We start from the raw sequence: 112503 nt of genomic DNA, 5'->3' as shown, positions 1-112503 counted from the left end.
CAGCCGTCGTCGCAGAAGACCTCGACGCTGCGCCCGTCCCGCGGGAACTCCTCGCGGCAGCCGCGCTCCTGCGCCCGCGCAGGAGCCGCGACCGCCGAACCGACGGCGATGACGATCGCGGCACAAGCGGCAATTCTTCGCATTCGCTCTCCTGAGGATCAGCGGAACCAGGCCGCGTCGAAGTTATCCGGGGAGCGGAATGACCGGCAATTACGCCTCGGGGTGAACCCTCAACCGCGCAGCGCTGTCGCTAGCAGGATCTCCAGTTCCTCGAGGGTGGTCCGCGTCGACCGATGGTGGACGCCGACCATGCCCGCCTCGGCGGCGCCGCGGACGTTCACCGCGAGGTCGTCGACGAACACGCACTCGCCCGGTTCGAGACCGAGCTTCGCGGCCGTGAGCAGGTAGATGCCGGCGTCCGGCTTCGCCAGCCCGACCTCGCCGGAGATGACCGCCGCGTCGAACAGCCCGTGCCAGTGCGCCGGCGGCTGCCACCACCCGTCCGCGTTGGACAGCAGCGCGGTCTTGAACCCCTGCTGCCGCGCCTTGCGCACCGCGGTGAGCAGCGGCGGTTCCGGCGGGTTGTCCTCACCGGGGTCGGTCAGGACGCCGCCGTAGTCCAGCACGAGGGCCTTCAGCATGGTCAGGACCGTACTACCCACTCCTTCGAGTGATGGGTGTCCTGATCGGCGCGCTGCGCCGCCGGTTTCGGCATGCCCCCAGTCGTTCGCCGCCTGCCCACCTACGAGCCGCCCGCCGGGGCGACTTTCGTGCCACGCCCCCGCGCACGCGGGTCGTGGCTGCCCGCACCGGAGCCACCGCCGCCGCCGCTCGACGCGGCCCGGCTGCTCACAGCCGTCCTGGAGGTGGTGGACGGCCGTCGCCCCGGCCGTTTGCTGCAACAGCTCGCCCTGCCCGCGCTGGCCGCCCGGCTGGGCCGGTCGGTGCGCGTGCGGACCACCCGCCTGCTGCGGCCTCCTCGTGTCTGCCACCCAACCCGGTTCGCCGCCGAGATCGCCGCCACTGTGCGCCGCGACGAGCGCGTGCTCGCCGTGGCCGCACGCGCCGAGCACCACGACGGCCGCTGGCTGCTGACGACGTTCACAGTGCTGGAGTAACCCTCCCCGCTTCCGCGGAGCGCACGCGGGGACCTTTCGTACTCTCCTGCAGTACGAAAGCTCCCCGCGTGCGCTCCCCCAATTCCGCATGCCGGAAGTCACGCGGGCGCTCCGCGTTCCCTCCAGGGGCACGCGGGGACCCCGCGTGCCCCTCCAGGTACACGCAGGGGCCCCGCGTTCCCCTGGGGGAAGCGCGGGGCCCCTGCGTGGCCGGTTGCTGCTAGCGCTTGCGGCGGTTGCCCTTCGCGGCCTGGCGGGCCGCCTCACGCCGCTCCTTGCGGGTGCCGCTCTGGGCGCCACCGCCGTTGTTCTCGTCGCTGTGCTGCTCGACGCCGCCGTCCTCGGCCGGGCCGCTGTAGCTCAGGTGCTGCTCACCGGGGCCACCGAGACCCTTGCCGCGCAGGGCGGGCGGGATCGCGTTGCCGGTGGCGAGCTGCGCCATCGCCGGACCCGCCGGGGCAGCCGGCTGCTGCTGCGCCTGCTGCTGGGCGGCCGCCGCGGCACGGGCGCGGGCACGGGCCCCCGTCGCGGGCAGCGGCTGCGGGGCCTGGCTCAGCAGGACCGGGACCTCCGGCTCCGGCTGGGGCTCCGGCTCCGCGGCCTCGACCTGCAGGTTGAACAGGAAGCCGACGATCTCCTCCTTCAACGCGTCGAGCATCGCGTTGAACATGTCGAAGCCCTCGCGCTGGTACTCGATGAGGGGGTCGCGCTGCGCCATGGCGCGCAGACCGATGCCCTCCTTCAAGTAGTCCATCTCGTAGAGGTGCTCGCGCCACTTGCGGTCGAGGACCGACAGCAGCACGCGGCGCTCCAGCTCGCGCATGGCGCCCTCGCCGACGCGGCCGTCGATCTCGGCCTCGCGCTCGCGGTAGGCCTTCAGCGCGTCCTCGACGAGCACCTCGCGCAGGTACTCGCGGCTGACGTCCTCGTCGGACTCCAGCAGCTTGTCCGGGTCGACGCTCACCGGGTACAGCGTCTTGAGCGCCGTCCACAGCTTGTCGAAGTCCCAGTCCTCGGCGTAGCCGTCGGCGGTCGCGCCGTTGACGTACTCCTCGACCACGCTCTCGATCATGTGCTCGACCTGGTCCTTCAGGTCTTCACCCTCGAGGACGCGGCGGCGCTCGGCGTAGATCACCGTGCGCTGGCGGTTCATGACCTCGTCGTACTTGAGGACGTTCTTGCGGATCTCGAAGTTCTGCTGCTCGACCTGGGTCTGCGCGCTGCGGATGGCGCGGGTGACCATCTTGTGCTCGATCGGCACGTCGTCCGGCACGTTCAGGCGCGTCATGACCATCTCGACCATGGACGCGTTGAACCGGCGCATCAGCTCGTCCTGCAGCGACAGGTAGAACCGCGACTCACCGGGGTCGCCCTGACGGCCGGTGCGGCCGCGGAGCTGGTTGTCGATGCGGCGCGACTCGTGGCGCTCGGTGCCGAGCACGTAGAGACCACCGGCCTCGCGCACCTCGTCGGCCTCGGCCTTGCCCTGGGTCGTGAGCTCCTCGACGACCTTGGCCCACTCGGCCTCGTACTCCTCCGGCGTGGTCACCGGGTCGAGGCCGCGGTCGCGCAGCTCGTGGTCGGCGATGATGTCCGGGTTGCCGCCCAGCACGATGTCCGTACCGCGACCGGCCATGTTCGTCGCGACCGTGACGGCGCCCTTGCGGCCGGCCTTCGCGATGATCAGCGCCTCGCGGTCGTGATGCTTCGCGTTCAGCACCTCGTGCGGGATGCCCTTGCGCACCAACAGCTTCGACAGGTACTCGGAGCGCTCGACGCTCGTCGTGCCGATCAGGACCGGCTGGCCCTTGGCGTGCTTCTCCGCGATGTCCTCCGCGACCGCCTCGAACTTCGCCTCCTCGCTCTTGTAGACGAGGTCGGGCTGGTCCTTGCGCTGCGGCGGGCGGTTCGTCGGGATCGGCACGACGCCCAGCTTGTAGGTCTGGTGGAACTCGGCCGCCTCGGTCTCCGCGGTACCGGTCATGCCGCCGAGCTTCTCGTAGAGGCGGAAGTAGTTCTGGAGGGTGATCGTGGCGAGCGTCTGGTTCTCCGCCTTGATCTCCACACCTTCCTTGGCCTCGATGGCCTGGTGCATGCCCTCGTTGTAGCGCCGCCCGGCGAGCACACGACCCGTGAACTCGTCGACGATCATGACCTCGCCGTTGCGGACGATGTAGTCCTTGTCCTTGGTGTAGAGCTCCTTCGCCTTGAGGGCGTTGTTCAGGTAGCCCACCAGCGGGGTGTTCGCCGCCTCGTACAGGTTCTCAATGCCCAGCTGGTCCTCGATGAACGAGACGCCCTGCTCGGACACGCCGACCGTGCGCTTGCGCTCGTCGACCTCGTAGTGCGTGTCGCGCTTCATCAGCGGGCTCAGCCGCGCGAACTCGACGTACCACCGGGCGCTCTGCTCCGCGGGACCACTGATGATCAACGGCGTGCGCGCCTCGTCGATCAGGATCGAGTCGACCTCGTCGACGATCGCGTAGTAGTGCCCGCGCTGCACGCACTCGTCCAGGCTCCACGCCATGTTGTCGCGCAGGTAGTCGAAGCCGAACTCGTTGTTCGTGCCGTAGGTGATGTCCGCGTTGTACGCCGCACGCCGCTGCTCCGGCGTCATCTCGGACAGGATCGCCCCGACCGTGAGCCCGAGGAACCGGTGGACACGGCCCATCCAGTCCGCGTCGCGCTTGGCGAGGTAGTCGTTCGTGGTGATGACGTGCACGCCGCGGCCGGCCAGCGCGTTGAGGTAGACCGGCATGACGGAGGTCAGCGTCTTGCCCTCACCGGTGCGCATCTCGGAGATCTGCCCGAGGTGCAGCGCCGCGCCGCCCATGAGCTGCACGTCGTACGGGCGCTGGCCGAGGGTGCGCTTCGCGGCCTCGCGGGCCACGGCGAACGCCTCCGGCAGCAGTTCGTCGAGCGACTCGCCCTCGGCGTGGCGCTTCTTGAACTCCTCCGTCTTCGCACGCAGCTCGGCGTCGGAAAGGTCGACCACGTCGTCTTCGAGGTGGTTGATGTGTGCTGCGATGTTGCGGAGGCGCTTGAGCATCTTGCCCTCGCCGGCGCGGAGCAGTCGGGACAGCACCATCTGGATAGACCTCATCACCTGTATCGCGGCGCGCCCACGTCGGACGCCTTTCCCCTGCCCATCGTAGGCAAGTCGCCAAGATGTGTGCACAGACACAGGCGGATTGCCGCGCCTGACCTGGTATGGGCAGGTCAGGCAGGCCGTTCTGCGATCTTCCGCAGACCACCTGCCGCCGGTGCCCCCATCTCGGCTACTGGTGTGGAGAACGCATGAGGCCCGTGTGAAGGTTCCTGGCGGCGCGAAGTTCACCTTGACGGTGAACGAACCGCGGTTGACAAGCCCGTTTGGTCCCGTTTGCGCCGTCGGCGGGTGGCCGGTGAACGCACACCGCCGCCCTCACGCGCGAGGGGCGCGAAGGGCGGCGGTGGTCGAGGGTGTGTGGTTTACCGGATCAGGCCAGCCTGATCACGCCGTAGTCGAATCCCTTCCGGCGGTAGACGACGCTCGGGCGACCGCTGTCGGAGTCGGCGAACAGGTAGAAGTCGTGTCCGACCAGTTCCATCTCGTAGAGGGCCTGGTCGACCGTCATGGGTTTGGCGGCGTGCTCCTTCTCGCGCACCACGCGTCCGGGCAACTTGTCCTCGAGGCCGTCGTCCCACCGCTGCGCGGGCACTTCCGCCATGCCCTCGTAGTCGGCCTCAGGTGCGTCGAGCACCGCGGTCTTCGCGCGGCGCGACGTCATGACCTGACCGTTCTGGTCAGCAGCGGGGGAGGTGTCCCCCAGCCCGCTTGTCGCTTCCGCCACCGAGATCGGGGCGCGGGCCCCGTGGTGGACGCGCCTGCGGTCGTGCGACCGGCGCAGGCGGTTCTCGAGCTTCGCGACCGCAGCGTCCAACGCGGCGTAGAAGTCACCCGCGCAGGCTTCGGAACGGACCACCGGTCCACGTCCCTTGCCGGTGATTTCGACCCGCTGGCAGTTCTTCGACTGGCGGCGGTTCGGCTCGTGGAAGAGTTCCACGTCGAAGCGGATGACCTTGCGGTCGTAACGCTCAAGCCGGGCCAGCTTTTCGGCGACGTGCACCCTGTAGTGATCGGGCACCTCGACGTTGCGGCCCTTGACGACGATGTCCATACACGACCTCCCTCGCTTTGCTGCGAGCTTTGGCTGGACTGATTTATCGAGCGCCGTGGCGATCTTGGATCGCAGATGTGTCGCAGAGGGTCGTCCTCGGCAGGTCTCACGGCGCCTGGGTCATGGGCTGTTCGCCTCCTCCCCGCGGGCCGGGAACGGCTGATAGCGGTGCACGTTAGCTTGGGATTCACCGTCGCGTAAGCCCCCTTGCCGGGCGAACCGGCAGATTTTTCGGCGACTACGCAGCGCGACAACTCCCTGCCACAGCACGTGTTCCCAGCGTGGCACGAGCACCACTCTCCGGCATCTCGCTCACCCGTAAGGCGCAGCGCGTGGCCACCACTCGACCGCAGCACCACTGCGTCGAACGGTTCCCAGCGCGGCCTCATACCCAGCCAACGGGTGACCACCGCGTCATGTTCCCGAAACTTCGAAGAGATCGATTCCGATGCCTCCGACTCCGGTCCAGATGCGACGGAACCGCGCTTTCTCCAACTGAACCGTTCCGTTTCGCTGACCGATCACGAGCGTGTCACGCCCGGCACGCCGGCGGTTTTCGCCCATTCGCGTACGAGCCCGGCGATCTCCACCACTGTCCGGCGAACCATGCGATTCCTCTGATAACCGCTGGTCAGCTCTACAAGTGAATAGGCGTTAACCGGAGCACCGAGCAGACAGCCGACATCGGGCGGTGCCAAACGCGCCGCCTGCGGGGGTCACCGCACAGGGCCGCGCGACCAGCCCTGGCGCTCCCCGCCCGGAGGCAGCGCTCTGCGGCGGCGCACGACACGGCGACGAAACACGGGTCTGTCCAACGTCGGGTCCAAACGTGCCACTCCGCAGTTCCGGATCTTCGGACAGGACGGGGCTCGCGACGACGACCTGGGGATTCCCGTCCGACCAGGACGAACCGGTGATCCACTGGCCGGCACCAACTTCACCCTTGTGGGCGGTGCCGAAAGTCCCGGTCGAACCGTCAACCCCACGAACGCGCTGACGAAAGCGCCAGCACGGCCTGCGCGCGAACACCGGACGATCGCAACGCGCGGGCACATTCACCAGCCGTCGCACCCGTCGTGACCACGTCGTCCAGCAGCACAACTGTTCCCGGTGGGGGTCTGCCGCAAACGCGCACGCGCCCGTCCACGTTCCTCCTGCGCGCTCCCGGACCCAGCCCCACGGAGTCGGCCACGCCCGCCGTGAACGACAGGACCGGTGCCACGGCGGCGATCTCCACGGCCCGCGCGATTCTCACCATGTGGTCGCCCCCGCGTTCCTTGGCCGCCCCGGCCCGTGACGGCGCCGGCACCAGCACCCACGGCGCGGGCCCGACCGACACGAGCGCCGCGGCCACCACGGCGCCGAACCACGCAGCCAACGCCCGCGCACCCCGTTCCTTGAACGCGAGCACGAGCTCCCGCACCACGCCGTCGTACGCCGCCAGCGCCCACACCGGCGGCCCGACACCGGGCACGGACAGGCGAGCCGGCGGCCCGAACGCACCGAGGCAGGACGAGCAGCAGGCGGGGCCGGGCCGCCCGCAGCCGGAGCAGCGGACGGGCACGATCAGCTCAAGGGGCATGTGGACCAGGGTGACGACGGGGTCTGACATTTTCCGCGGTCCCGCACACCGCCGAACCAGCGATGGGTGCGCAGGCGGCCGGAAGGGCGGTTGGCAGCGGAAAAGTGCTCGCTGATCTTGAGTTGGCAGTACTTGCAGACGCCGGTAGGAGCAGGGGGTCAGCCCGGGTAGAAGACCTGTGAACCGGTTGACGTGCGGATCGGGCTCGGACGCCACACGTCGGTGATGTCCGTGGCGATCCACAGCCCGGAGCTGTCGATCACCTGCACCGACCGCGACGGGCCCGCGGCCACCGACCCGACGAGCCCGGTGAGGTTCGACTGGCTGTACCGGTCGAGCTTGGCCCCGTCGATGTAGACCTTGCTGACCGGCAGCGCGGCCACGGACGACGACACGACCACGATGTCCTGCGACAGCCAGTCCACCGACAGCACCGAGGAGCCCAGCAGGGACGGCTGAACGGCCCGCGGGGAGCGCAGCGCCACGTCCTGCTGGTTGCGGACCACGGAGGCCACGTAGAGCTTCCCGGCGATGACCAGGGCAGCACGCGTGCCGTCACGGGAGAGGCGGAGCTCGGTGATGCCGCCGAACGCGGCCAGGTCGGTGGTGTTGACGCTCTTCGCGGTCCAGTTGCCGTTGTCCGCACGGGTGACGCGCGTGACCGAGCTCCCGTCGGCGACGGTCCAGACCTCCTTGCTCGGCTCCTTCGGACCGCTCGACAGCAGCCACGTCGGTCTGGTCAGCGAGGTGGCCGGCAGGTCCACCTCGGACAGCGGCTGCTCGTTCTCCCCCACCCGCAGGCGCATCGCCGCGCCGTCGCGGGTCACCACCGCCAGGCGCGAGCCGTCCAGCGACTGGGCGGCGCTCGCCACGGTGTAGGTGCCGTCGCCGGCCGGGCCCTTGACGGCGACGCCGTCGTTCAGCGAGCGCAGGCGGCCGTCCACGACCAGCATGCCGGGCAGGTTCACGTTCGAGGCCAGCAACGCCTCACCCGCGGTCGCCGACACGTCGGATGGGCGGTAGTCGCGTTGCTCGGCCAGGATCTGCTGGCCGTCGACGAGGACGCGGATGCGCGAGGACGTGACGCCCTGGAACGACTTCACGACCTGCGCGACGATCTGCTTGTTCTTCTCCGGCGTGCGGTCGTTGCCGACCTTGGTGAGGTTGACCTCGAGCGCGCCGTCGTCGGCTTCCTTGGTGTTCGAGAACTTGTCGGTGTCCGGGCCCAGCGCGGAGACCAGCGTGTCGCGCAGCGCGTCACTGGGACCCTTGATCAGCAGCTCGGTCACGCGGGTCGGGATGTCGGTGGCGGGCGGCACGACCACGAACCGCGGGTCCGGCACCAGCACGCTGAACTCCGGGTTGTAGAACCAGAGCACGACGCGGCGGTAGCTGTTGTTGAACACGTTCTGCGGCATGTAGACGCCCAGCGGCGGCTCGGAGATGCGCCACTGGTTCTCGTTGTTGCGCTCCAGCTTCACCGGCGTCGAGAAGTCGCCGAGCTGCGGCACGAACGCGTTGTCGTTGGCGCCCAGGCGGCCGACGTTCTTGCCCTGCAGCAACACGGTCTGCGTCTTCTCGGCCTGCGCCTGCGAGGTCGGCACGGTCGAGAACGACGTCTCGATGATCGTGGGGCTCTTGGTGTCCCACTTCTTGTCGGCCTCCGGCGTCAGGTACGCCCGTGCCGCCGCGTAGTTGTGGTCCGGGTTGGACGTCGCGCCGATGAAGTCGCGAACCAGCTCGAACGGGTCGAGGTCGCGCCGCGGCTCGGGCGCCTGGTTCGTGTTCGAGGCCTTGTTGTCCTTGGTGCCGATGGGTTTCGGCTGGGTGTTCGTCGGGATCGCGGCACAGCCCGTGATCGTCACGAGCACGAGGAGCACCAGGGTCAGCCGCTTCACCGCACTTCCTCCGAAACCTCGTCGGGCACGCCGTCGACCGGTTCGGCCGGCTGCCAGGTGATCTCCTCGGGGGTCAGCTCGACCTCCTCCGGTTCCTCCGCCACCGGCGTCTCCGCGACGGCGGCGACCGCGCCGGCCGCGATGGCGGGTGCCAGCGGCAACGGGCTCTCGCGCAGCTCCTCGCCGTGCGTGCGCGGCAGCGTCAGGCGGAACACCGCGCCGTGGCCCGGTTCTCCCCATGCCTCCAGCCAGCCGCCGTGCAGCCGCGCGTCCTCCAGCGAGATCGACAGGCCGAGGCCGGTGCCGCCGGTGCGCCGGTTGCGCGACGGGTCGGCGCGCCAGAACCGGCTGAACACCAGGTCCGCCTCGCCCGGCCGCAGCCCGACGCCGTGGTCCCGCACGGTGATCGCGACCGCGTCGGCGTTGCCGCGCATGGTCAGCTCGACCGGCTGGCCCTCGCCGTGGTCGATCGCGTTCGCCAGCAGGTTGCGCAGGATGCGCTCCACGCGGCGGGAGTCCAGCTCGGCGGTGAGCTCCTCGTCCGGGAGGTCCAGCACCACCGGGGAGTTCGCCGTCGTCGACAGCGCGCGCACCGAGTCGTGCGCCCGGCGGGCCAGCACGCGGATGTCCACCTGTTCGGCGGTCAGCTCCTCGACACCGGCGTCCAGGCGGGAGATCTCCAGCAGGTCGCCCAGCAGCGACTCGAACCGGTCGAGCTCGTCGACCAGCAGCTCGGTGGAGCGGGCGAGCCCGGCGGGGAACTGCTCGCGCGAGGCGTGCAGGACGTCCGCGGCCATGCGCACGGTCGTCAGCGGCGTGCGCAGCTCGTGCGAGACGTCCGAGGTGAACCGGCGCTGCAGCTGGCCGAACTCCTCCAGCTGCTTGAACTGGGCCTGGATGGACTCGGCCATCTCGTTGAACGACTCGGCCAGCCGCGCCACGTCGTCCTCGCCGACGACGTGCATGCGTTCGTGCAGCACGCCGTCCGCGAACCGCTCCGCGACCTCGGCCGCCTGCCGCACCGGCCGCACGACCTGCCGGGTCACCAGGTTCGCGATCAGCGCGAGCAGCATCAGCAGCACGACGCCGCCGACCACGAGCGTCGACTGCACGACCTCGGCGGTGCGCTGCTCGGAGGCCAGCGGGAAGATCAGGTAGAGCTGCATCGACCGGGCCGTGGTGCTCATCGGCAGGCCGACGACGTACAGCGTGGTCGGTTGCCCGCCGCGCTGCACGGTGTGGATCTGGGTGCCCTCGCCGCCGTTCTCGACCATCTCGCGCAGGCCGGGCGGCACGTCGTCGAGCGGCCCGACGGACGGCACGCGGGCGCTGTTGGACGCGAGCCCGTCGGCCAGCACGGGTTCGAACGCGCCGGCGCCGGCCGCCGTGGCGTCGGTGCCGGCGCTGCCCACCGCGAGCTTGTTGATCGCGCTGGTGAACCGCGTCTGCACGCTGTCCGGACCGGGGTTGAGGCCCACGAGGTCGGACTGGATCAGCGTCTGCGAGGCCTTCGCCTGGCGGACCGCCGCCTCCTCCTTGGTGGCCAGCAGCTGGTTGGTGATCTGCATCTGCAGGACCATGCCCAGCACGAAGACCACGGCGGACGACAGCGCGAGCGTGGACACCACGACCCGCAGCTGCAGCGAACGCCGCCACAGATCACCGAACGCGGCCCACCGCTTGCGCGCCTCCTCGACGAGGAACTGCGCCTTCGCGGCGAGCGGCCGAACGAACTTCATACGCCACCTGTCACGGAGGGCCGGCCTTGTACCCGACACCGCGAACGGTCAACACCACCTCGGGGTGCTCCGGGTCCCGTTCCACCTTGGACCGCAGCCGCTGCACGTGGACGTTCACCAGGCGGGTGTCGGCGGCATGCCGGTAGCCCCACACCTGTTCGAGCAGCACCTCGCGGGTGAACACCTGGCGCGGCTTGCGGGCGAGCGCGACCAGCAGGTCGAACTCCAGCGGCGTCAGCTGGATCGGACGGCCCTCGCGCAGCACCTCGTGACCGGGCACGTCGATCGTCAGGTCGCCGATCTGCAGCACCTCGGACGGCTCGGCCTCGGTGCGCCGCAGGCGCGCCCGGATGCGGGCGACCAGCTCCTTCGGCTTGAACGGCTTGACGACGTAGTCGTCGGCACCGGACTCAAGACCCAGCACCACGTCGACCGTGTCGCTCTTCGCGGTGAGCATCACGATCGGCACGCCCGACTCGGACCTGATCGCCTTGCAGACGTCGATGCCGTTCATGCCGGGCAGCATCAGGTCGAGCAGCACGAGGTCGGGCTTGAGCTCGCGCAGCGCGGGCAGGGCACGGGCACCGTCGGCGACCACCGCGGTGTCGAAGCCCTCCCCGCGCAACACGATCGTCAGCATCTCCGCCAGGGCGGGGTCGTCATCGACGACGAGCACGCGTGCCTTCATGCCCAACATCGTTGCACTGCCGGTCGCGCGTTCGCGCACCACCCACGTTCCATCGCCGCTGGTGGCGGAGCGCGCTCGTTCGGTAACCGGCCGGAACCCTCGTTCCACGTGCCCCACCTCGCCTGATTCGGCCTGATCGTCGCGTGCATCGTCGTGCGACGGTCACCATTCGTTACCCGGTGGTGTCAGGCCGTGCGGACGGCCGAGGCCAGCCAGATGCGCGCGTCACCCACCTTCCGCGGGTCGGTGATGGCGGGCACCGGGCGTTCGTGCCGCGCGGCCAGGTCGACCTGGTGCGTCACGGTGCCGCGCCAGCCGTGCCCTGCCAGCCACGCCACCGGGTCCTCCACGTCGGAGCACCAGCCGGCGTCCATCGAGTCGAACCGCTGCTGCACCGCCCTCATCTGCGGCAGCTCCCGGAACGCGCGGTTGACGTGTTCGAGCGCGAGCGTGCTGCCGCGGGCCGACAGCGCACCGACCCAGTGCATGATCCGCTCGCCGGCCTCGGGGGGCAGGAACATGAAGAGGCCCTCCAGCAACCACGCCGTGGGCCTCCTCGGGTCGTACCCCGCGTGGATCAGCGAGGTCGCCCAGTCGTCGCGCAGGTCGCAGGGGACGACGACCCGGTCGCAGGACGGACGTGCCCCCAGGTCGCCGAGGGCCTGCTCCTTGAAGTCGAGCAGCTCGGGTAAGTCGAGCTCGAACACGGTCGTGCCCGGCGGCCAGTTCAACCGGAACGCTCTTGTGTCGAGCCCGGCCGCCATCAGCACGACCTGGGGTCGCGCCGCGTCGAGGAGCTGGTCGTCGAAGTAGCGGGTGCGCAGGACGAAGTGGTCACCGGCGAGGTTGCGCACGCCGTTGAGGTCGCTCGCGGAGCCTGCGGCCGTCACCAGCCCCTCGGCCAGCGGGTCGTCGAAGAGGCGGTCGAGTTGGCGTTGCTCGGTGGCACGGGCGGCGGCGATCAGGACCGCCGTCCGGGCGACCCCGACCGGGGTGCGCTGCAATACGCGCTTCAAATTGGGCACTCCTATTAACTCACAGTGACGTACCGACACTCGATCGTGTCAACGGGTACGCACGTGAGCGACCACTCAAGGAGTGAAGAGCGGTCCCAAAAGCGAACGGAAGTTCACGTTTGACCGGCCGTCGACCGATTGCCACGGCGCGAGCCAGCCGATGTTCGCCAATCCGTCGTAAACAGCACCGCAACGGGCTTGCAGGCCGCCATCGGATTCATAAATGTCTCGCGCACGAGACCCGTCTTCCCGCTCCCGTTTCGCGGCACGTTCCGCGGCGACCTCGACGGGCACGCGCAGCAGCAGGTGCAGGTCCGGAACGGGCAGCCCGAACCGCTCGACCTCCAGCTCGCGGACCCACCGCACGAACTCCCCGTGCTCGTCCTGGTGCAGCCGCGCGGCGCTGTAGGCGGCGCTGGAGGCGACGTACCGGTCGAGCAGCACGACGTCGTGCCGTTCGAGGTCCGCGCGGATCTCGTCGGCGGCGCCGCGCCGGTCCAGCGCGTACAGCACGGCCATGCCGTAGACGGAGTCGCTGAGGTCGCCGATGGTGCCGTAGAGGGCGTCGCGGACCAGGTCCGCGTGCACGCTGATCCCGTAGCGGGGGAAAGCGTGGCTGGTCACGGTCCTGCCCTCGGCTTCAAGAGCGGCGATCAGACCGTTGGCCAAGGTGCGCTTGCCGGCCCCGTCGAGGCCCTCGATCACTACGAGCTTTCCCACGCCAGCACCCTACGGGACCGGTACCGGCCACTCACACGGCCGCAACCCGTCCCCCACACGGGCGAAATCCGATCTTTCGATCACCAGATCGAGTGACTACGGTGAACAGTCACACGGCGCGTGTGTGAAGGGTAGGTGCCGCGGTGGCCGCGGAATCCGGGCACGCCGAGTCGGTCGACGAACCGATCGGTAACCCGACCGGGGGTCTGCCGACCCCGCTCGCCGAGACGCTGCGCTACGGGCCGTTCCACCGCGCTCTGCGCGAGGCGATCGCCCACCGGGGCCTCTCGCTCGCACGGCTGCGCGCCCACCTCGAACAACTCGGTGTCCAGGTGGGCCAGTCGACGCTCTCGTACTGGCAACGCGGCCTGCGCCACCCGGAGGTCCCGCGTGCGATCAGCACCGTGCGCGCGTTGGAGTCCGTCCTGCGGTTGCCGCCATCGTCCCTGCTGGACCTCATCGGTCCACGCACCGCCAACACCTACCTGCCGCGCCCGGTGCCGACGTGCCCGGACTCGGCGCCGTTGCTCGCCTCGTTCGACTCGGTGCCCGAGGCCGCGCGCAGCAACGCCGACCTCGAAGTGCTCTCCGTGCACGACACCGTGCAGATCGGCATGCACCGCGAGCAGCGCTCCATCACCACACGGCTGGTCGTGCGCGCGGTGCGCCAGGGCCCGGACCGCTACCTCGCCGTCCACCAGGGCGACGACGGCGCGGTGATCGACAACGCGCTCGTGCGCGCGGGTGAGGGCTGCCGGCAGGGGCGGCTGCGCAGGGAGGGCGCTTCCCGGAACCTGGCCGTGGAGATGCTCTTCGACCGCAGGCTCTCGGCCGGCGAGGAGCACGTCTTCAGCTACACCGTCGTCGACGACACCGGCGGCGCGACACCCGGCAACCACCGCACGTTCCGCGACGTCTGCGGCTCCTACCTGGTGCAGCTGTCGTTCCACCGGCGGGCGATGCCGGCGCGGTGCACGAAGCAGTTCCGCGCGTCGGCCGAGGCCACCCCGGTCGACGTCGAGGAGCTGGTGTGCGGGCTCGGCGGCGTGGTGAGCGCCTACTTCAGCGACGTCGGGCCGGGGATCGCGGGCATCGCGGTCGAGTGGAGCTGAGAAGCGAGGGCGAGGAAAGCGAGAGGGCTATCTTTACAGGAGTGTGAGAAGGAAGCCCTCTCATGGCCTCGCGTCGTCCACGCTAGCAGTCCTGTCCAGGACTTTGTCCAGCTGCTCGACGGTCGCGGTGAGCGGACTTCCGTCCGGAGTGGACTTGCGGCGCACCACGTCGGCCAGGTGCCAGACGGTGAAGTGCTTGCGCCCCAGTACAGCCGCCACGGTCTCGCGCACGATGCCGCGGTTGCCCTCGACCCGGTTCCCCCACGAGGCGCCGCGCAGGTACAGGTGCAGCCACGTGGCGAGCCAGCCGCCCTCGCAGCGCTCGAAGACGACCGGCAGCGCGACCCGGCCGTTGCCGCGCATGGCACTGCGCGCCCGCACGGTGCTCGGCTCGAACGGCTTGCCGCGCTGGCCGGGCTCCCGGGTCATGAACCCGAACATCGACTCGGCGACCTCGTTGAAGCCCTCGCCGTCGTAGATGTTCACCTGCGGCACCACGTACTTCGCGGTGATGGCGGAGTGGGGCACGTCGATGAACTCCGTGGCACCGTCCGGCGCCTCGGTGAGGTCACCCGAGTAGTAGGCGCCGTCGCCGTGGTGGCTGGTCCACGACACCTGCCCCTTGAAGTCGAAGGCGGCGTTGAGCAGCACCGCGGACAGGTCGTAGTCGGTGCGCTGCCCCTTCTGCCGCCAGTACGCGAAGAACCGCAGGAGGTCGCCCTCCAGCCACGCCTTCGACCCGCGCGGCAGCACGTTGAACCCCTCTTCGGAGGCCTTGCCGGACAACGGGAGCACGACGTCGAGCGCCTCGGGCGCCACGCGCAGCTCCGAGACACCGGGCAGCCTGCGGACGAGCTCGTCCTCCAGCACGTCGACCAGGGCACCGACAACGGGGCTCGCGAGCGGCGGCCGGACGTCGTCCGTGACCCACGCCCGGCCGTTCCGGTTGGCGAAGACCCTCGCGGCGTCCGGCTTCTCGCGGTTCTGGAGGTGTTCGAGCACCGAGCAGAGCACGCGGCCGGACACCTCGGGCGCGGCGGCGCGCACGGCGTCCACGACCAGGTCCTGGTCCGCGCCGTACCGCAGCAGCCGGTCGAGCTGGCGCAGCAGCATCCCCGGTGCCGCGCCGAGGACACCGACGGCCGTGCGGAGGTCGCCCTCCTGGAACGCCAGCTCCACCCGTCCTGCGAACGACCTGACGACCTTCTCCCTGCGTGCCACCGCGAACACGTCCTGCGCGCACGGCAGCAGCTCGTACTCGTGCGGGTGCAGCCGTTCCCCGAGCCGCTTCCACGCTTCACGGTGCCGCGGCACGTCACCGAGCTTGCCGGGGTTGCTCCGCACGGTCTCGTCCAGCGCCGCCAGCAGGACCCGGCGCTCCGGCCGCCGGAACGACCGGAACCGGGTGGGCGTCCGCAGTGTCACGTCCCCGCCCGACGCCTGGCACGCCAGCCGCAGCACGTCCGTGACGGTGTCGACTGACGGCACGGCACCACGGGCCAGCCGGGCGGCGTTGACCACCGCGCGGTTCTCCCTGACCGGCACGGCCTCCGGCAGCTCGTCGGTCTGCTCGGCCAGCTCGGCGAGCAGGTGCAGGTCGGCCTCGCCCAGCGGCGTCGGGCTGCCGGCCAGCTCCAGGTAGAGGCGGCGGGTCTCCTCAGCCTCGGTCCCGCCGAGGTGCAGGACGGTGACGCGGTCCTTGACGGACGGGATCAGCGCGTCGTGCGCCTGGAGGAGCTCCTCGTAGGTGTGCCGGCGGGTGCCGTACTCCGGCAACGCGAGCAGGTTGAGCACGCCGTTCGCCGCGAGCTCGTCGGCAGGCACGTTCTTGAGCAGCGCGTCGCGCAGGCAGTGCGCCCAGAACTCGACGGTGTCCGGCACGCCGTGCGGGAAGTCCTTGAAGTAGGGGTTGTGCCGCACGTCGTCCCCGACGAGCCTGCGGACGGCATCCACGATCGTCCGGGTGTACGCGGCCGGGTTCTGCAGACCCGCCACGTGCTCCACGAGCTCCTTCGACGCCTTGAACCCCACCTGCACCAGCGCCGCGTCCAACCGCCTGGCTTCGGCCCGGCCGTCACCGGCGGCCCCGGTCGAGGTGGGCACGCGCAAGGTCCGGCCGATGAGGGTCATGAGCACCCGCTCAGTCAACCTCGCACGTCAACCGAGTAAGTGCACCCGTTCGGGGCCGATGTTGTTCTTCGCACAACGCCTACCTTCGAGTTCCATGAACGGTGACCCGTCCACCCCGTACAGCCGTGACCTCGGTGACGAGCTGCGCCAGATCCGCGAGCAGTGCACGACGTTCCGCGGGCGCAGGATCGCGCGGATGCTCGGGTGGGACCCCGCGAAGGTGTCGAACATCGAGCACGGGAAGGTGCGGGCGAGCGAGATCGACATCGTGCAGTACCTGGGGCGGTGTGGGCGGTCGCTGGAGTTCATCGAGGGGTTTCTGGACCGGTACCGCCGGGCCTTCGACCAGTACTTCGTGCAGGTGCCGACGAACCTGCGCACGATGGCGATGGCCGAGTCGGCCGCGCAGGTGATGTTCACCTACGACTTGACGTACATCCCGGGCCTGTTGCAAACCGAGGAGTACGCGCTTGCGTTGTACGAAGCCCGCGGCTCACTCCCTCCCGAGCTGATCGCGGCGGCCGTTCGCTTTCGGATGGAGCGGCAGACGATCTTGCAACGACCCAACCGTCCCACGTGCACCTTCTACATCCACGAGAGCGCCCTGCGCCTCAAAGTGGGCACGGACGCTGTCATGGAAGACCAGCTCATGCGGCTGCTCTTCCACACGCACATCCTGCGGATCGTGCCTGCCGCAAGTGGCCCTGCAGGCATCTTCCTGGGTAACTACGTGCTCTGGGAGTACGAGAAACGGGGCAGCGTCGCATACACGCATTCCGACCTCGCCAAGGTGTTCGTCCAAGATCAGGTTGGCGTCAAGCGCTGCAAGTCGATCTTTACGAAGCTAGATGCACTCGCCCTCAGTGAGGAACAATCGCGAACGATGGTGGCGGACCTCGCCAGCCGATCGCGGGAGGACCTCAATGGCCGGAAACTGCACTTGGCGTAAGAGCAGCTACAGCAGCGGCGACGAGGTCGACGACAACTGCGTCGAGGTGGCGTTCGCCGAGGTCGTGCGCGTGCGTGACTCCAAGAACGCCGCTGGCCCCGAGCTGGAGTTCAGCGCTGAGGCCTGGCGGGCGTTCGTCAGCGGCGACGAGCGCTAGTCGCCAGCCGCCTGCCACGTCACGCACTTGGGCCGCTTGCCCTCGTTCGCCAACAGCTCCCGCAGAACCTGCCGCACCAGGTCGAGCGGCACCTCCGAGTCGGCGGGGTACTCGTGCGCGGTGCCGTAGTACAGGAAGCGCACACCGTCGGGATTGACCTTCCCGCCTTTGCTGAACCACTCGCCGTCGTCGCCGGCGTAGCGGACGGCACCGAGCCCGGTGGCCTCGTCCACGCCGACCACCAGCTCGTGTGCGGGGTCCTCGTCGGCGGCCTCGTCCACGGCGTAGACCGTCGCCGACCGGTAGTCCGGTCCGGCGTTCAGCAGTTCGGTGAGGAAGCCGTCGATGTCACCGTCGCCGCGCAGGAAGCGCACGCTGGCACCGTGCTTGTACGAAGCCTCCAAGACATAGCTCATCCCTGGGCTTCCTTCCCCCGGTAGGTCCGCTGACCACCTGGCCAGTGGATTGTCACGGTCTGACCCGGCTTGAGGATTCTCGGCAAGAGGCGGTCGCAGGACCACCGGCCCTCGTCACACGGCGCGTTGTTGACGGCGAGCGTAACGCGCATGGACGACAGGGCGCGGAGGGCCGCGGCGAGCTTGACCTCGACGTGCGAAGCGACCCACAGGGTGCCCCTGGCCGGGCCGATCCCCAGCTCCGCCAGCACGCCGCGTGCCTGCTGCCAGTCGTGCTCGCCGCTGACGAGCGGACGCTCCACACCGTCCTCACCGACCCAGATCCCCGACGTCTTGCCGTTCTCCCGAGCGGGGAGCTTGGCGAGCAACGTCGCGCCGGGCGCAGGAACAGGTGCTGCTGGCAACGGTTCGTCGGCTCGACCGCTGCCCTCCAGCCTGTTCGCCACAGCCGTCACACCAGCGTGGATGGTGGTCAACCTGCGCTGCAACGCGTCGATGCCCGCGATCACCTGCGCGAACGTGTCGAGCACCTGGTGGATGTCGGCTTGGCCGCTTCCGGCTGCCGCCCGTTCGATGAGAACGTGCGCTTCCTCGGCGGCGTCAAGTGCGTTGGCGAGTTCGGCGAAGGGCAGCCGTTCCAGGCTTGCGCGCAACGCGGCGATGACGTCTCCGAGCGTTGCCACGCGCGTTCGTCAGCTGAGCTCGTACGGCACCGGCAACCCCATCGCCACCAGGAACCGCGCCGTCTTGACCTCGACGAACACCTCGGCACCGTCGAACGCGTCCACGTCCTCCCCTTCATCCCACGAGAAGGAGTCCGGGTCCTCGTCCTCGGCCAGGAACCCGCGGATCTCCTCGGCCGAAACGTGCCCAGCCCACGCGGCCAGTCCGGCAGCCTCACGCGAGACATCCGTGGGGTCGGACGCGCCGGGGTTCTCGAAGTACGTGCGCGGCGTCAGCCCCAGGTAGGCGACGCCGGTGCCAGGCCCAGCGGGCGCGTAGACGACCGAGGTGATGTCGCTGTCGTGGATGTCGATCCACAGCCACGGCTCGGTCAGCGGCGGCAGTTCGCCCTCGGACAACGTGGTCCAGGAGCCGTTCTCGTAGGCATAGGTGCCGAAGAATCCCACGACGGACATGAAAACAGGGGCCTCCCGCGACCCTGCGCGGGAGGCCCCTGTCAGGGCAGATCAGTAGCGGTAGTGCTCCGGCTTGAACGGGCCCTCGACGTCCACGTCGATGTACTCGGCCTGCTCCTTGGTGAGCTTGGTCAGCTCTCCGCCGAGCGCCTCCAGGTGGATGCGCGCGACCTTCTCGTCGAGCACCTTCGGGAGGCGGTAGACCTCGTTGTCGTACTCCTTGAACTTGGTGAACAGCTCGATCTGGGCGATCACCTGGTTGGAGAAGGAGTTCGACATGACGAACGAGGGGTGGCCGGTGGCGTTGCCCAGGTTCATCAGGCGGCCCTCGGACAGCACGATGATCGTGCGGCCCGACGGGAAGGTCCACTCGTCGACCTGGGGCTTGATGTTGGTCTTGCGGATGCCGGGGTAGCGCTGGAGGCCGGCCATGTCGAGCTCGTTGTCGAAGTGGCCGACGTTGCCCAGGATCGCCTGGTGCTTCATCTGGGCCATGTGCTCGACGGTGACGACGTCCTTGTTGCCGGTCGTCGTGATGACGATGTCGGCGATCGGCAGGACCGTCTCCAGGCGCGCGACCTGGTAGCCGTCCATGGCGGCCTGCAGGGCGCAGATCGGGTCGATCTCGGTGACGATGACGCGGGCGCCCTGGGCGCGCAGCGACTCCGCGGAGCCCTTGCCGACGTCGCCGTAGCCGCAGACGACCGCGACCTTGCCGCCGATCAGGACGTCGGTGCCGCGGTTGAGGCCGTCGACCAGCGAGTGGCGGATGCCGTAGCGGTTGTCGAACTTCGACTTGGTGACCGCGTCGTTGACGTTGATCGCGGGGAACAGCAGGTCACCGGCGGCGGCCAGCTGGTACAGGCGCATGACGCCCGTCGTGGTCTCCTCGGTGACGCCGCGGATGCCCTCGGCGATGTTCGTCCACTTCTTGCCGTCGCGCTCCAGCGACGCGCGCAGCGTGTCCAGGACGATGCCCCACTCCTCGGAGTCGTCCTCCGAGGCCGACGGGACGACACCGGCCGCCTCGTACTGCACACCCTTGTGGACCAGCAGCGTCGCGTCGCCGCCGTCGTCCAGGATCATGTTCGGGCCCTTGCCGTCGGGCCAGGTGAGCATCTGCTCGCAGGTCCACCAGTACTCCGGCAGCGTCTCGCCCTTCCAGGCGAAGCAGGAGACGCCCTTGGGCTCCTCCTCGGTGCCGTGCGGGCCGACGACGACGGCCGCGGCCGCGTGGTCCTGGGTCGAGAAGATGTTGCAGGAGGCCCAGCGGACCTCGGCGCCCAGGTCGACCAGCGTCTCGATGAGCACGGCCGTCTGGATGGTCATGTGCAGGGAGCCCGAGATGCGGGCGCCCTTGAGGGGGTGTGCACCGGAGTACTCGCGACGGAGCGCCATGAGGCCGGGCATCTCGTGCTCCGCCAGACGGATTTCCTTGCGGCCGAACTCGTGGAGTGACAGGTCGGCCACAGCGAAGTCGATGCCGTTGCGGGTCTGCAAGCGGTCCGCGGTCATTGCGAAGTCCTCCAAGGCACTTCGGAGAGGGTGTCGTGCGACCATACCGCCCTCACGATGCACCACTATGACCTCACGTCGGGTGAGGGAGGTCTGGGGTGTTCATTGCGGGCCCCGACACACGGGTGGTCGAACTGCGGGTGCACGGTGTGCAGGGGACGACGCCGCAGACGCTGGTCGACGCCGTAGCGGCCGTGGACGTCGCCGGAGACGGGCTGGGGCGCATCGTGCGCCCCGCCGACAGACTCCGCAGGCCCGCGCCCGGTCCCGTGCTCCAGACGGAGAGCCGGTCCGTGCCCCGGGTCGTCGAGGGCTACCTGTGGGGCGGGATGACGTCCGGTGGTGTGGCCAAGGCCACGTGGGCGCTGCTCTTCCCGTTCAGCATCGCCAACGTCGCCCACTGGATGCTGCCCCCCGTTCCCGATCAGAACCTGCCGGCGCACCTGCTGGGGCTCGGTCTGCGGTCGTTGCTGCGGGTGTTCGCGCTGCTGCTCACGGCACTGCTGATCGCGCAGGTCTCGGTGGTGAGCCTCGACCTGCTCGCCGCGCAGTGCCTGCGTCCCGGCACCGGCTGCCTGACCAGCATTCCGGCCGAGGCGCGCACCTTCCCCTGGTTCCGGGCGTTCCTAGGACTTTTCCCAATCATCGCGTTGCTGGTCGTCATGCGCCGGATCTCGCACGTCGAGTGGCGGATCGAGCGCCGCGAGATCGCCGAGGCGGAGAAGGAGGAGCGGCAGCCGTCCTCCGGCCTGCCCGGCGCGCACGTGGCGACCGACCCGGACACGCCGGCGCTGCGCTCGCTGCACGTCGTGATGGGCCTGGCGACGGCCGCGCTGATCGCGCTGGGTGGGCCGTTGCAGCAGCTCACGGCCTCGGGGCCGATGGGGGTCGCGATCACCGCGGCGTGGGTCGCGTCGCTGGTGTTCATCGGGTTGTGCCTGGTCAGCGCGTTGCTGCTGGACGACCCGACGGGCGGCGCACCCCACCGCGGCGGGCGGTGGTTGCGGGCCGCGTTGTCGCGCAGGCCGCGCCGGGTGTTCCTCGCGCTGGCGGCGGTGCTGGTGCTGGTCACGCTGGGTTTGCAGGAACAGCTGCCGGACCGGGTGCCGGGCGCCGACGTGACCGTGCAGGTGATCGCGCTGCTGATGGCGTTCGTGCTCGTGCTGTTCGGGCTGGTGCTGGTGCCCGCGGCGGTGCTGGCCCGCGGGACGTGGAAGGACCTGCCGCGCGAGCTGCGGCCGTGGGCCGGTGGCTGGTTCGCCGCGCCGGTGCTCGCGGTCGCGGGGCTGCTGGGTGGCGGGTTCGGTGCCGGGATCGCGCTGCCGGTGCGCAAGGCGCTCGGCGAGGAGCTGCACCTGCCGGTCGGGTACGGCTACATCACGCTGCTGTGGGGTGTGGCGGGCGCGTTGGCGTTGCTGAGCACGTTCGCGGTGGCGTCGTTCACCGGCGCGGTGCGCTGGCGGGCGTTCCGCAAGGGCAAGCTGTGGGCGCGTGAGGCGTCGTTGCTGCACTCCGGCCGGATGCGCGACCTGCGGGCCGCGACGCGGGCGTGGTGGTGGGCGCGCTGGGAGCGCAACCACGGCCACCACCTGATGATGATCGTGGCGTTCGTGCTGGTCACCGGTGCCGTGATCGCGACCGTCCTGCGGGTGCGGGACGTGCCGCTGGCGGCGTGGACGCGGCCGTTCTCGGCGTTCGGCGTGGGCGTGCTCGGCCTGCTCGCCGTGTCGCTGCTGCGGGCGGTCTACCTGGCCGCGCGGCAGCCGGAGTCCGGGCGGCGGCTCGGGATCATCGCGGACATCGCGCAGTTCTGGCCGCGGGAGGCGCACCCGATCGTGCCGCCCTGCTACGCGCTGAAGGTCGTGCCGGAGCTGGTGTCGCGGGTCGAGGACCACCTGCGCGACCCCGGCACGCGCGTGGTCCTGTGTGGACACTCGCAGGGCTCGCTGCTCGTCGCCGTCGCGGCCGCGCGGCTGCTGGAGTCGCTGCCGCCGCAGGACCGGGAGCGGATCGGGCTCGTCACCGCGGGTTCGCAGCTGCAGTGGGCCTACCCGCGGGCGTTCCCGGCGGTGGTGCCGCACGCGTCGCTGGCGCGGCTGGCCGGTGGGCTCGACGGCCGCTGGCGCGCGTTGTGCCGGGGCACGGACCCGCTGGGCGGTGCGGTGACGACGTGGCGGCGGCAGGTGTTCGACGGCATGCTGCTCGGCGCCGGCTACCGCGAGGACGGGTCGGAGGGCGCGCTGGCACCGGCGTTGCGCGGGCCGACGGGAGCGCTGGTGCTGGGCGGCGACCACTGGCTGCCGGACCCGCAGCGGGGGCCGTTCCCCGGCCGGCGCTGGCGGTCGGGCGTGTCAGCGCACTCCGACTACACCTCGGACCCGGAGTGGGACCGGGCCGTGGCCATCGCGGCGGGGCTGATGCGGGTGGACACGCCGGAGGCGCCGTCGCTGCCCTTCGCGCGCAAGCCGAATATCGGGTCGCGGGACACCCTCGGCGGCTCATAGTGTCGCGGTCATGCTGACCGGGGATCTCGTGCGCCTGCGTCCCGTCGAGCCGGAGGACGCCGACGCGTTCTACCGCTGGCACAACGACGAGGACGTCATGCGCTGGTTGCAGAGCTACTTCCACGAGTCGCTGGCGGCCATCCGCAAGCGCTTCGCCGACCGCCAGGAGAACCGGCACGACAAGGTCACCCTGTGCATCGAGACGCTCGACGAGGGCCGGCTCATCGGCGTGGTCGCGCTGCGCGACGCGGACCCGGTCAACGCGCGGGCCGAGGTCGACATCTACATCGGCGAGAAGGAGTACTGGGGCGGCGGCTACGGCACGGACGCGCTGCGCGCGATCTGCCGGTACGGGTTCGACACCATGCGGCTGCACTCGATCGAGCTCGGCGTGGTCGAGGCGAACGAGCGTGCCGTCAAGTCCTACAAGAAGGTCGGCTTCCAGGTCGACGGGCGGTTGCGGCAGTCGTTCTACCGCGACGGCGAGTGGCATGACTCGTTGCTGATGTGCGTGCTGCGCGACGAGCTCACGTGAGGGCGGGCGCGAGGTGGCCGATCGCCTCGCGCAGGTGCTCCTCCACGGTCGCCGCCGGCACCACGACCAGGCCGGACGGCCGCACGTCCACCCACCGCCGCACCGCCAGCCTGGCCGCCGCCGACACCGCGGCCGCCAGCACGGCCGCCCCGAGCGGGTCCTTGCCCAGCCGCTGCTCGATCACCTCGGCGATCGGTGGTTCCACCGCGGTGACCGAGTCGAGGTAGGCCTCCCGCAGCGACGGCGTAGAGGTGACCAGCGCGAGCGCCTCCGACGGCGGCTCCCGGTACTGGGCGGCGAACGCGGCGACGATCGAGTCGACCAGCGGTTCGTCGGCGGGCCGTTCCCGCAGGGCCGCGGTGACCTGCAACGCGCGCGTCGCCGTGATGCCCGCGACGATCGCGTGGTCGCGGCTCGGGAAGTAGTTGTTGTAGGTGCGCGGTGAGACGTTCGCGGCCTCGGCGATCTCGTCGACCCGCACGTTGTCGACGCCCTTGTCCAGGGCCAGGCGCAGTGCGGCGGCCGCCAGCGCCGCTCGGGTCTCGGTCTTCTTGCGCTCACGCAGTCCCACGGCGATCACTGTAGAGACCTGCCGGGCCATCGGGGACACCTGTTGCAACACGATCACTACCGATTGACTTTCGATAGATGGCTACCGATACTCGATGCATGATTGCTGAGCGTTGGGCGGTGACCGCCCTGCGGGTCTTCCTCGTGGTCCTGTTCGGGATCCTGGTCGTGTTCGAGACGATGTCGTTGCCGGGCCAGTTCCGGCACATGGCGGAGACGAGTCCGAACGACGCGCACCTGAGGTGGCCCGCGACGATCATCACGGTGTTCTGGGTGGTGTGCGTGCAGGTCGTGGTGGTCGCCACGTGGAAACTGCTCACGCTGGTGCGCAAAGATCTGATCTTCACGGAGGCCGCGCTCAAGTGGGTCGACGTGATGATCTGGGCGATCACGGCGGGCTGGGTGGTGCTGGTGTCGGTGTTCCTGTGGGTCGGTTTCAACGCCGACGACCCCGGCCTGCCGATGTTGCTGTTCCTGCTGACGACCGGCGTCACGGTGGTGGGGCTCGTGATGGTCGTGATGCGGGCACTGCTGCGGCGGGCGACGACGTTGCGCACCGACATGGAAGCGGTGATCTGATGGCCATCGTCGTGCGCATCGACGTCGAGCTGGCCAAGCGCAAGATGAGCGTCGGCGAGTTCGCGGAGAAGGTCGGGCTGACACCGGCCAACGTCGCGGTGCTGAAGAACGGCCGCGCGAAAGCCGTGCGGTTCAGCACGCTCGAAGCCATGTGCCGGGTGCTGGAGTGCCAGCCCGGCGACCTCCTGGAGTTCGTGGACGAGGACGCCGAGGAGCTCCTCAGCTGAGCCGCTTCGCCAGTCGGTCGGCGGCCTCGTGCCGCCCCGACTGGGCGAGCAGGCCCACCGGTGCCAGCACGTAGTCGCGGTCCACGGTGATCTCCGCGGTCCGCAGCACGGGCCGCAGCACCGGGTCGCCGCGCAACGCCTCCTCGACCGGCGTGATGTCGGCCATGTGCCGGAACACACCGCCGGACAGCACGAGCAGGCCCGCGCCGTGCGGGCCGAGCTGGCCGTCGACCTGCCGCAGGTGCCTGCGGACGGCCAGGATCGCGGCGAACGACGCGAGCTTCGTGTCCACGGCCGGGTCCTCCGGCAGCCAGCCGACGTCCTCGGCCCGCCGCTGCGCCTCCGCGGTCAGGTCCTCGGTGGTGAGGCGTTCCGCGTGCGCCTCCTTGACCACTCCCGGAGCGGACCAGCGCATGCCGAGGTCGCCCTCGACGGTGCGGCGGTCCGGTGGCAGGGCGACGGTCCGCTCCACGCCCTCGCTGTCCGCTGTGGACACCGCGGAGTAGACGTCCGTCGTGGCACCGCCGACGTCGACCACGAGCACCGCTCCCTCGCGGTCCTGCGCGGCCAGCCGGGACACGCCTCCCAGCACCGCGTCGGGGGTGACGGCCCGCACCAGCCGCCGGAACCGCGGGCCCCTCGACAGGCCCTTGCCGCCGATGACGTGCTGCAGGAACGCCTCCCGGATCGCCCGGCGAGCGGGTTCGGGGGCGAGCCTGCCGACGTCGGGCAGCACGTTCGGGCAGGCGACGACGGTCCGGTTGTGCAGCAGCCGCAGCGCTTCCGGCTGCGCCTCGACGTTGCCGGCCAGCACGATCGGCACGGCCACGCGGGCCAGCTTGCCCGCGTTGTGCAGCAACACCGACTGGTCGCCGCCGTCCGTGCCGCCGACCAGCAGCACCAGGTCGGGTGCACTCGCACGCAACGCCTTCACGTCCACCGGCCCCGCGCTGACGTGCACGACCTTGGCGCCCGCGCTCAGCGCCACCCGGTATCCGGCCTCGGCGCTGACCACGCGTTCCTGGCCGACGACCGCCAGCCGCAGCCCGCCACCGGCCGACGAGCACGCGAGGACCTCACCGTCGCCCACGCTCGCGCGCAGTGCGTCGACGCCCCGCAGCACCTCGGGTGGGGTGGTCGGGTGCTGTCCCGTGCGGACCAGCTCGCCCTCCTCGGTGACGAGAGCGGCCTTGGTCCAGGTGGAACCGACGTCGAGGCACAGGATCACGAGGCAAGCTAACGCACCATGAAGCTCCCGCCCAAGGTGATCCTCGAAGGCACCCGTCTGACCGGCAAGACGGACCCGGCCGACGCGCTCAACGAACACCCCCGCCTCGTCGGTCACCGGAAGTACCGCTACCACTCACCGCTGAGCTACTGCTCGTGGATCGTCGACCGGTTCCACCTGTCCACAACGGCCTTCCAGGCTTGGGGCGTCGGAGGCACAACGTCTGCCGACGTGCTCAGTTGTCGGCCTTCTCGTGCACGACCTCCATGAGCTCGCCGAGCTGCGCGAGCTGGTCCGGCGTGAAGAGGTCGACGAGGTACTCGCGCACGGTCTCCACGTGACCGGGCGCGGTGGTCGTGAGCAGCTCCCGTCCGGCCTCGGTGAGGACGGCGACGATGCCGCGCTCGTCGGACTCGTGCGGTTCGCGCCGCACGAGCCCGCTCTTCTCCAGCTTGCCGATCTGGTAGGTCAGCGAGCTCTTCGACACGACCACCCGCCGGGCCAGCTCGGTCATCCGCATGCGGTTGCCGGGCTGTTCGGACAGCACGACCAGCACGTTGTACTGCGCGTGCGAGAGCCCCGCGTCGCGCTGCAGCTGCTGTTCGATCTGCCGTTCGAGGAGGTGGTACGCCTGGACGAAGTGGTGCCAGGCGTACGTCTCCTCCTCGGACAGCCACCGCGGGTTCGCCATGGCTCGCAGATTAGTTGGTGGGCGTCTTCTGGTTGCCCTTGGCGAGCAGCGAGTTCCGCCGGCTGTAGATGAAGTAGGCACCGACACCGAGCGCCATCCACACGAGGAACCGGATCCAGGTGAACACGGTCAGGTTCAGCATCAGCCACAGGCAGGCGAGGATCGCGAGGATCGGCACCAGCGGCACGAGCGGCACCTTGAACCCGCGCGGCAGGTCCGGCCGGGTCTTGCGGAGCACCAGCACACCGGCGGACACGAGGATGAACGCGAACAGCGTGCCCACGTTGACCATCTCTTCGAGCGTGCCGATCGAGGTGAAGCCGGCCGCGATGGCGACGACGATCCCGATGATGACCGTGATCCGCGTCGGCGTGCCGTGCTTGCCGGTCTTCGCGAGCCCGCGCGGCAGCAGCCCGTCGCGCGACATCGCGAACAGCACCCGGCTCTGGCCGAGCATCAGCACCATGACGACGGTGGTCAGACCCGCGAGCGCACCGACCGAGATGACGGTCGCCGCCCACGTGACCCCGTTCTCGGCGAACGCACTGGCGAGCGTCGCACGCGACCCGTCGGCCTGGGTCTTGAGCTTCTCGTAGGGCACCATGCCCGTGATCACCAGCGACACCGCCACGTACAGCACGGTGACGATGGCGAGCGAGCCGAGGATGCCGCGCGGCACGGCCTTCTGCGGGTTCTTGGTCTCCTCCGCCGTGGTCGCCACGACGTCGAACCCGATGAACGCGAAGAACACGAGGCTCGCGGCCGCGAGCAGCCCCAGCGTGCCGTACGAGCTGCCGCCGAAGCCGGTGATCGCGCTCAGCAGCGACTGGTCGACCCCGCTGTGCGCACCGCCACCGGTCTCCGCGGGAGGGATGAACGGCGTGTAGTTCTCCGCCTTGATGTACTGGACGCCCAGGATGATCACCAGCAGCACCACGGCCACCTTGACCGTCGTGATGACGGTGCTGACCCGCGAGCTGAGCTTCGTGCCCACCACCAGCAACGCCGACAGCGCACCGATCAGCACCACCGCGCCCCAGTCGAACTGCAGCGGCCCGAGCGCGACCGTCGTCTTGACCTGGACACCGAGCTGCGCCAGCACCGTCTGCAGGTAGATCGACCAGCCCTTGGCCACCGCGGCAGACCCGAGCGCGAACTCCAGCACCAGGTCCCAGCCGATGATCCACGCCGCGAACTCGCCGAACGTGGCGTACGAGAACGTGTACGCGCTCCCCGCCACCGGCACCGTGGACGCGAACTCCGCGTAGCACAACGCCGCCAGCGCACACGCGATCGCCGCCAGCACGAACGCCAGCGACACCGACGGCCCCGCCAGGTTGCCCGCGGTGCTCGCGGTGAGCGTGAAGATGCCGGCACCGATCACGACCGCGACACCGAAGACGGTCAGGTCCCAGGCGGTGAGCTCCTTGCGGAGCTTGGTGTCCGGCTCGTCCGTGTCCGCGATCGACTGCTCGATGGACTTCGTGCGCCACAACCCGTTGCCCGGCACGATCGATACCTCCTCAATGGAACGCGTTCGGCCCACCCTAGAGGTATCACCAGGTGAGATGCCCGCAGCTGTGTTCGGACGTTGTCAGGACTTCCGTGCTTCCCGATCCCGAACGCGGCGAAACCCGCCGCGGCGAAGCGAGACGGGTTCCGGAGGTGTTCGAGGTTTTCTCGGGCGGTTCCGCGGTGAGCAGCTTCCCCGCCGAACGCCGCGATCGTCCGCCTGGGCGGAGAAGGGGAGTCACCCAGGCACCCTTCTTGCCCGGTTGGCTCCCCTTCTCCGGCCTGGTTCGCAGTGCGACCGCACAAGGCCCGCTCACGGCGAAGCCCGCCCCGGCCGAGACCGGGACGGGCTTCGACTGCACAACCGTCAGGCGCTGGTGACCGTCGTCCGGTCCAGGTCCGGCTCCAGGTAGATGAGCCGCGCGTGCGGCACCTTGCCCCGCACCCGCTGTTCCGCGTCGTTGATGGCCTGCGCGACCTCGTCGAGCGGGAGCTGCGGCTCCAGCGCGATCTTCGCCGCGACCAGCAGCTCCTCGGGGCCGATGTACTGGGTCTTGATGTGGATGACGCGCTGCACCTTGCCCGCGGCGAGCTCGTCGCAGATCACGTCGAGGTCGGAGTCGGAGGCGCCCTCGCCGATCAGCAGCGACTTCATCTCGATGATGAGGATCACGGCGATGATGCCGAGCAGCACGCCGATCGCGATGGTGCCGAGCGCGTCGAAGACCGGGTTGCCGGTGACCATGGTGAGGCCGACGCCGAGCAGTGCCAGCAGCAGGCCGATGAGTGCGCCGAGGTCCTCCAGCAGCACGACCGGGAGCTCCGGGGTGCGGGAGTTGCGGATGAAGCCCCACCACGAGGCGTCGCCCTTGATCTTCTTCGACTCGTTGATCGCGGTGACGAAGCTGTAGGACTCCAGGCCGATCGCGACGACGAGGATGCCGACCGCCACGAGCGGGCTGGTGAGGCCCTCCGGGTGCTGCAGCTTGTGGATGCCCTCGTACAGCGCGAAGACCGAGCCGAGGGTGAAGAGCATCAGCGCCACCACGAACGACCAGAAGTACCGGTCGCGGCCGTAGCCGAACGGGTGCAGCCTCGTGGCCCTGCGCTGGGCCGTCTTCTGCCCGAGCAGCAGCAGGCCCTGGTTCGACGTGTCCGCGAGCGAGTGCACCGACTCGGCGAGCATCGACGACGAGCCGGTGATCAAGAATCCGGTGAACTTGGCCACCGCGATACCGGCGTTCGCCAGTAGCGCTGCGACGATGGCCTTGGTTCCGCCCCCTGCTGACACGCCTGTCTCCTCGCACCTGTCCCGGCCGGAGCCGGTCCGCTTTGTCCGGTCGTGAACCTTAGTCCGTTCCCGCCGTGGCGCGGAAAAGTTGAGCGGATTCAACACCATCCGGTCGAACGAGCACCGCCGGGTCCGACGCGGGCAGCCACACGGACTGGCCGCGGGTCAGGGTCAGCTCCTCGCCGCGGGAGTTGGACAGCACCGCGGCGCCGTCCGTGCAGATCATGATCTGCGGGCCGTCGTGGTCGAGCCGGGTCTCGCCGGTGAGGTCCAGGCGGGACAGCTCGAACTCCGGCGCGGGCGTCCGGTAGACCCGCACGCCGGGCGCGACCTCCTCGCCGGTCGACACGGGCATGTCGCCGCAGGCGAAGTCGAGCACGCGCAGCAGCTCCGGCACGTCGACGTGCTTCGGCGTGAGACCGCAGCGCAGCACGTTGTCCGAGTTGGCCAGGATCTCGATGGCGGTGCCGCGCAGGTAGGCGTGCAGGTTGCCGGCGGGCAGGTGGATCGCCTCGCCCGGCTGCAGCACGATGCGGTTCAGCAGCAGCGCGGCCAGCACCCCCGCGTCACCGGGGTAGGACTCGCCCAGCTCCAGGATCGTGCGGCACTCCAGGTCGAACTCGCCGCGCTCCTTCACGTGCAGCACGCACGCGTCGAGCACCTGCGGCAGCAGCGACGAGAGCGACGTCTGCGGCAGCGTGATCAGCATCGTGAACAACGCGCGCAGGCCCGACGAGTCGGGCTGGGCGACGAGCATCTCGGTGTACGGCGCGAGGTCGGGTGCGTCGAGCGACCGCAGCAGCGCCGCCGTGCGGTCGGGCGCCCGGAAACCCGCGAGGGCGTGGAACTCGGTCAGCGCGCAGATCAGCTCCGGCTTCGCGGCCGGGTCCTTGTAGTTGCGCACCGCGGCGTCGCGCGGCACGCCCGCGGCCTCCTCGGCGGCGAAGCCCTCGGCGGCCTGCGCGGCGGACGGGTGCGCCTGCAGGCTGAGCGCCTCCTCGGCGGCGAGCACCTTGAGCAGGAACGGCAGCCGGCTGCCCCACCGGTCGGTCAGGCGCCGTCCGAGCTGGGCGTCGGGGTCCGCTGTCAGCAGGTCGAGCAGCGAGTGCTCGGTGCCGTCGGCGCCGACCACGCGGGACGGGTCGCCGGGGTGGGCGCCCATCCACAGCTCGGCTTCGGGATGAGGTGCGGGCACCTCCTTCCCGAGCAGCTCTGCGATGGCCGTGCGTGATCCCCACGCGTACGGCCTCACCGCGTTGTGCAGCAGGTCCACTTCTCGTTCAGCTCCCCAAACTCAGTACGGGTTGCCGCCGAGCGTTCCGGCGGCCAGCCCGAGGTACAACGCGGCGAGCTCGAAGCGGAGCGCGAGCAGCGCGGCGCTGACCGCGTCGCCTCCCGCCACCACCTCGACCGCCGGTTCGAGCACGTCGGCACCGGGCAGCGCGTCCTCGGCGGCGCGCCGCAGCGCCTCGGCCACGGGGCCCTGGCGCACGGCCAGCAACAGCACGCGGACGAGTCCACCGGTCTCGTCGTCCGGGTCGGCGAACAGGTCCGCGTCGGAAGTTCCCTGCACGGCCCGCCGGTGCAGCACCGGGCGGGTCAGTGCCTGCGGATACCCGGCGACGTCGGAGGCAACCCCGGCGAACGCGGCCAGCACGCCCGCGCCGTGCACCCCGACGGACGTGGCGACGTCGTCGAGGCCCCACAGCAGCGGCGTGCGGTCGGCCACACGCAGGGCCAGCGACTTCGCCGGGTTCACGAACGACTCGTGCACCGGGTGGTTGCGCTCGGCCTCGCGGTCGAGCTCGTCGGCGATCAGGTCGACGTCCACCTTCAGCAGGCCGAGCGAGCCCAGCACCGTGAGCCACGCGGTGAGCGCGCGGTGGAAGCTGAAGCCCGGCGGCACGTCCACGCGCGGCGGCAGCAGCACCGCCCTGCCCGCGGCCGCGGCGGCGACCGGGCCGGAGTCCGGCGCGGTCACCAGGGTCCGCGCGCCCCTGCGGGCGGCGCGGTCGATCGACTCGGCGAGCACCCGGTCACCGGGGTCCTCGGTGTGCGCGAGCACGACGTCGAGCGCGCCGACCCACGGCGGCACCTCGTCGGACACCACGACCGGCACCGAGCACCCCGGACCGAGCAACGCCACGACGACGCCCGCCACCGCGACGGCGTGACCGGGCCGGGTGACCAGGACGACCGCGCGGGGGCGTTCGGCGAAGACCCGGTCCACCCCCGCCTCGGCCGCGGCCTCCGCAGTGGCGCGCACCTGGGCGCCGGCCCGTGCGGCGGCACGCAGCCAGCCGCCCGTGTCGGCGTCGGCGAGGCGGCTCGAGTCGTCGAGCAGCGTGTCGTCGAGCACCTACGTCACCCAGCCGACGGCGGCTCGACCGCCTCGTCGAGCAGCAGGACCGGGATGCCGTCGCGCACCGGGAACGAACGGCCGCACGCGGTGCACGTGAGGAAGTCCGCCTCCGGGTCGTCCGGCGTCCCGAGCCGCAACGGGGCGTGCTCGGGGCACGGGCAGGCCAGGATGTCCAGCAACTGCTCTTCGAGCTTGACGGCCACTTCTGTTCTCTCCTCAGCCCCGCACGATCGCCAGGACCTCGTCGCGCAGTGCGGCGACGGCCTCGGCGTTGGCGGCTTCGACGTTCAGGCGCAGCAGCGGCTCGGTGTTCGAGGCCCGCAGGTTGAACCACGCGCCGTCCGGCAGCTGCACGGTGAGACCGTCGAGCTCGTCCAGCGCGACGCCGTCCCGCGAGCCGAACGCCTCCTTGATGGCGGCGATGCGACCGGCCTGGTCGGTGACCGTGGAGTTGATCTCACCGGAAGCGGAGTAGCGCTCGTACGCGCTGGTCAGCGCGGAGAGGGGGCCGTCCTGCTCGCCCAGCGCGGCCAGCACGTGCAGCGCGGCCAGCATGCCGGTGTCGGCACGCCAGAAGTCGCGGAAGTAGTAGTGCGCGGAGTGCTCGCCACCGAAGATGGCACCGGTCTTGGCCATCTCCTCCTTGATGAACGAGTGGCCGACGCGCGTGCGCACGGGCTTGCCGCCGTGCTCGGTGACGATCTCCGGGACGGCGTGCGAGGTGATCAGGTTGTGGATGACCGTGCCGCCGGGGTCCTTGGCCAGCTCGCGCACGGCCACGAGCGCGGTGATCGCGGACGGGCTGACCGGGTCGCCGTTCTCGTCGACGACGAAGCAGCGGTCGGCGTCGCCGTCGAACGCCACACCGGCGTCCGCGCCCTCGGCCTTGGTGCGCTCCTGGAGGTCGACGATGTTCTTCGGGTCGAGCGGGTTCGCCTCGTGGTTGGGGAAGCTGCCGTCGAGCTCGAAGTACATGGGGACGACCTCGACGGGCAGGCCCTCGAACACCTGCGGCACCGTGTAGCCGCCCATGCCGTTGCCCGCGTCCACGACGATCTTGAGCGGGCGGATGGTCTTCAGGTCGACCAGCTGGTTCAGGTAGGCCGCGTACTCGACGAGCATGTTCCGCTCCTCGAACGTGCCCGGTTCGACGCCCTCGGCGTCGGGCACCTGGTTCTCCGCGTCCTGGCGGATCTGCGCGAGACCGGTGTCCTGGCCGACCGGGCTCGCGCCCGCGCGGCAGAGCTTGATGCCGTTGTACTGCGCCGGGTTGTGGCTCGCGGTGAACATCGCGCCGGGCAGGTCGAGCTTGCCGGAGGCGAAGTACAGCATGTCGGTGCTGGCGAGACCGATGCTGATCACGTTGACGCCCTGCGCCTGCGCGCCCTCGGCGAACGCCCTGGACAGCTCGGGCGAGGAGTCGCGCATGTCGTGCCCGATCACGATCGCGGGTCCGCCGACCAGGCGGGCGAAGGCCGCCCCGAAGTCGCGAACCACACCGGCGTCCAGCTGTTCGCCGACCACCCCGCGGATGTCGTACGCCTTGACGATGCCGGACAGGTCACGCACGCCGCACACTCCCGAAACTCGCTCTTGACGGCCACTGCCAGGGCAGCCTACCGGCGAGCAGATCAGCGACGCGTGTGGTCGTGGGTTGAGTGGCTCAGTCCTCGTGCGGATCCGGAAGAACGCGCAGGTGACCGCGCCGCTGGGTCCCCGCCGGGACCTCGGGCAGCTTCGGGGTCACATCTGCTCGTCCGGCCTCGCGCACGGCCTCGGCAAGCGCCGTCAGGTCGTCCACGCTCGGCTCGGGGGCCGCGAACTCACCCTGATGCCTCACGACCTCCCAGCCGCGCGGCGCCGTGAGCCGCATCGCGTGCTCCTCGCACAGGTCGTAGCTGTGCGGTTCGGAGTACGTGGCGAGCGGTCCGACGACTGCGGTGGAGTCCGCATAGGCGTAGGTGAGCGTGGCGACAGCCGGGTTAGCACACCCGGTTCGCGAGCACCGTCTCACGCTCCGCACGATCCGGGACGATAGCGCGTCCACGCGGGGCTGTGTGTGAGGCACGCTGTGTTTGCTCCCGCGGGACAGCAACTAGGCTGCTGGGTTGTGGTGATGGCACGGGGTTCACGGCGGCAGGATTCGCCGCGTCGGCGCAGTCGCGACCGGCACGGCAGGGGCCTGCGCGGTCCGCTCTACCCGGCCACCCTGCCCGCGGCCCGCTCACGGGCGGAGCGCTTCGACGCTCTGGTGATCGAGGCGCTGGAGCCCATCGAGGCCCGCTGGCGCACCGAGCTCACCCAGCTCGACGTGGCCGTCGACGACGTGCCCGACGTGCAGGTGGAGGGCGAGGACGGGGTCGTCGAGGACGGCAACGTGCCGCTCGCGCGCCTGCTGCCCGCGGGTTCGGACCAGCGCGCCCGCATCGTGCTGTACCGCCGGCCGCTGGAGGCCCGCGCGAAGGACGGCGCGGACCTCGCGGACCTGGTGCACGAGGTGCTGGTGGAGCAGGTGGCGAACTACCTCGGGCTGGACCCGGACGTGATCGACGAGGGCTGAGGCCCCGCCGACTGTCGGACCCCGCGACTAGAATCAAAATCGGGGGATCCCGGCGCCGTCGTGTGTGTGGAAACACGCACGGCACCTACAGCGGCCCGCCCACGCACGGCACCTGTGGCAGCCCGCACACGCACGACACCCACGGCGGCCCGCCACCCATGACACCCACGGCGGCCCGCACACCCACGACACCTACGGCGGCCTGCTCACGCCTGGCGCCGCCGCGTGGGGATCGCCGTCAGCACCGTGAACAACGCCACCGCGGCCTGCGCGAGCAGCAGCAGGTCCCGCAGCGTTGTGCTCATCGTCACCCTCACCTCGGCCCCCGCCCCCGGCAGCGGCACGCCGACGAGGTGGCCCCAGGACCGCACGACCGGCACCTGCTGACCGTCCACGAACACCTCCCAGCCCGGTTCGTCCTCGGCCGCGAGCACCAGCACCCGCCCGTCGGAGCCCGGCGAGACCCGCACCGCCACGTCCGGCAGCGTCACGTTCACCGGCGCCACCTCCGCTGCCGGTTCCGCGGGCGGGTCGCCGCCGGTGCGCGCGCGGCGGGCCAGTTCCGGCGGCAGCAGGACGCCGGTGTCGGACACCAGCCGGATGCGCAGCACGGGACGGCCCGCGGTCGTCGGTGCCGCCACCGACACCAGCTCCCCCGCCGCGGCACGCACGCGATCGGCGTCCGCGGCGGTGGGCAGCACCACAAACGACACGCCGGACGACGCCGCTTGGGCCAGCGCCACCCCCACGGCGGAGGACGACCCGTCGAGCAGGGACGTGGTCCACCGGCGCAGGCGTGCGGGTGAGGACGTGGTCGGCACGAGGTCGTCGTCGCCGAAGGCGGGCATGCGGCCGGCCACCTGGCGGGTCGGGGTGCCGAGGACCAGCACCGACCGGCCCGACCGACCCAGCTCCGCTGTCAGCGACGCGCTCAGCTGCTCGCCACCGCCGGCGCGCAGCGGACCGGTCCGCAGGTCGAGCACCCCCGCGACACCCAGGCTGGCCAGCGTCACCACGCCCACGGCGTACACCGCGCGCCGCACCCGCAGCCGACCGGCGACGCCCGGCGTGACACCGCGCCGGCACCCGGCCAGCACCACCCAGACGAGGCCCCAGGCGAGGATCACCAGCGGTGTTCCCGGCCAGGCGTGGAAGGCGGTGACCGCGGCCAGCGCGCCGATCGCCAGCACGACCACGAACAGGCCGGGCAGCATCGCCGCGTTCGGGCGCAGGACCGCGGCGGCGAACGCGGCGGCCGCGAAGACCGAGCACACGATCAGGTTCGGCGGCGGTGAGGAGTAGGCGGCGCCGAGGCCGTTCAGGACCATCTCGGGGTGCTGCAGCAGGACGGCGGGCCACGGCAGCAGCAGCGCCATCGGCAGCAGGACGATCGCGAACAGCGCGGCGATCCGGCGGGCACCGCCCGACACCGCCACGAAGCCGACCAGGGCCCCCACCAGCGCCACCACGTGGCTCAGCGGCGAGAACGCGCCGAGCACCGCGACGCCGACGGCCGTTCCCGAGGCCATGGCGAGCCATGCGTGCGTGGATGACGCGCGCAAGACCGCGTACACGCCGGCGAACACCAACGGCGTGACGATGTGCACGACGACGACGTCCAGGCGCCCTTCGGCAACGGCGGTCGTCGACACGGGCAGCAAGCCGTAGAACGCGGCGACCACCGCGCGCACGGAACGCCGTACGCGCATGCCACGGGAAGCGATGTACGCCGACAAGGCCGCCAACGGGATGTCACCCAGGAGCAACAGTGCGACCGCGAACCGGGGCCCGCCCGGCACCAGGCCGAGGAACGCCAGCGCCGCGGGAGCCGGGGCTGCTGTTCCGCCGGCCACCGGGTGCCACGACGCCAGGTACGCCGACCACACCTCGCCGAGCGACCCGACCGGCAGCAGCCGGCCGCCCGCGAGGTCCAGGCCGAGCCGCGACCAGTTCGCCACCACCGCCAGCGCCGACAGCCCCAGCAGCAGCAACACCGGTGGTGCCAGCACCAGCGACCGCAGCACCCGGCCCTGGTCGACCTCGACGAACACCATGTCGCGGCGCGGTCCCGGTGAGGGCCGCGGCTTGGGCGACGGCCGCAGCGCACCCGGCAGCGCCGCGTCGACCGTGACCACGACGGGCGGGCGGCGCAGGCCCGCGACCCGCGGCCGGCCCCGTGCGCCGGCCGGCAGCGCGGACGGTCCGACCGGCCGCGGCGAGTCCACTTCGGACGGCTCCAGCCACGCGGACCCGGAATCGGTTGCGGGCAAACGACCCAGTGCGGCGTCGGCCTCGACGCGGCGGCGGATCAGGAACGCGGCCCCGGCGCGCAGGGCGTTGCGGAACCGGGTCAGCCTGCTCGTGAAGAGGCCGGGCACGACCGCGGAACCGCGCCGCGCCCTGCGTCCCTCCAGCAACCGGCCGCGGGTCAGCAGGTACCGGGCGGCACCCACCTCCGCGTGCGCGTCGGCGAGACGTCGGAGCAGCAGGAAGCCCAGCGCCCGCAGCAGGGACAACAACAGCAGGCGCGGGAGTCCGATGAGGAACGAGGGACCCGAGGTGTTGACCAGGAACGTGCGCATCCCGTGCGCGCGGTCGACGCCGCGGACCGACGGACCGGGTCGTGCGACGGCCGCGTCCAGCAGGCGCAGGCCCTTCGTCGCCGCACGGGCGTGCCGCATCCGGGCGACCGGGACGCAGAGCACCAGGTGGCCCGCGCGGTTGACCCGCCAGCCGAAGTCGACGTCGTCGCGCAGCAACGGCATCGCCTCGTCGTACCCGCCGAGCGCGTGCCAGACCTCGCGGCGGATGAGCGACCCCGCCGACGACACCGCGAGCACCTCGGCGCTCTGCTGGAACAGCGCGCTGTGCTCGGTGGACGAGAGCCCGGTCTGCCGGTGGCCGGAGGCGTCGGTCGAGAGACCCGCCTCCACGACGAGCCGGGGGTCCTCCCAGTCGAGGCAGAGCGGGCCGAGCACCGCGGCGGAGGGCGAGACCTCGGCCGCGGTCAGCAGGGCGGCCAGGCAGTCCGGTTCGGGTGCGCTGTCGTCGTGCAGCAGCCACAGCCACTTGCCGGGGTCTCCCCAGCGGTCGACGGCGTGCTCGACCGCCAGCCGCAGCGCGGTGCCGAAACCGGTACCGCGCGGCAGCGACAGCACGCCGTCGAGCAGATCTTCGGCCTCCGCCAGTACTTTCGCGGTGCGATCGTGGGATCCGGTGTCGACCGCGATCACGTGGCGGGGACGAATTCGCTGACGCCGCAAAGCGGACAGCGCCGTGCTGAGCCACTGGTCGCCGTCGTGGCAGACCAGGACGCACAGCACCGGCGCGGTCCGGAGCCTCGGGTGAGGGCTTGTCACTCCCTCAAGTTAAGGCAAAAAGATCACACTTCCAGACGTCTCAGACGGCTCGCTTCTTCAGCTTGCGGCGTTCTCTCTCCGAGAGACCGCCCCAGATGCCGAAGCGTTCGTCGTGCTGGAGCGCGTACTCAAGGCACTCCGAACGCACCTCGCAACCCAGACAGATGCGCTTGGCCTCCCGCGTCGAACCACCCTTTTCGGGGAAGAACGCCTCGGGATCCGTCTGCGCGCACAGGGCGCGTTCCTGCCAGTCCTGCTCGTCGGCTGGGTCGAACAGGTACGACAGTTCGCCCTGTACGACCGGCTGCGCGACGTGATCTTCTTCGAATTCCTGCATTTCGTCCGCCTCCTCGCCTTCCGCTCTCCCCGGTTGGCGGACGCCAGACGCCGTTCCCACAACGACGAATGACACCGATGTGATTACACCTGCGTCACAGCGGGGGGTCAAGCCGAGTCCACACGTCGGGGGATATTCGCGCAGATGGCCGTTGAAACCTTGACGTGCAGCACAGACGGTGATCCACGTACCGCAACCCGTCCCCGAACGGCCCACCGCGCCAGCCGACACGCCACACTGGTGGGGTGAAGCGATCAGCGGTGCGCCCCAGTCCACTGTTCCTCGGCCTGCTCGCGGCGACCGCCGCCGGAGCCGTCCTCACCCTGTTCGAAGGCGATGTGGCCGTCATCGCCGGCACCGTCCTGTTCGTGCTCGCCGGCTGGGCGGTGACGTTGTGCCTGCACGAGTTCGGGCACGCGGCCGTCGCCTACCGGGGTGGCGACTTCTCGGTGCGCGACAAGGGATACCTGACCCTCGACATCCGCCGCTACACCGACCCGGTGCTCAGCATCGTCCTGCCGCTCGTCCTGCTCGCGCTCGGCGGAATCCCCCTTCCGGGTGGTGCCGTGTGGATCAACCACCACGCGCTGCGCTCCAAGAAGGTCGAGTCGATGGTCTCGCTGGCGGGCCCGGCCACCAACCTGGCGGTCGGTGCCCTGCTGGTCGCGGTCGTGGCGCTGTTCGACCCGCCGGGAGCGCTCACGGCGGCCATTTCGTACCTGGCACTGTTGCAGGTGCTCGCCTTCGTGCTGAACATCCTGCCCATCCCCGGCCTGGACGGCTGGGGCGTGTGGGAGCCGTTCATGTCGTACGAGGCCCAGCGCTTCGGCGCCAAGGTCCGGCCGTGGGCGCCGCTGGTGCTGTTCGCCGTCCTGTTCACCTTCTCCGAGGTCAGCCGGCTGCTGTTCCAGGTCTCGACGTGGGTGTTCGAGCTCATCGGCGGCAACTCCGTCGGCGCGTTCTACGGCTACGCCAACTTCATGTTCTGGCGCTGACTCCGGGCGCCTCGGGGCGCTGTGGAAGCATGGCCCGGCGTGAAGGTCGTAGCACTGGTCGGCGGGGTCGGCGGCGCGAGGTTCCTGCAAGGGCTCAAGCACCTGGGAGCCGACGTCACCGCGGTGGTCAACACCGGCGATGACGTGTGGATGCACGGACTGCGCATCTGCCCCGACCTCGACACCTGCATGTACACGCTGGGCGGCGGCATCGACTCCGAGCGCGGCTGGGGCCGTGCGGACGAGTCGTGGACCGTCAAGGAAGAGCTGATGGCCTACGGCGCCGAGCCCAGCTGGTTCGGGCTCGGCGACCGGGACATCGCCACGCACCTCGTCCGCACCCGGATGCAGCGCGCCGGCTACCCGCTGTCCGCGGTCACCGAGGCGCTGTGCACCCGCTGGCAGCCGGGCGTGAAGCTGCTGCCGATGTCGGACGACCGGGTGGAGACGCACGTCGTCGTCGAGCTCGACGGCGAGACGAAGGCCATCCACTTCCAGGAGTGGTGGGTCAAGCACCGCGCGGCCGTGCCCGCGAAGTCGTTCGCGTTCGTCGGTGCCGAGACCGCCACCGCCGGTCCCGGGGTGCTCGACGCGATCGCCGAGGCCGACGCCGTGGTGCTGGCCCCGTCGAACCCCGTCGTGAGCATCGGCACGATCCTGAACGTGCCGGGTGTGCGGGACGCGCTGCGCAAGACGGACGCCGGTGTCGTCGGCCTGTCGCCGATCATCGGCGGCAAACCGTTGCGCGGCATGGCGGACGCTTGTTTGGACGCGATCGGTGTCGAGACCTCCGCCGAGGGGGTCGGGCGGCTCTACGGTTCCCGCAAGTGCTCCGAGGACGGCATCCTGGACGCGTGGCTGGTCAACACCGGTGACCGCGCCGACGTGCCGGGGGTCGCGGTGCGCGCGGTGCCGCTGCTGATGTCCGATGTGGACGCGACGGCGCAGATGGCGCGCGCCGCGCTCGACCTCGCCGGGGTCGACGTTGGCTGACCACGCCGCGGCCGCGCTGGAACTGCTGCCGGTGCCCGGCCTGCCGGAGTTCCGGCCGGGCGACGACCTGGCCCGTGCGATCACGACCGCCGCGCCCTGGCTGCGCGACGGCGACGTGCTCGTCGTGACCTCCAAGGTGCTGTCCAAAGTGGAGGGCAGGCTGGTCACCGTGCCCGCCGACCCCGAGGAGCGCGACCGCGTCCGCCGCGAGCACGTGACCGCGGAGTCGGTGCGGGTGCTGGCCCGCAAGGGCAGGACGCTGATCACCGAGAACCGGCTGGGCATCGTGCAGGCCGCGTCCGGTGTCGACGCCTCGAACGTCGCCGGTGACGAGATCGCGCTGCTGCCGCTGGACCCGGACGGGTCGGCGGCGGCGTTGCGCGCCGCGGTGAAGTCCCTGCTCGGCGTGGACGTGGCCGTGGTCGTCACCGACACGATGGGCCGCGCGTGGCGAGTCGGTCAGACCGATGCCGCGATCGGCGCGTCCGGTCTGCGCGTGCTGCACGACTACGCGGGCTCGGTCGACCGGCACGGCAACGAGCTGTTCGTCACTCAGGTCGCGGTGGCCGACGAGATCGCGGCGGCGGCCGACCTGGTCAAGGGCAAGCTCGGCGCGGTGCCGGTGGCGGTGCTGCGCGGGTACGAGGTGGTCGACGACGGGTCGAGCGCGCGGGAGCTGACCCGGCCGACCGAGTTCGACCTGTTCCGCCTCGGCACGGAGGAGGCGCTGGCCCAGGGCCGCGCGGAGGCCGTGCTGCTGCGCAGGTCCGTGCGGTTCTACTCGGACGAGCCGGTGGACCTCGCGGTGTTGCGGCGCGCGGTCGGGGCGGCGCTGACCGCACCCGCTCCGCACCACACGGGGCCGGTGCGGTTCGTGCTGGTGCGGGAGAAGCGGGCCGCGCTGCTGGCGGCGATGCGCGAGCAGTGGGAACGCGACCTGCGCGGCGACGGGTTCACCGACGAGCAGGTCGCGCGCCGGGTGCGCCGGGGCGACCTGCTGGTGGAGGCGCCGGAGGTGGTGGTGCCGTTCCTCGTCCGCGAAGGCGCGCACACCTACCCCGACGCGCGGCGGGCCGACGCCGAGAAGACGATGTTCACGATCGCCGGCGGCGCCGCCGTGCAGGGGCTGCTGGTGGCGCTGGCCGCCGAGGGCCTCGGTTCGTGCTGGGTGTCGTCGACGATCTTCTGCGCGGACGTCGTGCGTTCCGTGCTGGACGTGCCGCGGGACTGGGAGCCGCTGGGCGCGGTGGCCGTGGGCCACCCGCTGGAGCCGCTGGTCCCCCGCGCACCGCTGGAAGGACTGATCGAGCTGTGACACTGCACGCCGACGCCGTCGCGACCCTGCGGGCGTTCTCGGGGCAGGACGCGTTGAAGGAGGCCTACCTGGGCTTCCTGGCCGCACGCGAGGACGCCTGTCAGCGGTCGTGCGAGCCGGGGCACCTCACGGCCTCGGCACTGGTGCTGGACGCGACGGCCGAGCACGTGCTGCTGACGCTGCACCCGCGCGTCGGCCGGTGGCTGCAGCTCGGCGGTCACTGCGAGCCGGAGGACGTCTCCCTGGCCGCGGCCGCGTTGCGCGAGGCCACCGAGGAGTCCGGCATGCGCGGGCTGCGGATCGAACCGACCCCGATCCACCTCGACGTGCACCCGATCACGTGCTCGCTGGGCGTGCCGACCCGGCACTTCGACGTGCGGTTCCTGGTGCGCGCCCCGGTCGGCGCGCAACCGGTGCGCTCGGCCGAGTCGGTGGACCTGCAGTGGTGGCCGCTGGACTCGCTGCCGGCCGACGTGGACGACCTGCACCCGTTGATCGAGTCGGCGCTGGCCCGCCTGCGCTAGAACTTGCGGTAGTCGCGCGGTGAGAACCGCGGGGCTCGCCGTGGGCGGTGCAGGCCCGCGGCCTGGAGGTAGCAGACCGCGCGGTGCCGTTGTGGCGTGTAGGGCGCGAGGAGTTCCATCATTCCGTCGTCGTCGCCCGGCGTGCCGGTCAACGCCCACGTGACGTTCTTGGCGACGTGGAAGTCGCCGACGCTCACGGCGTCCGGGTCGCCCCAGGACCGCTGCGCCACCTCGGCGGAGGTCCACACGCCGATGCCGGGCACCTTCTCCAGCAGCTCACGGCTGCGCATCTCCGCCGCCTTCTCCAGCCGGTGCGCGACCTGGGCGGCGTTGACCAGCGTGCGCCGCCGCGCGCCGTCGAGGCCGCACTGGTGCCACTCCCAGTCCCGCAGGCCCAGCAACCGCTGCGGCGTCGGCGGGACCTTGAGCGGCAACGGTCCCGGCGCGGGTTCGCCGAACCGGCGGCCGAGCTCGCGCCACGTCCGGAACGCCTCCGTGCCCGTGACCTTCTGCTCCAGGATCGAGGCGAACAGCAGGTCCCACACCCGGCCCGTGCTGCCCAGCCGCAGTCCCGGCCGCCGCCGGCGCGCCTCGGCGACGACGTCGTGGTGCGCGACGAACTCGTCCACCGGGTCGTCCGCGCCGAGCAGGGCGGGCAGGCCGTCGAGCAGCCACAGCCCGCCGTCACCCCACGCCCGCGCGCGCACCTCGTCGCCGACCCTGGTGACGTGCAGGGTGCCGGGCCCGCACGGGGTGTTCGCCGCGAACCAGATGCCGCCCTCCGTGCTGAAGGACGGGTCACCCGGCCCGCGGCGCAACGGCCCGAGCACCGCTCCCAGGTCCAGTGGGAACGGTGGTGTCCAGCTCCTCTCAGGCATCCGTCGAAAAGCGCACGCCGGCCTCCGGCAACACCACGCCGGGCCACACGCGCGCCCCACCGATCAGCTCGCACCGCGCCCCGATCACCGCCGAGTCGCCCACGACCGCGTCCCGCAGCACCGCACCGGCCTGCACCAGCGCACCGGCGCCGACGATCGACCGCTCGACCACCGCGCCCTCGCCGACCACGGCCCCGTCGAACAGGATCGCGCCGTCGAGCACCGCGCCCTCGGCCACCGTGCAGTTCGCACCGACCGTGCTGCCGCCGCGGACCGTCGCACCCCCGTGCACGTTCGCCCCGTCGAGCACGAGGAAGTCACCGGCCTGGGCGACCGCGGCCGACGGCGCGACACCGCGCACGAGGTCGGCCGACCCCTGCACGAACGCCTCCGGCTTGCCCAGGTCCAGCCAGTAGGTGGCGTCCACGTGCCCCTGCAGCCGCCGGCCGGCCTCCAGCAGCCCCGGGAACGTCTCCCGCTCCACCGACACCGGCCGGCCCGCCGGGATGGCGTCGATGACCTCGCGCTTGAACACGTAGCAACCCGCGTTGATCTGGTCGGTCGGCGGGTTCTCGGTCTTCTCCAGGAACGCCTGGACGCGCCCCTGCTCGTCGGTGGGCACGCACCCGAACGCCCGCGGGTCAGCCACCTTCACCAGGTGCAGCGTGACGTCCGCCGCGTGCTGCCGGTGCGTGTCCACGATCCCGGCCAGGTCGACGCCGGACAGGATGTCGCCGTTGAAGACCATCACGTCGGGCTCGCGCAGCTTGTCGGCCACGTTCCTGATGGCGCCCGCCGTGTCCAGCGGCACCTCCTCGACCACGTACTCCAGTTCCAGCCCGAGCCTCGACCCGTCCCCGAAGTACTCCTCGAAGACCTCGGCCTTGTAGGAGGTGCCGAGCACCACGTGGGTGATCCCGACCTCCTTGATCCGCGACAGCAGGTGCGTCAGGAACGGCACCCCCGCGGTCGGGAGCATGGGCTTGGGAGCGGACAGGGTAAGCGGGCGAAGACGGGTGCCTTTACCCCCGACCAGCACCACAGCTTCAACGCCGTGCACCTTTTTCCTCCTCCGCGTTACAGCAAGCCGTTCGACGGAATACTCTGACACGAAGCAGATCGTCAGATGGAGTCTGGTCCCGCCAGGGATCTGGTCCCGGCAAGGAGCTGAATCCGACATGGACCCCCGCGACCGGGCCGACGCCTTGCTCGCCCGCGCCCGCGCACGTGGGCGGAACATCGTGACGCCGGACAACATGACGTCCCCCATGGACTCCTCGGCCACCCTGCAGATCCCGCGCAGCCTGGTCAACGCGGTGGACCCGCGCCTCGACCCGGACTCGACGATGGTCCTCTCGGCCGCCCAGGCAGCGGGTCAGGCAGCCCCGCCCCGCCCCGGTCAGGCCCACCGCCCGCAGCAGCACCGCCCGCAGCAGCACCCGGTGCCGGCCCAGCCGCTGCCGTCCCCCGCCGCCGCGGCCGACGACGCGGAGATCACGCAGGTCGTGCAACCGGGCATGATCCCGACCGTCTCCCACCACCAGACGACCCGCTCCTCGCTCTCGCAGCGGTTGAGCGGCGACATGTGACCTGCGCGCCCGCGCGTGAGCCCGGTTCCGGGGTGAGCGGGATCACCCGCGGTCAGTCCGCGAACGTCACCGGGTGAGCATCCGGACCCGCACCCCCAGCCCCGCCCGCACCGCCCACCGGAACGGCGCCCACAGCACCCCGCGGTGCCGGTCCGCCAGGTACCGGTAGGCAGACCGGTGGTGCTCGGCCAGCATCCGGTCCGACGCCCGCGCCGTCGAGTGGCCGCCGATGTGCACGACCTCCGCGTCGGGCACGTACACGTTGACCCACCCGGCCCGCGCCACCCGGTCGCCGAGGTCGACGTCCTCGAAGTACATGAAGTACCTCTCGTCGAACCCGCCGACCGCGTCGAACGCCTCCCTGCGCATCAGGAAGCACGACCCGGACAGCCATTCGGCGACGCGTTCGACGGGTTCCTGTTCCTGCCGGTAGGCGCGCGTCCACGGGTTGCCCGGCCACACCACCGCGAACAGGGCGTGGCCGATGCCCCGCCCGACGGACGGCAGGAGCCGCGCGGACGGGTAGACCTCACCGCTGGGTTCGCGGATCAGGGGGCCGAACATGCCGCCGCGGGGCCAGCGGGCCGCCGCGTCGATCAGCGTGTCGACGCTGCCGGGGGAGAACTCGATGTCGGGGTTGGAGATCAGGATCCAGCCGACGTCGGCGGGCAGTGCCGCGACGCCGCGGTTCGCTCCGCCGCCGTAGCCGAGGTTGCCCCCGGTGGGCACGAAGGTGACGTGCTCGCGTTCGGCGGCCACCTGCTGGGGCACGCCGTCGGTGGAGCCGTTGTCGGCGAGGATCACCCTGATGTCGCGCGTTGTCGCCTTCGCGAGGGTGTCCACGAACGGTGCCAGCGTCTCGCCCGGCGAGTACGTGACCGTCACGACACCTAGTCCGTCGCCGTAGTTCACGCGCGACACGATAGTGGTTCGGTGTTGCGCGAAAACGCGTGCACCGTCAGCGGCGGTGGCGGATGAGCGATGCGCGCTCGTAGGCGAGCCGGTGGCGTTCGGCGCTGACGGCCCACGAGAAGTCCTTCGCGCGCTGCTGACCGGACGTGGCCAGCGACGATCGGCGGGCCGGGTCGTCCAACAACTCGGCGATCGCCGCCGCGATGTCACCCGCTCCGACACCGCAGTACGCGACCGCCTCGCCACCCACCTCCGGGAGCGACAGTCTTCGGGTGGTGAGCACGCAGGCGCCGCACGCCATCGCTTCGAGCACCGGCAGGCCGAAGCCCTCGCCGAGCGACGGGTAGGCGACGAGCTGCGCGCCGCCGAGGAAGCCGGCGAGCTGTTCGAACGGCAGGTAGCCGGCGCGGATCACGCGGATGCGGTGCGGGACCGAGTCGAGCGCGCGTTCGACCTGGCTGTCCCAGCCGGGCTGGCCGGCGAGCACCAGCGCGGGCGGGTTCGGGCGGCCGGCGACGGCCTGGGCGAAGCCGCGGATGAGCGCCGGCACGTTCTTGCGGGGTTCGAGTGCGCCGAGGAACGCCACGTAGGGCGTCTCCCCCAGCGACAGCGCGGTCCGCACGTTCAGGACCTCGTCGGGCGACGGCGGGTGGAAGCGCTCGGTGTCGACGCCGTGCTGGGCGATGTGCAACGCCCTGCGGTCGGCGCCGGCCACGCGCACCAGCTCGTCCGCGGTGGCCTGCGACGGCACCACGCACAGGTCGGCGCGCTTGAGCGACGCACGGGTCCACGCGCGGAAGAAGCGCGCTTTGACCGACGAGTGCAGCACGGGGTCGGTGAAGAACGTCGCGTCGTGCAGCGTCACGACCGACGCGGCCTTGCTCGCGATCGGCAGCGTGTAGTGCGGCGAGTGCAGCACGTCGACGCCCAGTGTGCGCACCAGCCGCGGCAGCGTCGTCTGTTCCCAGGTCAGGCGGGCTGTCCTGGTCGCGACGGCGTCGGCGGCGCGGAGCACGCGGGCGTTCGGGGCGATCTTGGTGAAGAGGTCCTCGTCACGCGGCTGGCAGACGACGGAGAGCTTGGCGCCGTCCGCGTCGAGCGCCGCGACGAGCGAATCCACGTAACGCCCGACGCCGCCTCGGTCCGCGGGCACGGCGGTGGCGTCGATCAGCACGCTGGGTTCGACGATCGGCACGGTCAGCAGCGTACGGTCATCGCGAAACCCACTTACACCGAATGCATCAACTACGTGGTTACACGTGGGTTGCCCAGACACCGCGCGCAGTCTTTTCCCAGGTGAACTCACTCGCGCGAGTGATCCCGGCCTCTTTGGTGTGGTCCGGGTCGGCCAGCACCGCCCGCAGTCCCTCCGTCAGCGACGCGAGGTCGCCGCGCCGCACCGCGGTGCCCGCTCCGCCCGCCACCTCCACGAGCGCCGGGTCGTCGGAGTGGACCACCGGCACGCCCGCCGCCATGGCCTCCAGCACCGGCAGTCCGAACCCCTCCGCGAGGCTCGGCGCGGCCAGCGCGGTGGCCCCGGCCAGCACCGATGCCAGCCGTTCGTCGCTGACGCCGCCGAGCAGCCGGACGTGCGGCGCGCGCAGGTCGACACCGCCCCAGCCCTGCGGCCCGACGACCACGAGCGGCACGCGCAGCCGTTCGGTGGCCCGCACGAGGAGGTCGAACCCCTTGCGCGGCTCGATCGTGCCGACCGCGAGCACGTAGGTGTCGGGGAGGTCCGCCGGCCTGCCGGTCGCCTGGAGGTTCGTGACGCCGTTCGGGACGACGTGGACCGGGACCTCGACCGGGACGTGCTCGGCGAGCTGGTCGGCGACCGCCCTCGTCGGCACGACCAGCGCCTTGGCCTCCCTGGCCGCGCGCGTGATCACCTTGCGGTGCCAGGCGACCCCGCGCGGCGTGAGCGTCTCGGGGTGCGTCCACGGCACGACGTCGTGCACCGTCACGACGGCCCCCGCGCGCGGTGCGAGCGGTGTCGGCGCGTGCACGTGCGGCCCGAGGTGTGGCGGAAGACCGCGCTCCCACAGCGCCACCAGCACCCGCCGCGGCACCCGCAGGTTCCGGTCGGCGCCGGCCGTGGCGGCGGTGCTCACGCCCCACCCGCCGGGCGCGGTCGCGCGGAGGGCGCGGAGCAGCTCCGCGGTGTACCGGCCGGTCCCGCCGGGGACGGGCGCGTTGAGTTGCTCGGTCAGCACTACCAGCTCGGGCACGTCGCGTACCGTCTCACGCCGTGTCGCCGCTCAGCACCGTGGTGGTCGTGACGTGGCGCGGCCGTGACCACGTCACGGCCTGCCTGGACGCCCTCTCCGCCCAGAAGAGTCCACACAGGACGATCGTCGTCGACAACGCCTCCGACGACGGCACGGCAGCGCTGATCAGCGGGCACGAGGTCGTGCGCCTGCCGTCGAACCGCGGCTACGCCGGTGGTCTCGCCGCGGTGCTGGCCATGGTCGAGACGCCGTACGTCGCCTGGTTGAACGACGACGCCGTGCCCGACCCGTCGTGGCTGGCCGAGCTGGAGCGGGCGTTGGAGGGTGACCCCGGCGCCGCCGCGGCCACCTCGTCGATCCAGCTGACCGACGGCTCGACGCAGTCGGTGGGCGTCGCGCTGACCGCCGACGGGTACGGCCGGGACGTGGTGCTGGCCGGGCGCGAGGTGTTCGGGTTCTGCGGAGGGGCGGCGCTGCTGCGGACCGGCGTGCTGCGGGCCGTGGGCGGGGTGCCGGCGAGCTTCTTCTGCTACTACGAGGACACCGACACGGCCTGGCGGCTGCGGCTGGCCGGGCACCGGGTGATCTCGGTCGGGCCGGCGCGGGTGCGGCACCGGCACGGCGCGTCGACCAGGCCCGGCTCGGTGCTGTTCCACCGCTGGAACGAGCGCAACCGCCTGCTGATGCTGCTGCGCTGCGCACCCCTGCCGGTCGCGCTCTCCCAGCTCGGGCGGTTCGCCGCGCTCACGGCGCTGCTGCCGTTGCGGGAGAACGTGCCGGACGCGGCCAACTTCCGGGTCGGGTTGCGCGTCCGGGTGCTCGCGGAGGTGGTGGTGCGGCTGCCGGCGTCGCTGTGGCAGCGGGCGCGGATCACGACGACGGCCGGCCGCCGGCGCGTCTGGCGGGAATGGGCCGGCCGGTGATGTCCCGGCGCAAGCGCAGACCGGTCCGCACGAGGAACGGCCCGAGCCGCGAGCCACGCGCCGTCCACGACCCCGAGGAACCGGCGCACCGGCGCGCGCTCGACGCGGTGCAGCAGCGCCTCGCCCGGTGGCTGGTCGCGGGTGGCGGCGCGGCCGTCCTGGCCGGGTCCGCTCTCGGCATCACCGTCGACGTCGGCTTCCTGCTCGTCGGCCTGCTCGGCGGGCTCGCCTTCGCGCTCGGCGTCAGCGCCCTGGGCGAGCGCAAGGCCGTCGCGCTGCCCGCGTTCGCCGTCGGGCTCGCGGCGCCGTTCGTCCTCACGTTCGGCGGGCACAGCGTGGTGATGGACGAGATCGGCCACACGGAGCAATGCGCGGTCACCGAGGCCGTCGAGCACCCACGGACCAAGTACCCGTCGGTCGACTACGTGCTGACCTGTCCCAGCGGCGAGGTCGAGCTGAGCCGCGACTGGCCCGACCGCCTCCGCGGGCACGAGGCCCAGGTCAGGATCGGTCCGCCGGCGCGGCCGGTGTTCGCGGAGCCGGGCGGGTGGAACCTCTGGGTGGTCACGGGCGTCCCCCTGGTGATGATCGCATTAGTGCCACTGGCCAGGGCCCTCAGGAAACGGCCATGAGCCGGCCCGTCCCGCTGATCGTGGCCGGCGTGCTCGGCATCGCCGCGGCCGCCGTCCTGGGTGCCGTCGTGCCCGACGAACACCGGCTCGCGGTGATGGTCCCCGGCTGCCTGCTCGCGTGCGCGTTCGCGTGGGGGATCGGCGAGCTGAGCGACCCGTGGCTGGTGCTGCCCGCGTTGATGGTGCTGGTGCCGGGCACGGCGGTGCTGGCCGGTGACGGTCACCGCGCGTTGATGGACGTGTTCGCGCACCGCGACACGTGCGTCGTCGAACGGGTCGACGAGGTCGCCGGCCAGGACAACCCCGCCCACGCGCACCGCGTCCTGTGCCCGGACGGTGCGCGGCTCACGATCGTCGTGCAGGGCGACGCCGACAAGCGGCTGCCGCCGGGACCGGCGACCGTGCTGCGGCACGAGTGGATGCGGCCGCTGCTCGCCGACCGCAACGACTGGTCGGTGGGCTGGGTGGCCGGCGTGCCGGTCGCGGTCCTGCTCCTGCTGATCTGTGCGACCAGCCTGCGGGCGCGCAGAGTGATGAGGCAGGCTTAGCGCGTGGATCGAGCCTCTCTGCCCGTCGTCTCGGTGGTCGTCGTCAACTACCGGGGCGCGGACGACACCATCACCTGCGTCCGCGGTCTCGCCGAGCTCGACTACCCGGCCGAGTTGCTGCAGGTGGTCGTCGTCGACAACGAGGCGCACGACACCGAGCGGCTCACGCGGGAGCTGCCGGGCGCGCGGATCGTCACCTCGCAGCAGAACCTCGGGTTCGCCGGCGGGTGCAACCTCGGCGTCGAACACGCCACGGGCAGCGTGCTGGCGTTCCTGAACAACGACGCGCGTGCCGACAGGAACTGGGTGAAGGCCGCGATCAGGGTCTTCCACTCCGAACCGGCGGTCGGCGCGGTCGCGAGCAAGGTGCTCGACTGGGACGGCGCGAACATCGACTTCGTCGACGGCGGGCTGACCTGGTTCGGCATGGGCTACAAGCGGCACGCGGGCCAGCCCGACGACGGCAGCCACGACGGCCCGCGGGACGTGCTGTTCGGCACCGGGTCCGCGCTGTTCGTGCGGGCCGAGGTCTACCGCGAGCTCGGCGGGTTCGACGAGCGGTTCTTCATGTTCTACGAGGACGTCGACCTCGGCTGGCGGATGAACCTGCGCGGCTGGCGGGTGCGCTACGAGCCCGCGTCGCTCACGTTCCACCGCCACCACGCGTCGATGAGCTCGATCGACCACAGCCGCGAGCTGTACCTGCTGGAGCGCAACGCCCTGGCGGCGCTCTACAAGAACTTCTCCGACGAGACGCTCGCGAAGGTGCTGCCCGCGGCGCTCGCGCTGTGCGTGCGCAGGGCGACCGCGCGCGGCGAGATCGACCCCACCCAGCTGGAGATCACCCGCAGGCCGGCGGACCCGGCGCTCGACCGCGAACCGGTCGGGGTGTCGCGGCAGGCGCTCGCCGGGTTCCTCGCGATCGACCAGTTCGTCGAGCTGATGCCGTCGCTGGCCGAGTCGCGGAAGGTGGAGCAGGCCAAGCGCCGGCTCTCCGACACCGACCTGGTGCCGTTGATGCGCAAGGCGCTGGAGCCCGCGTACCCGTTGCCGCGCTACCTGGCGGCACACGACGTGCTCGTCGAGGTACTGGGCCTGGACGACGTGTTCGGCAAGCCGCGCAAGGTCCTGGTGATCACCGGTGACGCGATCTCGGACCGGATGGCGGGTCCGGCGATCCGCGCGTGGCACATGGCGGACGTGCTGTCCGGCGAGCACCAGGTGCGGCTGGTCACCACGAACCCGCTGTGCGCGCCGCCGGACGCACCGTTCGCCGTCGAACGGGCACGGCCGAAGGAGCTGCCGCCGCACGTGGCGTGGGCGGACGTAGTCGTGTTGCAGGGCCACGCGCTGGAGATGGTGCAGGAGCTCAAGCGCAAGTCGTCGACCAAGATCGTGGTCTGCGACATGTACGACCCGATGCACCTGGAACTGCTGGAACAAGGCAAGGACGACACGGACGAGAAGCGCGCGCTGGACCTGAAGACGGTCACGCGCGTGCTGAACACCCAGCTCGAACGCGGCGACTTCTTCCTGTGCGCGTCGGAACGCCAGCGGCACTTCTGGCTGGGTCACCTGGCGTCGCTGGGCCGGCTCACGCCCACGTTGTACGACAACGACCCCACGACCCAGTCGCTGCTCGGCATCGTCCCGTTCGGACTGTCGGGCAAGCCGCCGCAGCGCACCGCACCGGCGATCAAGGGCGTCGTGCCGGGCGTGACCGACGCGGACAAGGTCGTGATCTGGGCGGGCGGCGTCTACAGCTGGTTCGACCCGCTGACGCTCGTCGAGGCCATGGACCACCTGCGCAAGCGGCGGTCGAACGCCAAGCTGTACTTCCTCGGCATGAAGCACCCGAACCCCGAGGTGCCGGACATGGACATCGCCGGACAGACGCGCGGCCTGGCCGCGTCGCTGGGGCTGACCGGCGAGCACGTGTTCTTCAACGACGGGTGGGTGCCCTACACCGAGCGGCAGAACTGGCTGCTCGACGCGGACTGCGGCGTCACCACGCACTACGAGCACGTGGAGACCACGTTCGCGTTCCGCACGCGCGTGCTCGACTACCTGTGGTCGGGGCTGCCGATCGTCACCACGTCCGGCGACTCGTTCGCGGACCTGGTGGCGCGGGAGGGACTGGGCGTCGTGGTGCCGCCGGAGAACCCGGAGGCGCTGGCCGACGCGTTGGAGACGGTGCTCTACGACGAGGAGTTCGCGGCCGGGTGCCGTGAACGCATCGCCGTCGTCCGCGAGCGGTACACCTGGGAGACGGCACTCGCGCCGCTGGCCGAGTTCTGCCGCAACCCCAGGCCCGCCGCGGACCGCCTGCCCGGCTCGGCGCCGCTGGTGCGCACGCCGGAGCTGAGCAAGGCGGACAAGGTGAAGCGGGACCTGCGGCTGGTGCGCGAGTACCTGGACGCGGGTGGCCCGACAGAGTTGGCCAAGCGGGCGACGGGGCGTCTGCGCAAGATCGCGCGTGGCGGTGGCTGATGGCTCGCAAACCCCTTTCGGTGCTGCTCGACGGCACTCCCCTGCTCGGACACCGGACCGGCATCGGCCGCTACACGGCGGCGCTGGCCGAGGAGCTGGCGTCGATGCCGGACGAGGCCGACGTCCGTGCGGTGGCGTTCACCCTGCGCGGCTGGCGCGCGTTGCGGACGGTGCTGCCGCACGACGTCACGGCCCGCGGCCTGCCCGTCGCGGCACGGGCGCTGCGGCAGCTGTGGCTGCGCGCGCCGTTCCCGCCGGTGGAGCTGCTGGCCGGGTTCTCCGACGTCATGCACGCCACGAACTTCGTGCTGCCGCCCACGATCAGGGCCCGCGGGGTCGTCACGATCCACGACCTCGCGTTCCTGGACAGCCCCGGCGACCTGCCGGCCTCCGACGCCCGGCTGCCGGAGCTCGTGCGGCTCTCGGCCCAGCGCGCGGACGTGATCTGCACGCCGACCGCTGCCGTCGCCGACGTCGTCGCCGACCGGTTCTCGGTGCCGCTGGACAAGGTCGTCGTGACCCCGCTGGGCGTCGACCCGGCGTGGTTCGCCTCCCGCCCCCCGACCACGACGCTGCGCGGCCGGCTGGGGCTGCCGTCGGAGTACCTGCTGTTCGTCGGCGCCGACGGCCCGCGCAAGGGCCTCGGCCACCTGGCGAAGGCGCACGCGTCCGACCCGTCGCTGCCCCCGCTGGTGATCGTCGGCCCCGGCCGGTCCGGTGTGGACGGACGGGTGCTGCGGACCGGGTACCTGTCGGACGTGCACCTGCGTTCGGTGGTGGCGGGCGCGACCGCGCTGGTGCTGCCGTCGCGCGACGAGGGCTTCGGGCTGCCGGTGCTGGAAGCGCTGGCGTGCAACGTCCCCGTGGTGTGCTCGGACGTGCCGGCGCTGCGCGAGGTGGCCGGCGGACACGCGTTGCACGTGCCGGTCGGTGACGTCGAGGCGCTGGCGGCCGGGCTGGCGCAAGCCGTTGCGGCACCGGCGACCCCGGCGGCCCAGGCGGAACGGCGGGCGCACGCGGCGGGGTTCACGTGGCGGCGGTGCGCGGAGCTGACGCTGGGCGCGTACCGGCGCAGCAAGGCCTGACGTCCTGTGCTGTTGCGTGAGGGCGTCAGGAAGTCCTGACGCCCCACCACGTCGTCCACGTCACCGGGAATGCGGCCCCGGTGCGTACCTGTCGAGCTGGCTCTGCGACGCCTGTCGGGAGCCCGTCACCACGGCAACGCAGCGCAGGAAGCGCTGCCTGTCGGAATCCGTTGTCGCGGGACGCTGGGGTTTGCGCCCGGAATCGACCATGCCGAACAGGCTCCCGCATCGCCCACGGCCAGACCAGACCGGTCACCCCAATGGACCAGCTCAGGCACGCGGAGCGACCACACCCGCCCGGAATGCAGCCGTTAGGGCGCTGCGCCAGTGCGGCAACGGGCGCAGTCCCGCTGCTGCCCACGCCGCACCCGACAGCACCGAGTAGGCGGGCCTGGGCGCCGGCCGCGGGAAGTCCGCGGTGGTGCACGGCGTGACGCGCGCGGGGTCGGCACCCAGTTCCTCGAAAACGGCCTGGGCGAGGCCGAACCACGTCGTCTCGCCGCCGCCGGCCGCGTGCAGCAAGCGCGTGGACGGCAGCACGGCCGCCAGTTCGAGGAGACCGGCGGCGAGGTCGTGCGACCACGTCGGCGCACCGCGTTGATCGTCCACAACGGACACCGACGGGCGCGAGGACTCCAGTGCCGCCATGGTCTTCACGAAGTTGGAGCCGTTCGCGCCGTACACCCACGAGGTGCGCACGACCCAGCCGCCCTCTTCGAGCACCCGGCGTTCGCCTTCGAGCTTCGTGCGGCCGTAGGCGCTCTTCGGGCCGACGTCGTCCGTGGGCTCGTACGGGCGCGTGCCGTCGCCGGGGAAGACGTAGTCCGTCGACACGTGGATCAACGGGGTGCCGACCGTGGCGCACGCGCGCGCCAGCAGACCGGGACCGACGGCGTTCACCGCGAACGCGCGGTCCTCGTCGGTCTCGGCCGCGTCGACCGCGGTGTAGGCGGCGCAGTTGATCACCGCCGAGTACCCGCGGACGTCGTCGGCGGTCACCGCGGTCACGTCGAGCTCCGCCGACGACGCCGCGTGGACGTCGGCGGAGAGCGCGGCGAGGTCGTGGCCGAGCTGACCACGACCTCCGGGAACGAGGATCACGCCGGCTCAGCCCTTCGCCAGCGCCGCGCGCTCCTTGAGCGGCTCCCACCACTCGCGGTGCGCGCGGTACCACTCGACGGTCTCCGCGAGACCGGTCGTGAAGTCGACCTGCGGCTTGTACCCCAGCTCCGCGGCGATCTTCGAGATGTCGACCGAGTAGCGCCGGTCGTGCCCCTTGCGGTCCTCCACCGGCTCGACGGACGACCAGTCACGGCCCGTGGCGGCGAGCAGGCGCTCGGTGAGCTCGCGGTTGGTGAGCTCGGTGCCGCCGCCGATGTTGTAGACCTCGCCCGGCCGGCCGCCCTCGGCGACGAGCTGGATGCCGCGGCAGTGGTCGTCGACGTGCAGCCAGTCGCGCACGTTGAGGCCGTCGCCGTACAGCGGCACCTTCTTGCCGTCGATGAGGTTGGTGACGAAGAGCGGGATCACCTTCTCCGGGAACTGGTACGGGCCGTAGTTGTTCGAACACCGGGTGATGCTGACCGGCAGCCCGTGGGTGCGGTGGAACGCCCGCGCGAGCAGGTCAGAGGAGGCCTTCGAGGCCGAGTACGGCGAGTTCGGCTCCAGCGCGTGCGCCTCGTCCCACGAACCCGATTCGATCGAGCCGTAGACCTCGTCGGTCGACACGTGCACGAACCGGCCCACGCCCGCGTTGAGCGCGGCCTGCAACAGGGTCTGCGTGCCGAGGACGTTCGTCAGCACGAAGTCCGCCGAGCCGGTGATGGAGCGGTCCACGTGCGATTCAGCGGCGAAGTGGACGACCACGTCGACGCCGCGCATCTGCTCGGCAACCACGACGGGGTCGCAGATGTCGCCGCGCACGAACTCGAACCGGCCGGCGACCGGGGCCAGGTTGGTCTCACTGCCCGCGTAGGTGAGCTTGTCGAGCACCACCACGTCGGCACCCGCGAAGGCCGGGTACGAGCCGCTCACCAACTCCCGCACGTAGTGCGAGCCGATGAACCCGGCCCCACCTGTCACCAGTACGCGCATGCTCATTTCCTCTCGTGGTGTTCCACCACTTGCAGTCTGTCATGGGGTCCATCGGTGCAACCCACAGCAATGTCACGTCGTTTGTCTTATAAACGACTAAACTCCGTGTGGTGGGGGAGGAACCAGCAGTGGAAGGCAGAGGTCTGCCGGTACGGGTCACGGTCACCCGCCCGTCGCCCGCTTTCCGCGCGTTCCTGGTCACGGGGCGCATCTTCGTCGCACTCGTCTCAGCGGGTGTGCTGCTCGTCACGTCGGTGGGCTGGGCGCAGTACAAGAGCGCCAACGACGGCATCACCAAGACGGACGTGATCGACCAGGAGATCGCGAAGGACGCCGGGCGCAAGCCGCTCGACGGCGCCGTCGACATCCTGCTGGTCGGCCTGGACAGCCGCACGGACGCGCAGGGCAACCCGCTGTCCCAGGAGGCGCTCGCCCTGCTCAACGGCGGCATCCCGGACGGCGAGCAGAACACCGACACCATGATCCTCGTGCACATCCCGGTGGACGGCACGCGTGCGGTGGCGATCTCGTTCCCGCGCGACGCCTACGTGGAGATGGCCGACGGGTTCGGCAAGCACAAGCTCAACTCGGCGTTCGCGCGCCAGCGCAACACCGTCGACCAGGAGCTGCGCAACAAGGGCGTCACCGACGAGAAGCTGATCCGCGACGAGTCGATGGCCGCCGGCCGCAAGACGTTGATCAAGACCATCGAGGGCATGACCGGCGGCTCGGTGCGCATCGACCGGTACGCCGAGGTCAACCTCGCGAGCTTCTACGAGGTCACGAAGGCCATCGGCGGCGTCGAGGTGTGCCTGAGGGAACCGACCAGCGACCGCGACTCCGGCGCCGACTTCGCGGCGGGCCCGCAGCTCATCGAGGGCCGCTCAGCGCTGTCGTTCGTGCGGCAGCGCCAGAACCTGCCCGGCGGGGACCTGGACCGGATCGTGCGCCAGCAGGTGTTCATCGGGGCGCTCGCGAAGAAGGTCCTCTCGACTGGCACGCTGACCGACTCGGGCAAGCTCTCCGCGCTCATCGCCGCCATCCAGAAGTCCGTGATCCTCAGCGACGGCTGGGACATCACCACGTTCGCCGAGCAGATGCAGGGCCTGGTGGGCGGCAACATCGAGTTCCGCACGATCCCGGTCGGCGACCCGATGGACACCTACGGTGATGGCAACGTGCTGCCGGTGAACCCGGCCCAGGTGAAGAAGTTCATCACCGGCCTGGCCGGCGACAAGCCGTCGAGCACCCCGCCGACGCCCACGACCACGCTGCCCGCGCCGCCGAACTCCGCGATCACCGTGCAGGTGTACAACGCGACCAACAGGCAGGGTCTCGCGGGCGAGGTGCTGAACGCGTTGGTCGCCAAGGGCTTCGCCCGCGGGCAGGCGCTCTCGGGGCCGGCCAGCGACTCCACCGTCGTGTACTACGCGGCCGGCGAGGAGGGGGCGGCGCGCAAGGTCGCCGCCGAGCTCGGGCCGAACGTGACCGTCGCCGAGGAGAAGTCGGTCCGAAGAGGACAGGTGCAGGTGCACGTCGGCACCGACTACGTGACTTCGAACGGTGACGAGGGGGACGGCGAGGACGTCGAGGCGCAGAACGCCTCCGGCACCCCGTCGACCGCGACGAGCAGCACACCTCCGATCACCGCGGGTGGTCTCGTCTGCGTCAACTGACCGGAAATCCCTGCGGTACCGGTTCTCGGCGGTTACGCTGTGCATTCGAAACCCGTACTGGAAGGAACCCGTGTTGAGCGCTGCATCGCGCGCCAGGAAGGCGTTCCTGGTCACCGGACGCACGGTGGTCGCGTTGGTCGCGGTGGCAACACTGGTGTTCTCCGGGTACTTCTGGACGGCACTGCGGCTGGTCAAGCAGAACACCAACACCACGCAGATCCTCGAGGTGCTGGAGGACGTCCCGAACTCGCCGCCGGTCGAGGACGGCGCCGTCGACATCCTGCTCGTGGGCAGCGACAGCCGCACGGACGCGCAGGGCCGGCCGTTGCCCGCGGACGTGCTGCGCAAGCTGCGCACCGAGAGCACCGACGGCGTGAACACCGACACCGTCATCGTGCTGCGGGTACCGCGCAACGGCGGCAAGGCGAGCGCGATCTCGATTCCCCGTGACACGTACGTGCCGATCGCCGGCTACCGCGAGGACAAGATCAACTCGGCGTACGGCGCGGTGAAGTACCTGACGGCGGAACGGTTGCAGGCCGAGGGCGTGAGCGACCAGGCCGAGCGCGAGCGCCGGTCGGACGAGGCAGGGCGCAAGGCGCTGGTGCAGGCCGTGCAGGAGCTGACCGGCATGCGCGTCGACCACTACGCCGAGATCAACCTCTACGGCTTCTACCTGCTGACCGAGGTCATCGGCGGCGTCCGGGTGTGCCTGAAGGCCGGCACGTCGGACCCCAACTCCGGTGCGAACTTCCGCGCGGGCGAGCAGACGGTCTCCGGCGGTGACGCGCTGTCGTTCGTGCGGCAGCGGAACATGCCCGGCGGTGACCTGGGCCGCATCGCGCGCCAGCAGGTGTTCATGTCGCAGGCGATGAAGCAGCTGCTGTCCGCGGGCACGTTCACCGACCCGGCCAAGCTGAACGGCCTGCTCGACGCCGTCTCGAAGTCCGTGGTCGTGGACCAGAAGCTCGACATCGCGACGCTGGCGACGCAGGCGCAGGGCCTCGCGACGGGCAACGTGGAGTTCGCCACGATCCCGGTCACGAACATCGACTTCCGCAACGAGCGCGGCCAGAGCGTCGTGGCGGTGGACCGCGAGGCCGTGAAGGCGTGGGTGCGCCAGCTGATCGGTGAGACGACGGCACCGGTGCCGTCGACGACCTCCGCCGCCCCCACCGGGTCCACCACCCCGAGCACGCCGTCGCGGTTCGGCGGTGAGAGGCTGCTGTCGCTGGACGGCGCCCGTGCCGTGGCAGCGCGGCAACCGTCTGTGCCCTGCGTCGACTAGGAGTGCGCCCGTGAGCGTGACCGAGATCCTCTTCACGCCGCTGCTGAAGGCCGACTCCGGCCGTCCGCTGATCACGCACTACGACGACGCGGCGGGCACCAGGGTCGAGCTGTCCCGCGCGACGGTGGCGAACTGGGCGGCGAAGACGGCGAACTGGCTGCGCGACGAGCACGACGTCGAGCCGGGCGACCGGGTGGCGGTGCTGCTGCCCGCGCACTGGCAGACCACGGGCGTGCTGCTGGGCGCCTGGTGGTGCGGGGCGCACGTGGTGATGAGCGCGGACGCCGCGGACGTGAAGGTGGCCGTGGTGCCGCCGGGTGGTTCCGCCGAGGCCGACGTGGTGGCCGTGGCCTCGTTGCACCCCATGGGCCTGGGCTCGGGCGCGCCGGTCGACTACAACGACGACGTGCGCGTGCACGGCGACGACTTCACGCCGTGGGACGCGGTCGCAGGCTCCGCCCCGGCGCTCGGTGAGTCCACTGTGGACGAGCTGGTGGCGCGGGCGCGCGAGCTCGGCAAGGCGCTGGGCGACCAGCCGCGCGTGCTGTCCACTCTGGAGTGGAACTCGCCTTCCGATGTGCTGGAAGGGTTTCTCGCCGTGCTCGCGGCCGGTGGCTCGCTGGTGCAGGTGACGAACCCCGACGCGGGCCAGTTGGCCGCGCGCCGGGACGTCGAGAGGGTCAGCGTCACGCTGCCGCGGGGTTGAGCACCCTGTTGTTCTTGAACAGCACGCGGTCCAGCGCGTAGGCGCCGCCGTTGAAGCCGAGCGCGAGCGCCGCCGCACCCAGGGCGACCACGAGCTCGGCACCGCCCTCGCCGATGAGGCCGTTGGGCAGGTGGACGATCAGCCACGCGCCGAGCATGTTGAGCGCCAGCAGGACCCCGACGACCGGCAGCGCAACACCGGCGATGAGCGCGACGCCACCGACGAGCTCGACGATCGCGGCGAACCACGCCGACAGGGTGGGCGCCGGCACCCCCATCTTCTCGAAGCTCGCGGCGGTGCCGTCCAGCCCGTACTGGGTGAACTTCTGCCAGCCGTGCGCGATGAAGACGGTGCCGATGCCGATGCGGCCGATCAGCGCGGTGACGTCCTTGACCATGGTTGGTGCTCCCCGATCCTGTCGTTCAGCTGTTCAACTTCGAACCAAAACTAGTGCAGGTTTGAACAACCTCACGATTTCGACAGGATTCCAACAGCTACTTCTTAAGTTGGATGCCGTCACCCTGCGTGTTCGTCAGGGAGAGCGAGCTGCGCTCGACCTCGTAGTTGACCTCCCCCTGCAACGCCCCCACCACGGCCTTCTCGACCAGCGCCTCGTCCGGGCCGCACGCCTTGTCGGTGTGCACGAGCCCCTCGAACGTGATGGCCCTCCCGTCCACCCGGTAGGACGCCGAACCTGAGTTGCAGCCGGTGAACACCTCGACCCGGCCGTTCTCGAACTTGAGCGTGGCCGGCACCGCCCCCGGCACCGACGAGGCGGCGTCAGCGGAGACGAGCGTGTCGACCCGCCACTCCCCGCCTTCGAGCCGGGCCGGCGCCTCCGGTGCGAGCACGATCTCGCCGCCCGCGCCGGTGACCACCAGGTTCTCGTCCTGGAGCCGCCAGTCCGGTGTGGCGCCGAGCAGCTTCGACAACCACTCGTCCTGCTCGTGCAGCTCGGGCTTCGGGCACCCCATCGCCGTGCTGGAGAGGTCGGCGACCTCCATCTCACCCCCGCCGAGGTCCACCGGGCCCTGCATCATGTTGCACCCCGCCCGCGCGACCAACCGCCCGTCGTCGGTGAACCGCAGCTCCACCGACGTGCCCTCGACGAGCTGCCGGTCGCTGACCGACGTCGACACGAACACCTTGCCGCGCAACGAGTCCGCACTCCCCGCCACCCCACCGCACCCGGCGACCGCGAGCAGGACGACGACAACCGGCACAAGTCTCATGCCCCCAGGACGGAACGGAGTGCAGGCGCGGTTGCCCTTGACATCCGGACGACGATCTGGCGTACTTAACCCAGAGGTTAGATAACCAATCGGTTAGGTACGAGATGGACCAGCTGAGCGCCACCTTCGCCGCACTGGCGGACCCGACGCGCCGCGCGATCCTCGCGCGGCTCACCGAGGGCCCCGCGACGGTGAAGGAGCTCTCCGAGCCGTTCGACATCAGCGGCCCGGCGATCTCCAAGCACCTGCGCGTGCTGGAGAAGGCAGGCCTGATCACCCGCGGCAGGGAGGCCCAGTGGCGCCCCTGCCAGCTCGACGCGACACCGTTGCAGGAGGTCGCCGTGTGGGCCGAGAACTACCGCCGCTTCTGGGACGCGAGCTACGCCCGCCTGGACGCGCTGTTGACCGAGATGAAGGAGAACGAGGAATGACCACCACCTACGGCACCGCCGTCACCACCCCGACCGCCAGCACCATCACCATGACCCGCTCGTTCGACGCGCCGGCCGCGCTGGTGTGGAAGGCCTTCACCACCCCCGCGCTGGTCCGCCAGTGGCTCCTCGGCCCCGACGGCTGGGAGATGCCGATCTGCGAGATCGACCTGGCCGTCGGCGGCAGGTGGCGCTACGGCTGGGCCCAGCCCGACGGCTCCGAGGCGTTCGAGATCCACGGCTCGTACGTGGAGCTGGAGCCGCACACCCGGATCGTGCACACCGAGCAGTTCGAGGACAACCCGCCGGCGACCGTGACCACGACGTTCACCGAGGAGGACGGGCGGACGACGATGGTGTCGACGATGGAGCTGGGGTCGCAGGAGGCGCGGGACGCGGTGCTGGCGACGGGGATGGCGGACGGGGCCGGACGCAGCTACGAGCGCCTGTCCGAGCTGCTGCCGACGTTCTGACGGCAGGCGGGTAACTTGGCCGCATGGCCGAGAACGGACGGGTCGGATATCGCGACATCGCCGACGAGCTGCGGCAGCGCATCGACTCGGGCGAGCTGGCACCCGGCAGCCGAGTTCCCGGCGAGAACGAGCTGATCACCCGCTTCGGCGTGGCGCAGGCGACCGCCCGGCGCGCGCTGGACGAGCTGAAGAACGAGGGCCTGATCGTCGCGCGCCGCGGCGCCGGAACCTTCGTGCGCGAGTTCAAGCCGATCAGGCGGACGTCGCCTGATCGGCTTCGCAACTGGAGTTCCGGTCTGTCCATTTGGAAGGCAGACGTGGGTACCCGGCAACGCACCGAGAACATCACGGTCGACGTCGAGACGCCGCCGGATCCGATCGCCAAGGCACTCGACCTCGACGACGGCGCCCGTGTCGTGGTCCGGCGGCGCCGCTACCTGGTGGACGGCAAGCCGGTCCAGCTCGCCACCTCCTTCTACCCCTTGGCCCTCGTCGCGGGTTCGGCGATCACCGAGATCAACACTGGCGCCGGCGGCACGTACGCGCGGCTGACGGAACTGGGTCACGAACCGACCCGGTTCCTGGAAGAACTCCGGACCCGCATGCCCCGCGAGTCCGAACGGGACGCCTTGGAACTCGCCCAAGGCACTCCGGTCATCCTGATCGCGCGCACCGCTTTCACCTCGGACAACCGGCCGGTCGAGGTCAACGAGATGACTCTCGACTCCGCCGCCTACGTCGTGGCCTACAACTTCACCTCTTCGGGCTGACGAATACACTTGTGGTTCTGCACAGAACTACGGTTCACTCTCGCCACTGAGTTCTGCACAGAGGTGGACGATGATTGCGCCCTACATAACCGCTTGGAGCGAGGAACACGACCTCCCGTGCGTGCTGGTGGACCGCCCCGACCACCGCCTCGGCTACGCGACCGAACTCCTCACCGACCGCGACCGGCACGGCGTCCTGTGGACCCAGACCGTTTCGCGCCGTGGTGACGGCCGCCCCGAGTTCGCCCGCGTCCACCCGCAGCGGCAACGGCGGGCGATGGAACGGTTGCTGTGCCAGGTGTGCGGCAACCCCGCCGACCAGGACGAGACCGGCGTCCTCTGGCTGCTGCGCGACTTCCGCGGCGACTGGCCGAACTGGCCGGAGGGCATGGCGTCGACGGAACCACCGGTGTGCCGCCCGTGCGTCCCGCTCTCCCGCCGCCTGTGCCCGTCCCTGCGCAAGGGCGTCGTGGCCGTGCGCGTCCGCCACAACCCGATCGCCGGCGTGCGCGGCTCGTTGTACCGCCCCGGCACCCTCGCCCCGGTCGCCGTCCGCGCCGGTGACTTCGCCTACGACGACCCCTTCGTGCACCGCGTGCTGGCCTCCGCACTGATCCGCGAACTGCGCGGCTGCACGGTCGCCGCCGATGTCGCTGGGTAGCTTCCGCAGCACCCGACCGTGACCTCGATTCCCCCTGTCGTGGCAGGTCAGGCGCGTTACGTTCGCCGCATGGGCCGTTTCCTCGTAGCGCTCGCCCTCTCGGCGAGCACCGCACTGTTGACTCCCCACGCCGACGCCGAGCCGTCAGGTCACTGGCAGGTCGAGCCGTGCCCCGCCGGTCAGAAGGCGCTCTGGCTGCCGCGCGTGGACACGGTCGGCACGGACCTCAGCTGCACAACGGAGGACGCCCGCAACGCGGCGGTGCAGGAGGCGGCGGGGAGCAACGACGCGGTGCGGTTGATGAACATCGTCATCGCGCTCGCGCAGCAGGAGTCGGACAAGTCGGTGACGGCGGACGCGGAGTGCGTGGTGGGGGCGAAGGCGGCGATCGGTGACGCACTGGGGACGTGCGTGCCTGCTTGATGCCACGTGACGTGGCTTGTAATGGTCGTCGGGTGGCTCCCGATCAACAGCGTGCACCACCGCCGAGATCAGGAGCCGCAGTGACGTCGCCGAACTGGAAGGCCGAGTACGCCGAGGTCCGCTCGAAGTACGAGGCGTATGAGAAGAAATTGCGCGAGCTCGTGTGCGAGATCCTCGATCACGCCGGCATCGACGTCTTCCAGGTCGAGGGCCGGGTGAAGACGCTCGACAGTTTCGACGAGAAGATCCGACGGAAGTCCGGCAAGTACGACAACCCGCTCACCGACATGACGGACCTGGTCGGTGTGCGGATCATCGCTCACTACGTCGAGGACGTGGACCGGATCGTCGAGCTCCTGGGCAAGGAGTTCGAGGTTCGCGAAGAGCACTCGATGAACAAGCAGGACGAACTGGCGCCCGACCAGTTCGGTTACACGTCGAATCATCTGGTCGTGCGAATCGGGAGTCGGAGCGAACGGTTGGAGTGGGCGAAGTACGCCGACATTTCCGTCGAGTTCCAGGTCAGAACGATGTCGCAGCACGCCTGGGCCGCGATGCACCACAAGCTCGGCTACAAGCGCGAGGCTGACGTGCCGGTGCCGTTGCAACGGAAGTTGTTCCGGCTGAGCGCGTTGTTCGAGTTGGCGGATGAGCAGTTCTCCACCATCAAGGACGCCATCGACACACTGTCCGGCGAGTACTCCGACAGCGTGAGGCACGGCATCCTCGACATGAACGTCGACGCGCAGTCCATCGAAGCCTACTTGCGCAACAGCACCAAGGTATCGACGATCATCGAAGTGGCGAGAAAACTAAGAATCACCTACTGGGAGAGCAATCTCAGCGTGCTGGTGGCGATCGCCGGGGCGCTCGACGCGAGGACCATCGGGGAGTTCGACGGGTTGCTGCCAGACGGGAGCTCAGCGCACCGGGTGCTCACCGCGTTTTTGTCGGTGTTCGGCCCTCGGTCAGAAGGCCGCGCGATCGAAGTCAGCCTGGGAAGCATCATCGCAACCTTCAACGGTCTGACAGAAGAACAGTTCACGCGAATCTTCCCCGACAGCGACAGCACAGGCTGGAGGATGTTCGAGGTAATCCACAAGAGGCTGCGGAGCCAGGAGTGAGGTTCTGGCTCCGCAACACCCGACGACCTAGCCGTTCAGAACCGCCCGCGACATCACAACGCGCTGGATCTGGTTCGTGCCCTCATAAATCTGCGTGATCTTCGCGTCCCGCATCATCCGCTCCACGGGGAAGTCCCGCGTGTACCCCGCCCCACCGAACAGCTGCACGGCATCGGTGGTCACCTCCATGGCCACGTCGGACGCGAAGCACTTGGCCGCAGCGGTGATGAACCCGATGTTCGGCTCACCACGCTCAGCCTTCGCAGCGGCGACGTACACCATGTGCCGCGCGGCCTCGATCTTCATCGCCATGTCCGCGAGCATGAACTGCACGCCCTGGAAGTCCGAAATGGACTTCCCGAACTGCTTGCGGTCCTTGACGTACGCGACCGCGGCCTCCAGGGCACCCTGCGCGATGCCCACGGCCTGCGCGCCGATCGTCGGACGCGTGTGGTCCAGGGTGCGGAGAGCCGTCTTCAGGCCGGTACCCGGCTCACCGATGATCCGGTCGGCAGGGATCGTGCAGTTCTCGAAGTAGATCTCCCGGGTCGGCGAGCCCTTGATGCCGAGCTTGCGCTCCTTGGGGCCGACGGAGAACCCGGGGTCGTCCTTGTGCACCACGAAAGCCGAGATACCGGCGGACTTCTTGGCCGCCTGCGGGTCCGTCACCGCCATGACCGTGTACCAGGTGGACTCGCCGGCGTTGGTGATCCAGCACTTGGTGCCGTTGAGCACCCAGTGGTCACCGTCCAGCAGCGCACGCGTGCGCATCGAGGCGGTGTCCGAGCCGGCCTCGCGCTCCGACAGGGCGTAGGAAGCCATCGCCTCGCCGGAGGCGATGGACGGCATGACGAGCTGCTTGAGCTCCTCCGAGGCCGACAGGAGGATCGGCATGGTGCCGAGCTTGTTCACCGCCGGGATCAGCGAGGAGGACGCGCAGACGCGGGCCACCTCCTCGATCACGATGCAGGTGGCGACGGAGTCGGCGCCCTGGCCGTCGTAGGACTCGGGGACGTGGACGGCGGCGAAGCCGGCCTTAACCAGGGCGTTGTGGGCCTCCACCGGGAAGCGCTCGTTCTCGTCGACCTCGGCCGCGTACGGCTTGATCTCCTTCTCGGCGAGCGAGCGGACGGCCTCTCGCAGCGCCTCGTGCTCCTCGGCGAGCTGGTAGGTGCCGAAGCTCGGGTTCACCTTGTTACCTCCCGGTAGCGAGTACTCGGCACGATGTTAGCGCCCGTTCACACCGGGCGCTGCTGTGCCGTTGAGCACTCAGAGGGACTTCTGCAGAGCCGCGTCCTTGTCTAGTACGAGCTGCTCGAGTTCTGCCTGGAAGCGGGCCATGCGCTCCTGCAACGCCACATCGGACGAAGCCAGCATCCGCACGGCCAGCAGGCCCGCGTTGCGCGCTCCACCCACCGAGACGGTGGCCACCGGGACGCCTGCGGGCATCTGCACGATCGAGAGCAGCGAGTCCATACCGTCGAGGTACTTCAGGGGCACCGGGACGCCGATGACCGGCAGCACCGTGGCGGAGGCGACCATGCCGGGCAGGTGGGCGGCGCCGCCCGCGCCGGCGATGATCACCCGCAGACCGCGCGACGCCGCGGAGGACGCGTAGTCGAGCATGCGCTGCGGGGTGCGGTGGGCGGAGACGACGCTCACCTCGAACGGCACGTCGAACTCGGCCAGTGCCTCGGTGGCGGCCTTCATCACCGGCCAGTCCGAGTCGCTGCCCATGATCACGCCAACCTGAACCGCACTCACTGCGCGCTCCGCTTCTCTTCGCCGTGGATGTCGTAGCCGTCCGACCAGACGCCGGTGGACAGCCAGTCCGCAGCCAGCCGTGCGCGCGTGCGGACCGTCGTCATGTCGTTGCCGAGGAACGTCACGTGGCCGACCTTGCGGCCCGGTCGTTCCTCCTTGCCGTAGAGGTGCACGTGCGCGTCCGGGAAGCGCGCGAACAGGTGGTGCACGCGCTCGTCCGGGCCCATGGCGGGCGGTTCGGTGGCGCCCAGCACGTTCGCCATCACCACGGCCGGGGCCATCAGGTCGGTGCGGCCGAGGGGGTAGTCGAGGACCGCGCGCAGGTGCTGTTCGAACTGGGAGGTGCGGGCGCCCTCGATGGACCAGTGGCCGGAGTTGTGGGGGCGCATGGCGAGCTCGTTCACGACGACGCCGGAGGCGGTCTCGAACAGCTCCACGGCCAGCACGCCCACGACACCCAGCGCGTCGGCGACCTTCAGGGCCAGCTCCTGGGCCTCGTCACCGTCCAGCGCGGGGGCGGGGGCGAGGACCTCGACGCAGATGCCGTCGGACTGCACGGTCTCGACGACCGGCCACGCGGCACCCTGGCCGAACGGCGAGCGCGCCACCACGGCGGCCAGCTCGCGGCGCATCGGCACGCACTGCTCGACCATCAGCGGTGTCCCGGCCTCCAGCAGCTCGGGCACGACCCGTTCGGCACCCGACGGGGTGTTCAGCATCCACACGCCACGGCCGTCGTAGCCGCCGCGGACCGCCTTCAGCACGCACGGCCAGCCGTGTTCGGCACCGAACCGCAGCACGTCGCGGACGTCGTTCACCTCGGTGAACGGCGGCACCGGCAGGCCCAGCTCCGCCAGCCGCACCCGCATCTTCAGCTTGTCCTGCGCGTACTGCAGCGCGTCCGGGCCGGGGTGCACCTTCACGCCCTCGGCGACGAGCGCGCGCAGGTGGTCGCCGGGCACGTGCTCGTGGTCGAACGTGACCACCTCGCAGCCCTTCGCGAACGAGCGCAGCGCGTCGAGGTCGGTGTGCGTGCCGAGGACCACGTCGCGCGCCACGAGGGCGGCGGGGTCGTTCTCCGAGACGGCGAGCACGCGCAGCGACTGTCCGAGCGGGATCGCGGCCTGGTGGGCCATGCGGGCGAGCTGCCCGCCGCCGATCATTCCGACGACGGGGAGACGGGTACGGGAGTCCACGGTTCAGGCAGCCTACCTGCACGTTCCGCAACCGCCGAACGGTGCCTGCTGAACGGCCACACCCCCAGTGGAGCCGTTCAGCAGGCGAGCGGGGAGCGGCCTACCCCTGCGCCGGGGCGGGGGCGGCCGGAGCCGTCGAGACGTCACGGCGATGCGAACGCGAGGGTCGCCAGCCGCCGCCGTTGCGCAGCAAGCGGAACGTCAGCCACAACGCCGCCGCGGCCAGTGCCGCGCAGATGCCGAACTCGATCCAGCGGAAGACGTCGATGCGGTCCGCCGGCTGGTAGTCGGTGTAGGTGCCGATGGCGGAGCCGGTGCGGCGCATGCAGCCGTTGGGGACCAGGCCCGCGCACTGGTCGGGCACGGGCACCGGTTCCAGGTCGCGGCCGACGAAGCCGTCGCCGATCTTCAACGCGTCGTTCGGCACCGCCGGGTTCTGGTCCCAGCGCGCGATCGAGCGGTGCACCGGCAGGTAGCGGTCGCGGGCCACCACGGCGAGCACGGTCCGGACGACGGTGTAGCAGACGAGGGTCGCGGCCATGGCGGTGAGCGTGTGCCGGGTCAGCAGACCGGCCAGGACGCCGATGGCGAGGCCCAGCAGCGCGTACCCGACCTGCACCACCCAGTTCGCCTCGAACATCGACCACGACCGGTCCTCGCTGCCGCCCAGGCCGTCGCCGACACCGACCAGCGCGGCGAGCACCGCGGCGAGCAGGCCGAGCACGACCAGCTTGCCGCGCAACCACCGCGCGGGCGTGACGTCCTGGCCCCAGGCCACGAAGTAGGTGCGTTCCTCCAGCTCGCGGGCCAGCAGCGGGGCGCCCCAGAACGCCCCGACGACAGCGCCGAACCCGAGCTGCACCACCAGGCCGTAGAACGCGGCCAGCGTCATCGTCACCTGGAAGTGCCGCAGCTCCGCCGACACGAGCCCGTACGCCGCGAACAGGGCGAGGGCCGAGGTCGTGGTGATGGCCCAGCGGTGCTGGCGCCACGTCAGCCAGATCATCGTCTCCGCGTTCACGCCGCACGCTCCAGGTGTGCCACGACGAGCTCCTCCAGCGTCACGTACCGGGCGGTCCACGGCTCGTCCACCCGGGCACCGCCGGAGCGCACCAGGAACGTCGACTGCGCCTGACCGTGCCTGGCCAGCACCACCGGTCCCTCCACCGGTGGCTGCGAGGCGTGCGGGCCGGTGTAGAGGACGTGCTCCTCCAGCAGCTCGTCGGTGTCGCCGTCGACGAGCACGCGGCCGTCGTGCATCAGCAGCAACCGGTCGGCGACGCCACCGATCTCGGCGACGACGTGCGTCGAGAAGACGAGCGTCATGCCGTTGTCGGAGACCTCGGTCAGCAACGCGCTCATGACCCTGCGGCGCGCCAACGGGTCCAGTTCGGACAGTGGTTCGTCCAGCAGCAGCACGTCCGGGCGTGCGCCCAACGCCAGCGCCAGCGTCACGTGGGTGCGCTGGCCGCCGGAGAGGTCGCCCATCTGCAACCGTCGCGGCACCTTGAACCTGGTCAGCCACGCGTCGGCGAGGTCGTTGTGCCACACCGCGTTCATCCGCCGGCCGAACTGCAGGACGTCCGCCACCTTGAAGTTGCGGTAGATCGGCTTGTGCTGCGGCACGTACGCGACGCGGCCCGCGACCGCCGTGTGCCCCGACTCCGGGGGCAGGTGCCCGGCCAGCACGTTCAGCAGCGTCGACTTGCCGGAACCGTTGGCGCCGACCACGGCGGTGACGCTGCCCGGCGGCAGCTCGAAGGAGACGCCACGGATGGCCCACTTCGAGACTTCGGCCGCGACCACGCTCATTGCGCTCCCCTGCTCAGCACCTCGCGCAGCAGCGCGTAGATGTCCTCGTCCTCCAACCCGGCGGCGCGTGCCCCCGCGACCCAGCCGGCGAGCGTGACCCGCAGCGGGTCCAGGTCCTCGGGGGCGGCGGACCCCAGGGACGCCTTGACGAAGGTGCCGGAGCCCTGGCGGGCCTCGACGAGACCGGCGAGCTCCAGCTCGCGGTAGGCCTTCAGCACGGTGTTCGCGTTCACCCCGCTGCGCGCGACGACGTCGCGGACCGTCGGCAACCGGTCGCCCGGCTGCAACCAGCCGAGCCTCATGGCCTCCCTGACCTGCTGCCCCAGCTGGAGGTACGCCGGAAGGCCACTGCCGCGGTCGACGTGGAACTCGACCACACACGCTCCCCAGATTGTGCTACTGAACTAAGACAATAGAACACTTCTCGCGCCGTTGTGAAGTGCACGCGGGGAGCTTTCGTACTCCAGGAGCGCACGCGGGGGCCCCGCGTTCCCCAGAAGGGAACGTGGGGCCCCCGCGTGACGGTGGGGAACGGGGAGCGCGCGGGCGCGGGACAGGGGGTCAGCGTCCGAGCGACGTGAGGAGGGCGCAGGCCTGGGAGTGGGTGTCGGGGAGGCGTTCGGTCCACACCTTCGCGGGACCGGCCGGGCTGACGTGCGGGTCGTCGGCGAGCCGGTCCGCGCTGAGGACGCGCAGGTTGGAAACGCGGCGCGCGAGGGTCTCGTCGCGGCGGGCCAGCACCGCGGCCACGCTCGGGCCGAGGGTCGCCAGGGTCTCGCCGCCGTCGAAGACCGTGCGCAGGGCGTCGGAGGCCAGCGTCATCGCGACCACGCGGGACCAGCCCGTGGCGCGGTGCGTGTCGAGGCGCAGCAGCACCAGCGCGTAGTCGAGCGGCACGACCGGCGTCTCGCGGTACACCTCGCCCAGCCGCGTCCGCAGGTAGGCGGTGGTGGCCAGCCCGGTCAGCGGGTCCTCGGCCGCGCAGTCGCCCGCCTGCCTCGTCACCACGTCCGCCCACCCCAGCGCCGTCGTGCGCACCATCCGCGACGGGAGCGCGTCGACGTCCGGCGACACGACGTGCGACTCGTCGGTCAGCACGGCGTGCAGCGCCGCCAGGTCGAGCAGCGTCTCGCCGAGACCGGCACCCGCCTCGGCACGAGCCCGGCCGAGCCGCACGAGCGCGTCGGAGGGGTCGGTGCCCTCCGACACCGCCGCGCACACCTCGTCGACCTCGGCGAGCGGCCAGTCTGCGGGGAACGCCCAGCCCGCGGCCATCGTGGCGGTCCGCCATCTGGCCTTCAGCAGGCGTTCCGCTTGTGCGACTCCCACCCGGTCCGTCTCCCTTCTCCGTGGATTCCAGGTGGGAGACGCGCCCGTGCCCGGCTCGTGACGCAACCCTCGCGGGGGATTGAGATGACTCTTCCGCGGGCCGTAGGTCACACTGGGCGCGCGAGGAGGGGAAAGAATCTTGGCGACCGTTCCTGCAGACGTCCAGGGCCCGAGCGACGCGGAACTCATCGAGTCCGTGCGCGGAGGGACCATCGACGCCTACGGCCAGTTGTACGAACGGCACGTCTCGGCGGCCTACAACCTCGCCCGCCAGTTGGCCCGCTCGCAGGCCGAGGCGGACGACCTGGTGTCGGAGGCCTTCGCGAAGGTGCTCGACACGCTGCGCGCCGGCCGCGGCCCCGACTCGGCGTTCCGCGCGTACCTGCTGACCGCGCTGCGGCACACCGCCTACGACAAGACCCGCCGCGACAAGAAGGTCGACCTCACCGAGGACATGACCGACGTCGCGCCGCCCGTGGCGTTCAGCGACACCGCGGTCGCCGGTCTGGAACGGTCGCTCGCAGCGCGCGCGTTCGCCGCGTTGCCCGAGCGTTGGCAGACAGTGCTCTGGCACACCGAGATCGAGGGCCAGTCGCCCGCCGAGGTCGGCCCGCTGCTCGGGTTGACGGCCAACGGCGTGTCCGCGCTCGCCTACCGCGCCCGCGAGGGCCTCAAGCAGCAGTACCTGCAGATGCACCTGGCCGAGACCGACGCCGAGCGCTGCAAGGCGACCGTCGACCGGCTCGGCGCGTGGACCCGCGCCGGTCTGTCCAGGCGCGAGGCGACGCAGGTCGAGGCGCACCTCGACGAGTGCTACCGGTGCCGTTCGCTGGCCGCGGAGCTCGCCGACGTCAACGGCGCGCTGCGCGGGTTCGTCGCCCCGCTGGTGCTGGGCGCGGGTGCCGCCACCTACCTCACGGTCGCGGGCGCGACCAAGGTCGCCGTCGGTGCCGGTGCCGCTGCGGGTGGCGCGGGCGCGGCCGGTGCCGCGCTGCCCCGCCAGCTGCTCACCGTCGGTGGTTCCGCCGTCGCGGTGGTGGCCGCCGTCGCGATCGCGCTCGCCTCCGGTGGCGGCGAGCAGGCGCCCGCGCGGGTGCAGGCCGAAGCGCCGCCCGCGCAGACGATCGTCCAGCCTCCGCCCCCGCCCGCGGTCCAGGTGCCGACGCCCGTCCCGCCACCTCCGCCGCCGGCACCGGTCCCGACTCAGGAGCCGGCGCCCGAAGCGCCGGTCCCCGCCCCGCCGCCGCAGGCGCCACCGGCCGAGGAGCCCGCTCCGCCGCCGCCCGCCGTGCTGACCCCGACCGTCCCGACCGGGTTCACGCTCACGCCCGGCGAGGAGGCCAAGGACCTGCCGATCACCGTCCGCAACACCGGCGGCACCGCGGCACCGCCCGCGAGCATGGTGCTCACGCTGCCACCGGGCGTGCTGTCGACCGGCGGGCCCTCGTCGTTCGCCGCGCGCCTGCTGCAACCGGACGGCGCCGCCGACCAGACCGTGAACTGCCCGGCCGGCAGCGGCGTGATCACCTGCACGACCCCGCAGGGCATCGCCCCCGGCGGGCAGGCGACGTTCCTCTTCCGGCTGCGCGCCACGCCCGAGGCGGTGACCGGCGTCATCACCGGCGCCGTCAGCGCGGGCACGGCGATCAGCGTGAACGTCAGCGTCGGCGTCGAGGTGCCGCCGGTCAACGACGACATCGAGCTCACCGCCTCGACGTGGCACCAGGTGTTCTGGGACCCGCGGGTCGACGTCCAGGTGCGCAACCGCGGACCGCGGCCGGGCACGCTGAAGCTGGAGCTGTCCGCGTCGTCCGACGTCGTGGTGTTCACGCCGTACCGCGACTGCACGCGCACGGACAGGAACGTCCTCCGCTGCGTCGCGGACCTCGAACAGGGCGCGAAGTTCCGGATGTCCGCGTGGGCGTTCGGGCTGCCGCACCGGGGCGGGTCGATCACCGTGACCGCCACCCTGGGCAACGCGACGAAGTCGGTGACCGTGCCGGTGAAGGGGCGGCCGAACCACTGGCCGGTCGACCCGGTGGAGCCACCGGCCCCGGCCCCCGTGCCGACGACCGAGCCGGCGAAGCCGACCGAACCCACGAAGCCGGGCCGGACGACCGAGCCGACGAAGCCGTCCACGCCGGTCGAACCGGCCGAGCCGACCACCCCGACGGTGCCGCAGGTCCCGGTGCCGACCCTGCCGCTGCCGTCCACACCGCCGTCGACCACGGTGCCGGTGCCGCCCACGACCACTCCGCCCACGACGCCACCGCCCACGTCGGAGCCGTGCGAGCCGCCGCCGGTGTGGCGGCTGCCGCTGATCCCGGACCTCCTGCCGTGGCCGTGCCGGACGCCTGAACACTGATTTCCGGACATTCCAGACCAATCCGGACGTTGCGGAAAGTAACACCCCGGGGCGATGGCCGTTACCTTGATCCGTAAGCTGGCGCGGTGCTGCCGATCGCTCGCAAGGTCCTGAGCTGGTTCCCCGAACCTCTCCGGTTCCTCATCAACAAGCACCGTGAGCTGATCCGGTTCGCCGTCGTCGGCGGCACGACGTTCCTCATCGACAACGGCGTCTGGTACGCGCTGAAGCTGACGATCCTGACCGACAAGGTCGTCACGGCCAAGGTCATCGGCGTGCTGGTGGCGATCATCGCCTCGTACGTGCTGTCGCGCGAGTGGTCGTTCCACACCCGCGGCGGCCGCGAGCGCCACCACGAGGCGGCGCTGTTCTTCCTGGTCAGCGGCCTGGGCGTGGCGATCAACATCCTGCCGCTGTGGCTGTCGCGGCACCTGTTCGGCCTGCAGGCGCCAGCCGTGCCGGCACTGACCGAGGAGATCGCCGACTTCGTGTCCGGCTCGATCATCGGCATGCTGCTCGCGACCGGGTTCAAGTTCTGGGCCATGCGCCGGTGGGTGTTCCCGGACGCCGGTGCCCGGCCTGACCGGCGAGTTCACCCGATCTCCGTAGACTCGTCTCGTGTCACTATCCGAAACAGTGGTCTCCCGGTTTCCGGAACCGATCCGGTCGATCGCGCTGAAGCATCGTGAACTGGTCAAGTTCGCCCTGGTCGGGGGCACCTGCTTCATCATCGACACGGTGCTGTTCTTCGGCATCAAGACCCTGGTGCTCCCATCGCACCCCGTGACGGCGAAGATCATCGCGACCCTGGTCGCCACGATCGTGTCGTACGTCCTGAACCGCGAGTGGTCCTTCCGCACCCGAGGCGGCCGTGAACGGCACCACGAGGCCGCGTTGTTCTTCCTGGTCAACGGGATCGGCATCGTGCTGAACTCGGCGCCGCTGTGGGTGTCGCGCTACCTGTTCGACCTCCAGGAGCCGCACGTCACGCGGGTGACGGAGGAGCTGGCGGACTTCCTCAGCGCGCAGATCGTCGGCACGCTGGTCGCGATGGCGTTCCGCTGGTACGGGTACAAGAAGTGGGTGTTCCCCGAGGAGAACGCCCGCAACCAGCGCCCCCTCGACGACGAGCAGGCGCTCGGCCACTCCTGAGCTACCGGGGCGTGCTCGGCGCCTTCCAGGGGATGCCGACCACGTCCTTGGCCTTCGGGACCGGCAGGAACACCGCGAACGTCGCGGGCCGTGCCGTCGACAGCTCCAGCCGCCCGCCGTCCGCGTCGACGAGCGCGCGGGCCAGCGCCAGGCCCACGCCCGTGGAGCCACCGCCGGACACGCCACGCTCGAAGATGTGCGCGGCCAGCTCATCCGGCACACCGGCGCCGCCGTCGGACACCTCGACCACGACCGTGCCCTCCTCCCCTCGCGCGGAGACGACGACGGAACCCTCGCCGTGGCGCAGGGCGTTGTCGAGCAGCACGCCGATGGCCTCGCGCAGACGGGCGGGCGTGGCGCGCGCGAGCAGGCCATCGGGCACACGGACGCGCAACGCACGGCCCTGGCTCTTGACCTGTTCACGCCATTCCTCGGCGATGGCGGTCAGGGCGGGGCGCATCTCCAGCGGTTCCGCATCCACGGCACGGGCGGCGCGGGCGGCGGCGAGGAGCTCGTCGAGGACGGCGGCCAGGCGTTCGGCCTGTTCGAGGGCGGCACGGGCCTCGGCGGCCGTGTCGGGTTCCGGGTGCTCGGCAAGGGCCTCCAGGCGCAGCTGCAGTGCCGTCAGGCGGCTGCGGAGCTGGTGGGAGACGTCACCGACGAGCTCACGTTCGCGTTGGACGAGGCGGGCGAGGGCGGTGGCGGAGGTGTCGAGGGCCTCGGAGACGGCGTCGAGCTCGGGGATGCCGAAGCGCTGGCCGTCCTCGCGGAAGTCGCCGGCACCGAGGCGGGACGCACGGGTCGCGACGTAGATGAGGGGCCGCGACAACGTCTGCGCCGTCACCAGCGCGACGACCGTGCCGGTGCCGACGGAGAGCGCGAGCAGCAGCAGCACCAGGCCCGCCACCTGGTACTGCGTGGTGTGCATGGGACCGGAGGGGATCTCCAGCCGCACGGTGCCCTGCTGGGCGATCGTCAGCTCGACGGTCAGCGGGTCGGCACCGGGCGACGGACCCGTCACGGTCGTCGCGCCCCCGGACACCACGGTGAGGCGGCCACCGGTGGGAACGGCGAACTTCACGGCCTCGACGTCCAGGACCTGCCGGCCGGCGATCTGGTCGTCGAGCTTGGTCGCGATGCTCTGGGCGCGTTCGGTGAGGTCACCGCGGGCGCTGTCCTCGACGAGCGTCAGCGCCGAGTAACCCAGCGGGAGGCCGAGCACGAACCCGGTGACGGCGACGGCGAGCAGGATCGCCCGCAGGATCCGGCGGCGCATCAGTCGGCGTTGAAGCGGAAACCGCGGCCGCGCACGGTCGCGATGCGCTTCTCCGCGGAGTTCGGGGTGCCGTCGCCGAGCTTCCGCCGCAGCCACGACATGTGCATGTCGAGCGTCTTGCTGCCCTTGAGGTCCGGGTCGTTCCAGACCTCGGAGAGGATCTCGTCGCGGCTCACGACCTGACCAGCGCGCTGGATCAGCACCTTGAGCAGCTCGAACTCCTTGTTCGCCAGCTGGACCTCCCCGCCGTCGACGGTCACCCTGCGCGCGGCCAGGTCGACCCGCACGCCGTTGACCTCCAGCGTGCCGGGCGCGCGGCGGCGCAGCAGGGCGCGGATGCGGGCCATCAGCTCCGCCAAGCGGAACGGCTTGGCCACGTAGTCGTCCGCGCCCGCGTCCAGGCCGACCACGAAGTCGACCTCGTCGGCACGGGCCGTGAGCATCAGCACCGGGATGCCCCTGCCGTTCTGCCGGAGTCTGCGGCACACCTCCAACCCGTCCATGCCGGGCAGTCCCAGGTCGAGCACCAGGAGGTCGATGCCCCCGGTGATCGCGGCGTCGAAGGCGCTCGGCCCGTCCCCGACGACCTGCACCGAATAGCCCTCCCGCGTCAACGCGCGGGAGAGCGGTTCCGCGATGGCCGGGTCGTCCTCGGCCAGCAACACCACGCTCACGGCAATCAGACTATTCGTGGAACGATCGCCGCGTGTCACGCCACGATGCTGATCTCGAACTCGCCCTGCGCCTCGCCGACGCCGCCGACGCGATCACCGCCACCCGGTTCCGCTCCCACGACCTCGCCGTGGAGCGCAAACCGGACCGCACCCCCGTGACCGACGCCGACATCGCCGTCGAGGACGCCGTCCGCGCGCTGCTCACCGCCGAACGCCCCGACGACGTCGTCATGGGCGAGGAACGCGGCGGCACGCTGGACGCCGCACGGGTCTGGGTGCTCGACCCGATCGACGGCACCAAGAACTTCCTGCGCGGCGTGCCGATCTGGGCAACGCTGATCGCCCTGGTCGTCGACGGTGTACCGGTCGTGGGCGTCGTGTCGTCCCCCGCGCTGGGCCGCCGCTGGTGGGCCGCCGCGGGCGGGGGCGCGTTCGCCTCCGACGCCGCCGGTGAGCGGGCGATCTCCGTGTCCGGGGTGCGGGAGCTGGAGGACGCCTACGTCTCGACGACCGACCTCAAGACGTGGGTGCGGTACCGCACCCGCGAGTCGTACCTGCGGCTGGTCGACGCCACCTGGGAGAGCCGCGCGTTCGGCGACTTCTACCAGCACTGCCTGGTCGCCGAGGGTGCGATCGACCTGGCCCCGGAAGCGGTCGCGAACCCGTGGGACATCGCGCCGTTCCAGGTGCTGGTGACCGAGGCGGGTGGCCGCTTCACCTCACTGGAGGGTGAGGAGCGCTACGACGCCGGCAACGTGCTGACGTCGAACGGCCACCTGCACGAGGCCGCTCTCACGCTGTTGGCGCCGTGAGGGTTCCGCGTGCGACCTGGGCCCAGGCGAGGCGGCCGAAGAGGTAGTGGCACGCCACGCTCTCGTCGTCGAACCTGGCCCAGTCGTACCGGTTGCCCTGCTCCTGCCAGAACACCTCGTAGCCGTCCTCGGTGAGGACGCACCAGCGCTGGTCCGCCTCCTCGCCGATGCTGACGACGTCGTCCGGCACACCGATCCTGGTCAGCCACTCGGGCAGCGTCTCGACGTTCATGCGGTGATCTCCGTGAGGTAGCCGAGCGCGACGAGGTCGGCGACCGGGTGGGTGGTGCGGTACCGCGCGCCGCCGCCGGGCTGGCCGAACCAGGGTGCGCTGATCGTGCGGTGGACGGGCAGGTCGCGGACGACCCGGTAGCGGCGGTAGCCCTGTCCGGCGCTGTGCGGGGGCAGGGACCGCTCCGCGTACGGCGTGCCCGCGGTGCTCAGGACCCGGCCCTCCGGCGTGCCGAACCGGTCGAGCTCCGCGCCCGCCTGGAGCACCTCCGGCCGGCTGGCCTCGTAGCCGCCCTCGCGTTCGGCGGGCCACCTCGGCTCGCCGTCCTCGGTGAGGAAGAGGGCGTCCCAGTCGCGTTCGTGCATGCCCGCCAACGGGTCGTAGCCCTCCAGCAGGGCCTGCACGACCGGGTGGTCCGCGCCGAGCCCACCGGTCGGCTCGAACGGCCGCGGGGTGGACGGGTCGACCAGGTCCGCCCGCGGGTGGTCCTGCGGGGCGAACCGGGCGACCGGCTCGGTCTCCTCCTGCTTCGGCGCGGGCAGCTGGCGTGCGGGCTTCGGGGCCAGTCGCGGGGGCTGGCCCGCGCTGAGGAAGACCGCCATGAACCAGCTGCCGACCGCGGCCGCCGTGTAAGCGTGGCGGGCGATGTCGTAGGCGATGCCGGGCGCACCGGCCAGTGCCTGCGACTGGTCGCGGTTCTCCAGGCGGTCGGCGATCGGGCTCGACTGCTGGCCGAGGTCCACGCCGGGGGCCACCGGGGCCGAGACGAGGGTGTCGCCGGGGTTCGGTGCGGTGGAGCCACCGGTCGCGGCACCGCCGGGCGCGTCGTCGGCCGGGTCGGGCAGGCCGTCCTTGAGCAGGGCGTCCTTCGCCGGGTCCTTGGCGAGGCCGTCCTTGGTGAGGCCGTCCTTGGCACCGGGCTGGCCCTGACCGGACTGACCGGACTGGCTGGATTGGCCGGACTGGCCGGGACCGCTCTGGCCGGTCTGGGTGCCGAGCTGGCCCGGCTGGTTGCCGAAGGCCTGGCCCGCCGCACCCGCGGCACCTGCCGCGCCGGGCGCACCCGCCTTGCCCGCCGCGGACTGCGCACCCGGACCGGACTGCGCGCCGGGGCCGGACTGGGCACCCGGCTGAGCCGTGCCCTGGGCTGCGGCCTGGGCACCGGGCTGAGCGCCGACCTTGGCACCCTGCTGGCCCTGACCCTGCTGGCCCTGGCCGGTCGCACCGGCCTGGCCCTGCTGACCGGCGACCGCGGCGCCCGCGTGGGCCGCCGCGGCCGGAGCCGCGCCGACGGCACCGGCGGCACCGGCGGCACCACCCACCGCGCCACCGACACCACCGGCGGGTCCGCCGATCGGGCCGGACGGGCCGCTCATCCCCGGGCCGGCGGGTGCGTTCGGAGCGCTCGGGGCACCGGTCTGCGGGGCCGCGGGCTGGTTGTGCAGATCGGGCGTGAACGGGCGGTCGAGGACCGCGGCACCCGCGGCCTGCGTGGTGCCCTCGGCGACGGGGCCGAGGCTGCCGTGGACACTCGGGATGGCGTCGGCGGCGTGCTGCGCGACCGGGGCGACGACGTCGGCGACCGGGCCGAGCACCTGCGGCAGGACCTGCGGGCCCTGGCCGCGGCCGGGGCCTTCGCCACCGCGGCCGGGACCGTCGGCAGGACCCTGGCCCCCACCCTGGGCGGGACCGTGGCCCTCACCGCGACCCTCACCGCGGCCGTGCCCGTCACCGGGGCCGTCGACCGCGTCGAGGACCGGTGCGGCGGCCTCGCGGCCACCGGGGACCGCGTCGAGGACGGGCGCCACGACGGCGGCGGCCGGTGCGGTGACCGGGGCCGCTGCGTCGAGGACGGGTGCGGCGACGTCGGTCACGGCGCCGACCACCGGGGCGACCGGGGCGGTGACCGCGCCGAGCACGGGTGCGACCGGTGCCGTCACCGCGCCGACCACGGGGGCCACGGGCGCGGTCACGCCGGACACGACCTCGGCGACCGGGGCGGTGACACCGGTGACGACCTCGCCGACGGGCGCGAGGACGCCGCCGAGCAGACCGCCGGGAGCGCCACCGAGGTTCAGGCCGGGGCCGTGGGAGCCGGGCGCGGTGTTGACCGGCTGGCCGGCCTGGCCCATGTCGACCCCGCTGTCCAGGCGGATGGCGGAGGTCAGGGTGTTGGTCAGGTTCGCGACGTTGGCCGCGGCGCCGCGGATCAGCGTCTCGAGGCCGAGCAGCGCGGTCTGGTTGCCGGTGCCGGCGGCGGCCTTGGCGGCGTCGTTGTTCTTCGCGAGCGTCACGAGCTCGCGGACGATCTCGACCTTGGCGGCACCGACCTGCTTGGCGGCGTGGTCGAGGCGCGCGGCGGCGGCGTGGCAGCCCTTCGCGGCGCGCTGGAGGTCGCCGTCGGGTGCCACGACCTTGGACCACGTGCCGCGTGCGGCGTCACCGGTCGCGCCGTGCAGGCTCTCGAACGCGCGGCCGGCGGCGCCGTCGGCGGAGGCACCCAGCCGGGTGATCTTGTCGCCGGCCTCGCGCCAGGCCGTGGCACTGGCGCGCAGCTTGTCCTCGTCCGCCTTGGGCCACGAGACGCCTGCCTTGGCGGCGACCTCGGCGAGTTCGGCGGGAAGCTCGATGCCCATGTCAGCCGTCCAACCTTCTCATCGCGGTCGCGTTGCTCTCCTCGACGTGCCGGTACGTCTCCGCGGTCTTGGCGAACTTGTCGCCGACGCCGCCGAACGTGGTCGCGACCGAGGTCAGCGCCGCGGCCGTGGAGTTCGCGGGACCCACGTGCGAGTCGGCGAAGCTGCGCCCGGCCGCGTCGTCGCCCCAGCAGGCACCGAGCGCCGACAGCGTCTTCTCGAGCGCACCCGTGACCTCACCGGCCTGCGCGGCGAACCCGCGCAGCTCGCCGGCACCGGCGTCGAGCCGGCCCAGATCGGCGTCGTACCCGGTCATCGCGCCCTCCTGTTGATGAGCTCGGAGTCGAGCCAGCTCTCGCGCTGCTCGTTGTCCTCGTCGTCGTCCACGCGCCGGCGCGCGGGCTGCTGACCCAGGACCGCCCGGTTGTCGTCGAGCCCGTACTCGTCCGGCTTGAGGTCCGCGGTGCCCGCGACCAGCGCCGCGGGGTCCGTGGCGGCGGGCAGCACGGCGCTCAACGCCTGGTAGGTGCCCTCGGCGGCCTGCGCGGCAGCGGCGGCCACGGTGCGCACGACCAGCTCGGCGAGCTGCTCCGGCCGGTGCCGCCGGTAGGCCACCTCGGACAGTTCCAGCGCCGTGAGCTCGCCGCGGCCGCCCACCGTCGCCGTGACCGTCCCGTCCGGACTGCTCGCCCGCCCGGCCACGGTCGCCAGCTCGCGCTGAACGGACGCCAGCTGCTCGCGGCTGCGCCGGTAGTCGGCCATCAGCTCCTCGACCTGCGCACGGTGGTCGTCCACCGAGTCCCCCTCACACGCATAGCCCTGGGCTCGGGCTGCTTGGACGCCGTTGCCATTAGATCGGTTCCCGGCGACTTCAGTTACGTACGATCAACGACGTGTTCGCCTTCGAGGATCTGCCGGCAGGCCGAATCATCCCGCTCGGCGAGGTGGTCGTCGACCGGGACGAGATGGTCGACTTCGCCCGGAAGTTCGACCCGCAGCCGTTCCACCTGGACGAAGAGGCTGGCCGCGACTCGATTTTCGGTGGGTTGTCCGCTTCCGGCTGGTACACAGCGTCCCTCTGGATGCGCGTCTACGTCGACAAGGTCCTCTCGAACTCCACCGGGCAGGGCTCGCCGGGGGTGCGGGAGCTGCGCTGGCTCGCGCCGGTGTTCGCGGGCGACCGGCTCGCGTTCGAGGTCGAGGTCCTCGGCGCGCGGCTGTCGAAGAGCCGGCCGGGGCTCGGGCTCGTGGAGATGCGCGGGTCGGCCCTGCGCGGCGGCGAGCTGGTCTACCGGTTCGAGTCGACGGGGATGTTCGGCACCCGCGGCTGACCGGACCCGCTACCCCGCCAGCGCCCGCACGACCCGCGACGGGCTCGGCCGCCCGAGCCGTTCCGCCATCCACACCGACGTCTCGACCAGCTTGTCGAGGTCCACGCCGGTCTTCACGCCCAGCCCGTCCAGCATCCACACCAGGTCCTCGGTGGCGAGGTTCCCGGTCGCCGACTCCGCGTACGGGCACCCGCCGAGCCCACCGGCCGACGAGTCCACGGTCGTGACGCCGCACCGCAACGCGGCCAGCGTGTTCGACAGCGCCTGGCCGTAGGTGTCGTGGAAGTGCACGGCGAGCCGGGAGACGTCGCTGAACTCGCCCAGCAGCGCCTCGACCTGGCCCGGCGTGGCGACACCGATCGTGTCGCCGAGCGAGAGCTGCGAGCAGCCCAGGTCCAGCAGCCGTTCGCCGACGGCCACGACCTGGGAACGGGGCACCGCGCCCTCCCACGGGTCGCCGAAGCACATCGACACGTACCCGCGCACCGACAGGCCCGCCGCCAGCGCACGGGTCACCGTCGGCTCGAACATCTCGAACTGCGAGTCCAGCGTCCGGTTCAGGTTGCGCGAGGCGAACGTCTCGGTGGCCGACGCGAAGATCGCGATGTGCGTGACGCCGGCCTCCAGTGCGCGGTCGAGGCCGCGCTCGTTCGGCACCAGCACCGGGTAGGTGACCCCGGCCCTGCGGTCGAGGCCGGCCAGCAGCTCGGCGGCGTCGGCCAGCTGCGGCACCCACTTCGGGTGCACGAAGGACGTGGCTTCCAGGACGGACAGACCGGCGGTCGCCAGGCGGTCGAGGAACTCGATCTTCACCTCGACCGGCACGACCGCGGACTCGTTCTGCAGGCCGTCCCGCGCGCCGACCTCCCAGATCGTCACCGACGACGGCAGCGAACCGGAGCCGACCACGTCGGGCAGGCCGACCTCACGCGCGCCCATTGATGGTCCTCTGCTCGAAGTCGTCTTCGGGGTTGTCGTTCATCTCGCGGTACAGCAAGGTGTGCACCTTCTCCACGGACGGTACGTCGTCGATCGGGATCGGCGCGTCCGACGCCGACTCGACGACCAGGGTGCCGCAGCCGAGCACGCGGTCGACGAGGCTCTGCTCGAACCGGACGCTGTTCACCCGCGACAGCGGGATGTCCAGGCCGGTGCGCTTGACCACGCCCTCGCGGTAGATCACCCGGTCCGAGGTGATCACGAGGTGGGTCGTCCGCCAGCGGGCCAGCGGCACGAGCGTCAGCCCGACGACCAGCAGCAGCGCGACGACCGCCAGCACGGTCCAGGCGATGCCCGCCCACGACAGGTCACCGACGAGCCCGGCCAGGTACGTGCCGAGCACGACCACCACCAGCAGCCAGAACACCGGGAGGACCAGCACCTTCCAGTGCGGGCGCCGGTGGATCACGACGTGCTCGCCGGAGCTCAGCAGGTCGTCGGGGTAGGCCATGGGACAACCCTAGCTACGCAGGGCGCAAATGCACCACGTCACCAGCGGACACGCCGTGGTCGACGCCGTCGGTGCCGCGCACGACGAGGGTGCCGTCGGGCTCGATCCGCTGGGCCGTGCCTTCGAGCTGCACGCCACCGGCGAGCTCGACGCGCACGCGTTGCCCGACGGTCGCGCAGTGCTCCTGGTACTCCTCCAGCACACCGGACTCCACGGCGTCGCCACCGTTCTTGCGCCACACGCCTTCCAGCCCCGCCAGCTCGACGAGCAACCGGAAGGCCAGCTCGCCGCGGTCCAGCTCGCTCGCGCCCACGTCGGCCAGCGACGTCGGGGCCAGCCCACCCGGCGCGGGCTGCACGTCGTCCGGCAGGGCCGCGACGTTCAGGCCGATGCCGACCACGACGGCCGGCTCCACACCCGCGGTGATCTCGGACAGGATTCCGGCGCCCTTCTCGCCCTTGGCGCCGAGCAGCAGGTCGTTGGGCCACTTCAGCGCCGCCTCGACCCCGGTCGAGTGGGCCACCCGCACGAGCGCCAGCCCGGCGATGAGGTTCAGCCACGGCAGCCGCTGCGCCGGCACGTCCGCCGGCCGGAACAGCACGCTGACGTACAGCCCGCCCTCCGGCGACGACCAGCTGCGCCCGCGCCGGCCCTGCCCCGCGCTCTGCTCCAGCGCGATCAGCACGGAGCGGTCCCGCGCGCCCGCGACGGCGGCGGCGGTGAGGTCCGCGTTCGTGGAGGCGGTGGTCTGCACGACGTCGAGCGCGGCGTACGGACCGTGGGGTGCGACCAGCCGCGCGCGCAGCGCTTCGGCGTCGAGTGCGGTGTCCATCGCGCCAGGCTATTGGAACGGAAGAGGGTACGTGCGATCGAACACGACCAACAGGTTGCCGTGACCTGGACAACTGCACGGGGCAGTTCAGCAATGGTCTCGTTAGGCTGCGAGCCCATGAGCAGTGCGACCGAGCCGATCGGAAGCGTCCCCGGCGACGCTTCAGGCGCTCCCGACGTCCACACCACCGCGGGCAAGCTCGTTGACCTCTACCGGCGCAACGACGAGGCGGTCCACGCCGGCTCGGCGCGCGCGGTCGAGAAGCAGCACGCGAAGGGCAAGAAGACCGCCCGCGAGCGCATCGACCTCCTGCTCGACCCCGGCTCGTTCGTCGAGCTGGACGAGCTGGCGCGGCACCGCTCCACGAACTTCGGGCAGGAGACCAACCGCCCGTACGGCGACGGCGTGGTGACCGGTTACGGCACCGTCGACGGCCGTCCGGTGTGCGTGTTCTCCCAGGACGTCACGGTGTTCGGCGGCTCGCTCGGCGAGGTCTACGGCGAGAAGATCGTCAAGGTCATGGACCTGGCGATCAAGACCGGCCGCCCGATCATCGGCATCAACGAGGGCGGCGGCGCGCGCATCCAGGAGGGCGTCGTCTCGCTCGGCCTGTACGGCGAGATCTTCACCCGCAACGTCCGCGCGTCCGGCGTGATCCCGCAGATCTCGCTGATCATGGGCTCGAACGCGGGCGGGCACGTCTACTCCCCCGCGCTGACCGACTTCGTGGTGATGGTCGACCAGACCTCGCACATGTTCATCACCGGTCCGGACGTCATCAAGACGGTCACCGGCGAGGACGTGACGTTCGAGGAGCTGGGCGGCGGCCGCACGCACAACACCAGGTCCGGCAACGCGCACTACCTCGGCAGCGACGAGGAGGACGCGATCGCGTACGTGAAGGAGCTCCTCTCGTACCTGCCGTCGAACAACCTGTCCGACGCGCCCGCGTTCGAGCCCACCCTGGCCGCCGGCTCGATCTCCGACTCGATCACCGACGACGACCGCGCGCTGGACACGCTCATCCCGGACTCCGCGAACCAGCCGTACGACATGCACGAGGTCATCAACCGCGTGCTCGACGACGGCGACTTCCTGGAGGTCCAGCCGCTGTTCGCGCCGAACATCCTGGTCGGCTTCGGCCGCGTGGACGGCCACTCCGTCGGCGTCGTCGCGAACCAGCCCACCCAGTTCGCCGGCTGCCTCGACATCGACGCCTCCGAGAAGGCCGCGCGGTTCGTGCGCACCTGCGACGCGTTCAACATCCCGGTGCTGACGTTCGTGGACGTGCCCGGCTTCCTGCCCGGCACCGACCAGGAGTGGAACGGCATCATCCGCCGCGGCGCCAAGCTGATCTACGCCTACGCCGAGGCCACCGTCCCGCTCGTCACCGTCATCACCCGCAAGGCTTACGGCGGCGCGTACGACGTCATGGGCTCCAAGCACCTCGGCGCCGACATCAACCTCGCGTGGCCCACCGCGCAGATCGCCGTCATGGGTGCGTCCGGCGCGGCGAACATCGTGCACCGCAAGAAGCTGGCCGCTGCGGCAGCCGGTGGTGAGGACGTCGACGCGTTGCGCGGCCGGTTGCAGCAGGAGTACGAGGACGCGCTGTGCAACCCGTACGTGGCCGCCGAGCGCGGGTACGTCGACTCGGTGATCCCGCCGTCCTACACGCGCGGGTACGTGGCGCGGGCGTTGTCGATGCTGCGGGACAAGCGGGAGACGTTGCCGCCCAAGAAGCACGGGAACATCCCGCTGTGAGCGCCGCGGACGAGCAGGCCGCTCCCGAACGGCCGTTGCTGCGGGTCGTCAAGGGCGCGCCGGACGACTACGAGCTGGCGGCGCTGACGGTCGTCGTGGCCGGGCTGGCCGCGGGTGGGCCGGTCGAGGACGCGCCGGCGCCGCGGTCGGAGTGGGCCAACCCCGCCCGGCGGGTGCGCAGGCCGTTGCAGCACGGGCCGGGGGCGTGGCGCGCCTCGGGTCTCCCCGGCTGATCCGGCGTCTGCGAGTACCACCGACTGCCAGTCGGTGGTACTCGCAGACGCCTTCTGGCTAGCAGGGAACGCGGCGGCTCGTGAAGTCGAGGCCCACGGCCACCTCCCGGCACCGTTCCTCACCGTCCACCCTCAGCTTCAACGTCCAGAACACGCTGCCGTACGACTCGGTCGTGCGCAGCACCTGTGCGTCCTGTGTGGGCAGTGGCTGCCGGGACCGCAGCGCGGGTTCGACCTGTGCCAGCAACGCGTTCTCCGCGCGGTCGGCAGGGTTGGCGAACGGCCAGACGGGTACGCCGTAGCCGATGGGATCGCTGGCGAGCACGCCTCCGACGGCACCGGCGCCGAGGAGGGCGCCGAGCGCGACGAGGAGTGCGGCGGTCCGTCTGCGCTTGCCTTCGCGATCGGGACCGCGTTCGGTGAGGACAAGCACCCAGCGCTTCACCCCACCGAGGGTGCCGACGGAAGAGGAGAGCGCGCATCAGTAGTCCTACGCAATCAGCAGACCGGGCTGCCTGGCGTGCCGTGTACGCCCTTTGCGTCGGTTTCTTCATGACGTTGCTGGACACCACGATCGTCAACGTCGCGATGCCCTCGATGCAGGCCGGGCTCGGTGCCTCGCTGAACGACATCATCTGGGTGAACAGCGCCTACCTGCTGGCGTTCGCCGTGCCGCTGCTGATGACCGGCCGGCTCGGTGACCGGTACGGGCCGAAGCGGCTCTACCTGATCGGGCTGCTGCTGTTCGTGCTCGCCTCGCTGGCGTGCGGGCTCGCGGGCAGCTCCACGGCGCTCATCGCCGCCCGCGCGGTGCAGGGGCTGGGGGCCGCGGCCATGACGCCGCAGACGATGGCGTTCATCACGCACCTGTTCCCGGCGGACCGGCGGGGTGCCGCGCTGGGCACGTGGGGCTCGGTCGCGGGACTGGCCACGGTCTCGGGACCGCTGCTGGGCGGTGTGCTGGTCACGCACCTGGGGTGGCAGTGGATCTTCTTCGTGAACATCCCGATCGGGGTGGTCGCACTGGTCCTGCTCGCGCTGTGGGTGCCGGACCTGCGGCCCGGCCGGGCGCACCGGTTCGACGTGCTGGGCGTGGTGCTGTGCTGCGCGGGGCTCGGGCTCGTGGTGTTCGGCATCCAGAACGGCGAGCACTACGGGTGGGGGCGGGTCGCGGGACCGGTCACGATCCCCGAGGTCGTGGTGGCCGGGGTGGTGGTGCTGGTGGCGTTCGTGCTCTGGCAGGCGGCCCCGCGCAACCCGGAGCCGCTGCTGCCGCTGCGGATCTTCCGCAACCGCAACTTCTCGCTCGGCAACGTCGCGAACATCGCCATCGGGTTCACGGTCACCGCCTTCTTCGTGGCGCTGGTGCTGTTCCTGCAGACCGTGCCGAAGCTGTCGCCGCTGATGGCGGGCCTGGTCACGGCGCCGGCGTCGCTGATGTCCGGCACCACGGCGATCTTCGCGGGGCGCTGGTCGAACCGGGCGAACGCCAAGGTGCTGCCGATCAGCGGGTTCGTGCTGCTGGCGGTGAGCATCGGCACGATGACGTTCCTCCTGCACGACGGCAACCAGTGGGTGCTGGTCCCCTCGCTCGTCGCGCTGGGCGTCGGCATGGGGCTGGTGTACTCGCCGCTCACGAACATCTCCATCCGCACGGTCGACCGGTCGCTGCTCGGTGCGGGTTCGGGCATCTACAACACCTCGCGGCAGTTCGGGAACGTGCTGGGCAGCGCCGCGATGGGCGCGGTGCTGCAGGTGGTGCTGGCCGCGACCGGCGACTTCACCACGGCGGTGCGGGCGACGTTCTGGATGCTGATCGCGGTGCTCCTGGTCGGGCTGGTCGCCGCGGTGGCCTTCCGGCCCGTGACCCCGGCGACCACACCCCCGGGGAGCGCACCGCCCGTGCCAGACTCCGGGCGTGCACCTGATCCTGGCCTCCCAGTCCCCCGCTCGTCTTAGCGTGCTGCGGGCGGCGGGCATCGAGCCCGTCGTCCGCGTGTCCGGTGTCGACGAGGACGCGCTGGTCGCCTCGCTCACCGACCCGACGCCCGAGGAGACGGTGGTCGCGCTGTCCGCGGCCAAGGCGGAGGCGGTCGAGCACGACGACGAGTGCGTGGTGATCGGCTGCGACTCGATGCTGCTGTTCGAGGGCGAGCTGGTCGGCAAGCCGGGCACGGTCGAGGTCGCGCGGGAGCGGTGGCAGCGGGTGGCCGGCAAGAGCGGTGTGCTGATCACCGGGCACACCGTGCTGCGGGTGTCCGGCGGGGAGGTGGTCGGCCGGGCGTCCGCGGCCGAGTCGACGACCGTGCGGTTCGGCACGCCGGCCGCCGAGGAGCTGGAGGCCTACCTCGCGACCGGTGAGCCGCTGCACGTCGCGGGCGGCTTCACGATCGACGGGCTGGGCGGCTGGTTCATCGACGGCATCGACGGCGACCACACCTCGGTGATCGGCATCAGCCTGCCGCTCACCCGGCGGCTGCTGGGCCGGTTGGGTGTTCCGGTGTCCACACTCTGGTAGCCCTGGTCACACTTCCTCCCAACAGGGAAGATTGCCCCCAGCGGACGCGTTGGGGGTACGCGGTGAACGAGTATTTGACGCGTCGTCGGACCATCGACCACGGACGCAGGACGAGCACGGGCTGTACGGGCTGACCGCCCCCAGCCCCCTTTCGCTCATCCCTGCCCAGGAGATGTTCCAGTGTCGATCGTCCAGACATACCGCAAACCCAAGGTCTTCGGCCTGACCGTGCTCGCCGCGCTCGTCCTCGGCGCGCTGGCCGGCTGGCTCGGGAAGGGCACGTGGCTCGCGCCCGTGCTCGCCTGGATCGGCGGCAACTTCACCAAGCTGCTCCAGCTCACCGTCATCCCGCTCGTGTTCACGGCGATCGTCGTCGGCATCGCGTCGCTGCGGCACCTCGGCGGCGGTCGCACCGCCGCGCGCCTGGGCGGCAAGACGTTCCTGTGGTTCGGCATCACGTCGCTGGTCGCCGTGCTGATCGGCCTCGCCGTCGGCGCGGTCCTCAAGCCCGGCCAGGGCGTGCAGATCGAACCCGCCGCCGGTGCCGTCGACAAGCTCGCCAAGCGCGCGTCCGGCTCGTGGAGCGCGCTGCTCGACAACCTGGTCCCGTCGAACATCTTCAGCGCCTTCACCGAGGGCGACGTGCTGCAGGTCGTGTTCATCGCGGTGCTCGTCGGCTTCGCGGCCTACGCGCTCGGCGACAAGGCCGCGCCGTTCACGAACCTGGTCCGCTCGTTCTTCGACATCGTGCAGAAGGTCGTCGGCTGGATCATCCTGCTGGCCCCGATCGGCATCTTCGGCCTCATCGGCAACGCCGTCGCCACGTACGGCAACTCGTTCGTGCGGCCGCTGTTCTCGTTGATCGTCGCCGTCTACCTCGGCACCGCGATCGTGCTGTTCGTCGTCTACCCGGTGCTGCTGAAGTTCGTCGGCAAGGTCTCGCCGGTCGAGTTCTTCCGCAAGTCGTGGACGGCCATCCAGTTCGCGTTCGTGTCCCGCTCGTCGGGCGCCACGCTCCCGTTGTCCCGCAAGGCAGCCACGGACCTCGGCGTCTCGCAGGAGTACGCGAACTTCGCCGTGCCGCTGGGCACCACCACCAAGATGGACGGCTGCGCCGCGGTCTACCCGGCCGTCGCGACGATCTTCATCGCGAACCTGTTCGGCATCCAGCTCTCGGTGTGGCAGTACGTCGGCATCGTCGCGGTGGCCGTGTTCGGCGCGTTCGCGACCGCCGGCACCACCGGCTGGTACACGATGCTCACCCTGACGCTGGGCGTCATCGGCCTGCCGCCGCAGGTGATCGCGACCGGTGTGGCCGTGGTCTACGCGATCGACCCGATCCTCGACATGATGCGCACCGCGACGAACGTGGCCGGGCAGATCACCGTGCCGGTCGTGGTCGCCCGCAGCGAGGGCCTGATCGAGGACGGCGCTCCCGCCGAGAAGGAACTGATCAACGCCTGACGCCTAGGCGTCGGTGCAGGGACGGAGCTGGGACAACCTCGGCGCCGGTGCGGGCCAGCCTGGCAGCTGCTCCCGCGCCGGCGCCGCCTGCGTGCAGCCGATGTCCGGACCGAGTGCGCTGAACACCTGCACGAACGCGTCGCGGCACTGACCGCCGCACGCGAGCTGCGCGGCGACGATGTCCGCGACGCCGTCCTCGTCGACGTCGTGCAGCCCCAGGTAGGCCGCGCTCGCCAGGTACGTCGTCTGGATGCGCGACCACGTGCCGTTCTTGCGGACCAGCACCTCGCCGAGCACCTCGTCGTTGTGCGGGCCGCGCACCAGGCACACGCTGACCGCCGACGCGTGGCACAGCAACGAGTCGGCGGTGATCGTCGCGCCCGCCTCGGCGGTGGTCATCTCGAAGATGAACGTGCCGGTCTCCCCGGTCACCCTGATCCGCCCGCCACCGGTGCCGCCGAGCAGCTCCACCATGTCGCCGCCGACCGACCTGCCGACGACGGACTGGCAGACGGTGGTGCCGCAGCGCATTCCCCCGCCGCTGCCGGACTGGCCCGAACCGGTGTGGTCGGGACGCTGGGAGTAGGCGAACACCAGCCCCGCGACGACCACGGCGGCAGCGACGACGGCGACCACCCGCGAGGACCTGGCTGCACCCACAGAGCAGATTGTGGCGGATGGGCCCACGATGGATGTGAAGTGAGCCGTCTCTCCCTCTCCCCGTTCACCGGTTTCCGTAGACTGCGGCACCAGCCAGAGCCGTAATTGCCGGTCCCAGCAGGAGGTACGACGCCGTGTCGCTGCGCAAGGTCCTCATCGCCAACCGCGGTGAGATCGCCGTCCGGGTCATCCGCGCCTGCAAGGACGCCGGGCTGACGAGCGTCGCCGTCTACGCCGACCCCGACCGGGACGCGCCGTTCGTCCGGCTCGCCGACGAGGCGTTCGCGCTCGGCGGGAACACCCCCGGCGAGAGCTACCTGTCGATCGAGAAGGTGCTGGCCGCCGCAGCGCAGTCCGGTGCCGACTCCGTGCACCCCGGTTACGGCTTCCTGTCCGAGAACGCCGAGTTCGCGCAGGCCGTGCTGGACGCGGGCCTGGTCTGGGTCGGCCCGACCCCGCAGGCGATCCGCGACCTCGGCGACAAGGTGACCGCGCGGCACATCGCGATGCGCGCCGGCGCGCCGCTGGTGCCCGGCACCAAGGACCCGGTGTCCGGCCCCGACGAGATCATCGCGTTCGCCGAGGAGAACGGCCTGCCGATCGCGATCAAGGCCGCGTTCGGCGGCGGTGGCCGCGGCCTGAAGGTCGCGCGGACGCTGGAGGAGATCCCCGAGCTGTTCGACTCCGCGGTGCGCGAGGCCGTCACGGCGTTCGGCCGCGGCGAGTGCTTCGTCGAGCGGTACCTGGACAAGCCGCGCCACGTCGAGGCGCAGGTGCTCGCGGACACGCACGGCAACGTGATCGTCGTCGGCACCCGCGACTGCTCCCTGCAGCGCCGCCACCAGAAGCTCGTCGAGGAGGCGCCCGCGCCGTTCCTGACCGACGAGCAGCGCGCCACGATCCACTCGTCGGCCAAGGCGATCTGCCTGGAGGCCGGCTACCACGGCGCCGGCACCGTCGAGTACCTCGTGGGCCTCGACGGGTCGATCTCGTTCCTGGAGGTCAACACCCGGCTGCAGGTCGAACACCCGGTGTCGGAGGAGACCACGGGCCTCGACCTGGTGCGCGAGCAGTTCCGCATCGCCGCGGGCGAGAAGCTGCGGTACACCGAGGACCCGGCGCCCCGCGCGCACTCCATCGAGTTCCGGATCAACGGTGAGGACGCCGGCCGCGGCTTCCTGCCGGCGCCGGGCACCGTGACCACGTTCGTGGCGCCGTCCGGGCCGGGCGTGCGCGTGGACGCCGGTGTGGAGAGCGGTTCCGTGATCGGCGGGCAGTTCGACTCGCTGCTGGCCAAGCTGGTCGTGACCGGCGAGACCCGCGAGGAGGCCCTGGCGAGGGCCCGGCGCGCGCTGGACGAGATGGTCGTCGACGGCATGGCGACCGTGCTGCCGTTCCACCGCGTGATCGTGCGCGACGCGGCGTTCACCGCCGAGAAGCCCGAGGGCTTCACCGTGCACACGCGGTGGATCGAGACGGAGTTCGACAACCGGATCCCGCCGTTCTCCGGTGGCGCGGACGCCGCCGCCGAGGAGGCGCCGCGGCAGACCGTGGTGGTCGAGGTCGGCGGGCGGCGGTTGGAGGTGTCGCTGCCGGGTGACCTCGCGGTGGGCGCGCGTCCGGCCGCCGGTGGTGCCGCCGTGAAGAAGCCGGCGAAGGCCAAGCGCGCGGGCGGCGGGTCGGCGGCGGTGTCCGGTGACGCGGTGGCGGCGCCGATGCAGGGCACCATCGTGAAGGTGGCCGTGGAGGACGGGCAGACCGTCGCGGCCGGGGACCTGATCGTGGTGCTGGAGGCCATGAAGATGGAGAACCCGGTGACGGCGCACAAGGCGGGCACCGTGACGGGGCTGGCGGCCGCGCCCGGTGACCCGATCACCCAGGGCACCGTGATCTGCGAGCTGAAGGACTGACAGCTCAAGCATCTGCGGGGGAAGCAGGGTGGGGGCTCGCCTACCATTGAGGGGTGAGCGACCCGGCACGGGACATCCGCATCGGCGACACCGAGCGCAGCCAGGCGTTGCAGGTGCTCGGTGAGCACATGAGCGCGGGCCGCATCGACGTGGACGAGTACGGCGAGCGGTCCGCGCGGATCACCACCGCGAAGACCCGCGGTGAGCTGCTCGCGCAGTTCCGCGACCTGCCGGACCCGCGGCCGCAGTTCGCCGTGCCGACGCCGATGTTCGACCAGCCCTCTGCCGTGCCCGCGCGCCGCTGGGAGGGCGCGGTGGTGCCGGTGGTCGGGGTCGCCGTGGTGATCGCGTTCTTCGTGCTCGTCAAGAACCCGCTGATCTTCCTGCTCATCCCCGCCGTCGCGATCCTGTGGGGGCAGTGGAACGGGCGCCGGCGGTGAAACCGCTGCTGCTGCTCGACCTCGACGGGGTGCTGCGCGCGTACCCGCCGACCCCGCCGGACATCGCCGCCGTCGCGTTCGAGCCCGGTCTGCTGCACCGGGCCGTCACCGGTGAGATCACCGACGCGCAGTGGCAGGACGAGATCGCCAGGACGATCCCCCGCGAACGGGTCGACGCGTGGGCGGCGGGCGGTGAGGTCGTTCCCGAGGCCCTGCACCTGGCCCGGCTGGCACGCCGGCAGTGCTTCGTGGCGCTGCTGTCGAACGCGACCACGCGGCTGGAGGCGGACCTGGCCGTGCTCGGGCTCGACGGGGAGTTCGACGCGGTCTTCAACTCCTCCCGCCTGGGCGTCGCGAAGCCGGACCCCGCGATCTACCGGCGGGTGCTCGACGAGCTCGGCCGCACCACGGCGGTGTTCTGCGACGACAGCGAGGAGAACGCCGTCGCGGCGACCGCGGCCGGGTTGGACGGCGTGCACGTGCCGGACGTGCGGGCGCTGCGGGTGGCGCTGGCCACGCGCGGGCTGATCCCGCCGACCGTGCTGCTGGTGCTGCCCGACCGCGACGAGGCCGAGGAGCTCGCCACCGAGCTGCTGGGAGAGGGCTGGGCGCCCGTGCGGGTGCACCGGGACATGCTGGCCGGTGAGGACGACGCCGAGGACGTGGACTGGGTGGTCGAGCTGACCACCGCACCGGACGGCTCCCCCGCCTCCGCGCACCGCGACGAGCTCGACGAGCTGGCGGAGCGGCACGACGGGTTCGCCGCGGAGCACTAGCCTCACCCGCGTGGAAGCAGTCGAGATCAACGCCGGCGAGTACTACCTGAGGGCGTTCCGGCGGGACGACCGGATCAACGACGTCCCGGCGATCACGGCCGCGTTCGCCGACGAGGAGACGCGCCGGTACATGCCGAGGATGGGGCTGCACAACGAGGCGGCGGCCGAGATCTTCGTCGACTACCTGACCAACGGCTGGACCTACGAGCAGCGCGTCTCGTGGGCGGTGTGCGACGCGACGACGGCCGAGCTGCTGGCCGGCGTGGTGATCCGCGACTTGGACCTGAAGTTCGGGCTCGGCGAGATCACCTGCTGGACGCAGCCGGAGCACCGCGGCCGGGGCGTGCTGACGATCGCGCTGAACTCGACGCTCGCGTTCGCGTTCGGCGGGCTGGGCGTGCACCGGGTCGCCTACCGGCACGCGGCGTCGAACAAGGCGTCGCAGCGCGTCGCGGAGAAGTGCGGGTTCACCCTGGAGGGTCGACTTCGCGACGAGGCGATAGTCGATGAGCAGCGAGAAGACATGTTGCTCTGGTCTCGCCTGGCCACGGACCCCTTCCCGGAGCAGCTACGGTGACCGGCCATGCGGATCCGAGCGCTCCTCACCGCCGCGGTGGTGGTGCCGGCGCTGGCGCTGACCGGGTGCACGACCGGCCCTGAACGCAGCTCCGGCGACAGCAGTGCCCCGCCGCCGGCGCCCACGTCCTCGGCGACCAGGCCGTCCCTGCCGCCCCGGCCGCTGGCGGTCCCGCTGGACGAGGTCGACCCGTGCGCGGTGCTGACCGCCGACCAGCGCACGGCGCTGAGCCTGGACAGCCCGCCGAACCCGTACGTCGAGACGAGCTTCAACGGCGCGAAGGCGTGCTCGATCCGCAGCACGACCAGCGGCAACGTCGCCCGCCTCGCGCTCGTCCTGGTCTCCGGCGCCGACGTGTGGATCTCGGAGAACGCCCAGGTCGAGTACGTCATCGGGGCGATCGAGGGGTTCGCGGCGATTACTGTCCGCACACCCGGGATCGACGACGTCTGCAACGTCGAGGTCGACGTCGCCGAGGGCCAGTTCCTCGACGTCATGTTCCGCGACGGCGGCAATTCCAGTGGCGCGCAACAAGATCATTTGTGTCTCGGGGCCCAGCGGGTGGCGGAGGCCGCGATGGCCAGTTTGACCCAGAAGCGCTGACCCACACGGGGGGAAGTCACCCGTTGCACTCCACAGCGTTACCTTCGGTGGTTAGAGTGGCTGAGCGCTTGCAAGCACAACCGCCGGAGGTTCCACCATGCCGCCAGGGGGACGCAGCGGGGCTGACTCCTCGCCGCCCGTCCAGCACGAGCTGAACGTGGAGCCGGACGCGATCCCCGCGTTGCGCAGCACCTTCTCAGCCGCGTTGACGAAGCTCGACAAGCAGATCGAGCTCGCCGTCACCGAGTTCCGGGTCCGCCCGTGGGCCGGCGACCCGGTCAGCGCCGAGGCAGCGGAGAAGTTCAACGAGCGGTCGGTCACCGACGGCGACTCCGCCCTCGAGGCGCTGCAGAACTACCAGCGGCAGCTGAAGACGGCGATGGACAACCTGAACCAGATCGAACGCCAGTACCGCGTGGTCGAGGGCGACAACACGGGCCTGATGGGGAAGAGTGGTTGCTGAGATGGTGGAGCACCGCTGGCAGGGCTACAGCCACGAGGAACTCTACGCGCGCATCCACGCCGGTCCCGGCGCTGCTGCCTCGCACACCTCGGTCGAGCGCTGGGCCGGTGTGTCCAGTGCGCTGAGCGAGATCAACGACGACCTGCACCGCGGCATCGCGAAGTCCGGCGCCCGGTGGCAGGGCAGGGCGGCCGAGCAGGCCGCCGCCGGCATGAACCCGCTCGCCGCCTGGGCCGACGGCGCCCGCGGCGGAGCCGACGTCATGCGCTACTCGGCCGAGCTGCAGGCCGACCACATCGCCAAGGCCCGCGCCGACATGCCCGCCCCTGTGAAGGTGACGGCGGAGCAGCCGAACGCGCTGGTCAGCGGCATCGTGCACCTCTTCGGCGGCCAGACCGACCACGAGCAGCAGGAGGCGGCAGCGGACTCCGCGGAGCGCCGCGCCCGTGAGGTCATGGCCACCTACGCGTCGTCCACGACGGCGAACACCTCGACGCTGGGCCAGTTCACCCAGCCGCCGCAGCTGCAGATCAGCGCCTCGGGCATCACGTCGAGCAGCGGTCCCGGCGTGCACACGCCCGGTGGCTGGGTCTTCGGCCCGCACGGCGGCACGGGCACCGGTCCGCGCACCCGCACGGGCTCCGGCTCGCGCGGCTCGACCACCGCGCCCCCGCGTGGCGGCAGCGGCACCGCTCCGGGCACCACGACCCGCAGCTCGGGCGTGTCGCCCGCGGCGACCACGGGCAGGGGCACCGGTTCGACGTCGCTGTCCTCGGCCGGCCAGGCCGGCACCGCGGGCACGTCCGGTCCGGCGGGCACCGGCGCGGCCGGCGTCGGCACCACGGGCGCCGTGCCCGGTCAGCGCACCGGCAACCGCTCGTCGTCCTCGGCCGGCACCGGTGAGGTGAAGGAGATGGAGGAGGGCGCGACCGCGTCGTCGTCGGCGGCCGTCGGCCAGATGGTCGGCCACACCGCGACGGTCAACAACGCGGGTGGCGCCCACGGTTCGTCGATGGGCCCGCTGGGCACCGTCGGCGGGCAGAACAACGACCGCGTGCACCAGCGCTCCGTGCCGTTGCCGCAGTCGTACGACCCGTTCGGCGGCATGGGCCCGCGCAAGGGTGAGGACGAGGAGGACCTTGAGCACAAGGCCGCCGACTACCTGCGCGAACGCGATGACATCTACGGGATCGGCAGCTACGCGCTGCCGGTGATCGGGGAGAGCACGACCGACTGATGACGCTGCTGGGCCTGGACCTCGGGACGAGTGACACGCGCGACCCGGTGGTCATCTCCGCGCTGGAGTTCGACGTCCTCTGGGAGCACCTCGGCCTGGAGACGATGCCGCTGGTGCTCAAGGTGCCCTCACCGGGCAAGACCCGCGAGGAACGCCGCGTGCTCGAGGACCAGGTCTGGCGCCAGCTCGGCGCCCGCGGCCTGGGCGGCCCGCGGTCGCTGGACCCGACCCTGGAAGACCTGCTGCACGTGCTCAACCGCCCGCAGCGGGAGATCGACGCCCGCCTCTGGCTGCACGAGCGCAGCGTCCGCCTGCTGGCGGCCGGCAAGGGCCAGGCCGGTGTGCTCGCCGTCCTCGACGGCGGCCAGCTCCTGCTGCGCCCCGCGGAGGCCGACGGGCTGCCCCGTGAGGCCCTGACCGTCCTGCCGTCCGCGCCGGCCGGGGAGGGCCACTCCATCACCCTGCCGTCGGCGGACCTGGACGCGGCGGCCTCCTCGGCGGCCTCACCCGAGGACCTGGAGGCCGAGCTGCGCTCCCGCGGCCTGCGCGCCGACGACGCCCACGCGCTGGCCGACATGGTCCGCGACGCCACGCACCGCGGCCAGTTCGGCGCGGCGGCCCGCGACAAGTGGGGCAAGCGGGTGCGGCCGGACCGGGTGGTCTCGTTCTACGACACGCCCCAGGGCCGCTACCTGCAGATGCGCCGGGCCTCGGAGGGCAGGCCGCCGTGGTCGACGATCACCCCGGTGGACTACCGCCGGCTGCACCACCACCTGGTGGAGCTGCTGGAAGAGGCCACCGGCCAGCCGTCCTGACCCGTCACGCGCCCCTTCGCCCGCCTGCTGAGGTGCACGCGGGGAGCTTTCGTGCGCTGTGAGCGCACGAAAGGGCCCCGCGTGAGGGCAGCGGCGCGGGGCGCGCAGGGAGAGGGAGCTAGGGGCCGATGCCCTGGCAGGGGCGGGTCCGCAGGTCGTTGACGTAGTCGTGCGGAGCGCCGGCGGCCTCGGCCGCGTCCGCCACGACGCCGATGTACCGGGCGGAGGGCAGGCCGCCCTCGTACGCGTCGAGGACGTACAGCCAGGCCACCACGGACCCTTCGAGGGTCTGCACCCGCAGCCTGATCTTCTTGTACAGCCCGAGCGCCCCCTCCCACCGGTCCAGGCGCGACTCGTCGCGCGGTGAGACGTCGTAGAGCACGCAGAACGTCTGCTGGTCCGGCTCTTCGACGATGGTGGCGAGCGCACCCTCCCAGCCGAGGTCCTCGCCGCCGAAGGTCAGACGCCAACCCACGAGCCAGCCGGTCCCCGCGAGCGGGGAGTACGGGGCTCGCTCCATCATCTGGTTCGGATCCATGTTCGACCCGTACGCGGCATAGAGCGGCACGTCCGACAGAGTAGCGACTCGACGATCAGCTTTCGGTCCTGGCGACACGGCGGTTCGCGACAACGCGTACGGTTGTCCCGGCCAGCAAGCACGCAGAAGGGAACTGATCGTGACCCGCATCGTCATCATGGGCGGCGGACCCGCAGGTTACGAGGCAGCCCTGGTTGCGGCTCAGCACAGCGCTGACGTGACCCTGGTGGAGACCGACGGGGCGGGTGGCGCGTGCGTGCTGTACGACTGCGTGCCGTCGAAGACCTTCATCGCGTCGGCGGGGGCCCGCAGCGCCTTCCGCAACGCCGGTGAGCTGGGCATCCAGACCAACAACGACCAGGCGGCGGTCGACCTGCCGGTCGTGCACGGCCGGGTGAAGGGGCTCGCCCTCGCCCAGTCCGCCGACGTGCGGGCGCGGTTGCAGCGCGAGGGCGTGCGGCTGATCAACGGCAGGGCCCGGTTCGCGGACGGTTCGAAGGGGCTGGCCCAGCACCGCGTGGTCGCGACGACCCCGGACGGTGCCGAGGAGGTCCTGACCGCCGATGTGGTGCTCATCGCAACGGGTGCCACCCCGCGCGTCCTGCAGGGCGCCGAGCCGGACGGCAAGCGCGTCCTGACCTGGCGGCAGATCTACGACCTGCCCGAGCTGCCCGAGCACCTGGCCGTCATCGGCTCCGGTGTGACCGGTGTGGAGTTCGCCAGCGCCTACACCGAGGTGGGCGTGAAGGTGACGATGGTCTCCAGCCGGGACCGGGTGCTCCCCCACGAGGACGCCGACGCGGCCGCGGTGCTGGAGGACGTGTTCGCCGAGCGCGGCACGGCCGTGGTCAAGCACGCGCGTGCGGACAAGGTCGAGAACGTCGGCGACGGCGTCCTGATCCACCTGGAAGACGGTCGCACGATCGAGGCGTCGCACGCCCTGATGACCGTCGGTTCCGTCCCGAACACCGACGACATCGGTCTCGACAAGATCGGCATCGAGCTCGGGCGCGGCGGTTACATCCCGGTCGACCGGGTCAGCCGCACGAACGTCAGCGGCGTCTACGCGGCCGGCGACTGCACCGGTGTGCTGCTGCTCGCCTCGGTCGCCGCCATGCAGGGCCGCATCGCCATGTGGCACGCGCTGGGCGAGGGCGTCAGCCCGATCAAGCTCAAGACCGTCGCCGCGAACGTCTTCACCAACCCCGAGATCGCGAGCGTCGGCATCAGCCAGCAGGCGATCGACTCGGGCGAGGTGCCGGCCCGCACGATCATGCTGCCGCTCGCCACGAACCCCCGCGCCAAGATGGAGGGTCTGCGCCGAGGCTTCGTGAAGCTGTTCTGCCGCCCGGCCACCGGCGTGGTCATCGGCGGTGTCGTGGTGGCGCCGAACGCGAGCGAGCTGATCCTGCCGATCGCGCTGGCCGTGCAGAACCAGCTGACCGTCGAGCACCTCGCGACGACGTTCTCCGTCTACCCGTCGCTCTCGGGCTCCATCACCGAGTCCGGCCGCCAGCTCATGCGGCACGACGATCTCGACTAGGTAACTCAGACCTCCCCCGGCAACCGAGGCGCCCTCCGGGGCGTCTTCGGGGTGCGAGTTCCACGCAGGGGGAGAAACAGATGAAGCGCATTTTCGCGACCGTCGTCGCACTCGGAGCCACGTTCGCATTCGCACATGCAGTGGGCGCGCAGGAGAACGCCGGGTTCACCCTGGACAGGAGCGAGTACCTGCCGGGCGCACCGGTCGGGGTCGCCGCTGACCAGGGGCACAACTGCGTCGGACCGGTCACCTCGAAGGGTTTCGCCGCGCCGATCGAGCTCGAGAAGAACCAGCCGAACCTCCTCGGAGGTCGCGGGACCGCTGTCGACCAGAACGGTGAGTACGAGGCCACGGCGACCTGCGGGGGCAAGCCGGTCACGGTCAAGTTCAGGGTGGTCGAGACGTTCTACTTCTTCCCGGACGACGTGGTCGAGGCGGGCGGCACCATCGACGTGCACCGGCAGGTCACGGCGATGTGCACGGGCCCGGTGACGTCCGCCGGGTTCGTCGAGCCGATCGACATCGTCTACAAGACCGAGGGATCGTTGCGGAACGGTCGCGGCAAGGTCGTCGACACGCCGGGGACCTACGAGGCGTCAATGCAGTGCTCCGGCCAGAACGCGACCAGGAAGTTCACGGTCAAGGCCAAGGCCGGACAGCCCGCGGCGAAGCCGAAGACGCCGATCGTGAAGCCCAAGGGCGCGCCGCAGACCGGCGGCGGGGGCACGGCCCGGTGAAGCGGCTCGCCATCGCGGTCGTGGTGGTGGCACTGGCGCTGCTCAGCGCCTGTGCCACCCCTCCCGCGGCAGAACCGCGGACGACCCCGCCGCCGAGCGGTTCACCGGCGCACCCGACCGGTTCCGCGGCACGAACGGTCGCCGAGAAGGGCATGCCACCGTCGGAACCGACCGAGGTGCGCATCCCGAAGATCGGTGCCACGTCGTCACTCGTCCCGCTCGGCCTGAACGCCGACGAGACGGTCGAGGTGCCGCCGGTCGAACAGCCGATGCAGGCCGGGTGGTACCGGCTCGCACGCACTCCCGGCGAGGCCGGTCCCGCGATCCTGCTGGGTCACGTCGACGGGCTGAAGAAGCCGGGGATCTTCTTCCGCCTCAAGGAACTGGTCGCCGGTGACGAGGTCGAGGTGTCCAGGAAGGACGGCACCACGGCCAGGTTCCGCGTGCGCAAGACCGAGCAGATCGCCAAGGCCGGCTTCCCCACCGAGGCCGTCTACGGCGACACCGCCGAACCCGAGCTGCGGCTGATCACCTGCGGGGGCAGCTTCGACGAGGCCGCGCACAGCTACCGGGACAACATCATCGTCTACGCGACGCTGATCTGAGGAAAAGGCCGCCTGCCGGCAACCGAACCGCCCGCTCGGGCGTGTTCGGTACCAGCAGTCCATGTGCCCGAGGGGGGAGAGACAGCCATGATCAGGTCAGTTGCCGCGCTCGCGGCCGTCGGCGTGGTGTTCGCGCTCACGCCGATCGCCGCTGCCCAGGAGGACGTCACGCCGAAGTTCTCGCTGGGGGGCGAGGTCTTCCCGCACGCTTCCGAGTTCACCGCGACGATCGAGGAGGGCACCTGCCCCGGCGGTCCGACGTCGCTCACGTCGCCCGGCTTCGCGACGTTCGACCTGGCCACCCTGCGCGGCAGGTTCGCCGACGTGCAGGGCCCGTTCGCGGCGTACCTGGAGTGCAAGGGCACCAGCGCACAGGGGGTCGTGCGCTACCGGCTGGACAAGCCGCAGCCGCCGGTGCCCCCGTTCGACGGCCGGTTCCTCGACAAGGAGGTGTACGCGCCGGGCGAGACGATCAAGGTGCAGGTCACCGGGTACTCGTTCTGCCCCACCGCCGAGTCGAACGGCTTCGTCGCACCGATCAGCCTCCCGAACAACCCCGGGGGCAGCGCGCACGGCGAAGGCAAGGCGACCGGCACGCCAGGAACGTACGAAGCGACGGTCCACTGCTACAAGAACCAGACCTTCGTGAACACGTTCACCGTCAAGGCCCCGCCGACCACCCCGCCGACCTCCACGACGCCTCCGGCAGCGCCCACGGCCAAGCCCAAGCCGCCCATCGTGAAGCCCAAGGGCGCGCCGCAGACCGGTGGAGGCGGCACGGCCTGATCACAGTTCGGCACTGTCCTGGCCGGACGAGCAACCTGACCACCGGATGTGCGTCAATGGGTTCGTGGGGACTCGTGTCTTGATCGCGGTGCTGAGCGTGGCCCTGGCCGGCACCGCCTGCTCGCAGCCGGCGCCGAAGCCGACGGCTGCGACGAGCGAGAGCGCACCGCCGCCGGTGGTGTCGCCGCTCGGCAACTCGGATCCGATGGAGCTGAGAGTCGAGCGCATCGGCGTGCGGTCCTCGCTGATCCAGCTGCCCCTCGGCGCGGACGGCGCCGTGCAGATGCCCCCGGCCAACGAGGGCATGCAGGCCGGTTGGCACCAGACGCAACCGAAGCAGTGGATCATCGTCGGGCGGATCGAGAGCAACGGGGCCCGCGGCGTGTTCTACCGGCTGAACGACCTGGCAGAGGGCGACGTCGTCGAGGTGTCCAAGAAGGACGGTTCGGTGGCGCGGTTCACGGTGACGCGCACCGAGCGGGTCATCCGCGACGACTACTTCGCCGAGGCCGTGGCGAAGGACGCGGACCAGCAGGGGCTGCGGCTGATCACGTGCGGCACCCGCGACAACGTGATCGTGCACGCTGTTTGACGGCGAGTTCGTGCCGGTCGTCCGGCACGAACTCGCCGTGCCGTGACTCCTAGTCCTCGACCCAGTCGAAGGTCTTCGTGACGGCCTTCTTCCAGTTCGCGTACTCCGACGTGCGGCGGGAGTCGTCCATCTGCGGCTCCCACTGCTTGTCCATCGCCCAGTTCTCGCGGATGTCGTCCTCGGTCTTCCAGAACCCGACGGCGAGCCCGGCCGCGTAGGCGGCGCCCAGCGCGGTCGTCTCGGCCACGACCGGCCGGATCACCGGCACGCCCAGGATGTCCGCCTGGAACTGCATCAGCAGCTCGTTCACGACCATGCCGCCGTCGACCTTCAACGCGGTGAGGTCCACGCCCGAGTCGGCGTTCATCGCGTCGAGCACCTCGCGCGTCTGGAACGCGGTCGCCTCCAGCACCGCGCGCGCCAGGTGACCCTTGTTGACGAACCGGGTGAGGCCCACGATCGCGCCGCGGGCGTCGGAGCGCCAGTAGGGCGCGAACAGGCCGGAGAAGGCGGGCACGAAGTACGCGCCGCCGTTGTCCTCGACCGACCGCGCGTGCCGCTCGACCTCGGCCGCGTCGCCGATCATGCCGAGGTTGTCGCGCAGCCACTGCACCAGCGAGCCGGTGACGGCGATCGAGCCCTCCAGCGCGTACACGGGTGCCGCCTCGCCGATCTTGTAGCAGATCGTGGTCAGCAGGCCGTTCTCGCTCATCACCTTCTCGGTGCCGGTGTTGAGCAGCATGAAGTTGCCGGTGCCGTAGGTGTTCTTGGCCTCGCCGGGCGAGAGGCAGGCCTGCCCGAACGTCGCCGCCTGCTGGTCGCCGAGGATGCCCGCGATCGGCACGCCGGCGAGCGCGCCGCGTTCCCGCACCTGCCCGTAGACCTCGGAGGAGGACCGGATCTCCGGCAGCATCGACATCGGGATGCCCATGTCGGATGCGATGGAGGAGTCCCACTGCAGCGTGTCGAGGTCCATCAGCATGGTGCGGGAGGCGTTGGTCGGGTCGGTGACGTGCACGCCGCCGTTCACCCCGCCGGTCATGTTCCACAGCACCCAGGTGTCCATGTTGCCGAACAGCAGGTCGCCCGCCTCGGCCTTCTCGCGGGCGCCCTCGACGTTGTCGAGGATCCAGCGGACCTTGGGGCCGGAGAAGTAGGTGGCGAGCGGCAGGCCGACCTTGGCCCGGTAGCGCTCCTGGCCGCCGCCCAGCGCACCGAGCTCGGTGACGATCCGGTCGGTGCGGGTGTCCTGCCAGACGATGGCGTTGTAGACGGGCTCACCGGTGTTGCGGTCCCACACCACCGCGGTCTCGCGCTGGTTGGTGATGCCGACGGCGACGATGTCCGCGGTGGTCAGGTCGGCCTTCGCGAGCGCGCCGGCGGCGACCTGGCGGGTGTTCTGCCAGACCTCCTTCGGGTCGTGCTCGACCCATCCGGCCTTCGGGAAGATCTGCTCGTGCTCCTTCTGGTCGACCGACACCACCCGCCCGGAGTGGTCGAAGATCATGCAGCGGGTCGACGTGGTGCCCTGGTCGATCGCGGCCACGTACTGGGTCATGCGCGTGTGTCCTTTCAGACCGGGAGAACCAGGTAGAGCAACGCCGCGAGTGCGCCGCCGACCAGCGGGCCGACGACGGGCACCCACGAGTAGCCCCAGTTTGCGCCACCCTTGTCGCGGATGGGCATGAGGAAGGCGTAGGCGATGCGCGGACCGAGGTCGCGAGCGGGGTTGATGGCGTACCCGGTGGGGCCGCCCAGCGATGTGCCGATGACCAGGACCACGAACGCCACGCCCGCGTAGCCGAGCGCCGAGTTGCCGAACTGCGGCAGTCCGCCCTCGGCGGCCTTCGCGGACGGGGACAGCAGGACCCAGGCGACGAGCACGAACGTGCCGATGACCTCGGAGACCGTGTTCCACAGCGCGTTCGGCACGGTCGGCCCGGTGGCGAAGATGCCCAGGGTGTTCTGCGGTTCGTCGTGGGTGTCGAACTGCAGCTTGTAGGTCGCCCAGCAGAGCATCGCGCCGATGATCGCACCGGCCATCTGCCCGAGGACGTAGAACGGGACGTCACCCCACGGCGTCTTGCCCGCGATGGCGAGCCCGAACGTGAGGGCGGGGTTGAGGTGCGCACCGCTCGGGTTCGCGATGCTCGCACCCGCGAAGACCGCGAACGCCCAGCCGACGTTGACGAACAGGAACCCCGTGCTGTTGCCGAGCGTGTCTTTGAGCACCTGGTTCGCGACCACACCGGTGCCCAGGAGGATGAGGACCGCCGTCCCCAGCACCTCCCACACGAAGATCGAGCCTGCACCCACCGTCGGCCTCCTTCGTCTGCGGCCAGGAGGAGCGCACACCCGGACGTCAGGCCGCGCTGCCCGCCTGCAACGTGCTCGGACGCTATTACCGGGCTGATCAGTTGTCCACGCGAGGTGGGTTCGCCGGGCCGTTTTCAGGCCGTGGGGACCCGGTGCGCTCGCCCGTGGGCGGAGGTCGGTGACTGCAGGTAACGTGATCCGCGAGTCGGCACAGGGGAGGCATCCGTCGTGGCCACGAGCAAGGACGCAGCTGAAGCACCGCAGACCCCCGTCGCCCCTCCGGTCACCGGCGGGCTGGGCCCCGCCGAACGCGAGGAGGCGTGGCAGCGCCTGGGGTCCGAGACGTTCGACGTCGTCGTGGTCGGCGGTGGCGTGGTCGGCGTCGGCGCGGCACTGGACGCGGCCACGCGCGGCCTGCGGGTGGCCCTGGTGGAGGCCCGTGACCTGGCGTCGGGCACGTCGAGCCGGTCGTCCAAGCTCTTCCACGGTGGCCTGCGCTACCTGGAGCAGCTGGAGTTCGGCCTGGTCCGCGAGGCGCTGCGGGAGCGCGAGCTGATGCTGACCCGGATCGCGCCGCACCTGGTGAAGCCCGTCGCGTTCCTCTACCCGCTGACCAACCGGATCTGGGAACGCCCGTACACCGCGGCCGGCCTGTTCCTCTACGACACGATGGGCGGGGCCCGGTCCGTGCCGGGGCAGAAGCACCTCACCCGTGCGGGTGCCCAGCGGCTCGTGCCCGCGTTGAAGCGCGACGCGCTGATCGGCGGCATCCGCTACTACGACGCCCAGGCCGACGACGCCCGGCACACGATGATGGTCGGCCGCACCGCCGCGCACTACGGCGCCGTCGTGCGCACGTCGACCCAGGTGATCAGCTTCCTGCGGGAGGCGGACCGCGTGTCCGGCGTGCGGGTCCGCGACGTCGAGGACGGCCGTGAGGTCGACGTGCGGGCGCACGCGGTGATCAACGCGACCGGTGTGTGGACCGACGAGCTGCAACGGCTCTCGGGTTCGCGCGGCCGGTTCCGGGTGCGGGCGTCGAAGGGCGTGCACATCGTCGTCCCGCGCGACCGGATCGTGGCCGAGGCGGGCATGATCCTGCGCACCGAGAAGTCCGTGCTGTTCGTGATCCCGTGGCGCAACCACTGGATCGTCGGCACCACCGACACCGACTGGAACCTCGACCTCGCGCACCCCGCCGCGACCAAGCACGACATCGACTACATCCTCGAACACGTGAACTCCGTGCTCGCGACGCCGTTGACGCACGACGACATCGAGGGTGTCTACGCGGGTCTGCGCCCGTTGCTGGCCGGTGAGTCCGACTCGACGTCGAAGCTGTCGCGCGAGCACGCCGTGGCACGGGTCGCGCCCGGTCTGGTGGCGATCGCGGGCGGCAAGTACACGACGTACCGCGTGATGGGCGCCGACGCCGTGGACGCGGCGCAGGTCGACGTGCCGGGCCGCATCCAGCCGTCGATCACCGACAAGGTGCCGCTGGTGGGTGCCGACGGCTACCACGCCCTGGTCAACCAGGCCGACCAGCTCGCGGCCAGGCACGGCCTGCACCCGTACCGCGTCCGCCACCTGCTGGACCGCTACGGCTCGCTGGTGCACGAGGTCCTCGGCCTGGCCGCGGGCAACCCTGAGCTGCTCAAGCCGATCACCGCGGCCCCCGACTACCTCCAGGTCGAGGCCGTCTACGCGGCGTCGCACGAGGGCGCCCTGCACCTGGAGGACGTCCTGACCCGCCGCACCCGCATCTCCATCGAGTACGCGCACCGCGGCGTGGACTGCGCGGAGGCCGTGGCCCGCCTGGTGGCCCCGGTCCTCGGCTGGGACGACGACGCGGTGAAGCGCGAGGTCGAGGTGTACAACGCGCGGGTCGAGTCCGAGCGCACCTCGCAGACGAAGGCGGACGACCAAGCCGCGGACGCCGTTCGTGCCGCGGCTCCCGAGGCCCGTCCGCAGTTGACCGAACCCGTGAGCTGACGAGCCGGCCTCGGGCATGCTGGGCGGCATGCCCGGGGTCGATCGTCGAACGTTCCTGAAAGCCACTGCCGCCGCCGGTGCCGCTGGTGCCGCCGTCACCGGCACCGCGCACGCCACCACCGCACCCGTCTTCGAGCACGGCGTCGCCTCCGGTGACCCGCACCCGGACGGCGTGCTGCTGTGGACCCGCGTGGTCACCGACGGGCCGATCCGCTGGGAGGTGGCCCGCGACGCGTCGTTCACGCACGTCGTGACACGCGGCCGCACCCTCACCGGCGCCCACCGCGACCACACCGTGAAGGTCGAGGTCTCCGGCCTGCGCCCGGCCACCCGCTACTACTACCGCTTCACCGCCGCCGACGTGGTCTCCCCCGTCGGCCGCACCAAGACCGCTCCCCGCCCGTCCGCCGACTGCGGCTCGCTGACGTTCGGCGTCGTCTCCTGCGCGAACTGGATCGCCGGCCACTTCGGCGCCTACGGCTACCTCGCCACCCGTGACGACCTGGACGCCGTGATCCACCTCGGCGACTACGTCTACGAGTACTTCGAGCCCGGCGTCCGCGTCACCGAACCGCAGCACGAGTGCGAGACGCTCGACGACTACCGCACCCGCCACGCCCAGTACAAGACCGACCCGCACCTGCAGGCCCTGCACGCGGCGCACCCGGTCATCGCGACCTGGGACGACCACGAGTCGGCGGAAAATTCCTCGTCCATCGGCTCCCCTGTCCACGACCCGGCCACCGAGGGCCCCTGGGGCGCCCGCCTGGCCGCGGCCACGCAGGCCTACTTCGAGTGGATGCCGGTCCGCGAGGGCAAGCTGACCCGCCGCCTGCACTTCGGCCGCCTCGCCGACCTCACCATGCTCGACCTGCGCAGCTACCGCACCGACACGACCATCCTGGGCACCGCCCAGCGCGCCTGGTTCACGTCCGCGCTGACCGACGGCCGCGCCCGCTGGAAGCTCGTCGGCAACTCGGTGATGCTGGCCCCGCTGAAGATCCCGCCCCTGCCCGGCCTGCCGCCGACGAACACCGACCAGTGGGACGGCTTCCCCGCGGACCGCGAGGTCGTGCTGCGCGCCCTCGACCGCGCGGGCATGAAGAACGCCGTGTTCCTGACCGGCGACATCCACTCGTCGTGGGCGATCGACGTGCCGTTCGGCGAGGGCACGGTCGCCACGGAGTTCGTCTCGACCTCGGTGACCTCGGACAACTTCGACGAACGCATCGGCGTGCCGCCGCGTTCCGCGTCACTGCAGATCGAGGCCCAGTTCCGCGCCCTGAACCCGCACGTGAAGTTCGTGGAGCTCGACTCGCACGGCGCGCAGGTGCTGACCGTGACGCCGGAGCAGGTGCGGATGGACTGGCACTACCTCGCCGACAAGCGCGACCCGAACACGGCGGTGACTCTCGCGCACTCGTGGCGGACGCTGCACGACACCGCTCAGGTGGACCAGGTCCTCTGACGCGAACGGCGTCTGCAAGTACCACCAACCACGTGGTTGGTGGTACTTGCGGACGCCTTCACAGCTAGGCGAGGGCGGCCAGGGCCGTGTGGACCAGCACGCGCACCCCGACGAGCAGGGCCCGTTCGTCCAGGTCGAACGTCGGCTGGTGCAGGTCCCGCTGCTTCTCCACCCCGTTCCACACGCCGAGCCGCGCGAACGACCCGGGAACGTGCTCCAGGTACCAGCCGAAGTCCTCACCGCCGGAGGACTGCTCGGTGCCGGCCAGCGCGTCGTCGCCGAGTGCGGCCTCGATGCCGGCGCGCAGGATCTGCGTCGACTCCCGCTCGTTGACCACGGGCGGGACGCCGCGGCGGTGGTGCAGGTCGAACCCGACGCCGGTCGGCAGCAGCAGACCGGTCACCAGGTCCTTGACCAGCGGTTCCAGCTCGGCCCAGATGTCGCGGTCGCCGGTGCGCAGGGTGCCGCGCACCAGGCCGTCCTGCGGCACCGCGTTGGGCGCCTCACCGGCGTGGACGGCACCCCACACCAGCACGGTGCCGGAACGCGGGTCGACGCGGCGGGACAGCATCGTCGGCAGGCCGGTGATCACCGTGCCCAGCGCGTGCACCAGGTCGGCGGTCAGGTGCGGCCGCGACGTGTGGCCGCCCGGTGACGAAAGCCGCAGCTCCAGCAGGTCGGAGGCGGAGGTGATGGCGCCGATGCGCGTGCCGATGCGGCCGACCTGCAGGCGCGGGTCGCAGTGCAGGCCGAAGATCCGCTCCACGCCGTCGAGGCCACCCGCGGCGAGCACGTCGAGCGCTCCGCCGGGCATGACCTCCTCGGCTGGCTGGAACACCAGCCGCACCCGTCCTGGCAGCTCGGTGGCGGAGGCCAGTGCCAGCGCAGCGCCCAGCAGGACCGTGGTGTGGGCGTCGTGACCGCACGCGTGCGACACACCGTCCACAGTGGACGAGAACGGCGAGCCGGTGTTCTCGTGCAACGGCAGGGCGTCCATGTCGGCGCGCAGGGCCACGATGCGGGGACCGCGGCCGATGTCGCAGATCAGGCCGGTGCCGCCGGGCAGCACGCGGGGCTTGAGGCCCACCTCGCGCAGCAGCTTCGCCACCAGCTCGGTGGTGTTGTACTCGCGCCGGGAGAGCTCGGGGTGGGCGTGGATGTGGCGGCGCCACGCGACGACGTCCGAGGCGTGTGCCTTCAGCCAGTCGTCGAGCCAGGCGGGGCCGCGGCCCTCTCCGAGATCATCCACAGGAGACATGCTCACCCCGGTGGGGTCGACGAGCATCTCAGGGGAGGAAGAAACCGCAGCGCCGGAAAGGCGGGAGTCCAGGACCGTCATGCGGCACCTCCGCTGGCCAGCAGGCGTTCCCGCTGCTGGGGGTCGGTGGCTGTCGCGATCGTCGTCCAGGCCATGGCGAGTGCTCCGTCGAGCATCGCGCGATCGGCCGATGCCGACGCACAGGCGGTCGCGAACTCTTGTTGGTGGTTCACCGCGTCTCCGCAGTCGATGGCAATGGTCGGGTGGATTGCGGGCAACACTCTGGTGACGTTGCCCATGTCGGTGCTTCCGATCTTCCTGCCCGCTTCCTCTTCTCGGGAGAGCGGCCGTCGCCCCAGCTCGGTGGCCGCGTGCCGGTAGGCATCGGCGAGCCACGGGTCGGGGGTCAGCTCGGCGTAGATCGGCGAGACCTGCACGACCTCATGGGTGCAGCCGGTCGCCAGCGCTCCGGCCCCGAAGCAGTCCCGGATCCGGTTCTCCAGGCGCTGCAACGATTCCAGGTTCTCCGCCCTCACATCGAACATCGCCGATGCGCGGGCGGGTATTACGTTCGGGACCGTGCCGCCGTTCGTCACGATGCCGGTCACCATCTGGCCGGGCTCGAGGTGCTGCCGCAGCAGGCTGATCGAGATCTGCGCGACGGTGACCGCGTCGGCGGCGTTGATGCCCAGGTGCGGGGCGGCGGCCGCGTGTGACGGCTTGCCGCTGTAGTGCACCTCCAGGTCGGTGATGGCGAGCGAACGCGCGGCGCACGACTCGTACGGCGCGGGGTGCACCATCATCGAGAACGAGACGTCGTCGAACACGCCCCGCTCCAGCATCAGCACCTTGCCGCCACCGACCTCCTCCGCGGGCGTCCCGATCACCTTCACGGTGACACCCAGGCGGTCGGCGACGTCACGCAGCGCAAGAGCGGTTCCCACCGAAGCGGCAGCGATGACGTTGTGCCCGCACGCGTGCCCGACCTCGGGCAACGCGTCGTACTCGGCGCACAGTCCCAGCACGAGCTCGCCGTCGCCGAACGTCGCGACGAACGCCGTGTCCAGGCCGGCGACACCGGACTCGACCTTGAAGCCCTCGCGGGCCAGCAGGGAGGTGATCTTCTCCGCGCTGCGGTGCTCCTCGAACGCCAGCTCCGGTTCGGCGTGGATCGAGTGCGACAGGTCCACCAGCGCGTCGGAGTACCGCTCGACGGTCGAGCGTGTGCTGATCTTCAAGTCGGTACCCATTTGCCACCATCCTGCATCACCGCCCCCAGGACGCGACGCGCTGATGATGATCAACCGGCTGGCCGGTCGCAGCGCTGCGCCGAGCGGCGAGCGAGTTTCGGTCTGACCGATCAACGATGACGCAAATGGCCGAGAAGCACGCTTAACTTTGACTATTACGTCCCATCAGGTGGGACGCGGTGTCTCAGGCGAACACACCTCGAACGTCCTCGAGTCAGCCCTTCTTGGCCGCTCGCGCCTTCTTCCACGCCGCCCACCGCTTCTTGTTGCGGTAGTAGACGATCGTGAACAGCACCAGCGCGATGCCGCCGATCCACAGCTTCTGCTTGGTCTCCTGCCGCACCTCCGGGGACGGCTCCTGCGGCGAGTCGAGGGCCGGACCGGGGTTCGCCGTCGTCTGCGCCACCACCACCGCGGGGGCGTTCGCACCCTCGTCGGCGACCGATGTCCCGGCGATCCCGAAGACGCCCATCAGCGCGAACACGCAGGCCAGCAGCAACCTCGACATGCCCTGAACTCTACAACGAATACCACGATCGAAGGTCACCCAAACTAGTTACGCACTCACCCAGCGTCGGCCTGGAAGGCTTTCAGGATCTGCTCCGCGGCGAGTGTCGCGGTGAGTTCCCCGCTGCGGACCTTCTCCTCCAGGGAGGGTGCCGACGCGCGCACGGCCGGGCTCTCGCGCACCTGCCGCCACAGCGAGTCGCGGACCATCATCCAGGTCCAGTCGACCTGCTGGCGCCGCCGGCGTTCGTCCAGCTCCCCGGCCTCGCTCAGGGTCGTCCGGTGTTCCAGCACGCGGGACCACAGCTCGTCGAGACCGACCCCGGTGAGGCCGGAGCAGGTGAGCACGGGCGGGTGCCACACCGCGTCCGGCGCGCGCAGCAGCTTGAGCGCGCCCGCCAGCTCACGTGCGGCCTTGCGGGCGTCCAGCTCGTGCTCGCCGTCGGCCTTGTTGACCGCGATGACGTCCGCGAGCTCCAGGATGCCCTTCTTGATGCCCTGGAGCTGGTCGCCGGTGCGGGCGAGGGTGAGGAACAGCGAGCAGTCCGTCATGTTGGCGACGGCCACCTCGGACTGCCCGACGCCGACCGTCTCGACCAGCACCACGTCGAACCCGGCCGCCTCGACCAGCACGATCGTCTCGCGGGTGGCCTGGGCGACGCCGCCGAGCGTGCCGGAGGTCGGCGAGGGCCGGATGAACGCGTCCGGGCTCACCGACAACCGCGCCATCCGCGTCTTGTCGCCCAGGATGCTGCCGCCGGTGCGGGTGGACGACGGGTCGACGGCGAGCACCGCGACCCGGTGGCCCCGCTCGACCAGCATCGTGCCGAGTGCGTCGATGAACGTGGACTTGCCGACGCCGGGGACACCGGTGATGCCGACCCTGACCGCCGCGCCGGACTTCGGCAGCAGCTCGACGAGCAGCTCCTGGGCCTGCGCGCGGTGGTCGGCGCGGGTCGACTCGACCAGCGTGATGGCCCTGGCGAGCACGCTGCGGTTGCCGCCGAGCACGCCCTTCGCGTACTCGGCGACGTCGATCGCCCTAGCCATGGTGGCCGAGCTGGTCCGCGAGCTTGACCAGGAGGTCCTTGGCGGCGTCGGCGATGACGGTGCCGGGTGGGAAGATCGCCGCCGCTCCCGCCGCGTGCAGCTCGTCGAAGTCCTGTGGCGGGATGACGCCGCCGACGACGATCATGATGTCGGCGCGGTCGAGGTTGGCCAGCTCCTCGCGCAGTGCGGGTACCAGTGTGAGGTGCCCGGCGGCGAGGGAGGAGACGCCGACGATGTGCACGTCGGCCTCGACGGCCTGGCGGGCGACTTCGTCGGGTGTCTGGAACAGCGGGCCGACGTCGACGTCGAAGCCGAGGTCGGCGAACGCCGTGGCGATCACCTTCTGGCCGCGGTCGTGCCCGTCCTGGCCCATCTTGGCGACCAGGATGCGCGGCCGGCGGCCTTCCTGCTGCGCGAACGTGTCGACGACCTCGCGGCAGGCGTCCACGTTGGACACTGGGCCGACCTCCTGCCGGTAGACACCGGAAATGGTGCGGATCTGCGCGGAGTGCCGGCCCCAGACCTTGCCCAGTGCCTCGGAGATCTCGCCGACGGTGGCTTTGGCGCGGGCGGCGTTGATCGCCAGCTCCAGCAGGTTGCCCCCACTGCCCGCCGCGTTCGTCAGCGCTTCGAGGGCACTGTCCACGGCGGACTGGTCGCGTTCTTCCCTCAGCCTGCGCAGTTTCTCCAGTTGCTGTGCGCGTACGCCGGCGTTGTCGACCTTGAGGACCTCGATCTGCTCGTCGCCGGTCACCGGGTACTTGTTGACGCCGATCACCGGTTGGCGGCCGGAGTCGATGCGCGCCTGCGTGCGCGCGGCGGCTTCCTCGATGCGCAGCTTCGGGATGCCCTCGTCGATCGCGCGGGCCATCCCGCCGGCCTTCTCGACCTCGCTGATGTGCCCCCACGCCTTCGCCGCCAGCTCGGCGGTCAGCCGTTCGACGTAGGCGCTGCCACCCCACGGGTCGATCACCCGCGTGGTACCCGACTCCTGCTGCAGCAGCAGCTGCGTGTTGCGGGCGATGCGGGCGGAGAAGTCGGTGGGCAGTGCGAGCGCTTCGTCGAGTGCGTTGGTGTGCAACGACTGCGTGTGCCCCTGCGTCGCCGCCATCGCTTCGACGCAGGTGCGCGCGACGTTGTTGAACACGTCCTGCGCGGTCAGCGACCAGCCGGATGTCTGGCAGTGCGTGCGCAGGCTGAGCGACTTCTGGCTCTTCGGCTGGAACTCGTTGACGAGCTTGGCCCAGAGCAGGCGCGCGGCCCGCATTTTGGCGATCTCCATGAAGAAGTTCATGCCGATGGCCCAGAAGAAGCTCAGCCGCGGTGCGAACCTGTCGACGTCGAGCCCGGCTGCCTGGCCTGCGCGCAGGTACTCCACGCCGTCGGCGAGGGTGTAGGCGAGTTCCAGGTCGGCGGTCGCGCCCGCTTCCTGCATGTGGTAGCCGGAGATCGAGAT

General features: G+C 71.1%; 115 protein-coding genes (1 of these 115 only partly in view). 53 read left to right on the top strand and 62 right to left on the bottom strand.

What is annotated here, in order from left to right; genetic code table 11:
* Positions 1-143 carry the beginning of a hypothetical protein gene (locus tag ACZ7CD_RS23295; RefSeq protein ID WP_360395084.1) on the bottom strand. It extends 160 nt beyond the left edge of the window, so 143 of the gene's 303 nt are visible here — the first part of the coding sequence; its start codon is at positions 141-143; its stop codon lies beyond the left edge, outside the window.
* An 87-nt stretch (positions 144-230) separates the two neighbouring features.
* Positions 231-641, bottom strand: a complete 411-nt coding sequence (locus ACZ7CD_RS23290; protein WP_360395081.1) for an HAD-IA family hydrolase — start codon at positions 639-641, stop codon at positions 231-233.
* Between the two features lie 72 nt (positions 642-713).
* Here ACZ7CD_RS23290 and ACZ7CD_RS23285 point away from each other — a divergent pair, with 72 nt between their 5' ends.
* A complete protein-coding gene (locus tag ACZ7CD_RS23285; RefSeq protein ID WP_470379663.1) occupies positions 714-1118 on the top strand; it encodes an Rv3235 family protein in 405 nt (134 codons plus the stop codon).
* Between the two features lie 220 nt (positions 1119-1338).
* Here ACZ7CD_RS23285 and secA read toward each other — a convergent pair whose 3' ends face one another.
* From secA to ACZ7CD_RS23245, 8 genes are all read right to left on the bottom strand, one after another.
* Positions 1339-4206: a preprotein translocase subunit SecA gene (gene secA / locus ACZ7CD_RS23280; protein ID WP_360395076.1), complete on the bottom strand. Its 2868-nt coding sequence runs from the start codon at positions 4204-4206 to the stop codon at positions 1339-1341.
* Positions 4207-4597: 391 nt separating this feature from the next.
* The gene (gene hpf / locus ACZ7CD_RS23275) at positions 4598-5278 is read right to left on the bottom strand and encodes a ribosome hibernation-promoting factor, HPF/YfiA family (RefSeq protein WP_360395073.1); all 681 of its coding nucleotides are present in this window, start codon (positions 5276-5278) and stop codon (positions 4598-4600) included.
* 976 nt (positions 5279-6254) lie between these two features.
* The gene (locus ACZ7CD_RS23270) at positions 6255-6860 is read right to left on the bottom strand and encodes a ComF family protein (RefSeq protein WP_360395070.1); all 606 of its coding nucleotides are present in this window, start codon (positions 6858-6860) and stop codon (positions 6255-6257) included.
* 158 nt (positions 6861-7018) lie between these two features.
* Entirely contained in the window at positions 7019-8758 is a 1740-nt protein-coding gene (locus ACZ7CD_RS23265; protein WP_360395067.1) for an LpqB family beta-propeller domain-containing protein, read from the bottom strand.
* Entirely contained in the window at positions 8755-10497 is a 1743-nt protein-coding gene (gene mtrB / locus ACZ7CD_RS23260) for an MtrAB system histidine kinase MtrB (RefSeq protein ID WP_360395064.1), read from the bottom strand. The genes ACZ7CD_RS23265 and mtrB overlap by 4 nt, the downstream gene beginning before the upstream one ends.
* A 10-nt stretch (positions 10498-10507) precedes the next feature.
* Positions 10508-11185 (bottom strand): MtrAB system response regulator MtrA, encoded by a 678-nt coding sequence (gene mtrA, locus ACZ7CD_RS23255; protein ID WP_030471262.1) that lies wholly within the window; start codon positions 11183-11185, stop codon positions 10508-10510.
* 185 nt (positions 11186-11370) lie between these two features.
* Positions 11371-12201: an SAM-dependent methyltransferase gene (locus tag ACZ7CD_RS23250; protein ID WP_360395061.1), complete on the bottom strand. Its 831-nt coding sequence runs from the start codon at positions 12199-12201 to the stop codon at positions 11371-11373.
* 75 nt (positions 12202-12276) lie between these two features.
* Positions 12277-12921 (bottom strand): dTMP kinase, encoded by a 645-nt coding sequence (locus ACZ7CD_RS23245; protein ID WP_470379662.1) that lies wholly within the window; start codon positions 12919-12921, stop codon positions 12277-12279.
* A gap of 143 nt (positions 12922-13064) precedes the next feature.
* Here ACZ7CD_RS23245 and ACZ7CD_RS23240 point away from each other — a divergent pair, with 143 nt between their 5' ends.
* Positions 13065-14033: a helix-turn-helix domain-containing protein gene (locus tag ACZ7CD_RS23240; protein ID WP_360395055.1), complete on the top strand. Its 969-nt coding sequence runs from the start codon at positions 13065-13067 to the stop codon at positions 14031-14033.
* A 60-nt stretch (positions 14034-14093) separates the two neighbouring features.
* Here ACZ7CD_RS23240 and ACZ7CD_RS23235 read toward each other — a convergent pair whose 3' ends face one another.
* Complete coding sequence (locus ACZ7CD_RS23235; protein WP_470379661.1) at positions 14094-16181, bottom strand: TerD family protein; 2088 nt, start codon at positions 16179-16181, stop codon at positions 14094-14096.
* A gap of 76 nt (positions 16182-16257) precedes the next feature.
* Here ACZ7CD_RS23235 and ACZ7CD_RS23230 point away from each other — a divergent pair, with 76 nt between their 5' ends.
* A complete protein-coding gene (locus tag ACZ7CD_RS23230; protein WP_470379660.1) occupies positions 16258-17112 on the top strand; it encodes a helix-turn-helix domain-containing protein in 855 nt (284 codons plus the stop codon).
* Positions 17087-17269 (top strand): DUF397 domain-containing protein, encoded by a 183-nt coding sequence (locus ACZ7CD_RS23225; RefSeq protein ID WP_470379659.1) that lies wholly within the window; start codon positions 17087-17089, stop codon positions 17267-17269. Before ACZ7CD_RS23230 ends, ACZ7CD_RS23225 begins: the two co-directional genes overlap by 26 nt.
* Here ACZ7CD_RS23225 and ACZ7CD_RS23220 read toward each other — a convergent pair.
* Genes ACZ7CD_RS23220 through ahcY form a run of 4 tightly spaced genes read right to left on the bottom strand, consistent with a single transcriptional unit; the run spans position 17266 to position 20339 of the window.
* Positions 17266-17685 (bottom strand): Imm1 family immunity protein, encoded by a 420-nt coding sequence (locus tag ACZ7CD_RS23220; RefSeq protein WP_470379658.1) that lies wholly within the window; start codon positions 17683-17685, stop codon positions 17266-17268. The two genes, ACZ7CD_RS23225 and ACZ7CD_RS23220, sit on opposite strands and share 4 nt — an antisense overlap.
* Positions 17682-18368, bottom strand: a complete 687-nt coding sequence (locus tag ACZ7CD_RS23215) for a DddA-like double-stranded DNA deaminase toxin (protein ID WP_360395043.1) — start codon at positions 18366-18368, stop codon at positions 17682-17684. The genes ACZ7CD_RS23220 and ACZ7CD_RS23215 overlap by 4 nt, the downstream gene beginning before the upstream one ends.
* A gap of 9 nt (positions 18369-18377) precedes the next feature.
* On the bottom strand, positions 18378-18824 hold the full coding sequence (locus ACZ7CD_RS23210) for a hypothetical protein (protein ID WP_470379657.1): 447 nt from the start codon (positions 18822-18824) through the stop codon (positions 18378-18380).
* A 51-nt stretch (positions 18825-18875) separates the two neighbouring features.
* Entirely contained in the window at positions 18876-20339 is a 1464-nt protein-coding gene (gene ahcY / locus ACZ7CD_RS23205) for an adenosylhomocysteinase (protein WP_458430328.1), read from the bottom strand.
* 98 nt (positions 20340-20437) lie between these two features.
* Here ahcY and ACZ7CD_RS23200 point away from each other — a divergent pair, with 98 nt between their 5' ends.
* Both ACZ7CD_RS23200 and ACZ7CD_RS23195 read left to right on the top strand, forming a co-directional pair.
* A complete protein-coding gene (locus tag ACZ7CD_RS23200) occupies positions 20438-22843 on the top strand; it encodes a hypothetical protein (protein ID WP_360395038.1) in 2406 nt (801 codons plus the stop codon).
* A 10-nt stretch (positions 22844-22853) separates the two neighbouring features.
* On the top strand, positions 22854-23378 hold the full coding sequence (locus ACZ7CD_RS23195) for a GNAT family N-acetyltransferase (protein WP_360395035.1): 525 nt from the start codon (positions 22854-22856) through the stop codon (positions 23376-23378).
* Here the strand turns inward: ACZ7CD_RS23195 and ACZ7CD_RS23190 are convergent.
* On the bottom strand, positions 23371-23949 hold the full coding sequence (locus ACZ7CD_RS23190; RefSeq protein WP_470375025.1) for a TetR/AcrR family transcriptional regulator: 579 nt from the start codon (positions 23947-23949) through the stop codon (positions 23371-23373). The genes ACZ7CD_RS23195 and ACZ7CD_RS23190 overlap by 8 nt on opposite strands.
* A gap of 98 nt (positions 23950-24047) precedes the next feature.
* Here ACZ7CD_RS23190 and ACZ7CD_RS23185 point away from each other — a divergent pair, with 98 nt between their 5' ends.
* Positions 24048-24527 carry a DUF2975 domain-containing protein gene (locus ACZ7CD_RS23185; RefSeq protein WP_360395030.1) on the top strand — a complete coding sequence of 160 codons (480 nt, stop codon included), beginning with the start codon at positions 24048-24050 and terminating at the stop codon, positions 24525-24527.
* The gene (locus ACZ7CD_RS23180) at positions 24527-24754 is read left to right on the top strand and encodes a helix-turn-helix domain-containing protein (RefSeq protein WP_065916239.1); all 228 of its coding nucleotides are present in this window, start codon (positions 24527-24529) and stop codon (positions 24752-24754) included. The genes ACZ7CD_RS23185 and ACZ7CD_RS23180 overlap by 1 nt, the downstream gene beginning before the upstream one ends.
* Here ACZ7CD_RS23180 and ACZ7CD_RS23175 read toward each other — a convergent pair.
* From ACZ7CD_RS23175 to ACZ7CD_RS23135, 9 genes are all read right to left on the bottom strand, one after another.
* Complete coding sequence (locus ACZ7CD_RS23175; protein ID WP_470379656.1) at positions 24747-25982, bottom strand: glutamate mutase L; 1236 nt, start codon at positions 25980-25982, stop codon at positions 24747-24749. The genes ACZ7CD_RS23180 and ACZ7CD_RS23175 overlap by 8 nt on opposite strands.
* Before the next feature lie 235 nt (positions 25983-26217).
* Positions 26218-26673 carry a MarR family winged helix-turn-helix transcriptional regulator gene (locus ACZ7CD_RS23170; RefSeq protein ID WP_458430323.1) on the bottom strand — a complete coding sequence of 152 codons (456 nt, stop codon included), beginning with the start codon at positions 26671-26673 and terminating at the stop codon, positions 26218-26220.
* A 10-nt stretch (positions 26674-26683) separates the two neighbouring features.
* Positions 26684-28183 carry an amino acid permease gene (locus ACZ7CD_RS23165; protein ID WP_360395020.1) on the bottom strand — a complete coding sequence of 500 codons (1500 nt, stop codon included), beginning with the start codon at positions 28181-28183 and terminating at the stop codon, positions 26684-26686.
* 369 nt (positions 28184-28552) lie between these two features.
* Positions 28553-29476 (bottom strand): cation diffusion facilitator family transporter, encoded by a 924-nt coding sequence (locus ACZ7CD_RS23160; protein WP_470379655.1) that lies wholly within the window; start codon positions 29474-29476, stop codon positions 28553-28555.
* Positions 29477-29534: 58 nt separating this feature from the next.
* On the bottom strand, positions 29535-30749 hold the full coding sequence (gene manA, locus ACZ7CD_RS23155) for a mannose-6-phosphate isomerase, class I (protein ID WP_360395014.1): 1215 nt from the start codon (positions 30747-30749) through the stop codon (positions 29535-29537).
* Between the two features lie 21 nt (positions 30750-30770).
* A complete protein-coding gene (locus tag ACZ7CD_RS23150) occupies positions 30771-31835 on the bottom strand; it encodes a hypothetical protein (RefSeq protein ID WP_470379654.1) in 1065 nt (354 codons plus the stop codon).
* Between the two features lie 5 nt (positions 31836-31840).
* Positions 31841-32041 carry a Trm112 family protein gene (locus ACZ7CD_RS23145; RefSeq protein ID WP_360395010.1) on the bottom strand — a complete coding sequence of 67 codons (201 nt, stop codon included), beginning with the start codon at positions 32039-32041 and terminating at the stop codon, positions 31841-31843.
* A 13-nt stretch (positions 32042-32054) separates the two neighbouring features.
* A complete protein-coding gene (locus ACZ7CD_RS23140) occupies positions 32055-33407 on the bottom strand; it encodes a phosphomannomutase/phosphoglucomutase (protein ID WP_360395007.1) in 1353 nt (450 codons plus the stop codon).
* Positions 33408-33501: 94 nt separating this feature from the next.
* Positions 33502-33861: a DUF3499 domain-containing protein gene (locus ACZ7CD_RS23135; protein ID WP_197288925.1), complete on the bottom strand. Its 360-nt coding sequence runs from the start codon at positions 33859-33861 to the stop codon at positions 33502-33504.
* A 93-nt stretch (positions 33862-33954) separates the two neighbouring features.
* On the opposite strand from ACZ7CD_RS23135, the gene ACZ7CD_RS23130 reads away from it, so the two are divergent.
* Positions 33955-34398 (top strand): metallopeptidase family protein, encoded by a 444-nt coding sequence (locus ACZ7CD_RS23130; RefSeq protein ID WP_360395004.1) that lies wholly within the window; start codon positions 33955-33957, stop codon positions 34396-34398.
* A gap of 206 nt (positions 34399-34604) precedes the next feature.
* Here the strand turns inward: ACZ7CD_RS23130 and ACZ7CD_RS23125 are convergent, their stop codons facing one another.
* Positions 34605-37757 carry a glycosyltransferase gene (locus ACZ7CD_RS23125; protein WP_470379653.1) on the bottom strand — a complete coding sequence of 1051 codons (3153 nt, stop codon included), beginning with the start codon at positions 37755-37757 and terminating at the stop codon, positions 34605-34607.
* 40 nt (positions 37758-37797) lie between these two features.
* Positions 37798-38094: a WhiB family transcriptional regulator gene (locus ACZ7CD_RS23120; protein ID WP_045315329.1), complete on the bottom strand. Its 297-nt coding sequence runs from the start codon at positions 38092-38094 to the stop codon at positions 37798-37800.
* Between the two features lie 260 nt (positions 38095-38354).
* On the opposite strand from ACZ7CD_RS23120, the gene ACZ7CD_RS23115 reads away from it, so the two are divergent.
* The 4 genes from ACZ7CD_RS23115 to ACZ7CD_RS23100 are packed head-to-tail and all read left to right on the top strand — an operon-like array spanning position 38355 to position 41921.
* Positions 38355-39089, top strand: coding sequence for a site-2 protease family protein (locus ACZ7CD_RS23115; RefSeq protein ID WP_360395661.1), 735 nt, complete (start codon positions 38355-38357; stop codon positions 39087-39089).
* Between the two features lie 39 nt (positions 39090-39128).
* Positions 39129-40082 (top strand): 2-phospho-L-lactate transferase, encoded by a 954-nt coding sequence (gene cofD / locus ACZ7CD_RS23110; protein WP_458430316.1) that lies wholly within the window; start codon positions 39129-39131, stop codon positions 40080-40082.
* Positions 40075-41397: a coenzyme F420-0:L-glutamate ligase gene (locus tag ACZ7CD_RS23105; protein ID WP_470379652.1), complete on the top strand. Its 1323-nt coding sequence runs from the start codon at positions 40075-40077 to the stop codon at positions 41395-41397. Before cofD ends, ACZ7CD_RS23105 begins: the two co-directional genes overlap by 8 nt.
* On the top strand, positions 41394-41921 hold the full coding sequence (locus ACZ7CD_RS23100) for an NUDIX hydrolase (protein WP_360394992.1): 528 nt from the start codon (positions 41394-41396) through the stop codon (positions 41919-41921). Before ACZ7CD_RS23105 ends, ACZ7CD_RS23100 begins: the two co-directional genes overlap by 4 nt.
* Here the strand turns inward: ACZ7CD_RS23100 and ACZ7CD_RS23095 are convergent.
* Both ACZ7CD_RS23095 and manB read right to left on the bottom strand, forming a co-directional pair.
* Positions 41918-42799, bottom strand: a complete 882-nt coding sequence (locus tag ACZ7CD_RS23095) for a DNA-3-methyladenine glycosylase family protein (protein WP_360394989.1) — start codon at positions 42797-42799, stop codon at positions 41918-41920. The two genes, ACZ7CD_RS23100 and ACZ7CD_RS23095, sit on opposite strands and share 4 nt — an antisense overlap.
* The gene (gene manB / locus ACZ7CD_RS23090) at positions 42792-43859 is read right to left on the bottom strand and encodes a mannose-1-phosphate guanylyltransferase (protein ID WP_360394987.1); all 1068 of its coding nucleotides are present in this window, start codon (positions 43857-43859) and stop codon (positions 42792-42794) included. The genes ACZ7CD_RS23095 and manB overlap by 8 nt, the downstream gene beginning before the upstream one ends.
* Before the next feature lie 118 nt (positions 43860-43977).
* On the opposite strand from manB, the gene ACZ7CD_RS23085 reads away from it, so the two are divergent.
* A complete protein-coding gene (locus ACZ7CD_RS23085; protein ID WP_470379651.1) occupies positions 43978-44388 on the top strand; it encodes a hypothetical protein in 411 nt (136 codons plus the stop codon).
* Positions 44389-44454: 66 nt separating this feature from the next.
* Here ACZ7CD_RS23085 and ACZ7CD_RS23080 read toward each other — a convergent pair whose 3' ends face one another.
* The 3 genes from ACZ7CD_RS23080 to ACZ7CD_RS23070 form a co-directional block, all read right to left on the bottom strand.
* Complete coding sequence (locus ACZ7CD_RS23080) at positions 44455-45300, bottom strand: glycosyltransferase family 2 protein (protein ID WP_360394981.1); 846 nt, start codon at positions 45298-45300, stop codon at positions 44455-44457.
* A gap of 46 nt (positions 45301-45346) precedes the next feature.
* Positions 45347-46474 carry a glycosyltransferase family 4 protein gene (locus ACZ7CD_RS23075; protein ID WP_360395659.1) on the bottom strand — a complete coding sequence of 376 codons (1128 nt, stop codon included), beginning with the start codon at positions 46472-46474 and terminating at the stop codon, positions 45347-45349.
* A 79-nt stretch (positions 46475-46553) separates the two neighbouring features.
* Positions 46554-47528 (bottom strand): glycosyltransferase family 4 protein, encoded by a 975-nt coding sequence (locus ACZ7CD_RS23070; protein ID WP_470379650.1) that lies wholly within the window; start codon positions 47526-47528, stop codon positions 46554-46556.
* 20 nt (positions 47529-47548) lie between these two features.
* On the opposite strand from ACZ7CD_RS23070, the gene ACZ7CD_RS23065 reads away from it, so the two are divergent.
* The 5 genes from ACZ7CD_RS23065 to ACZ7CD_RS23045 are packed head-to-tail and all read left to right on the top strand — an operon-like array spanning position 47549 to position 53206.
* Complete coding sequence (locus tag ACZ7CD_RS23065; RefSeq protein ID WP_470375019.1) at positions 47549-48451, top strand: glycosyltransferase family 2 protein; 903 nt, start codon at positions 47549-47551, stop codon at positions 48449-48451.
* Positions 48451-49083, top strand: a complete 633-nt coding sequence (locus ACZ7CD_RS23060) for a hypothetical protein (RefSeq protein WP_470370140.1) — start codon at positions 48451-48453, stop codon at positions 49081-49083. Before ACZ7CD_RS23065 ends, ACZ7CD_RS23060 begins: the two co-directional genes overlap by 1 nt.
* Entirely contained in the window at positions 49080-49631 is a 552-nt protein-coding gene (locus ACZ7CD_RS23055) for a hypothetical protein (RefSeq protein ID WP_360394970.1), read from the top strand. Before ACZ7CD_RS23060 ends, ACZ7CD_RS23055 begins: the two co-directional genes overlap by 4 nt.
* A 3-nt stretch (positions 49632-49634) precedes the next feature.
* Positions 49635-52121 (top strand): glycosyltransferase, encoded by a 2487-nt coding sequence (locus ACZ7CD_RS23050; RefSeq protein ID WP_360394967.1) that lies wholly within the window; start codon positions 49635-49637, stop codon positions 52119-52121.
* Positions 52121-53206, top strand: a complete 1086-nt coding sequence (locus tag ACZ7CD_RS23045) for a glycosyltransferase family 4 protein (protein ID WP_458430310.1) — start codon at positions 52121-52123, stop codon at positions 53204-53206. The genes ACZ7CD_RS23050 and ACZ7CD_RS23045 overlap by 1 nt, the downstream gene beginning before the upstream one ends.
* Positions 53207-53476: 270 nt before the next feature.
* Here ACZ7CD_RS23045 and rfbD read toward each other — a convergent pair whose 3' ends face one another.
* Together rfbD and rfbB are read right to left on the bottom strand one after the other, a co-directional pair.
* On the bottom strand, positions 53477-54307 hold the full coding sequence (gene rfbD / locus ACZ7CD_RS23040) for a dTDP-4-dehydrorhamnose reductase (protein WP_470379649.1): 831 nt from the start codon (positions 54305-54307) through the stop codon (positions 53477-53479).
* Between the two features lie 6 nt (positions 54308-54313).
* Complete coding sequence (gene rfbB / locus ACZ7CD_RS23035; protein ID WP_360394958.1) at positions 54314-55300, bottom strand: dTDP-glucose 4,6-dehydratase; 987 nt, start codon at positions 55298-55300, stop codon at positions 54314-54316.
* A gap of 128 nt (positions 55301-55428) precedes the next feature.
* Between rfbB and ACZ7CD_RS23030 the strand changes: the two genes are divergently transcribed.
* From ACZ7CD_RS23030 to ACZ7CD_RS23020, 3 genes are all read left to right on the top strand, one after another.
* On the top strand, positions 55429-56976 hold the full coding sequence (locus ACZ7CD_RS23030; protein ID WP_470379648.1) for an LCP family protein: 1548 nt from the start codon (positions 55429-55431) through the stop codon (positions 56974-56976).
* A gap of 70 nt (positions 56977-57046) precedes the next feature.
* Positions 57047-58264, top strand: coding sequence for an LCP family protein (locus tag ACZ7CD_RS23025; RefSeq protein WP_458430307.1), 1218 nt, complete (start codon positions 57047-57049; stop codon positions 58262-58264).
* Between the two features lie 10 nt (positions 58265-58274).
* Positions 58275-58970: a TIGR03089 family protein gene (locus tag ACZ7CD_RS23020; protein WP_470379647.1), complete on the top strand. Its 696-nt coding sequence runs from the start codon at positions 58275-58277 to the stop codon at positions 58968-58970.
* Here the strand turns inward: ACZ7CD_RS23020 and ACZ7CD_RS23015 are convergent.
* Complete coding sequence (locus ACZ7CD_RS23015) at positions 58951-59367, bottom strand: DoxX family protein (protein ID WP_458430305.1); 417 nt, start codon at positions 59365-59367, stop codon at positions 58951-58953. The two genes, ACZ7CD_RS23020 and ACZ7CD_RS23015, sit on opposite strands and share 20 nt — an antisense overlap.
* A gap of 97 nt (positions 59368-59464) precedes the next feature.
* The gene (locus ACZ7CD_RS23010; protein ID WP_470379646.1) at positions 59465-60202 is read right to left on the bottom strand and encodes an META domain-containing protein; all 738 of its coding nucleotides are present in this window, start codon (positions 60200-60202) and stop codon (positions 59465-59467) included.
* 104 nt (positions 60203-60306) lie between these two features.
* Here ACZ7CD_RS23010 and ACZ7CD_RS23005 point away from each other — a divergent pair, with 104 nt between their 5' ends.
* The 6 genes from ACZ7CD_RS23005 (at position 60307) to ACZ7CD_RS22980 (ending at position 64084) form a co-directional block, all read left to right on the top strand.
* Entirely contained in the window at positions 60307-60633 is a 327-nt protein-coding gene (locus ACZ7CD_RS23005; protein WP_360394942.1) for an ArsR/SmtB family transcription factor, read from the top strand.
* Positions 60630-61106 (top strand): SRPBCC family protein, encoded by a 477-nt coding sequence (locus ACZ7CD_RS23000; RefSeq protein WP_360394939.1) that lies wholly within the window; start codon positions 60630-60632, stop codon positions 61104-61106. The genes ACZ7CD_RS23005 and ACZ7CD_RS23000 overlap by 4 nt, the downstream gene beginning before the upstream one ends.
* A 23-nt stretch (positions 61107-61129) precedes the next feature.
* Positions 61130-61876, top strand: coding sequence for a GntR family transcriptional regulator (locus ACZ7CD_RS22995; RefSeq protein WP_360394936.1), 747 nt, complete (start codon positions 61130-61132; stop codon positions 61874-61876).
* A gap of 70 nt (positions 61877-61946) precedes the next feature.
* Complete coding sequence (locus tag ACZ7CD_RS22990) at positions 61947-62537, top strand: hypothetical protein (RefSeq protein WP_470379645.1); 591 nt, start codon at positions 61947-61949, stop codon at positions 62535-62537.
* 69 nt (positions 62538-62606) lie between these two features.
* Positions 62607-62960 carry a hypothetical protein gene (locus ACZ7CD_RS22985; RefSeq protein WP_458430300.1) on the top strand — a complete coding sequence of 118 codons (354 nt, stop codon included), beginning with the start codon at positions 62607-62609 and terminating at the stop codon, positions 62958-62960.
* A gap of 80 nt (positions 62961-63040) precedes the next feature.
* Positions 63041-64084, top strand: coding sequence for a GTP pyrophosphokinase (locus tag ACZ7CD_RS22980; RefSeq protein ID WP_470379644.1), 1044 nt, complete (start codon positions 63041-63043; stop codon positions 64082-64084).
* Between the two features lie 27 nt (positions 64085-64111).
* Here the strand turns inward: ACZ7CD_RS22980 and ACZ7CD_RS22975 are convergent, their stop codons facing one another.
* From ACZ7CD_RS22975 to ACZ7CD_RS22945, 7 genes are all read right to left on the bottom strand, one after another.
* Positions 64112-65275 (bottom strand): acyl-CoA dehydrogenase, encoded by a 1164-nt coding sequence (locus ACZ7CD_RS22975; protein ID WP_470376381.1) that lies wholly within the window; start codon positions 65273-65275, stop codon positions 64112-64114.
* Positions 65276-65353: 78 nt separating this feature from the next.
* Positions 65354-65848: a 5-(carboxyamino)imidazole ribonucleotide mutase gene (gene purE / locus ACZ7CD_RS22970; protein WP_470379643.1), complete on the bottom strand. Its 495-nt coding sequence runs from the start codon at positions 65846-65848 to the stop codon at positions 65354-65356.
* Entirely contained in the window at positions 65845-67044 is a 1200-nt protein-coding gene (locus ACZ7CD_RS22965) for a 5-(carboxyamino)imidazole ribonucleotide synthase (RefSeq protein WP_470379642.1), read from the bottom strand. The genes purE and ACZ7CD_RS22965 overlap by 4 nt, the downstream gene beginning before the upstream one ends.
* Before the next feature lie 100 nt (positions 67045-67144).
* A complete protein-coding gene (locus ACZ7CD_RS22960) occupies positions 67145-68065 on the bottom strand; it encodes a hypothetical protein (RefSeq protein WP_470379641.1) in 921 nt (306 codons plus the stop codon).
* The gene (locus ACZ7CD_RS22955; RefSeq protein ID WP_360394914.1) at positions 68062-68856 is read right to left on the bottom strand and encodes an ABC transporter ATP-binding protein; all 795 of its coding nucleotides are present in this window, start codon (positions 68854-68856) and stop codon (positions 68062-68064) included. The genes ACZ7CD_RS22960 and ACZ7CD_RS22955 overlap by 4 nt, the downstream gene beginning before the upstream one ends.
* Complete coding sequence (locus ACZ7CD_RS22950) at positions 68853-69233, bottom strand: GntR family transcriptional regulator (protein ID WP_360394912.1); 381 nt, start codon at positions 69231-69233, stop codon at positions 68853-68855. Before ACZ7CD_RS22950 ends, ACZ7CD_RS22955 begins: the two co-directional genes overlap by 4 nt.
* Positions 69234-69417: 184 nt before the next feature.
* Positions 69418-70185 (bottom strand): GGDEF domain-containing protein, encoded by a 768-nt coding sequence (locus ACZ7CD_RS22945; protein WP_360394909.1) that lies wholly within the window; start codon positions 70183-70185, stop codon positions 69418-69420.
* A gap of 139 nt (positions 70186-70324) precedes the next feature.
* Here ACZ7CD_RS22945 and ACZ7CD_RS22940 point away from each other — a divergent pair, with 139 nt between their 5' ends.
* The 3 genes from ACZ7CD_RS22940 to ACZ7CD_RS22930 all read left to right on the top strand — a co-directional run bounded on the left by ACZ7CD_RS22940 (position 70325) and on the right by ACZ7CD_RS22930 (position 73702).
* Positions 70325-72550, top strand: a complete 2226-nt coding sequence (locus ACZ7CD_RS22940; RefSeq protein ID WP_360394906.1) for a sigma-70 family RNA polymerase sigma factor — start codon at positions 70325-70327, stop codon at positions 72548-72550.
* 89 nt (positions 72551-72639) lie between these two features.
* Positions 72640-73239, top strand: coding sequence for a GtrA family protein (locus tag ACZ7CD_RS22935; protein WP_360395657.1), 600 nt, complete (start codon positions 72640-72642; stop codon positions 73237-73239).
* A complete protein-coding gene (locus ACZ7CD_RS22930) occupies positions 73169-73702 on the top strand; it encodes a GtrA family protein (protein ID WP_360394904.1) in 534 nt (177 codons plus the stop codon). The genes ACZ7CD_RS22935 and ACZ7CD_RS22930 overlap by 71 nt, the downstream gene beginning before the upstream one ends.
* Before the next feature lies 1 nt (position 73703).
* Here the strand turns inward: ACZ7CD_RS22930 and ACZ7CD_RS22925 are convergent, their stop codons facing one another.
* Complete coding sequence (locus ACZ7CD_RS22925; RefSeq protein ID WP_458430292.1) at positions 73704-74978, bottom strand: ATP-binding protein; 1275 nt, start codon at positions 74976-74978, stop codon at positions 73704-73706.
* On the bottom strand, positions 74978-75652 hold the full coding sequence (locus tag ACZ7CD_RS22920) for a response regulator transcription factor (protein ID WP_360394899.1): 675 nt from the start codon (positions 75650-75652) through the stop codon (positions 74978-74980). Before ACZ7CD_RS22920 ends, ACZ7CD_RS22925 begins: the two co-directional genes overlap by 1 nt.
* Before the next feature lie 32 nt (positions 75653-75684).
* On the opposite strand from ACZ7CD_RS22920, the gene hisN reads away from it, so the two are divergent.
* Positions 75685-76464 carry a histidinol-phosphatase gene (gene hisN / locus ACZ7CD_RS22915; protein ID WP_360394896.1) on the top strand — a complete coding sequence of 260 codons (780 nt, stop codon included), beginning with the start codon at positions 75685-75687 and terminating at the stop codon, positions 76462-76464.
* On the opposite strand, the gene ACZ7CD_RS22910 is transcribed toward hisN, so the two are convergent.
* Genes ACZ7CD_RS22910 through ACZ7CD_RS22895 form a run of 4 tightly spaced genes read right to left on the bottom strand, consistent with a single transcriptional unit; the run spans position 76445 to position 80127 of the window.
* Positions 76445-76696, bottom strand: a complete 252-nt coding sequence (locus ACZ7CD_RS22910) for a hypothetical protein (protein WP_360394894.1) — start codon at positions 76694-76696, stop codon at positions 76445-76447. The two genes, hisN and ACZ7CD_RS22910, sit on opposite strands and share 20 nt — an antisense overlap.
* Positions 76693-79332 (bottom strand): TNT domain-containing protein, encoded by a 2640-nt coding sequence (locus ACZ7CD_RS22905; RefSeq protein WP_470379640.1) that lies wholly within the window; start codon positions 79330-79332, stop codon positions 76693-76695. The genes ACZ7CD_RS22910 and ACZ7CD_RS22905 overlap by 4 nt, the downstream gene beginning before the upstream one ends.
* 1 nt (position 79333) lies before the next feature.
* Positions 79334-79648: a WXG100 family type VII secretion target gene (locus tag ACZ7CD_RS22900; protein ID WP_360394889.1), complete on the bottom strand. Its 315-nt coding sequence runs from the start codon at positions 79646-79648 to the stop codon at positions 79334-79336.
* A complete protein-coding gene (locus ACZ7CD_RS22895; RefSeq protein ID WP_458430290.1) occupies positions 79645-80127 on the bottom strand; it encodes a YbaB/EbfC family nucleoid-associated protein in 483 nt (160 codons plus the stop codon). Before ACZ7CD_RS22895 ends, ACZ7CD_RS22900 begins: the two co-directional genes overlap by 4 nt.
* Positions 80128-80225: 98 nt before the next feature.
* Here ACZ7CD_RS22895 and ACZ7CD_RS22890 point away from each other — a divergent pair, with 98 nt between their 5' ends.
* Positions 80226-80663 (top strand): MaoC family dehydratase, encoded by a 438-nt coding sequence (locus ACZ7CD_RS22890; RefSeq protein WP_360394885.1) that lies wholly within the window; start codon positions 80226-80228, stop codon positions 80661-80663.
* A 9-nt stretch (positions 80664-80672) separates the two neighbouring features.
* Here the strand turns inward: ACZ7CD_RS22890 and ACZ7CD_RS22885 are convergent, their stop codons facing one another.
* From ACZ7CD_RS22885 to ACZ7CD_RS22875, 3 genes are read right to left on the bottom strand one after another with little or no spacing between them, the layout of a single operon-like run.
* Positions 80673-81602, bottom strand: a complete 930-nt coding sequence (locus ACZ7CD_RS22885; RefSeq protein WP_470370115.1) for a hydroxymethylglutaryl-CoA lyase — start codon at positions 81600-81602, stop codon at positions 80673-80675.
* The gene (locus tag ACZ7CD_RS22880) at positions 81589-82113 is read right to left on the bottom strand and encodes a PH domain-containing protein (protein WP_360394880.1); all 525 of its coding nucleotides are present in this window, start codon (positions 82111-82113) and stop codon (positions 81589-81591) included. Before ACZ7CD_RS22880 ends, ACZ7CD_RS22885 begins: the two co-directional genes overlap by 14 nt.
* 13 nt (positions 82114-82126) lie before the next feature.
* The gene (locus ACZ7CD_RS22875) at positions 82127-82945 is read right to left on the bottom strand and encodes a biotin--[acetyl-CoA-carboxylase] ligase (protein WP_360394877.1); all 819 of its coding nucleotides are present in this window, start codon (positions 82943-82945) and stop codon (positions 82127-82129) included.
* A 117-nt stretch (positions 82946-83062) separates the two neighbouring features.
* Between ACZ7CD_RS22875 and ACZ7CD_RS22870 the strand changes: the two genes are divergently transcribed.
* Together ACZ7CD_RS22870 and ACZ7CD_RS22865 are read left to right on the top strand one after the other, a co-directional pair.
* A complete protein-coding gene (locus tag ACZ7CD_RS22870) occupies positions 83063-84709 on the top strand; it encodes an acyl-CoA carboxylase subunit beta (protein WP_360394875.1) in 1647 nt (548 codons plus the stop codon).
* Positions 84706-84942, top strand: a complete 237-nt coding sequence (locus ACZ7CD_RS22865; RefSeq protein ID WP_360394872.1) for an acyl-CoA carboxylase subunit epsilon — start codon at positions 84706-84708, stop codon at positions 84940-84942. The genes ACZ7CD_RS22870 and ACZ7CD_RS22865 overlap by 4 nt, the downstream gene beginning before the upstream one ends.
* A gap of 58 nt (positions 84943-85000) precedes the next feature.
* Here the strand turns inward: ACZ7CD_RS22865 and ACZ7CD_RS22860 are convergent, their stop codons facing one another.
* A complete protein-coding gene (locus ACZ7CD_RS22860; RefSeq protein ID WP_360401720.1) occupies positions 85001-85387 on the bottom strand; it encodes a hypothetical protein in 387 nt (128 codons plus the stop codon).
* An 80-nt stretch (positions 85388-85467) separates the two neighbouring features.
* On the opposite strand from ACZ7CD_RS22860, the gene ACZ7CD_RS22855 reads away from it, so the two are divergent.
* The 3 genes from ACZ7CD_RS22855 to ACZ7CD_RS22845 all read left to right on the top strand — a co-directional run bounded on the left by ACZ7CD_RS22855 (position 85468) and on the right by ACZ7CD_RS22845 (position 88924).
* Positions 85468-86901, top strand: coding sequence for an MFS transporter (locus ACZ7CD_RS22855; RefSeq protein WP_458430287.1), 1434 nt, complete (start codon positions 85468-85470; stop codon positions 86899-86901).
* On the top strand, positions 86861-87460 hold the full coding sequence (locus tag ACZ7CD_RS22850) for a Maf family protein (protein WP_360401714.1): 600 nt from the start codon (positions 86861-86863) through the stop codon (positions 87458-87460). The genes ACZ7CD_RS22855 and ACZ7CD_RS22850 overlap by 41 nt, the downstream gene beginning before the upstream one ends.
* Before the next feature lie 180 nt (positions 87461-87640).
* A complete protein-coding gene (locus tag ACZ7CD_RS22845) occupies positions 87641-88924 on the top strand; it encodes a dicarboxylate/amino acid:cation symporter (RefSeq protein WP_360401711.1) in 1284 nt (427 codons plus the stop codon).
* A 3-nt stretch (positions 88925-88927) separates the two neighbouring features.
* Here ACZ7CD_RS22845 and ACZ7CD_RS22840 read toward each other — a convergent pair whose 3' ends face one another.
* Positions 88928-89584 carry a hypothetical protein gene (locus ACZ7CD_RS22840; RefSeq protein ID WP_360401708.1) on the bottom strand — a complete coding sequence of 219 codons (657 nt, stop codon included), beginning with the start codon at positions 89582-89584 and terminating at the stop codon, positions 88928-88930.
* Positions 89585-89718: 134 nt separating this feature from the next.
* On the opposite strand from ACZ7CD_RS22840, the gene ACZ7CD_RS22835 reads away from it, so the two are divergent.
* The 8 genes from ACZ7CD_RS22835 (at position 89719) to ACZ7CD_RS22800 (ending at position 96405) form a co-directional block, all read left to right on the top strand.
* The gene (locus ACZ7CD_RS22835) at positions 89719-91494 is read left to right on the top strand and encodes an acetyl/propionyl/methylcrotonyl-CoA carboxylase subunit alpha (protein WP_360401705.1); all 1776 of its coding nucleotides are present in this window, start codon (positions 89719-89721) and stop codon (positions 91492-91494) included.
* A 53-nt stretch (positions 91495-91547) separates the two neighbouring features.
* The gene (locus ACZ7CD_RS22830; RefSeq protein ID WP_360401702.1) at positions 91548-91934 is read left to right on the top strand and encodes a DUF1707 SHOCT-like domain-containing protein; all 387 of its coding nucleotides are present in this window, start codon (positions 91548-91550) and stop codon (positions 91932-91934) included.
* Positions 91931-92710, top strand: a complete 780-nt coding sequence (locus ACZ7CD_RS22825) for an HAD-IA family hydrolase (protein WP_470370110.1) — start codon at positions 91931-91933, stop codon at positions 92708-92710. The genes ACZ7CD_RS22830 and ACZ7CD_RS22825 overlap by 4 nt, the downstream gene beginning before the upstream one ends.
* A gap of 10 nt (positions 92711-92720) precedes the next feature.
* A complete protein-coding gene (locus ACZ7CD_RS22820) occupies positions 92721-93287 on the top strand; it encodes a GNAT family N-acetyltransferase (protein WP_360401696.1) in 567 nt (188 codons plus the stop codon).
* Positions 93288-93293: 6 nt separating this feature from the next.
* The gene (locus ACZ7CD_RS22815; RefSeq protein WP_458430283.1) at positions 93294-93890 is read left to right on the top strand and encodes a DUF3558 domain-containing protein; all 597 of its coding nucleotides are present in this window, start codon (positions 93294-93296) and stop codon (positions 93888-93890) included.
* Positions 93891-93987: 97 nt separating this feature from the next.
* Positions 93988-94353: a transcriptional regulator gene (locus tag ACZ7CD_RS22810; RefSeq protein WP_360401690.1), complete on the top strand. Its 366-nt coding sequence runs from the start codon at positions 93988-93990 to the stop codon at positions 94351-94353.
* 1 nt (position 94354) lies between these two features.
* Positions 94355-95590: a PPE domain-containing protein gene (locus tag ACZ7CD_RS22805; RefSeq protein WP_360401687.1), complete on the top strand. Its 1236-nt coding sequence runs from the start codon at positions 94355-94357 to the stop codon at positions 95588-95590.
* The gene (locus ACZ7CD_RS22800; protein WP_470379639.1) at positions 95590-96405 is read left to right on the top strand and encodes an ESX secretion-associated protein EspG; all 816 of its coding nucleotides are present in this window, start codon (positions 95590-95592) and stop codon (positions 96403-96405) included. Before ACZ7CD_RS22805 ends, ACZ7CD_RS22800 begins: the two co-directional genes overlap by 1 nt.
* A gap of 118 nt (positions 96406-96523) precedes the next feature.
* Here the strand turns inward: ACZ7CD_RS22800 and ACZ7CD_RS22795 are convergent, their stop codons facing one another.
* Positions 96524-96973 (bottom strand): gamma-glutamylcyclotransferase family protein, encoded by a 450-nt coding sequence (locus ACZ7CD_RS22795; protein ID WP_360401681.1) that lies wholly within the window; start codon positions 96971-96973, stop codon positions 96524-96526.
* Between the two features lie 109 nt (positions 96974-97082).
* Between ACZ7CD_RS22795 and ACZ7CD_RS22790 the strand changes: the two genes are divergently transcribed.
* From ACZ7CD_RS22790 to ACZ7CD_RS22770, 5 genes are all read left to right on the top strand, one after another.
* Positions 97083-98486, top strand: coding sequence for an NAD(P)H-quinone dehydrogenase (locus ACZ7CD_RS22790; RefSeq protein ID WP_470379638.1), 1404 nt, complete (start codon positions 97083-97085; stop codon positions 98484-98486).
* Between the two features lie 80 nt (positions 98487-98566).
* Positions 98567-99223: a hypothetical protein gene (locus ACZ7CD_RS22785; RefSeq protein WP_470379637.1), complete on the top strand. Its 657-nt coding sequence runs from the start codon at positions 98567-98569 to the stop codon at positions 99221-99223.
* Complete coding sequence (locus tag ACZ7CD_RS22780) at positions 99220-99828, top strand: class F sortase (RefSeq protein WP_360401672.1); 609 nt, start codon at positions 99220-99222, stop codon at positions 99826-99828. Before ACZ7CD_RS22785 ends, ACZ7CD_RS22780 begins: the two co-directional genes overlap by 4 nt.
* An 87-nt stretch (positions 99829-99915) precedes the next feature.
* A complete protein-coding gene (locus tag ACZ7CD_RS22775; RefSeq protein ID WP_458430280.1) occupies positions 99916-100614 on the top strand; it encodes a hypothetical protein in 699 nt (232 codons plus the stop codon).
* A 64-nt stretch (positions 100615-100678) separates the two neighbouring features.
* Positions 100679-101206 (top strand): sortase domain-containing protein, encoded by a 528-nt coding sequence (locus ACZ7CD_RS22770; protein WP_360401666.1) that lies wholly within the window; start codon positions 100679-100681, stop codon positions 101204-101206.
* Positions 101207-101255: 49 nt separating this feature from the next.
* Here ACZ7CD_RS22770 and glpK read toward each other — a convergent pair whose 3' ends face one another.
* Positions 101256-102764: a glycerol kinase GlpK gene (glpK, locus tag ACZ7CD_RS22765; protein WP_458430279.1), complete on the bottom strand. Its 1509-nt coding sequence runs from the start codon at positions 102762-102764 to the stop codon at positions 101256-101258.
* Between the two features lie 14 nt (positions 102765-102778).
* The gene (locus ACZ7CD_RS22760) at positions 102779-103522 is read right to left on the bottom strand and encodes an MIP/aquaporin family protein (RefSeq protein WP_360401660.1); all 744 of its coding nucleotides are present in this window, start codon (positions 103520-103522) and stop codon (positions 102779-102781) included.
* Between the two features lie 294 nt (positions 103523-103816).
* Between ACZ7CD_RS22760 and glpD the strand changes: the two genes are divergently transcribed.
* Both glpD and ACZ7CD_RS22750 read left to right on the top strand, forming a co-directional pair.
* A complete protein-coding gene (gene glpD / locus ACZ7CD_RS22755; RefSeq protein ID WP_360401723.1) occupies positions 103817-105514 on the top strand; it encodes a glycerol-3-phosphate dehydrogenase in 1698 nt (565 codons plus the stop codon).
* Between the two features lie 28 nt (positions 105515-105542).
* On the top strand, positions 105543-106982 hold the full coding sequence (locus tag ACZ7CD_RS22750; protein ID WP_360401657.1) for an alkaline phosphatase D family protein: 1440 nt from the start codon (positions 105543-105545) through the stop codon (positions 106980-106982).
* Between the two features lie 64 nt (positions 106983-107046).
* On the opposite strand, the gene ACZ7CD_RS22745 is transcribed toward ACZ7CD_RS22750, so the two are convergent.
* The 5 genes from ACZ7CD_RS22745 to ACZ7CD_RS22725 form a co-directional block, all read right to left on the bottom strand.
* A complete protein-coding gene (locus ACZ7CD_RS22745) occupies positions 107047-108321 on the bottom strand; it encodes an amidohydrolase (protein ID WP_360401654.1) in 1275 nt (424 codons plus the stop codon).
* Positions 108318-109490, bottom strand: coding sequence for a M20 family metallopeptidase (locus ACZ7CD_RS22740; RefSeq protein WP_360401651.1), 1173 nt, complete (start codon positions 109488-109490; stop codon positions 108318-108320). The genes ACZ7CD_RS22745 and ACZ7CD_RS22740 overlap by 4 nt, the downstream gene beginning before the upstream one ends.
* Positions 109491-109704: 214 nt before the next feature.
* Positions 109705-109998, bottom strand: a complete 294-nt coding sequence (locus ACZ7CD_RS22735; protein ID WP_360401648.1) for a hypothetical protein — start codon at positions 109996-109998, stop codon at positions 109705-109707.
* A gap of 56 nt (positions 109999-110054) precedes the next feature.
* Positions 110055-111047 (bottom strand): methylmalonyl Co-A mutase-associated GTPase MeaB, encoded by a 993-nt coding sequence (gene meaB, locus ACZ7CD_RS22730; protein WP_458430277.1) that lies wholly within the window; start codon positions 111045-111047, stop codon positions 110055-110057.
* On the bottom strand, positions 111040-112503 hold a 1464-nt coding region (locus tag ACZ7CD_RS22725; protein ID WP_470379636.1), incomplete at its 5' end, for a methylmalonyl-CoA mutase family protein. The genes ACZ7CD_RS22725 and meaB, both read right to left, overlap by 8 nt.

The sequence above is a fragment of the Lentzea sp. NPDC036949 genome (assembly GCF_055608075.1).
The sequence above is the reverse complement of the archived record's forward strand: the minus strand, read 5'-3'. Positions and strand labels throughout refer to the sequence as shown.

Bases quoted from the DNA above. Each gene is read 5' to 3' on its own strand.
- ACZ7CD_RS23290 (WP_360395081.1), bottom strand. From the start codon at position 641: ATGCTGAAGGCCCTCGTGCTGGACTACGGCGGCGTCCTGACCGACCCC.
- ACZ7CD_RS23285 (WP_470379663.1), top strand. From the start codon at position 714: ATGCCCCCAGTCGTTCGCCGCCTGCCCACCTACGAGCCGCCCGCCGGG.
- secA (WP_360395076.1), bottom strand. From the start codon at position 4,206: ATGGTGCTGTCCCGACTGCTCCGCGCCGGCGAGGGCAAGATGCTCAAG.
- hpf (WP_360395073.1), bottom strand. From the start codon at position 5,278: ATGGACATCGTCGTCAAGGGCCGCAACGTCGAGGTGCCCGATCACTAC.
- ACZ7CD_RS23270 (WP_360395070.1), bottom strand. From the start codon at position 6,860: ATGCCCCTTGAGCTGATCGTGCCCGTCCGCTGCTCCGGCTGCGGGCGG.
- mtrB (WP_360395064.1), bottom strand. From the start codon at position 10,497: ATGAAGTTCGTTCGGCCGCTCGCCGCGAAGGCGCAGTTCCTCGTCGAG.
- mtrA (WP_030471262.1), bottom strand. From the start codon at position 11,185: ATGAAGGCACGCGTGCTCGTCGTCGATGACGACCCCGCCCTGGCGGAG.
- ACZ7CD_RS23230 (WP_470379660.1), top strand. From the start codon at position 16,258: ATGAACGGTGACCCGTCCACCCCGTACAGCCGTGACCTCGGTGACGAG.
- ACZ7CD_RS23225 (WP_470379659.1), top strand. From the start codon at position 17,087: ATGGCCGGAAACTGCACTTGGCGTAAGAGCAGCTACAGCAGCGGCGAC.
- ACZ7CD_RS23220 (WP_470379658.1), bottom strand. From the start codon at position 17,685: ATGAGCTATGTCTTGGAGGCTTCGTACAAGCACGGTGCCAGCGTGCGC.
- ACZ7CD_RS23210 (WP_470379657.1), bottom strand. From the start codon at position 18,824: ATGTCCGTCGTGGGATTCTTCGGCACCTATGCCTACGAGAACGGCTCC.
- ahcY (WP_458430328.1), bottom strand. From the start codon at position 20,339: ATGACCGCGGACCGCTTGCAGACCCGCAACGGCATCGACTTCGCTGTG.
- ACZ7CD_RS23195 (WP_360395035.1), top strand. From the start codon at position 22,854: ATGCTGACCGGGGATCTCGTGCGCCTGCGTCCCGTCGAGCCGGAGGAC.
- ACZ7CD_RS23185 (WP_360395030.1), top strand. From the start codon at position 24,048: ATGATTGCTGAGCGTTGGGCGGTGACCGCCCTGCGGGTCTTCCTCGTG.
- ACZ7CD_RS23180 (WP_065916239.1), top strand. From the start codon at position 24,527: ATGGCCATCGTCGTGCGCATCGACGTCGAGCTGGCCAAGCGCAAGATG.
- ACZ7CD_RS23170 (WP_458430323.1), bottom strand. From the start codon at position 26,673: ATGGCGAACCCGCGGTGGCTGTCCGAGGAGGAGACGTACGCCTGGCAC.
- ACZ7CD_RS23130 (WP_360395004.1), top strand. From the start codon at position 33,955: ATGGCACGGGGTTCACGGCGGCAGGATTCGCCGCGTCGGCGCAGTCGC.
- ACZ7CD_RS23120 (WP_045315329.1), bottom strand. From the start codon at position 38,094: ATGCAGGAATTCGAAGAAGATCACGTCGCGCAGCCGGTCGTACAGGGC.
- ACZ7CD_RS23095 (WP_360394989.1), bottom strand. From the start codon at position 42,799: ATGCCTGAGAGGAGCTGGACACCACCGTTCCCACTGGACCTGGGAGCG.
- ACZ7CD_RS23085 (WP_470379651.1), top strand. From the start codon at position 43,978: ATGGACCCCCGCGACCGGGCCGACGCCTTGCTCGCCCGCGCCCGCGCA.
- ACZ7CD_RS23060 (WP_470370140.1), top strand. From the start codon at position 48,451: ATGTCCCGGCGCAAGCGCAGACCGGTCCGCACGAGGAACGGCCCGAGC.
- ACZ7CD_RS23055 (WP_360394970.1), top strand. From the start codon at position 49,080: ATGAGCCGGCCCGTCCCGCTGATCGTGGCCGGCGTGCTCGGCATCGCC.
- ACZ7CD_RS23045 (WP_458430310.1), top strand. From the start codon at position 52,121: ATGGCTCGCAAACCCCTTTCGGTGCTGCTCGACGGCACTCCCCTGCTC.
- rfbB (WP_360394958.1), bottom strand. From the start codon at position 55,300: ATGCGCGTACTGGTGACAGGTGGGGCCGGGTTCATCGGCTCGCACTAC.
- ACZ7CD_RS23015 (WP_458430305.1), bottom strand. From the start codon at position 59,367: ATGGTCAAGGACGTCACCGCGCTGATCGGCCGCATCGGCATCGGCACC.
- ACZ7CD_RS23010 (WP_470379646.1), bottom strand. From the start codon at position 60,202: ATGAGACTTGTGCCGGTTGTCGTCGTCCTGCTCGCGGTCGCCGGGTGC.
- ACZ7CD_RS23005 (WP_360394942.1), top strand. From the start codon at position 60,307: ATGGACCAGCTGAGCGCCACCTTCGCCGCACTGGCGGACCCGACGCGC.
- ACZ7CD_RS23000 (WP_360394939.1), top strand. From the start codon at position 60,630: ATGACCACCACCTACGGCACCGCCGTCACCACCCCGACCGCCAGCACC.
- ACZ7CD_RS22995 (WP_360394936.1), top strand. From the start codon at position 61,130: ATGGCCGAGAACGGACGGGTCGGATATCGCGACATCGCCGACGAGCTG.
- ACZ7CD_RS22990 (WP_470379645.1), top strand. From the start codon at position 61,947: ATGATTGCGCCCTACATAACCGCTTGGAGCGAGGAACACGACCTCCCG.
- ACZ7CD_RS22985 (WP_458430300.1), top strand. From the start codon at position 62,607: ATGGGCCGTTTCCTCGTAGCGCTCGCCCTCTCGGCGAGCACCGCACTG.
- ACZ7CD_RS22955 (WP_360394914.1), bottom strand. From the start codon at position 68,856: ATGAGCGTGGTCGCGGCCGAAGTCTCGAAGTGGGCCATCCGTGGCGTC.
- ACZ7CD_RS22925 (WP_458430292.1), bottom strand. From the start codon at position 74,978: ATGCGCCGCCGGATCCTGCGGGCGATCCTGCTCGCCGTCGCCGTCACC.
- ACZ7CD_RS22910 (WP_360394894.1), bottom strand. From the start codon at position 76,696: ATGAACGTCGAGACGCTGCCCGAGTGGCTGACCAGGATCGGTGTGCCG.
- ACZ7CD_RS22905 (WP_470379640.1), bottom strand. From the start codon at position 79,332: ATGGGCATCGAGCTTCCCGCCGAACTCGCCGAGGTCGCCGCCAAGGCA.
- ACZ7CD_RS22900 (WP_360394889.1), bottom strand. From the start codon at position 79,648: ATGACCGGGTACGACGCCGATCTGGGCCGGCTCGACGCCGGTGCCGGC.
- ACZ7CD_RS22885 (WP_470370115.1), bottom strand. From the start codon at position 81,602: ATGGGCGCGCGTGAGGTCGGCCTGCCCGACGTGGTCGGCTCCGGTTCG.
- ACZ7CD_RS22880 (WP_360394880.1), bottom strand. From the start codon at position 82,113: ATGGCCTACCCCGACGACCTGCTGAGCTCCGGCGAGCACGTCGTGATC.
- ACZ7CD_RS22875 (WP_360394877.1), bottom strand. From the start codon at position 82,945: ATGGACACCGCACTCGACGCCGAAGCGCTGCGCGCGCGGCTGGTCGCA.
- ACZ7CD_RS22870 (WP_360394875.1), top strand. From the start codon at position 83,063: ATGAGCAGTGCGACCGAGCCGATCGGAAGCGTCCCCGGCGACGCTTCA.
- ACZ7CD_RS22815 (WP_458430283.1), top strand. From the start codon at position 93,294: ATGCGGATCCGAGCGCTCCTCACCGCCGCGGTGGTGGTGCCGGCGCTG.
- ACZ7CD_RS22810 (WP_360401690.1), top strand. From the start codon at position 93,988: ATGCCGCCAGGGGGACGCAGCGGGGCTGACTCCTCGCCGCCCGTCCAG.
- ACZ7CD_RS22805 (WP_360401687.1), top strand. From the start codon at position 94,355: ATGGTGGAGCACCGCTGGCAGGGCTACAGCCACGAGGAACTCTACGCG.
- ACZ7CD_RS22800 (WP_470379639.1), top strand. From the start codon at position 95,590: ATGACGCTGCTGGGCCTGGACCTCGGGACGAGTGACACGCGCGACCCG.
- ACZ7CD_RS22785 (WP_470379637.1), top strand. From the start codon at position 98,567: ATGAAGCGCATTTTCGCGACCGTCGTCGCACTCGGAGCCACGTTCGCA.
- ACZ7CD_RS22775 (WP_458430280.1), top strand. From the start codon at position 99,916: ATGATCAGGTCAGTTGCCGCGCTCGCGGCCGTCGGCGTGGTGTTCGCG.
- glpK (WP_458430279.1), bottom strand. From the start codon at position 102,764: ATGACCCAGTACGTGGCCGCGATCGACCAGGGCACCACGTCGACCCGC.
- ACZ7CD_RS22750 (WP_360401657.1), top strand. From the start codon at position 105,543: ATGCCCGGGGTCGATCGTCGAACGTTCCTGAAAGCCACTGCCGCCGCC.
- ACZ7CD_RS22745 (WP_360401654.1), bottom strand. From the start codon at position 108,321: ATGACGGTCCTGGACTCCCGCCTTTCCGGCGCTGCGGTTTCTTCCTCC.
- ACZ7CD_RS22740 (WP_360401651.1), bottom strand. From the start codon at position 109,490: ATGGGTACCGACTTGAAGATCAGCACACGCTCGACCGTCGAGCGGTAC.
- ACZ7CD_RS22735 (WP_360401648.1), bottom strand. From the start codon at position 109,998: ATGTCGAGGTTGCTGCTGGCCTGCGTGTTCGCGCTGATGGGCGTCTTC.
- meaB (WP_458430277.1), bottom strand. From the start codon at position 111,047: ATGGCTAGGGCGATCGACGTCGCCGAGTACGCGAAGGGCGTGCTCGGC.